This is a genomic window from Streptomyces sp. NPDC005791 (assembly GCF_042871485.1).
Lineage (GTDB): Bacteria > Actinomycetota > Actinomycetes > Streptomycetales > Streptomycetaceae > Streptomyces.
In genome coordinates this window covers 1-115,343 of record NZ_JBIAIP010000009.1, presented here as the reverse complement: position 1 = coordinate 115,343, position 115,343 = coordinate 1, and the positions used below count along the sequence as shown (strand labels likewise).

At 70.2% G+C, this 115,343-nt stretch carries 86 protein-coding genes, 1 tRNA gene and 1 other RNA gene (1 of these 88 running past the window's edge); 25 read left to right on the top strand and 63 right to left on the bottom strand.

What is annotated here, in order from left to right; all coding sequences use genetic code 11:
* Positions 1 to 13 carry the end of a glycine betaine ABC transporter substrate-binding protein gene (locus ACFYSH_RS19035; RefSeq protein ID WP_388753825.1) on the top strand. The gene continues 959 nt to the left of window position 1, outside the view, so 13 of the gene's 972 nt are visible here — the last part of the coding sequence; its start codon lies beyond the left edge, outside the window; it ends in the stop codon at positions 11 to 13.
* 105 nt (positions 14 to 118) lie between these two features.
* Here the strand turns inward: ACFYSH_RS19035 and ACFYSH_RS19030 are convergent, their stop codons facing one another.
* Together ACFYSH_RS19030 and ACFYSH_RS19025 are read right to left on the bottom strand one after the other, a co-directional pair.
* Positions 119 to 907 (bottom strand): S16 family serine protease, encoded by a 789-nt coding sequence (locus ACFYSH_RS19030; RefSeq protein WP_388753822.1) that lies wholly within the window; start codon positions 905 to 907, stop codon positions 119 to 121.
* Between the two features lie 77 nt (positions 908 to 984).
* A complete protein-coding gene (locus ACFYSH_RS19025) occupies positions 985 to 1,626 on the bottom strand; it encodes a helix-turn-helix domain-containing protein (RefSeq protein ID WP_329037781.1) in 642 nt (213 codons plus the stop codon).
* Positions 1,627 to 2,297: 671 nt separating this feature from the next.
* Here ACFYSH_RS19025 and ACFYSH_RS19020 point away from each other — a divergent pair.
* The 3 genes from ACFYSH_RS19020 to ACFYSH_RS19010 all read left to right on the top strand — a co-directional run bounded on the left by ACFYSH_RS19020 (position 2,298) and on the right by ACFYSH_RS19010 (position 5,730).
* On the top strand, positions 2,298 to 2,747 hold the full coding sequence (locus tag ACFYSH_RS19020) for a hypothetical protein (RefSeq protein ID WP_359471334.1): 450 nt from the start codon (positions 2,298 to 2,300) through the stop codon (positions 2,745 to 2,747).
* Positions 2,747 to 5,041 carry a hypothetical protein gene (locus tag ACFYSH_RS19015; RefSeq protein WP_388753819.1) on the top strand — a complete coding sequence of 765 codons (2,295 nt, stop codon included), beginning with the start codon at positions 2,747 to 2,749 and terminating at the stop codon, positions 5,039 to 5,041. Before ACFYSH_RS19020 ends, ACFYSH_RS19015 begins: the two co-directional genes overlap by 1 nt.
* 122 nt (positions 5,042 to 5,163) lie before the next feature.
* Positions 5,164 to 5,730, top strand: coding sequence for a hypothetical protein (locus ACFYSH_RS19010; RefSeq protein WP_388753815.1), 567 nt, complete (start codon positions 5,164 to 5,166; stop codon positions 5,728 to 5,730).
* A gap of 62 nt (positions 5,731 to 5,792) precedes the next feature.
* Here the strand turns inward: ACFYSH_RS19010 and ACFYSH_RS19005 are convergent, their stop codons facing one another.
* From ACFYSH_RS19005 to ACFYSH_RS18990, 4 genes are all read right to left on the bottom strand, one after another.
* A complete protein-coding gene (locus ACFYSH_RS19005; RefSeq protein WP_359471340.1) occupies positions 5,793 to 7,574 on the bottom strand; it encodes a DEAD/DEAH box helicase in 1,782 nt (593 codons plus the stop codon).
* Between the two features lie 164 nt (positions 7,575 to 7,738).
* Positions 7,739 to 8,107, bottom strand: a complete 369-nt coding sequence (locus ACFYSH_RS19000) for a type II toxin-antitoxin system death-on-curing family toxin (protein WP_388753812.1) — start codon at positions 8,105 to 8,107, stop codon at positions 7,739 to 7,741.
* Positions 8,107 to 8,304: an Arc family DNA-binding protein gene (locus ACFYSH_RS18995; RefSeq protein ID WP_359471344.1), complete on the bottom strand. Its 198-nt coding sequence runs from the start codon at positions 8,302 to 8,304 to the stop codon at positions 8,107 to 8,109. The genes ACFYSH_RS19000 and ACFYSH_RS18995 overlap by 1 nt, the downstream gene beginning before the upstream one ends.
* A 32-nt stretch (positions 8,305 to 8,336) precedes the next feature.
* Positions 8,337 to 9,809 (bottom strand): MFS transporter, encoded by a 1,473-nt coding sequence (locus ACFYSH_RS18990; protein WP_388753809.1) that lies wholly within the window; start codon positions 9,807 to 9,809, stop codon positions 8,337 to 8,339.
* A 199-nt stretch (positions 9,810 to 10,008) separates the two neighbouring features.
* Here ACFYSH_RS18990 and ACFYSH_RS18985 point away from each other — a divergent pair.
* A tRNA-Cys gene (locus tag ACFYSH_RS18985) sits at positions 10,009 to 10,083 on the top strand.
* 69 nt (positions 10,084 to 10,152) lie between these two features.
* On the opposite strand, the gene ACFYSH_RS18980 is transcribed toward ACFYSH_RS18985, so the two are convergent.
* From ACFYSH_RS18980 to ACFYSH_RS18970, 3 genes are read right to left on the bottom strand one after another with little or no spacing between them, the layout of a single operon-like run.
* Positions 10,153 to 10,566, bottom strand: a complete 414-nt coding sequence (locus tag ACFYSH_RS18980; RefSeq protein WP_359471348.1) for a hypothetical protein — start codon at positions 10,564 to 10,566, stop codon at positions 10,153 to 10,155.
* Between the two features lie 41 nt (positions 10,567 to 10,607).
* Entirely contained in the window at positions 10,608 to 10,859 is a 252-nt protein-coding gene (locus tag ACFYSH_RS18975) for a DUF397 domain-containing protein (RefSeq protein WP_388753805.1), read from the bottom strand.
* Positions 10,856 to 11,671: a Scr1 family TA system antitoxin-like transcriptional regulator gene (locus ACFYSH_RS18970; RefSeq protein ID WP_388753802.1), complete on the bottom strand. Its 816-nt coding sequence runs from the start codon at positions 11,669 to 11,671 to the stop codon at positions 10,856 to 10,858. Before ACFYSH_RS18970 ends, ACFYSH_RS18975 begins: the two co-directional genes overlap by 4 nt.
* 84 nt (positions 11,672 to 11,755) lie before the next feature.
* Between ACFYSH_RS18970 and ACFYSH_RS18965 the strand changes: the two genes are divergently transcribed.
* A complete protein-coding gene (locus ACFYSH_RS18965; protein WP_388753799.1) occupies positions 11,756 to 12,247 on the top strand; it encodes a hypothetical protein in 492 nt (163 codons plus the stop codon).
* On the opposite strand, the gene ACFYSH_RS18960 is transcribed toward ACFYSH_RS18965, so the two are convergent.
* The 16 genes from ACFYSH_RS18960 to ACFYSH_RS18885 all read right to left on the bottom strand — a co-directional run bounded on the left by ACFYSH_RS18960 (position 12,164) and on the right by ACFYSH_RS18885 (position 32,325).
* Positions 12,164 to 13,120 carry a MarR family transcriptional regulator gene (locus ACFYSH_RS18960; RefSeq protein ID WP_388753796.1) on the bottom strand — a complete coding sequence of 319 codons (957 nt, stop codon included), beginning with the start codon at positions 13,118 to 13,120 and terminating at the stop codon, positions 12,164 to 12,166. The two genes, ACFYSH_RS18965 and ACFYSH_RS18960, sit on opposite strands and share 84 nt — an antisense overlap.
* 731 nt (positions 13,121 to 13,851) lie before the next feature.
* Positions 13,852 to 14,478 carry a hypothetical protein gene (locus ACFYSH_RS18955; RefSeq protein ID WP_388753793.1) on the bottom strand — a complete coding sequence of 209 codons (627 nt, stop codon included), beginning with the start codon at positions 14,476 to 14,478 and terminating at the stop codon, positions 13,852 to 13,854.
* Between the two features lie 69 nt (positions 14,479 to 14,547).
* The gene (locus ACFYSH_RS18950; RefSeq protein WP_388753790.1) at positions 14,548 to 16,731 is read right to left on the bottom strand and encodes a hypothetical protein; all 2,184 of its coding nucleotides are present in this window, start codon (positions 16,729 to 16,731) and stop codon (positions 14,548 to 14,550) included.
* On the bottom strand, positions 16,731 to 17,177 hold the full coding sequence (locus tag ACFYSH_RS18945) for a hypothetical protein (RefSeq protein WP_388753787.1): 447 nt from the start codon (positions 17,175 to 17,177) through the stop codon (positions 16,731 to 16,733). Before ACFYSH_RS18945 ends, ACFYSH_RS18950 begins: the two co-directional genes overlap by 1 nt.
* Positions 17,178 to 17,498: 321 nt before the next feature.
* A complete protein-coding gene (gene mycP / locus ACFYSH_RS18940) occupies positions 17,499 to 18,833 on the bottom strand; it encodes a type VII secretion-associated serine protease mycosin (protein ID WP_388753783.1) in 1,335 nt (444 codons plus the stop codon).
* 26 nt (positions 18,834 to 18,859) lie between these two features.
* Positions 18,860 to 20,314, bottom strand: coding sequence for a hypothetical protein (locus ACFYSH_RS18935; protein WP_388753780.1), 1,455 nt, complete (start codon positions 20,312 to 20,314; stop codon positions 18,860 to 18,862).
* A gap of 49 nt (positions 20,315 to 20,363) precedes the next feature.
* Positions 20,364 to 20,840: a hypothetical protein gene (locus ACFYSH_RS18930; protein ID WP_388753777.1), complete on the bottom strand. Its 477-nt coding sequence runs from the start codon at positions 20,838 to 20,840 to the stop codon at positions 20,364 to 20,366.
* A gap of 111 nt (positions 20,841 to 20,951) precedes the next feature.
* Entirely contained in the window at positions 20,952 to 23,285 is a 2,334-nt protein-coding gene (locus tag ACFYSH_RS18925; RefSeq protein ID WP_359471378.1) for a xanthine dehydrogenase family protein molybdopterin-binding subunit, read from the bottom strand.
* Positions 23,286 to 23,361: 76 nt separating this feature from the next.
* Positions 23,362 to 25,206, bottom strand: a complete 1,845-nt coding sequence (locus ACFYSH_RS18920; RefSeq protein WP_388753774.1) for a 2Fe-2S iron-sulfur cluster-binding protein — start codon at positions 25,204 to 25,206, stop codon at positions 23,362 to 23,364.
* Positions 25,203 to 26,099 (bottom strand): FAD binding domain-containing protein, encoded by an 897-nt coding sequence (locus ACFYSH_RS18915; protein WP_359471382.1) that lies wholly within the window; start codon positions 26,097 to 26,099, stop codon positions 25,203 to 25,205. Before ACFYSH_RS18915 ends, ACFYSH_RS18920 begins: the two co-directional genes overlap by 4 nt.
* A 249-nt stretch (positions 26,100 to 26,348) precedes the next feature.
* Positions 26,349 to 27,980, bottom strand: a complete 1,632-nt coding sequence (locus ACFYSH_RS18910) for a beta-N-acetylhexosaminidase (RefSeq protein ID WP_359471384.1) — start codon at positions 27,978 to 27,980, stop codon at positions 26,349 to 26,351.
* A 1-nt stretch (position 27,981) separates the two neighbouring features.
* Positions 27,982 to 28,830, bottom strand: coding sequence for a carbohydrate ABC transporter permease (locus ACFYSH_RS18905; RefSeq protein WP_388753770.1), 849 nt, complete (start codon positions 28,828 to 28,830; stop codon positions 27,982 to 27,984).
* Positions 28,827 to 29,798 (bottom strand): sugar ABC transporter permease, encoded by a 972-nt coding sequence (locus ACFYSH_RS18900; RefSeq protein ID WP_359471388.1) that lies wholly within the window; start codon positions 29,796 to 29,798, stop codon positions 28,827 to 28,829. Before ACFYSH_RS18900 ends, ACFYSH_RS18905 begins: the two co-directional genes overlap by 4 nt.
* A gap of 2 nt (positions 29,799 to 29,800) precedes the next feature.
* Positions 29,801 to 31,105 (bottom strand): extracellular solute-binding protein, encoded by a 1,305-nt coding sequence (locus ACFYSH_RS18895; RefSeq protein ID WP_359471390.1) that lies wholly within the window; start codon positions 31,103 to 31,105, stop codon positions 29,801 to 29,803.
* A gap of 286 nt (positions 31,106 to 31,391) precedes the next feature.
* Positions 31,392 to 31,694: a DUF3039 domain-containing protein gene (locus ACFYSH_RS18890; protein WP_042837321.1), complete on the bottom strand. Its 303-nt coding sequence runs from the start codon at positions 31,692 to 31,694 to the stop codon at positions 31,392 to 31,394.
* A gap of 31 nt (positions 31,695 to 31,725) precedes the next feature.
* Complete coding sequence (locus ACFYSH_RS18885) at positions 31,726 to 32,325, bottom strand: YqgE/AlgH family protein (protein WP_359471393.1); 600 nt, start codon at positions 32,323 to 32,325, stop codon at positions 31,726 to 31,728.
* 296 nt (positions 32,326 to 32,621) lie between these two features.
* Here ACFYSH_RS18885 and murA point away from each other — a divergent pair, with 296 nt between their 5' ends.
* On the top strand, positions 32,622 to 33,962 hold the full coding sequence (gene murA / locus ACFYSH_RS18880; protein WP_014155976.1) for a UDP-N-acetylglucosamine 1-carboxyvinyltransferase: 1,341 nt from the start codon (positions 32,622 to 32,624) through the stop codon (positions 33,960 to 33,962).
* A 345-nt stretch (positions 33,963 to 34,307) separates the two neighbouring features.
* On the opposite strand, the gene ACFYSH_RS18875 is transcribed toward murA, so the two are convergent.
* The 11 genes from ACFYSH_RS18875 to ACFYSH_RS18825 form a co-directional block, all read right to left on the bottom strand.
* Positions 34,308 to 34,589: an HU family DNA-binding protein gene (locus ACFYSH_RS18875; protein WP_003968811.1), complete on the bottom strand. Its 282-nt coding sequence runs from the start codon at positions 34,587 to 34,589 to the stop codon at positions 34,308 to 34,310.
* Positions 34,590 to 34,983: 394 nt separating this feature from the next.
* The gene (locus ACFYSH_RS18870) at positions 34,984 to 36,417 is read right to left on the bottom strand and encodes an NAD-dependent malic enzyme (RefSeq protein WP_388753765.1); all 1,434 of its coding nucleotides are present in this window, start codon (positions 36,415 to 36,417) and stop codon (positions 34,984 to 34,986) included.
* 440 nt (positions 36,418 to 36,857) lie between these two features.
* Complete coding sequence (locus ACFYSH_RS18865; RefSeq protein WP_359471397.1) at positions 36,858 to 39,227, bottom strand: UvrD-helicase domain-containing protein; 2,370 nt, start codon at positions 39,225 to 39,227, stop codon at positions 36,858 to 36,860.
* 137 nt (positions 39,228 to 39,364) lie between these two features.
* Complete coding sequence (locus tag ACFYSH_RS18860) at positions 39,365 to 39,955, bottom strand: CGNR zinc finger domain-containing protein (protein ID WP_388753762.1); 591 nt, start codon at positions 39,953 to 39,955, stop codon at positions 39,365 to 39,367.
* 94 nt (positions 39,956 to 40,049) lie between these two features.
* Positions 40,050 to 40,613 (bottom strand): GNAT family protein, encoded by a 564-nt coding sequence (locus ACFYSH_RS18855; RefSeq protein WP_359471401.1) that lies wholly within the window; start codon positions 40,611 to 40,613, stop codon positions 40,050 to 40,052.
* 20 nt (positions 40,614 to 40,633) lie between these two features.
* Positions 40,634 to 41,779, bottom strand: coding sequence for a uroporphyrinogen-III synthase (locus ACFYSH_RS18850; RefSeq protein ID WP_359471403.1), 1,146 nt, complete (start codon positions 41,777 to 41,779; stop codon positions 40,634 to 40,636).
* Between the two features lie 131 nt (positions 41,780 to 41,910).
* On the bottom strand, positions 41,911 to 43,242 hold the full coding sequence (locus tag ACFYSH_RS18845) for a nitrate/nitrite transporter (protein ID WP_359471405.1): 1,332 nt from the start codon (positions 43,240 to 43,242) through the stop codon (positions 41,911 to 41,913).
* A 153-nt stretch (positions 43,243 to 43,395) separates the two neighbouring features.
* On the bottom strand, positions 43,396 to 44,637 hold the full coding sequence (locus ACFYSH_RS18840) for an acyltransferase (RefSeq protein WP_359471407.1): 1,242 nt from the start codon (positions 44,635 to 44,637) through the stop codon (positions 43,396 to 43,398).
* Positions 44,634 to 46,832 carry a glycosyltransferase gene (locus ACFYSH_RS18835; RefSeq protein ID WP_388753757.1) on the bottom strand — a complete coding sequence of 733 codons (2,199 nt, stop codon included), beginning with the start codon at positions 46,830 to 46,832 and terminating at the stop codon, positions 44,634 to 44,636. Before ACFYSH_RS18835 ends, ACFYSH_RS18840 begins: the two co-directional genes overlap by 4 nt.
* The gene (locus ACFYSH_RS18830; protein ID WP_388753755.1) at positions 46,833 to 47,483 is read right to left on the bottom strand and encodes a hypothetical protein; all 651 of its coding nucleotides are present in this window, start codon (positions 47,481 to 47,483) and stop codon (positions 46,833 to 46,835) included.
* A 166-nt stretch (positions 47,484 to 47,649) separates the two neighbouring features.
* Positions 47,650 to 48,621, bottom strand: coding sequence for a LysR family transcriptional regulator (locus tag ACFYSH_RS18825; protein ID WP_388753753.1), 972 nt, complete (start codon positions 48,619 to 48,621; stop codon positions 47,650 to 47,652).
* A gap of 84 nt (positions 48,622 to 48,705) precedes the next feature.
* Between ACFYSH_RS18825 and ACFYSH_RS18820 the strand changes: the two genes are divergently transcribed.
* Positions 48,706 to 49,932 (top strand): MFS transporter, encoded by a 1,227-nt coding sequence (locus ACFYSH_RS18820; protein ID WP_388753750.1) that lies wholly within the window; start codon positions 48,706 to 48,708, stop codon positions 49,930 to 49,932.
* Positions 49,933 to 50,672: 740 nt separating this feature from the next.
* On the opposite strand, the gene ssrA is transcribed toward ACFYSH_RS18820, so the two are convergent.
* The 5 genes from ssrA to ftsE all read right to left on the bottom strand — a co-directional run bounded on the left by ssrA (position 50,673) and on the right by ftsE (position 54,590).
* Positions 50,673 to 51,060, bottom strand: a transfer-messenger RNA (tmRNA) gene (gene ssrA / locus ACFYSH_RS18815).
* A 132-nt stretch (positions 51,061 to 51,192) separates the two neighbouring features.
* Positions 51,193 to 51,681: an SsrA-binding protein SmpB gene (gene smpB, locus ACFYSH_RS18810; RefSeq protein ID WP_359471415.1), complete on the bottom strand. Its 489-nt coding sequence runs from the start codon at positions 51,679 to 51,681 to the stop codon at positions 51,193 to 51,195.
* Between the two features lie 18 nt (positions 51,682 to 51,699).
* A complete protein-coding gene (locus ACFYSH_RS18805) occupies positions 51,700 to 52,887 on the bottom strand; it encodes a S41 family peptidase (RefSeq protein WP_359471417.1) in 1,188 nt (395 codons plus the stop codon).
* Positions 52,888 to 52,956: 69 nt separating this feature from the next.
* Positions 52,957 to 53,877 carry a permease-like cell division protein FtsX gene (gene ftsX / locus ACFYSH_RS18800; RefSeq protein WP_359471419.1) on the bottom strand — a complete coding sequence of 307 codons (921 nt, stop codon included), beginning with the start codon at positions 53,875 to 53,877 and terminating at the stop codon, positions 52,957 to 52,959.
* A gap of 23 nt (positions 53,878 to 53,900) precedes the next feature.
* A complete protein-coding gene (gene ftsE / locus ACFYSH_RS18795) occupies positions 53,901 to 54,590 on the bottom strand; it encodes a cell division ATP-binding protein FtsE (protein WP_359471421.1) in 690 nt (229 codons plus the stop codon).
* 259 nt (positions 54,591 to 54,849) lie between these two features.
* On the opposite strand from ftsE, the gene ACFYSH_RS18790 reads away from it, so the two are divergent.
* Positions 54,850 to 55,041, top strand: coding sequence for a hypothetical protein (locus ACFYSH_RS18790; RefSeq protein WP_033299438.1), 192 nt, complete (start codon positions 54,850 to 54,852; stop codon positions 55,039 to 55,041).
* A gap of 132 nt (positions 55,042 to 55,173) precedes the next feature.
* Here ACFYSH_RS18790 and ACFYSH_RS18785 read toward each other — a convergent pair whose 3' ends face one another.
* From ACFYSH_RS18785 to ACFYSH_RS18770, 4 genes are all read right to left on the bottom strand, one after another.
* On the bottom strand, positions 55,174 to 55,863 hold the full coding sequence (locus ACFYSH_RS18785) for an LPXTG cell wall anchor domain-containing protein (RefSeq protein ID WP_388753744.1): 690 nt from the start codon (positions 55,861 to 55,863) through the stop codon (positions 55,174 to 55,176).
* Between the two features lie 359 nt (positions 55,864 to 56,222).
* Complete coding sequence (gene prfB, locus ACFYSH_RS18780) at positions 56,223 to 57,329, bottom strand: peptide chain release factor 2 (RefSeq protein WP_359471426.1); 1,107 nt, start codon at positions 57,327 to 57,329, stop codon at positions 56,223 to 56,225.
* Between the two features lie 69 nt (positions 57,330 to 57,398).
* On the bottom strand, positions 57,399 to 58,637 hold the full coding sequence (locus ACFYSH_RS18775; protein WP_359471428.1) for a serine/threonine-protein kinase: 1,239 nt from the start codon (positions 58,635 to 58,637) through the stop codon (positions 57,399 to 57,401).
* 145 nt (positions 58,638 to 58,782) lie between these two features.
* A complete protein-coding gene (locus ACFYSH_RS18770) occupies positions 58,783 to 60,441 on the bottom strand; it encodes a serine/threonine-protein kinase (protein WP_388753741.1) in 1,659 nt (552 codons plus the stop codon).
* Between the two features lie 422 nt (positions 60,442 to 60,863).
* On the opposite strand from ACFYSH_RS18770, the gene ACFYSH_RS18765 reads away from it, so the two are divergent.
* From ACFYSH_RS18765 to ACFYSH_RS18745, 5 genes are all read left to right on the top strand, one after another.
* Positions 60,864 to 64,220 (top strand): FHA domain-containing protein, encoded by a 3,357-nt coding sequence (locus ACFYSH_RS18765; protein ID WP_388754182.1) that lies wholly within the window; start codon positions 60,864 to 60,866, stop codon positions 64,218 to 64,220.
* 230 nt (positions 64,221 to 64,450) lie between these two features.
* The gene (locus ACFYSH_RS18760) at positions 64,451 to 65,815 is read left to right on the top strand and encodes an ABC transporter substrate-binding protein (protein ID WP_388753739.1); all 1,365 of its coding nucleotides are present in this window, start codon (positions 64,451 to 64,453) and stop codon (positions 65,813 to 65,815) included.
* Positions 65,816 to 65,819: 4 nt separating this feature from the next.
* Positions 65,820 to 67,193, top strand: a complete 1,374-nt coding sequence (locus tag ACFYSH_RS18755) for a carbohydrate ABC transporter permease (RefSeq protein WP_388753735.1) — start codon at positions 65,820 to 65,822, stop codon at positions 67,191 to 67,193.
* Positions 67,194 to 67,293: 100 nt separating this feature from the next.
* Positions 67,294 to 68,211, top strand: a complete 918-nt coding sequence (locus ACFYSH_RS18750; protein WP_388753731.1) for a carbohydrate ABC transporter permease — start codon at positions 67,294 to 67,296, stop codon at positions 68,209 to 68,211.
* 169 nt (positions 68,212 to 68,380) lie between these two features.
* Positions 68,381 to 70,615, top strand: coding sequence for a CDP-glycerol glycerophosphotransferase family protein (locus ACFYSH_RS18745; protein WP_388753728.1), 2,235 nt, complete (start codon positions 68,381 to 68,383; stop codon positions 70,613 to 70,615).
* Positions 70,616 to 70,682: 67 nt separating this feature from the next.
* Here ACFYSH_RS18745 and ACFYSH_RS18740 read toward each other — a convergent pair whose 3' ends face one another.
* The 6 genes from ACFYSH_RS18740 to ACFYSH_RS18715 all read right to left on the bottom strand — a co-directional run bounded on the left by ACFYSH_RS18740 (position 70,683) and on the right by ACFYSH_RS18715 (position 82,079).
* Entirely contained in the window at positions 70,683 to 71,831 is a 1,149-nt protein-coding gene (locus ACFYSH_RS18740) for a glycosyltransferase (protein ID WP_388753725.1), read from the bottom strand.
* The gene (locus ACFYSH_RS18735; RefSeq protein WP_388753722.1) at positions 71,828 to 74,674 is read right to left on the bottom strand and encodes a CDP-glycerol glycerophosphotransferase family protein; all 2,847 of its coding nucleotides are present in this window, start codon (positions 74,672 to 74,674) and stop codon (positions 71,828 to 71,830) included. The genes ACFYSH_RS18740 and ACFYSH_RS18735 overlap by 4 nt, the downstream gene beginning before the upstream one ends.
* A complete protein-coding gene (locus ACFYSH_RS18730; RefSeq protein ID WP_388753719.1) occupies positions 74,671 to 78,153 on the bottom strand; it encodes a CDP-glycerol glycerophosphotransferase family protein in 3,483 nt (1,160 codons plus the stop codon). Before ACFYSH_RS18730 ends, ACFYSH_RS18735 begins: the two co-directional genes overlap by 4 nt.
* 128 nt (positions 78,154 to 78,281) lie before the next feature.
* On the bottom strand, positions 78,282 to 79,142 hold the full coding sequence (locus ACFYSH_RS18725; RefSeq protein ID WP_388753716.1) for a TylF/MycF/NovP-related O-methyltransferase: 861 nt from the start codon (positions 79,140 to 79,142) through the stop codon (positions 78,282 to 78,284).
* Between the two features lie 11 nt (positions 79,143 to 79,153).
* On the bottom strand, positions 79,154 to 79,888 hold the full coding sequence (locus ACFYSH_RS18720; protein WP_359471446.1) for a methyltransferase domain-containing protein: 735 nt from the start codon (positions 79,886 to 79,888) through the stop codon (positions 79,154 to 79,156).
* 181 nt (positions 79,889 to 80,069) lie between these two features.
* On the bottom strand, positions 80,070 to 82,079 hold the full coding sequence (locus tag ACFYSH_RS18715; protein ID WP_388753713.1) for a CDP-glycerol glycerophosphotransferase family protein: 2,010 nt from the start codon (positions 82,077 to 82,079) through the stop codon (positions 80,070 to 80,072).
* 100 nt (positions 82,080 to 82,179) lie between these two features.
* On the opposite strand from ACFYSH_RS18715, the gene ACFYSH_RS18710 reads away from it, so the two are divergent.
* Positions 82,180 to 85,554, top strand: coding sequence for a CDP-glycerol glycerophosphotransferase family protein (locus tag ACFYSH_RS18710; protein ID WP_388753710.1), 3,375 nt, complete (start codon positions 82,180 to 82,182; stop codon positions 85,552 to 85,554).
* On the opposite strand, the gene ACFYSH_RS18705 is transcribed toward ACFYSH_RS18710, so the two are convergent.
* Positions 85,544 to 86,149 (bottom strand): TetR/AcrR family transcriptional regulator, encoded by a 606-nt coding sequence (locus ACFYSH_RS18705; protein WP_359471452.1) that lies wholly within the window; start codon positions 86,147 to 86,149, stop codon positions 85,544 to 85,546. The two genes, ACFYSH_RS18710 and ACFYSH_RS18705, sit on opposite strands and share 11 nt — an antisense overlap.
* Positions 86,150 to 86,291: 142 nt before the next feature.
* On the opposite strand from ACFYSH_RS18705, the gene ACFYSH_RS18700 reads away from it, so the two are divergent.
* Both ACFYSH_RS18700 and ACFYSH_RS18695 read left to right on the top strand, forming a co-directional pair.
* A complete protein-coding gene (locus tag ACFYSH_RS18700; RefSeq protein ID WP_388753705.1) occupies positions 86,292 to 87,233 on the top strand; it encodes an ABC transporter permease in 942 nt (313 codons plus the stop codon).
* 10 nt (positions 87,234 to 87,243) lie between these two features.
* Positions 87,244 to 88,026, top strand: a complete 783-nt coding sequence (locus tag ACFYSH_RS18695) for an ABC transporter ATP-binding protein (protein WP_388754179.1) — start codon at positions 87,244 to 87,246, stop codon at positions 88,024 to 88,026.
* Between the two features lie 85 nt (positions 88,027 to 88,111).
* On the opposite strand, the gene ACFYSH_RS18690 is transcribed toward ACFYSH_RS18695, so the two are convergent.
* The 3 genes from ACFYSH_RS18690 to ACFYSH_RS18680 form a co-directional block, all read right to left on the bottom strand.
* Positions 88,112 to 93,139, bottom strand: coding sequence for an NAD-glutamate dehydrogenase (locus ACFYSH_RS18690; protein WP_388753702.1), 5,028 nt, complete (start codon positions 93,137 to 93,139; stop codon positions 88,112 to 88,114).
* A 393-nt stretch (positions 93,140 to 93,532) separates the two neighbouring features.
* A complete protein-coding gene (locus tag ACFYSH_RS18685) occupies positions 93,533 to 94,204 on the bottom strand; it encodes an HAD family hydrolase (protein WP_359471456.1) in 672 nt (223 codons plus the stop codon).
* 88 nt (positions 94,205 to 94,292) lie between these two features.
* Positions 94,293 to 94,799 (bottom strand): DUF6912 family protein, encoded by a 507-nt coding sequence (locus ACFYSH_RS18680; protein ID WP_388753699.1) that lies wholly within the window; start codon positions 94,797 to 94,799, stop codon positions 94,293 to 94,295.
* Between the two features lie 288 nt (positions 94,800 to 95,087).
* Here ACFYSH_RS18680 and ACFYSH_RS18675 point away from each other — a divergent pair, with 288 nt between their 5' ends.
* A complete protein-coding gene (locus ACFYSH_RS18675) occupies positions 95,088 to 95,504 on the top strand; it encodes an Rv3235 family protein (RefSeq protein ID WP_388753696.1) in 417 nt (138 codons plus the stop codon).
* A 235-nt stretch (positions 95,505 to 95,739) separates the two neighbouring features.
* On the opposite strand, the gene secA is transcribed toward ACFYSH_RS18675, so the two are convergent.
* The gene (gene secA / locus ACFYSH_RS18670) at positions 95,740 to 98,565 is read right to left on the bottom strand and encodes a preprotein translocase subunit SecA (RefSeq protein ID WP_388753693.1); all 2,826 of its coding nucleotides are present in this window, start codon (positions 98,563 to 98,565) and stop codon (positions 95,740 to 95,742) included.
* Between the two features lie 241 nt (positions 98,566 to 98,806).
* On the opposite strand from secA, the gene ACFYSH_RS18665 reads away from it, so the two are divergent.
* Together ACFYSH_RS18665 and ACFYSH_RS18660 are read left to right on the top strand one after the other, a co-directional pair.
* Entirely contained in the window at positions 98,807 to 99,418 is a 612-nt protein-coding gene (locus tag ACFYSH_RS18665) for a GNAT family N-acetyltransferase (RefSeq protein WP_359471464.1), read from the top strand.
* A gap of 10 nt (positions 99,419 to 99,428) precedes the next feature.
* Positions 99,429 to 100,604 (top strand): DNA glycosylase AlkZ-like family protein, encoded by a 1,176-nt coding sequence (locus ACFYSH_RS18660; RefSeq protein WP_359471466.1) that lies wholly within the window; start codon positions 99,429 to 99,431, stop codon positions 100,602 to 100,604.
* 167 nt (positions 100,605 to 100,771) lie between these two features.
* Here ACFYSH_RS18660 and ACFYSH_RS18655 read toward each other — a convergent pair whose 3' ends face one another.
* The 7 genes from ACFYSH_RS18655 to mtnA form a co-directional block, all read right to left on the bottom strand.
* Positions 100,772 to 101,524, bottom strand: a complete 753-nt coding sequence (locus ACFYSH_RS18655) for a response regulator transcription factor (RefSeq protein ID WP_359471469.1) — start codon at positions 101,522 to 101,524, stop codon at positions 100,772 to 100,774.
* Positions 101,525 to 101,707: 183 nt separating this feature from the next.
* On the bottom strand, positions 101,708 to 102,397 hold the full coding sequence (hpf, locus tag ACFYSH_RS18650) for a ribosome hibernation-promoting factor, HPF/YfiA family (protein WP_359471471.1): 690 nt from the start codon (positions 102,395 to 102,397) through the stop codon (positions 101,708 to 101,710).
* 338 nt (positions 102,398 to 102,735) lie between these two features.
* Positions 102,736 to 103,455, bottom strand: coding sequence for a ComF family protein (locus ACFYSH_RS18645; protein WP_359471473.1), 720 nt, complete (start codon positions 103,453 to 103,455; stop codon positions 102,736 to 102,738).
* Positions 103,456 to 103,578: 123 nt separating this feature from the next.
* On the bottom strand, positions 103,579 to 105,444 hold the full coding sequence (locus ACFYSH_RS18640) for an LpqB family beta-propeller domain-containing protein (RefSeq protein WP_359471476.1): 1,866 nt from the start codon (positions 105,442 to 105,444) through the stop codon (positions 103,579 to 103,581).
* Positions 105,434 to 107,464 carry an MtrAB system histidine kinase MtrB gene (gene mtrB / locus ACFYSH_RS18635; protein ID WP_359471478.1) on the bottom strand — a complete coding sequence of 677 codons (2,031 nt, stop codon included), beginning with the start codon at positions 107,462 to 107,464 and terminating at the stop codon, positions 105,434 to 105,436. Before mtrB ends, ACFYSH_RS18640 begins: the two co-directional genes overlap by 11 nt.
* A 1-nt stretch (position 107,465) precedes the next feature.
* Complete coding sequence (gene mtrA / locus ACFYSH_RS18630; protein ID WP_187281934.1) at positions 107,466 to 108,155, bottom strand: two-component system response regulator MtrA; 690 nt, start codon at positions 108,153 to 108,155, stop codon at positions 107,466 to 107,468.
* Between the two features lie 4 nt (positions 108,156 to 108,159).
* Positions 108,160 to 109,308, bottom strand: a complete 1,149-nt coding sequence (gene mtnA / locus ACFYSH_RS18625) for an S-methyl-5-thioribose-1-phosphate isomerase (protein ID WP_359471480.1) — start codon at positions 109,306 to 109,308, stop codon at positions 108,160 to 108,162.
* Between the two features lie 140 nt (positions 109,309 to 109,448).
* On the opposite strand from mtnA, the gene ACFYSH_RS18620 reads away from it, so the two are divergent.
* The 5 genes from ACFYSH_RS18620 to ACFYSH_RS18600 are packed head-to-tail and all read left to right on the top strand — an operon-like array spanning position 109,449 to position 114,920.
* Entirely contained in the window at positions 109,449 to 110,657 is a 1,209-nt protein-coding gene (locus tag ACFYSH_RS18620) for a glycerophosphoryl diester phosphodiesterase membrane domain-containing protein (protein ID WP_359471482.1), read from the top strand.
* Positions 110,658 to 110,661: 4 nt separating this feature from the next.
* Positions 110,662 to 111,351 (top strand): DUF4129 domain-containing protein, encoded by a 690-nt coding sequence (locus tag ACFYSH_RS18615; protein ID WP_359471484.1) that lies wholly within the window; start codon positions 110,662 to 110,664, stop codon positions 111,349 to 111,351.
* Positions 111,351 to 112,580: a DUF4350 domain-containing protein gene (locus tag ACFYSH_RS18610; RefSeq protein ID WP_359471486.1), complete on the top strand. Its 1,230-nt coding sequence runs from the start codon at positions 111,351 to 111,353 to the stop codon at positions 112,578 to 112,580. Before ACFYSH_RS18615 ends, ACFYSH_RS18610 begins: the two co-directional genes overlap by 1 nt.
* On the top strand, positions 112,577 to 113,596 hold the full coding sequence (locus ACFYSH_RS18605) for a MoxR family ATPase (protein WP_359471488.1): 1,020 nt from the start codon (positions 112,577 to 112,579) through the stop codon (positions 113,594 to 113,596). The genes ACFYSH_RS18610 and ACFYSH_RS18605 overlap by 4 nt, the downstream gene beginning before the upstream one ends.
* Positions 113,597 to 113,606: 10 nt before the next feature.
* A complete protein-coding gene (locus ACFYSH_RS18600; protein ID WP_359471490.1) occupies positions 113,607 to 114,920 on the top strand; it encodes a DUF58 domain-containing protein in 1,314 nt (437 codons plus the stop codon).
* Positions 114,921 to 115,343 lie beyond the last annotated feature (423 nt).

Genomic DNA, 115,343 nt, shown 5'->3' with positions numbered 1-115,343 from the left:
CAGGGAGGGCTGAGCGGCGGGCGGGCCGGACTCCGGTCGAGCTGGGTCTGCGGCCTGGCCCGGCCCGTGCCGCACGGCCGGCCTGACGGTGGACGAGAGACCGGCGCGGAACCGCAGGTCAGCAGCTCGGGACCTTGCCTCCCTGATCCAGAGCCCGCAGCGAGGACACCGCGCCCTTCAGTGTCGTGATGGGGATCAGCCGCAGGCCGTCGGGCCGCTCGGCCTTCGCCTGCTTGCACTCGGCCTTCGGCACCAGGAAGACGGTCGCGCCGTCGCGCCGGGCGGCCTGCGTCTTCAGGGAGACCCCGCCGACCGCGCCGACCGTGCCGTCCGCCTCGATCGTCCCCGTGCCGGCGACGGTGCGCCCGCCGGTCAGATCGCCGCCGGAGCCGTCGCCGGCCAGCTTGTCGATGATGCCGAGCGAGAAGAACAGGCCCGCGCTGGGTCCGCCGACATCGGCGAGGTTCAAGGAGATGTCCACCGAACCGGGCTTCCTGTCCAGGTAGTTCAGGGCCGCGTCGACGGCGACGTTCTGCGACTCCTTCATGTCCTGGAGGTTGTGCTGCTCGATCTCCTTCTCGGAGTCGCCGGTCGGATAGACCGAGTCGCGCGGCATGACCGCCCGGTCCGCCCTGAACCAGCTGTCCACCACGTCGCCGATCCCGATGTCTGCCGTCGGTGACGTGGCGAGGATCGTCGTCATCATCAGCTTGCCGTCGGTCGTACGGGTCGGCGCACCCTTGATCGTGATGACCGGCTTCCCCTTGTCGTCCCCCAGGACGTCGGCGGTACTGCCGGGCTGCGCCACGGTGAACGGCAGCGGGGCGAAGGCCGCCGTACCGAACAGTGCGAGGACGGGCAGCGCGCAGATGGCGAGCGTGCGGGGGCGGGAGAGACGAATGGCCACCCGTCCAATCTATCCGCCGCCCGCCTCCGGCTCCGACCGCCCCGGCGTGACCGGGACCGGGCGGAGCCGCGCTTGTCCTAACGCAGCGCGTCGGCTACCTCACGGGCCGCGTCGAGGACCCTTGGCCCGACGCGTTCCGGCACGGCGTCGGCGAGCATCACCACGCCCACGCTGCCCTCCACCCCCGAGACCCCGACCAGCGGTGCCGCCGCCCCGCAGGCCCCGGCTTCGAGCTCGCCCTGGGTGAGGGTGTAGCCCGGGTGGTCGGCCGTCTTCTGCCGGGCGGTGAGGATGGCCCGGCCCGCGGCGCCCCTGTCCAGGGAGTGACGGAAGCCGGCCCGGTAGGCCACGTGGTAGTCGGTCCAGGTCGGCTCGACGACGGCTACCGCGAGCGCGTCCGCCCCGTCGACGAGCGTGAGGTGGGCGGTGGCTCCTATGTCCTCGGCCAGCGAACGCAACGCGGGTAGTGCCGCCTCCCTGACGAGGGGGTGCACCTGCCGGCCCAGGCGCAGCACGCCCAGACCCACTCGGGCCCGGCCGCCGAGGTCACGCCGGACGAGCGCGTGCTGTTCCAGGGTGGCGAGCAGTCGGTAGACCACGGTGCGGTTGACGCCGAGTTTGTTCGACAACTCGGTGACGGTCAGGCCGTGATCGGTATCGGCGAGCAGTTTGAGGACACGCAGTCCCCGGTCGAGCGTCTGAGAAGTCTCCGCGGTCACGACGCCCTCTCCCTCGTGGTGAGCGGGGCGGTTGTCTCTCCGGGTGCCGACGCCGGTCCCACGGCGACGCACCGAGACGCCGCCGACTGGCCATGGCACCGGCTGCGCTCCGCGGCCACATTGCCACGGGGCGTTCATATTTCGGGGACATTAGCGAGCGAGTCCGCTCAGCGGAAGACCTCGTCCAGAATCCGGTCTCCCTCCGGAACGACCCGGCATAACCGCCGGTCAGCGAGGAAGCGTCCGGAACGCGGACATCTACGCGCGTTCAAGTCGGGTGACGTCAACGCAACGCTGTGTACATGACGCGTGAACGATTGTTAACACACCGTGAAAAAAGTGCGCCAAAAATTTTCGGACCCGGCGCCCACCACCCTCCCGCACGCCCCTCCCGGACCGAGGGTGCGCTCCGCGCCACCGTCTAGGGCAAACGTGCGGGCCGGGTGCCGCCCCTCACACGGCCCGAGGGGAGGGGTGTCAGGACTTCTCACGCCCAAACCTCACCCCGCATGACGTTACGAAATTCTCCACACATGGATCACAATTGATCATTTCAATTCATGGTCAACTCTTAAGGTAACTGCCGGACCCGATTGGTAGATTGATTCCCGTATACCCATCACAAGAGGGGCATACGGGAATTATCTGCACTACGGGGAGGGAAACCGCCAATGGCGTGGGACGAATGGGAGCAGCTGAAATCCGAGGCCGCGGAGAAGCACTCCGCCCGGATGCAGTTGAACCAGGTACCGCCCGAGGCCGGTGGAGGGCCGCCGCCCCAAGGTGACCTGAAGGTCAACCAGCAGGATCTGGCCGCGATCGGCAACTCCGCGTACAGGCTGTACGGCGACCTGGAAAAGGCCGGTGACCATGCCCGCGCCTCCACCCAGAAGGCCGCCGGAACCCTGAAGACGGAGACGTTCGCCCTGGGCGGGGCCCTCGATCATGTGGCCTCGCGCTGGATCGACCAGGTCCGCTCCCTGCTGGACGCCTGCGCCCACATCTCGAACCACCTCGACTACACCAAGGGCGCCCACGCCGGCGACGAGGCCTACATCGGCACGGTCATCAGCAACATCGACACCCTCGACAAGGGCTTCGACGAAAGGGCAGGCAGCTGATGGATCTCGACTCCCTGCGCTTCGCGAACTTCTCCGACCTGGACGCGGCGATCACCGACTGGGGGCAGATGGTCGCAAAGCTCAAGATTCTCCAGGACGACGCGAAAGACGATCTGAAAGCCAAGTCCGACAAGGCGAACTGGGCCGGCGACAACGCCACCGTCACCCGTTCATTCGTGGACAAGACCGCCGGCGAGTTCGCCGATGCCCACACACAAGCCGAAACGATCAAGAGGATCATCACCGACACCCGCGGTGAGCTGGACGGCTACCGCACGCAGCTGGTCGCGGCCATCGACCGAGGGCTGAAGAAGAACCTCACCGTGCGGGACACGGGTGAGGGTGCCTTCACCGTCACCATGAACATCCACCCCGACCGCGCGGCAAAGGGCGCCACGGTGCCCGAACACACCCAGGCGGACGTCGATACGTTCCGGGACGAGATCCAGAACATTCTGAAGAACGCCACGGAGAGCGACACCTCGGCGGCCAAGGTGCTCACGCTCCTGGTGGACCAGGCCGAGCACGGCTTCTCCGATGCCAGCTACAAGGACCGTGACTCCGCGGCCAAGGCCGTGGCGGAGGCGGAGAAGGTCGCCAAGATCCTCGAGAAGGACCCCCACGACGTCACGCTGACGGAGCTCAACACCCTCAACACCACGCTGGCCACCTACAAGAACGACCCACTGTTCGCCGAGCGGTTCGCCACCCAGGTGGAGCCGAAGAAGGTGCTCGAGTTCTACGCCGGAGTCGCCGACCCGTACCAGGGCATGGGGCGGGACCCGAAGTTCCTGGAACAGGCGAAGCAGCTCCAGAAGAACCTCGGCATCACGCTGGGCACGGCCACGCTCTCCGACAGCGACAAGATGCAGGGCTGGGAAGCGAAGATGGTGAAGCTGGGCCCGGACCGGCTCGGCATCGACGACGCCAACGACCCCACGGGCTTCGGGGTCATGAGCAACCTCATGCGGTTCGGCGACTACGACGACCAGTTCCTCAACTCCTACGGCGACAAGCTCATCGCCTACGACAAGGAACGCAACGTCGAGGACATGAGCCCCTGGGTCAACAACTGGAACCAGGGCGACCTCAACTTCTGGGACAAGAACGACCGGGGCCGCGATCCGATGACGGGCTTCATGGAAGCCCTGGGCCACAACCCCGATGCTTCCACCCAGTTCTTCGCCCAGCCGGAGGGCGCAGGGGAAACGGTCGACAAGGCCGGCGAGGTCAACGAGCACCTCAAGTACCTGACGCAGGACCGCATCTGGCTCGCGGACCCGACGCTCGACGGCGACGACAAGTTCAACGCCGGCAAGGACGCGCTGGGTCACGCGCTGGAGTCGGCCACCACCGGCTACGCGTACGACTCCGACCCGATGACCGGCAAGGACCCCCTGCACCCCGGCAGCGGGGACCACCGCACGGCGGCGACGGCAGGGGTCATGGAACAGGTGGCATACCTCTACGGGAGCGAGAAGGGCCCCGAGATGCTGCACAAGCAGTCGGAGCTCGCGGACAGCCTGGGCAAGATGGGCGCGGCGTACATCGACGACATCGACTACAGCCTGTCGGGTATCGGGAATCACGCGAAGGACGATGTCGCCTTCTCTGCCAAATACGACGGGCGGGCGAATTTTGGCAACACGGGTGCCATCAACTTCCTGAGCGTGCTCGGACAGAACGAGACCTCCCACGGGGTGGTCTCAGCCGCGCAGCACCTCTACACCCTCAGCGCGTTGGACGCGTTCCCGGCCACCAGCGAGGGGAACATCGACAACGCTCGCGACGCGTTGACAACAGGCGCCGAGGCGCGAGGCATTCTGGACCACTCCCGCGTGCAGCAGGCCGAGACCGATTTCGAGAAGGACTCCGAAGAGGCCAACGAGTCACTGGCCCGCTCCGGCGACTGGATCAATCTGGGTGCAGAGGTGATCGTGGGAGGCGGCATCGCGGCCATCCCTATTCCCGGCAGCACTGCGGCGGCCGTGGTCGTCGCACCGCTGGTTGTGGAAACGGCGGGCGAGGCCCTCAACACGTTCATCGGCCACCAGGTCGACAAGGGCATCGCCGACGCGGAGGAAGACCCCACGGAACAAGCTCAGCTGACCAGCGAAAAATTCTACAGTGCGGGATTCGACCAGCTCGGTCGCGCCTACACCACCTACGCCAACGAGAATCCCGAGCTCGGTGACACCGGTGATCAGGGCAACTGGACAGAGGCCATCAAGAACAGTTACGACCTGGGCTCAGGTCAGAACGACTACCGCGGGCGTGCCCCGCACGAGGATTGATCGGCATGCGACGAGCAGTCACCCGGAACGAAGCGCATGTATGGACAACGGTGCGCTGGGCCGTCTGCGCGGTGCTTGTGGTGGGCGCGGCCACCGCATGCTCCGACAGCAATGAGAGCCGCGTGGACGCCCCTGAGGTCCTCTCCGCCTCCCAGGTATGCGGCGGAACGCTGTCTGCGGCAGGCGTGGCTGCGCTGGAACGCATCGGGGGTAAGAACGGGTACAACGAGCTGGAAGATCCGGAAAGGTGGTCGCTGGATTCAGCCGCGAAGCGTCTTGAGGATTCCGCAGTCTCCGACTACGAGTGCAGGCTGTACCAGGAGGACGACGACAGTGGATTCCCTCTGATGACCATCGGGTTCATGGCGAGGAAGAGCCACCCGGATCCGGTCGAGGCGGCCAAGGACAGGGAGCCCGACCAGCTCTTCTACCCACTCGGGGTGTACGCGTCCGCAAAGGGATACCTCGCCACGTCCTTGTTCTTCGCGTGCCCCACGAAGCGAGCCGACGGCAGCACTTCCTATGTGAAGGCCGACATGTACTCGGCGGAGGACAAAATGAACGCCGACAGCACCGGCAAGGACCGAATGACGATCCTCAACGACATGTCCCGGGCCCTGGCTGAAGAGCTGGGCTGCGCCGCACAGGCCAAGCTGCCCACCAAGGTGCCCGACGCCCTGCCCGAGTGACACCACGGCCCCGGTGCGACGCGGCTCACGCCGCCCCCGCACCGGGCCCCGTCAGGCCGGGCTCATCGCATCCGGGTGGCCCACTCCTGGACCTTCTTGATCCGGTCCTGGATCTGCCCTGCCGTAGCCTCCGCGCTCGGCGGACCGCCGCACACCCTCCGCAGTTCGGTGTGGATCACCCCGTGCGGCTTGCCGCTCTGGTGCGTGTACGCCGACACCATCGTGTTGAGCTGCTTGCGCAACTCCAGCAGCTTCTTGTGCGTGACCACCGGCCGGTCCTCGGCCGCCTTCTCCAGGAGGTCGGCCTCCGCGGCCGGCTTCTGGCGGCTGTGCGCGATCTGCCTGGTCTGCCGCTTCTGGAGCAGCAGCTGCACCTGGTCGGGTTCGAGGAGGCCGGGGATGCCCAGGTAGTCCTGCTCCTCCTCGCTCCCCGGGTGCGCCTGCATGCCGAACTCGGCACCGTCGTACAGCACCCGGTCGAAGACCGCGTCGGACTCCAGTGCCTCGAAGGGCAGCTGCTCCTCGGTCTCCTCGTCCTCCAGCTTTTCCGCGTCCGCGAGGAGCTGGTCCTCCTCGGCGAAGGGGTTCTCCTCGTCGCTGCCCTTCTTCGGCTTGTCGAGCACGTGGTCGCGCTCGACCTCCATCTCGTTCGCGAAGTCGAGGAGCATCGGGATGGTCGGCACGAAGACGGACGCGGTCTCACCCCGACGCCGTGACCGTACGAAACGGCCGACGGCCTGGGCGAAGAAGAGCGGCGTCGAGATGGTCGTGGCGTACACGCCGACTGCGAGGCGCGGCACGTCGACGCCCTCGGACACCATCCGCACCGCGACCATCCAGCGCGAGTCGTCCTGGCTGAACTTGTCGATGTTCTTGGACGCGGCCTTCTCGTCGGAGAGGACCACCGTGGGCTTCTCCCCCGTGACCGACTTGAGGATCTTGGCGTAGGCACGCGCCGACTCCTGGTCGGTCGCGATGACGAGCCCGCCGGCGTCAGGGATGCCCTTGCGCACCTCGGTCAGCCGCTTGTCGGCGGCGGACAGCACGTTGGGGATCCAGTCACCGGTGGGCGAGAGCGCGGTGCGCCAGGCCTGCCCGATGGCGTCCTTGGTCATCGGCTCGCCCAGCCGCGCCGCGATCTCGTCCCCGGCCTTGGTGCGCCAACGCATGTTGCCGCTGTAGCTGAGGAAGATCACGGGGCGGACGACCCCGTCGGCGAGGGCGTTCCCGTAACCGTAGGTGTAGTCGGCCGAGGAGCGGCGGATCCCGTCGTTGCCCTCCTCGTACGCGACGAAGGGGATCGGGTTGGTGTCGGAGCGGAACGGCGTACCGGTGAGCGCGAGCCGCCGCGTCGCCGGGTCGAACGCCTCCTGGCATGCCTCGCCCCAGGACTTCGAGTCACCGGCGTGGTGGATCTCGTCGAGGATCACGAGCGTCTTGCGCTGCTCGCACCGGTTGCGGTGCAGCATGGGGCGCACGCCGACACCGGCGTACGTGATCGCGACCCCGTGGTACTCCTTGCTCACGGGGCCGGCGCTGTACTCCGGGTCGAGCTTGATGCCGATACGGGCGGCGGCCTCCGCCCACTGCTTCTTCAGGTGCTCGGTGGGCGCCACGACGGTGATCTGCTGCACCACGTGGTGGTGCAGCAGCCATGAGGCGAGGGTCAGCGCGAAGGTGGTCTTCCCGGCGCCGGGGGTCGCGACCGCGAGGAAGTCACGCGGCTGCTCCTGGATGTACTTCTCCATGGCACCCTGCTGCCAGGCGCGCAGCTTCCCGGCAGTCCCCCAGGGGGCGCGGCCGGGAAAGGCGGGTGAGAGGTGGTGGGAGGCGGTAGTAGTCACGGTCTCCGGTTCGGGGCACTCGGGTACGTGGGGCGCTGCCCGTACGGGCCGGAAGCAGCCCGTACGCGATACGACAACCGGGCCACCCTACCGGCGCGCGGGGCGGAACCCCGTACGAATCAACTGTGGCCCGGCACTGCTGAGACCCGCTTCACAGGGGACGGTTATCTGGCGAAGCCGGGCAGCTGCTCCGCGATCTTGGCCATGTCCAGCGCTCCTTGACACACATCCAGCACGAACCGCTCGGCCTCGTCCACGTCGAAGCCCGCGTCGAGCGGATGCCCGTTCATGTGCAGGAAAACCCAGGTCGCGTACCAGGCGATGCGCTTGTTGCCATCGACGAGCGCGTGGTTACGCGCCAGGGATTCCATGAGCGCCGCAGCTTTCTGCCACACGTCCGGATAGGCGTCCTGGCCGAATACGCTCGCCTGCGGGCGCGCCAGTGCCGATTCGAGCAGCCCGTAGTCACGTACCTCGGACGCCCCCAGCCGTTCCGCGAGGTTCAGCAGCTCGGGCAGTGTCAGGTACTGCATCAGGCCAGCCTCCGGTTCAGCTCCCCACTGACCTTCAGTACATGATCCGCTGCCTCGTTGAAGAGGCGCGAGTGTTCGTTTATGGCGGTGATCACCGCATCGTGAGCGAAGGACTGCATACTGCGTCCCTCTGCCTCGGCACGCGCGCGCAGGGCGTCGAGCTCTTCCTCGGTAAACCTCAGATTCAGACCAGCCATGGACGAATGGTACCGCGTAGTACCGCGTAGTACTAAGGAACTGTCCGCACCCGCCCCGCAACCCACACCCCCACCAGCGCCACCGCCGCCATCGGCAGGAACACCACCGCGAACGCCCCTGGATGCGCCGTGGCCGTACCGCCGCCCACAGCCCCGTGGGCAGCCGCGCCCACCGCGCCGCCGCCGAGTGCGGCGAACGCCGCACCGCTCGCCGCGAGCAGCAGCGCGTTGGCCAGCCCGTCCGAGATCTGGAGGGCGGCGGAATTGGCCCCCGCTTCCTGCGGGGCCGACAGCTTCAGCAGCAGCACGCTCGTCGACGCGATCACCATGCCCATGCCGAAGCACCCGAAGCCCCAGACCACGGCCAGTGTCCACACCGGTACCGCCTCGATCAGCACGCTGGGCGCGGCGAGGATCGACAGCGTCACGCACACCATGCCCACCACCATGAGAGGCCCCCGGTGGGGCTCCAACCGGGGCCGGGCCAGTACGTACGAGCCGAGCGCCCAGGTCAGGCCGCCGGCGGCCAGGGAGAGGCCGGCCAGCGTCGGGGACAGGCCGCGCTGGGTCACGAGCATCAGCGGGACGAAGGACTCGGCGACGATGAACGAGCCGGCCGATATCCCCCGCAGCAGGATCACGGCGGGCAGCCCCCGCGCGGCCCGCACCGTGCCCCGGGGCAGCAGCCCGCGCACGGCGGGGACGAGCAGCGCGGCACCGGCCAGCGCCGGGACCAGGGAGAGCCACCGCAGCTCCTGGCCCGCGTACTGGAGCAGCCCGGCCCCCACCGAGATCCCGAGCGCGAGCCGGATGCGGCGCCGGTCGAACGGCTCCGCCGCGGCCACGGCGTCCGTGGGCCCTCCCGCCATCCGCCGTATCGCGGGCAGTGCGAGGCCCAGCGGGAGGAGGATGAGGACCGGGATGCCGACGAAGACCCAACGCCACCCGAGGTGTTCCGTCACGGTCCCCGAGGCCAGCGGCCCGACGACGGACGGGACGATCCAGGCGGCCGAGAAGCCGGCCATGATGCTCGGCCGGATCCGCTCCGGGTAGGCCCGACCGATGACCACGTACAGCGCCACGATCACGAGCCCACCGCCGATGCCCTGGACGGCCCGCCCCAGGATGAACGTCCACATGGTGCCCGCGGTCCCGGAGAGCACCAGCCCGGCCCCGAAGGCACCGATACCTGTGGCGAGCGGGGCGAGGGGCCCACGCCGGTCGGCCCACTGCCCGGACAGCACCATGGCGAAGAGGCTGGTGGTGAAGTACGCGGAGAAGGCGAACGCGTACAGCGGGATGCCGTGCAGCTCCCGTGCCGCGACCGGCATCGCCGTGCCGACGGCGGTCGCCTCGAAGGCGATGAGCAGGACGACGGAGACGATGCCGATGCTGAGTGCCCGGTAGGTCCGCCCGAGGATGCCTTCCGCCGGGTCGGCGACGGTGGTCTCGGTCTCCACGAGGGCGGCGGTGACCTCGGCGTCACTGGGTTCCAGGGCAGTCATGAGCCCCAGAGTAAGGGCCGTCCCTCCGGGTGACCCCTGTCGGTGGGCGGTATCCGGCTGGTCCCTTCGTCGTACGACCACGATCCCGCCCGGACCTGCCGTTCATGAACGCGGCATGGCAGTCGCATTGCAGCCCGCCCGGACCCCTTGGCCTGCTCCCCCGGGGCCCGTACGGTCGACAGCAGATCAAGAAACGCACGGCCGTGTGCCCGAGAGGCTCAGGGACTCGACTGCAACTCGAGATACACCGGTTCGAATCCGGTCACGGCCTCCAGCGGAAAGCAACGGCCGCCCCCCATGGCGTGGGGGCGGCCGTTTCCGTGTGCGCGGGCCTGCCGCCACATCAGGGCTTTAGCTGCGCCTTCTGCCGGGCGCGCTCCTCGGACTCCTGCATCTCCAGGATCCGGAAGACATGGGCGCTCGCCCGCTTGCGTGCGCTCCCGCTCGTGAACAGTGCCGCACCCGCGACGGCGGGGGGTACGGCAAGAAATCCGATTGCGACGAGTTCCGGCCAGTCGCGCTCCATGCTGCACAGCTTTCCCGCGCCCTGGCTGTACGGAGTGCTTTCACTGTCGTAGAACACCGGGGCCTCGCAAGCGATTTCTTCCGTGCTCCACTGCTCCTGCACGGTGAACGGAATCAGCAGCAGGTACCCCAGCCAGAAGAACAGCGCGGCGGACACCGTCATCAGGCCGGCGCCCCAGCTCTGCTGCCGTCCGGCCCAACGGTCGAATTCCTGTCGGGCTGGCCATTGCATGAGAAGTCCCCCAGTGGTTGCGCGACGGTCCGTTGATGCGGTCAGCCCGTGACCGTACTCGCCACGAAGGCCGTCCACGCAGCAGGGGTGACGGCGAAGGTGGGGCCGTCGGTGACCTTGGAGTCGCGGACGTGGACGGTGTGAGGGCAGGTGGCCACCTCGACGCAGGCCCCGCCTTCGTTGTTGCTGTACGTGGACTTGTGCCAGTCGTAGGCGACTTCGAGGCATGCCCCGCCCTCGTTGCCGCTGTAGCTGGACTTGAACCAGGTCAGTCCGGGGGCTTCGTGGCTCACAGTTGCCTCACCTTCGTCTCGATGACCTCTGCGGACTTCCAGGGGTTGAGCGCCTGCGCCCGCAGGATGCCGAAGAGGTCGAGCATGTCGCCCACCTGCTCCGGCCGTGAGATCAACCTATCGCCGCCCTGCGCCTCCACATACAGCAAGTTGCGGCCTTCCGCCGTGGACATCAACTGCATGGGACCCATCAACCCCGCATGCGTGTGCTGTGCCGACGGCATCACCTGCACCGTCAGGTGGTTGAACCGCTCCACGCAGTCGAGCACGTGACGCAGTTGCTCCTTCAGCACCTCGGGCCCGCCGAGCGTCCGGTCCAGGATCGACTCCTCGATGACGTACCCGATGCGCGGCGGCGGGGTGCGCGACAGCACCGACTGACGCTCCAGCCTCGCTCCGACGTGCCGGGCGATCTCGTCCTCCGTGTACGCCGGTACGCGCGACCGGTACAGCGCGTGTACGTACGCCTCCGTCTGGAGCAGGCCCGGGATCAGCATCGTCTCGTACGCGCTGATCACTCGCGCGTTCCGCTCCAGCTTCGCCCAGTCCAGGAACTTCGGCGGGTACTTCTCCTCGTCCACCAGCTCGCAGCACGCCTTCAACGCCCCGCCCGCCCCGAACACCCGGTCCGAGTCGATCAGCAGGTCGCGCGAGGGAATGCGCTCCGCCCGCTCGACCGCGCCCATCAGCGACTCCGAGATCAGCAGCTGCTCCGCCGCCTCCTTCTGCGTGAGCCCCGCCCGCACCCGGTGGATGCGGATCAGCTCCCCCACCAGCCGCCGCCCGCGCGTCGTCTCGCCACTCGTCCCCACAGCCGTCACCGTCCTCCCCACATCGCATGGATGTGGATCGCGTCCTGCTGGTCACGCTACGCAGTCACCGCGATGCTCATTGCCATGACGAGCAAGAAGCTCCCCGAATGGGTACCCGCATCGGGGCTCCGACTCCGCCTCACCGGCGTTTACTTCGATGCCATCCGGCTGCGCGGCGTCCGGGGAGAGGCGGTACTGCACCACCTCACCACCCTCACGGACGGCGATCCGGGACCCGTCGTGCGGGAGATCGCGGGGGCGCGATGGACGTACTTCCTGCTAGAACCCGGCGCGAGCCAGGACTTCGACTGGCCGCCCGGCGCGAAGTGCTTCGGCCCGGCGGCGCGCGACCAGTACGTCGGGATTCCGGCCGCCCATGGCAACACGTATCCACTGAGCTGGCGGTGCGGGCCTCCGCAGGACGGGGACTTCGTGGACGCCGAGCTGCTGTACGGGCTGGTGATGGCCCAACTCGGCCCGGCGCCCGGCGGCTCAGGGGGTGCGCATCAGGTTGCGGAGGGAGGCGACGAGGGCCGAGACGTCGCGTTCGACCTCGGCCGGGGCTGCGGCCTCTGACGGTTCCGCCGCCTGGTGCGCGGTCGCACAGGGGCGGCAGAGGCCGTCCGGGAGCGCTTCGGCCGGGCCGGGGCGGCCGCAGTCGGTGCACTCGACCAGGAGTCCGCGCGCAGGACGAGCGGCGGGTGGGCCCTGGGCCGGTACGGGCAGGTGGGGCGGCATCTTGTCGGTGAGGCGGCGGCGTACCAGGCCGATCGGTGAGCCGACGCGTTCGGGGAGGCCGGCCGTGAGCGCCGAGGTCAGGTGGTCCGCGCTGACGCCTCGCGCGAACCATGCGGCGGCGAGCGGTTCCAGCGTGGCGCAGTCGGCGGCGGAGAGCGCCAGGCGGGTTTCGCTGCGGCCGAGTTCAGCGAGGGCGAGGTAGGCGGGGGACGGGGCCCCTGCGTCCGGTGTGGGTACGTCCACTGCGGGTCGCTCCGCCGTGCGCTGCTGAGGTACGGCCATCGGCTCGACAGAGGGTGCGACGGCGGCCGGATCGCCTGCGAGCCTGGCGGTCCACCACTCGTTGTCGTGGGCGGTGCGGGACCAGTAGGTGAGCGTCACCCACCGGCACTGGCCTGCCCCTTCGACCCGGCAGCGGACACGGCGCAGGTGTCCGGCCACGGCGAGGGCGCGCAGGGCGGTACCGATGGCCATCTGGCCGTACAGCGGCAGGTCCTTGGCCAGGGACTTGATGTCCATGGCCGCACCGTCGGGCAGGTGGTCGACATACGCGGCGACGTAGCGTTCACGCTCGGGGAGGAGGGCGAAGGCGGCTGCGTTGGACGGCCCTTGGGCGGGGACGGTCTGCTTGCCGTAGCCGGTGTGGGCCTTGCGGTACGGGCGCGAGGCTGCGGGGGCGGGCGGGGCGGAGCTAAGGTGCTGGATAGCCACGAGATCGTCCTTCTTGGGTGCGCGATCTTGGGTCAGACCCCGGCCGGTGCTGCTAACACCGCGTCGGGGTCGTCTCGTTGTGGGCACCGTAAGCAGCCGCGACTCTTCGCCGCAACTCGATCACGATTAGTCATACTTGCTGGTCGTGACGGGGAGGGAGGGTGGGGAGGTTTCCCTAAAGGCCCTTACCTACCCCCCGGATGAACAACACGTCTCGAACCCCGGCCCTCGCGTCTCAGCTCTCGAAGCCCGAAGCTCAAGCGTCGGCCCCGCAGACATTCCCCGACCCTCGAACGAGTGACAGGACCAACCCGGCGCTCGGCCCCCGAGACTCGAGGCCCGAGCACCGGGGCCACGATCCGGCCCGGGCCCCTGACCGCACTCGTGGTCATGGTTACGTCCACATTGAGAGTGTGAAGGTCACCTCGTTGCCGAAGTCCATCTATGTCGGGCTGCCGGTCTGGCCGTCGCGTGTCGTAAACGTTCAACTTGCGTGCTGTCGGCAAATCCTTGACCTCAGTAACCGGGGTGAAGCCCTCACTCGGCTTCATGCTCGGCCTTCATAAGGGGGCCGCTGAGTTGCTGGTCTCCATCCGACCTCGCCGTCCGCACGTTGATCACTTTCTACTTCGCGCCCTCCTGCGACGAGACCCGCCGAGGACCGGCTCGCCGATCCCGGCCGAGGGCAAGAACCGAACATTTACATTGACACCACCCCCGCCCATCACGCATCACTCGAAACGGGGCAGCCCGGCGGGGAAAACCTGCCCTTCCTTACACTTTTCGACTTTATAGGTGTGCCTCAGGATTTGATACGCAAAATCAGCCACGTGCTGCTGAAGCTCAGCCCCTGACACCCGCGTGTCCCCAATGGTCCTTGTATCAGCAATCAAGGCATACGCCTGCAACGGCTTCTGGCCTTCCTGGTCCGGCCGGGTGCAAGACACGTAAACGGAAACGCCATCAGAGGTCGTCATGGCAACGATCCCCTCCGCCTCCACCTCACGCGGCTTCTCATCGCCGCCAGAATGCCCCTCACGCCACTTGGCGACCGAGACGTCGTTGACCCGAACCTCCCCGGAAAGTATGGAATCTTCCCCATGCGTCTTGACATGACAGAAGAAAACCGTGCCACGAGAATTTGAGTACGCGGCACCCCTCTCCCCTCGCTGAGAAGCCGTCATCGTGCTCGGCAACACTTCTTCGGCAATCTCCCGGTCAGCCGCACCGGAGCACACTTCAGCCGGTAGACGCTCAATCCCCTCGGTAAAAATCTTTACATATCCAAAAAATCCCAGCACTGCAACAACAAAGCCGACAAGTGCCTGCTTTGCCATTCTCTTCTCAACCGCTTTCATGAGTACACCTCGGAACCTTTGACCGCTTTCCAATCGCGAAATACCACGACGGCACGTATCTCATCGCAGTCATGAACTCGGCCGGGCATGACTGTCCTCCAGGTTCGAGTCACTATCCGCCCATCCGTCGTTCAAATTCCTTCGAATAATATCTTTAGTGCCGTCGATCGGCAGGTCCGCGCCATACTTTTCAATGGCATCCGTCGCCGCCTCCTCGGTCTGCATTCTGGCTGAAGAGAGGTCCCCGTCGAGACCCTGACCTGTGGCATACAGGGCGCTGTCCAGTGCGCCATTCGCCTCGCGTCCACTCATGAGGCGATCCACCGCCAGACCCACGATCCCTCCAAAAAATCCGCCCCCCACGGCTCCCGCCATGGCACCCTGCCTCCCATCAGGCACAAGGGCCACCGTTCCCACCCCGACACCTGCTGCCAGCACAGCTTTGAAGAAATCCCCCTGCGCCTTGACTGCTTCATTTTCACTTTTTTGGGCCGCCAAATCAGCCGAGATCCCGGCATCAGCCACCGAGTGACTCACAATTCCTTCAACTAGCCCTGCATTGTAGGCCACTGCCTCGATGGCTTGTGTCGTCGAGCCATCGAATAGGGAAGGTTGCGAGATGTGGGCTTCCAAAAGGCTACTCGTATAGATACTTTCACCCATATGGAGCGCAACTCTCCCATTGTCATCCCGGGCCACCTCGTACAAAAACCTCCTGACGTCCGTCGGAGATGTAAGCCCGTTACCGTCTGCACTATTGGTAAGAAAGATAGACTCCGCCCCCTCACCGGCCAATGACCGGCTGATCTCGGGCATATACGCAGACGCCATATGCCCAAAACTTGCACCAATAGCTTTGTCTACGAGGTCAGAACCGCCATCAGGCTGCGCGACGGCATGCATGACGTTACGCATGATCTCGACTTGCACCTTGCTGTGAGGGGCGGGCTCGGTCGCCACCTCTCCGAACGACACGCTCGTGACAGCCGCCTCAAGCGCATGCCCCACGGACGCCCCCCTATCCGTGTATCTGGTGCTCTGGAGCACATGATCAAGGGTCGACTTGTCGTCGAAGGTATTCGTCGCCGCTTCAGCGTTGTGTGAGAGGGCATCCATGAACCCGATCAGAGGATCCCGCCCGTTCCCCTTCCCGAATACCAGGTCCGCTGGTTGGTCCGGAGACGTCCACACATCATTGGTGTGCATTCCGGGAACGCCGACCGGAGCCATATCAGATTTCAGGAGCTTCTTCCCGTATTGATCAAGGAATTCACTGTCGTACTTCCCCTGACCCATCAAACTGCTGATAACTTGAAAACCTAGAGCCCCGTTTGCACCCTTGAGAGGATTGGAAGCATCCGGGCGAAAACTGGTATTTCCCTCATTAATAAGATCCTGCTTCCACTCCTTCATCGGAGCGGAATCGGAGTATGTCGCTGACGCAAGGGTCAGGCTTAGGTTCTTCTGCAGCTCCTGGAGCTCATTCATCTGCGCCCCCTTTACTCCCGCATATTGGTCCGTGACCTCGGCCCAGAACTGCAGCGTGCCCTTAGCCTCCGCCGCCAGGGCGAATCGCTCCGAAAACAGTGGGTCCTGGCCGTACCTCTTCAGGCGGTCATTCATCTTGGCCAGGTCTGCGGCCGTACGGTCCTCAGGGTCCTTCTTCACGATCTTGGCAATTTCGTCCGCTGCCTTCATCGCATCGGCTGCGGCGTCACGGTCCTTGTAGGAGGAGCCGCCGGAGAAACCGTACTCGGCATGGTTCGCAAGTGCCTTCAACACCGCACTGGCAGTGCTATCGCTCTCAGTTGCTTTGGCGAGGATGGCCTGGAGATCGTCCCTCAGCAGCGTCATCGCCTCCACGCTTCCGGCGGGTTCCGGGTGCACGTTCACGTAGACCTTGAAGCCTCCTCCCTTCACACCGACGACGGAGAGATGATTGTCCCAGCCCCGGTCGATCGCCCTGTTGAGTTCGTCTCGGTAGCCCACGAGCTCTCCCCTGGCATCGCGGAGGATGTTACGGATGCTCGTTGCCTGCTTGACGGCATCAGTGAACTCGCCTGCCGTCTTGTTTATGAACTCCCTCGAGACGGATGAATTCAGCCCGGCCCATTTCGCCCTGTTCGCCTTAGCCCTCAGATCGTCCCGCGCCCGCCTCTCCATCTCCGTGAGACGCTGGATCATTCCGGTCCAGTCTTCGACAGCAGTGCCAAGCGAGGAAAAATTTCCGTTTCGCAGCGCCTCGATATCCATCAGGGCTTACTCTCTTCGTCGAATCCCTTGCCCAACGTCGCAATGCTGCTGACCCTGGACGCGATGTAGTACTCATCGCCCTGGTGCGTCTTTTTAGTGAATTCCATGTGGTTCGAAATATGGGCGCAGGCATCGACGAGCGATTGCAGCTGCTTTTCCCATTTCTTCTGCACCACGTCCAAGCCACTGCCGAGTTCAAACTCCTGCGTGGTCAAATTCTTAGCCGCAGTCTGACTGCTCGACCAAGCATCCCGGCCGTACCGCCCCAGGTCCTCGAACAACTTGAAGGCGCTATCCCCGATCGCAGCCAGGTCCTGCTGGTCGACGGCCAGGTCCCCCTGCCCACCTCCGCCACTCTCCCCTTGGCTCGACGCTTGATTGAGCTGCATGTTCGCAGTTCGCTCCTGCGCCTCTGCTTTCAGCTGCTCCCACTCATCCCAGGCCATGTCTGATCGCTTCCCCCGCCCACTCCAGTACAGAACACGTCTGCGAGAAAACCTAGCAAACAGAATTTCCGTGCGACCACGATTCTTAGGCATGCTCATGTGAAATTTCAGTGGCGCGCGAGGTGTGATGGTTTCGGGTGTGAGCGGACGGCGGCAGCAGTTCCATTCCCGAGTACGATCTGTTCGTCACCGCCACCGCCGATGACGGCACCTGCTGACGCAGCGCTTGCCGACGGCTTGAGCGATGCTTTCCGCGTCGCTGGCAACCGCGGGCTGCAGCTTCCCGCATGCCGAACCTGACGGGTGCCGCTTTTTGCGAACTCAGCCAGCGTGGCCTTGGCCCGGTGGGCCGCCGTACGGAGAGTTGGTTCCATGAGCACCGGGCGGGCGCTGATACGGGTACGCGGGCGGGGGCGGGACAGCCTGGGCGGCGCTACGTCGGCGGGAGCGGACGGTCATGACCGCCACTGCTGCACCGATGAGGACGACCGCGCCGATGCCCAGGCCGATCCAGAGCGCGGTGTTGCCGCTGTCGTCGGTGGCGGCCGGGGCTGCGGCCGCCGGCCCATCGCTCTCTTCCGAGCCGCCCGTGGCCTTGGACGGTTCCGCAGAGGGCTTCGGGGACTCGGCCGCTGCGAGGTCCGGGAGCGGGTACTCGTCGGCGGGGCCCGGGTCGCCGGGATTCGTCAGCGCGATGCGGGGGCGGACGATGCCGTGACCGATGTCGTCCACACGCTCCTCGCCGGTCGTGGGTCCACCCGCCGTGTTGAGCAGGACCCGCAGGACCTGGTTGTTGGTCCAGTCCGGGTACTTGGACCAGATCAGGGCGGCGGAAGCGGAAGCGAGGGCTGTGGCGTCACTGGTGCCATGCGACTTACAGAGGCCCGTCTCACTCGGACAGGCGCGGATCATCTCCTCGCCCGGCGCGGAAAGGTCGACGTGGGGGCCGTACTGGGATTCCTCTGTCCTTTGCAGGTCCTTGCCGATGGCCGCCACACCTACGGCCCCCGGAGTTGCCGCCGGATACTTGACACCATTGGCCCTCTCCGCATCATTCCCCACTCCCGCAAAGACCAACGAGCCCTTGTCAAGCGCGTACTGCACCGCGTCCGTCAACTGCTGCGAACCCTCGCTCATAGCCAGCGAGATATTGATGACTTGGGCGCCCTTGTCGGCGGAATACCGGATGGCCGCAGGAACTGTTGTGTTGAACAGTGCAATGTCTTCCGCCAGGTTGGCGGCCTTTTCAGGGACCCGGACAGGAAGAATCTTCACACCGGGCGCCAGACCGAACGCACCGTCTCCGCCCCGACTGTCACCCGTGCCAGCGATCAGGGCAGCCATACCTGTGCCGTGACCGTCGTAGTCGGAGTGCTCGTCACCGGGCTCGTCCGGAGCGAAATCCTTCCCGTCAAGGATCTGCCCCTGCAGATCAGAGTTTGACGTATCGACCCCTGTGTCGATCACCGCGACGGTGACGCCTTCCCCTGTACTGCTCCGCCACATCTCCTCGGCCTTCATCGCTGTCAGATGCCACTGATTCGAACGGACCGACTCCGCCTGAGCGGTCCCTGCCACAGCAGCCACCAGAAGTGCCGCAAGTGCCGCCGACACGACGACCTTTTGCCGTCCCTTGTGCACACTGCTGGTAAGCATTCGCATCCTTATCCGGGGGCTTTCCATCAGTCGATGACGGGAGGCACGACGCGTCGTCCACCCTGCTGCCAAGTCTCTTCGTCTTCGATCAGGTAATCAGGGCGCTCGCCACCTTCTTCGCGGCGGGAACCGTTAGGCCGAGATCCGGAGGGCACTGGTGATACACGCCCCGCCTGTCCAGCAGCACGCCCGGCTTCGTTGCCCCGGGCAAGGCCGGTGCCACCGGACGTGAAGGGACGTTCACCTGCACGCACCGTCTGCCGGGGCCGACCACCGACGATCCCACCGCTTCCACCAGCTGGTGGCCGTCCGCCCGTGATCCCGCCCCGAGCGGCGCCGCCGCTCATGCCGCCGTGTCCCATGGGGGCCCGTCCCTGCGTCCCTTCACCACCGACAACAGTTCCGCCAGGAAGCCCTCGTCCGGATGGCTGGGCTACCGGCCTGCCACCGAAGATGCCTGCATCACCACGAGGCATGCGGCTTACTGAGCCCGAGCCGGGCATGCTCTGGCCAGGCAGCGACGGCGCGCGGACACTCAGCCCTGCGTTCTTCCCACTGCCGGAAGGGCCTGGGATCGGCCGTGAGCCGCCTCCGAACGCGGGTGGCATCACGGCGAGTCCTGAAGGGAGGCCCACGTCCGGCTTGCCCGTCACCGGAGGCCCTGGCAGTGACACCGAGGGTGTGGACTGCGGCAGAGTCGCTGTGCCGTTGACCTCCATGCTGACTGGGGTTTCCGGGTGGAGCGGCGCGCGGATCGCTGACGAGTCGGGAGGGCCTGGGCTCCCAGGTCCTGTTGAATGGGCGGACGTGGAGTGCGTGGTCGCCCCGTGAACCGTGCCTTCGCCTTCTACAGCTCCCCTGCCGCCAACTGGTGTACCCCACATCTCGACACCATCGACGACACCATCACGCGCGGGCACGATCGCCCCAGGCGGAGGCGGGAAGGCCGGCTTCTCCAGGCCGTCCATCTGCGAGGCCGACAACGCGTACGACTGCGCCAGCTTCCGCATCTCCGCCGCAGCCTCCTGGCGGTTCGCCTCCTTCGCGGCGAGCAGCGTTTCTGCCGACTTCTGCGCCACCGCCGACGCGTCCGGGTCGTTCCGTGCCTCCAGCGCGGCGTCCAGGTTCGCCTGCGCCCCCGCGTGTGTGCGCGGGATGGACACCTGGGCCGAAGCCAGCGAGTCGGATGCCTGGGCCAGCCACTTCGCCGCGCCCTCGCTGTAGTCACCCAGCCGAAGGGTCGCGTTCACCAGATCCGCGCTCCAGGTGCGGAACGCGTCCGCGCCCTCGCCCTTCCACTCGACCGTCTGCGGCCGGACCTTGAGCTCTTCCGCGATCTCGCGGATCTCCTTCGCCGCGCTCACCAGCCGGTCCGAGGCTCCTTGGATCGCACCGCTGTTGGCCGCGTCCAGCCACGCGAGCATCTCCTCGTGCGACATGCTGTCGAACGGCGTGCCCTGGCCTGCTTCCCCGTGGTCCATCCCTACCCCCCGTCTGTCCGCCGTGCCGTTCTCGTGCACGTCGTCGTCATCAGATCGCTCCGGTGGTCGGCTTCGGCTTCGCCGCGCCCTGCCGGTCCCCGCTCTGCTTCGCCGGGGCCTGCGCCGGGTCGTACTCCCCGCCGTAGTGTTCCTCCACCCCGTCGCTGATCGCGAGCATGCGGCGGCGGAGGTCGTCGTCGATGTTCGCGTAGCCGTTGTGCGACGCGAGCACCGCGATACTCATGCCCTCGATGCAGTCCGAGAGCAGCTTGGAGAGCGACTCCAGCTCCGTGATCACCGTCTCGTACGACACGAACAGCGAAGCCGCCTCGGCCCACCGGTTGTCACCGCCGCCGAACTGCTGCCGTGACATGGGGTCCTCGGCGAGCTGCCTGGGCCCCGCGGGGGACTCCTTCAGGTCGCGCAGCAGTTCGTCTATACGGTTACGGAACTTCGTGAACGACGTGAGCTCCGTGGCCAGGGACGCCGCAGCGATTCCCACTCCCACGAACCCCGGCACCACCATCGGTCCCGCTCCACCCTCACTCGGCAGCACAGCATCCTCCCCCGGATACAGCCGACTACGGTCTCCGGGTCACTGTAGCCACCATCGGTGTCACACCGCGCGCCCGGACCGTCACGACCTGGAGGTGGCCACCGCGGCCTGCGGCCGGATCGGGAGGCGGTTGACCGGTCGGCCCGTCGCGGCGCGGACCGCCGAGGCCACTGCCGCGGGGGAGGTCACCACCGGGACCGCCGACGCCGGCTTGGCACCGAAGGGGGCGACCACGTCGCGTTCCTCGATGAGTTTGACGATGTGGATGTCCGGCGCGTCCAAGGACGTCGGAAGCGCGTACCCGGTGAGGTCCGGGTGGCGGATCAGGCCGCGGGCGGTGCGCAGGTTCTCCGTGAGGGCCGCGCCGATGCCCTGGGTGACGCCCGCCTCGATGCGGGTCGCCAGCTGGGACGGGTTGAGGATCCGGCCGACGTCCTGGGCGACGGCCATCTCGACCACCCGGACCGAGCCGAGTTCGATGTCGACGTCGACCACCGCGCGGACCGCGCAGAAGGCCAGGCCCACGAACGCGTCGCCCTGGCCGCATTCGTCCAGCGGCTCGGTGGGGTGCGGGCGGCACTGGGCGGTGGCCCAGAGTTCCTTGCCGGCCATCGCCTCCATGACCGTCGTGGACAGCACGCCGTCGTACGAGGTGATCTTGCCGTCGGCGATCTGGAGCAGTTCAGTGGACATGCCGAACTTGTGGGCCAGGGGCTGGAGCAGCTGGGTCCGGACCATCTTGGCGGCGCGCTCGACGGCGCCGCCCGAGACCCAGGTGTGGCGGCCGTGCGTCGCCGGGCCCGCAGGGGGCTGGTCGGTGTCCACCGCCGCCACGTGGACCTCTTCGACGCCCAGGGTCTCCTGGACGATCTGGCGGGCGAGTGTGGTGAAGCCCTGCCCGGTCTCGACGGCGGCGCAGATGACGGTGGCGACGCCGTCGAGGACCCGGACCGTGGCCGTGGAGACCTCGTCGGCGCCCTCGGCGCCGAGCATGTGGACCATGCCGAGGGCGTAGCCGACGCCCCTGCGTACGGCACCGGGCTCACCGGCGCCCTCCGGTCCCCCGGGCAGCAGCCAGTCGTCCTCCGGGCCGTCCTTGGGGAGCGCGGGGAGCGGGAAGTCGCGGAGTTCGCCGAGGAGTTCGGCGACGGGTGCCGGACAGGTCACGGTCTGGCTGGTGGGCAGTATGTCGCCCGTGGAGAGGACGTTGCGCAGGCGGAGCTCGACGGGGTCGACGCCCAGCTTCGCCGCCAGCTTGTCCATCTGGCCCTCGTAGGCGGCGCAGACCTGCATCGCGCCCTCGCCCCGCACGTGCCCGGAGGGCGGGTTGTTCGTACGGACCGCCCAGCCTTCGATGAAGGCGTGCGGGACGACGTACGGCCCGCAGGCGAAGGCCACGGCGGCGGCCAGGGATTCGGACGAGGAGTCGGCGTACGCGCCCGCGTCGAGGAGGATCTGGGCCTCGACCTTGACCAGCCGGCCCTCGGCGTCGGCGTGGTGGCGGTAGCGCAGCAGGGTCGGGTGGCGGTGGGCGTGCCCGAGGAAGGAATCCTCGCGGGTGGCGGCCAGTTTGACGGGGCAGCCGGTGCGCAGGGCGAGCAGGCCGAGCGGGATCTGGAAGCCGGGGTCCTCACGGTCGCCGGTCGCCCCGGGGACACCGGTCACGACGACCTTGACCCGGTCGGGATCCAGGCCGAAACAGGCGGCGGCCAGGTCGCGGTCGGTGTGCGGGTCGGTGGACGCCGTGTAGAGCTCGACGCCGCCGTCGGGGCGGGGCACGGCGAGGCCGGCCTCCGCGCCGATGGGGGCGGGGTCCTGACGGCCGATGCGGTACAGGCCCTCGACGATGACCTCTCCCACGGTGTCCGGGTCGCCGTAGCGCAGCGGGATGTGGCGGATGAGGTTGCCGTCGGGGTGCAGGGGTTCTGCGGCGAAGGCCTTCTCGGGGTCGGTGACCGGCTCGAGGATCTCGTACTCCACGGCGATCGCCGCGGCGGCCAGCCGGGCGGTGTCGGGGTGGTCCGCGGCGACGGCGGCGATCGCCTCACCGTGGTGGCGTACGAGCTCGGAGGCGAACACGGGGCGGTCGACGACCCGGCGGCCGTACGAGCCGTCCCCGGGGATGTCCTCGTGCGTGACGACCGCGCGTACGCCCGGCATACCGGCGGCGGCCGTCGTGTCGATCGACAGGATGCGCGCGTGCGCGTGCGGGGATCGCAGCACCGCGGCCCACAGCAGCCCCTCGGCCCACAGGTCGGCCGCATACGGGAAGGTGCCCTCGGTCTTGGCACGGGCGTCGGCGGGCGGCAGTGAGGCACCCAGGCCGAACGCGGGCAGCTCCAGGTCGGGGGCGGGGCCCTCGGGCGCCGGAGTCGTGCGCGGGGTGCTGGTCGCGGTGGCTGCGTCGCTGGTCACGCCGCCTCCTTGTCGTTCGCTCCGCCGAGGCGGCTGGTGGTGGGGATGACCGGTGGTGCGGAGGACGACGCGGTGGTCACCGGACGTCTCCCTCGTGAGCGTGGACGCTGCCTTCGCCGGGGGCGGCCTGGTGCGGGATGCGCGGTTGGTCGCCGTCCGGAGCGGTGGCCATCGCCTCCGCGGTCGCTTCCCGGGCCGCGACGACGTCCCGTACGGCGTCGAGCACACCCCGGTAGCCGGAACACCGGCAGAGGTTGCCGCACAGGGCCTGCCGGGTCTCCAGCTCGCTGGGGGCGTGGTTGCCCTCCAGGAGGTCGTGGACGGTCATGGCCATCCCGGGGATGCAGAAGCCGCACTGGACGGCCCCACACTCGGCCAGGGCCCGCTGGACGTCGGACGGTTCGCCGTCCACCGCGAGGCCCTCGACCGTACGGACCTCGCTGCCCGCCGTCGTGGCGGCGGGCACCAGGCAGGAGGCCACGAGGCGTCCGTCGACCTGGACGTTGCAGGCACCGCACTCGCCCTGGGAGCAGCCGTCCTTGGCGCCGGCGAGACCGAGGCGCTCCCGGAGCACGTACAGGAGCGACTCGCCGATCCAGGAGTCGCTGACGGGGCGGTCCACGCCGTTCACGTGGAGGAGGTACGAGGCCGAGGGGTGGTCGCTGGTGCCGCTCGGTACGGCGGCGGCAGCGGGCTCCTCGGTGGGCACCGGCCCGTGCTCCCGCTCGGGCTCGGCGGCCGGTTCGGGTGCGGAGACCTGTACGGGCTCGGGGGCCGGTTCGGGCTCAGGGGCCGGCTCGGGCTCAGGGGCCGGCTCGGGCTCGGGAGCCGGCTCGGGCTCGGGGGCCAGTTCAGGAGCGGCGTCGAAGCCGGGTTCGATGCCGGCTCCGGCCTCGCCTGCGGGCGCCTCGGTCTCCGGCTCCTCGACCCCCTCGGCTGCGGGAACCTCGGCTTCGGGCACCTCGGCTTCGGGCACCTCGGCCGCCAGGGCCTCCGGGGACTCGGCCGGCTCACCGACGGGCTCCACGACGGCCTCGGAGGGCGCCGAAACCTCCTCCATGGCCTCCTGGGAATCCACCGGCTCCGAGAGCTCGTGCGGGGCCTCGGACGCGGCAGGCAGGGGGTCCGGGGCCGGCTCCGGTGTCGCCCATGGCGCGGGCGCTCCGCCGGGCAGCGTGGCCGGAGGCGTGTCCGCGTACCACTGGGACGTCATCGCCGAGGCCGCGAACTCGCCGGACTCCTCCGGGAGGTCGCCGTCCGCCACCGGGATCGTCCACTGGCCGGTGTGACCTGCGGGCTCGGGGACCGGCTCGGGCTCGGGTGCGGGGGGAACGGCCTCGGTGAAGTTCCACTGGGCCGTCGTGGACGACGTCTGCCCGTACTGCGACGCGTCCGGGTAGGGCGGCTGGTACGGGACCTGCTGGTACGGGACCTGCTGGTACGGGGCCTGCTGGTACGGGACCTGCTGGTACGCATTTTGCCCGTACGGGTCCTGTCCGTACGGGTCCTGTCCGTACGGGTCCGGCTGCTGGTTCGCGTCCGGCTGCTGGTTCGGGTCCGGCTGCTGGTTCGGGTCCGGCTGCTGGTTCGGGTCCGGCCAGTGCACCGCCTCCGGCCCCGGTTCCGCGCCCGGCGAGTGACCGGCCTCCCGCTCCTGCTGGCTCTGCGTCTGCAGGACCCAGCTGCCCGTCACCGCCGGGTCGAGCCCCGCGGCCGGGGTCAGCGGCAGGATCATCGGCGGCACGTAGCTGTGGCCGGGGGCGGCCAGCGGATCGCCCCCGAGGCCGGCGAGGTCCTCCGGCGCCAGATGCACGAAGGCGGTCGCCTCGGCGTCGTACTCCCCGCTCTGGGGCGTCTGTTGCCAGCCGGCGTACGGGTCGGGCCTCCCGTGCTGCTGCTCGGGGTTCTCTTCATTGCTCACGACAGTGCCCTCCCCAGTGCGCGTCGGGCGAGCGCGGCGACCGTGCGCCGCAGGTGCAGGACGGCCGGCGACAGCGGAGGTGCTTCTCCCCCGTCGTCCGGTGGAGCCTGGTCCGGGATGCAGGCCGCCGCGACGTACTCGCCGAAGGCGGCCAGCGCGTCGGGGGCCAGGCCGCGTTCGCCGTCCCAGTCGATCAGGGAGGCGATCCAGCGTTCGGCCTCGAGGGGCCGCAGCGGCATCGGGGCGATCGCGCCGACCGCGCAGCGCACCCCGCGCCGGGCCGGGTCCAGGACGATCGCGACGGAGGCGGTGGCGCGGCCGGGGCCGGTGCGGCCGGTCGCCTTGAGGAACACCTGGGGGGCGTGCAGCAGCGGTACGCGAACGAAGCCGATCAGCTCGGCGGGTTCCAGCATCTCGCGGCCCGCCAGCAGGTGCGAGACGGGGATCTCACGGCGGGAACCCTCGGCGCCCACGATGACCAGCTCCGCCTCCAGCGCGGCCAGGACGGGCAGGGAGTCACCGGTCGGGGCCGCGGTGGCGATGTTGCCGCCGAGCGTCCCGGCGTTACGGATCTGGGGCGGCCCCGCGGCACGCGCGGAGGCGGCCAGCGCGGGGATGAGCGCGGCGAAGTCGGGCCGCCCCATGCGCGCGTGGGTGAGACCGGCGCCGAGCAGCGCGTGGCCGTCCTGGTAGTGCCAGCCGCGCAGCTCGCTGATCCGGCCGAGGCCGACCAGCCCCGCGGGGCGCAGCAAACCCTTGTTGACGGCCGACATGAGGTCTGTGCCGCCGGCCACAGGAACGGCGGCGGGCATGGCGCCGAGAGCCGCCACGGCCTCGTCGAGCGAGGTCGGGAGCGTCACCGACTGCATCGCCTGCGGTGCGTGCGTGGTCAACCCAGCTGCCCCTTCCCGGTGTCCCGGCAGTCCCGCCTGTCCGCCGTACGGTACGTGCTCACGGCCGGGACGTGGCAACTCTGGCACATCTTCCAGGCTGTCCGACGCGAGGGTCCACGAAGGGTGTTTCCCTCCATGACCAGGGGAAAAGTCACCTTTGGCAGGCTTTTTGCCAGACGTGCGAATTGCCACCCTTCGACGCGTTCGTACGACTTATCGGGTTCCCCCGGCCGACGGACGAGCCGGTCGTCACACGGTCGGGGGCGGACCCTCGATCGGGCGACCCAGAACGCCGGGCCGACGTTGCCACGGCCGTGGACCCGCGGGCGGACGGTAGTCGACACCCAGCGCGTCGAGCCGGGTGTAATGACTGTTCATCCTTCGTTCGAAATCGGCGAAGTCCCGCTCACCGGGGGCCGGGAGTGGTGACCAGGCGACCTCGGCGAAGGCGGCGAGTCGCGGGAACACCTGGTAGTCGACGCGGTCCCGGTTCTGCATGACCTCGGTCCACACGTTGGCCTGGGTGCCCATGATGTGTCCGGCCGCCGCCTCGGTGAGGCCGGGGGGCACGGGCTCGAAGCGGTAGACGTCCTCGAGGGTGCGGACGAAACCGATGGGCATCGGTTCGTCGGGGCCGCCGTCCTGACGGTGGTCCAGGTACACCTGCTGCTCCGGGCACATGACGACGTCGTGCCCGGCCTCGGCGGCGGCGATCCCGCCCGCGTAGCCCCGCCATGACGACACGGCGGCGCCCTCGGCGAGGCCGCCCTCCAGGATCTCGTCCCAGCCGATGAGGCGGCGGCCCCGGGCGGTCAGCCAGCGGTCGAAGTGACGGATGAACCAGGACTGGAGTTCGTCCTCGTCCGCGAGGCCGAGTTCGGCCATGCGGGCCTGCGCCGTCGGGGACTGTTTCCACTGGTCCTTGGGGCATTCGTCGCCGCCGATGTGGATGAACGGCGACGTGTCGGCGGGGAACAGGTCGAGCAGTTCCTCGAAGACCCCTTCGAAGAAGCGCAGGGTGGTGTCAGTGGGGGCGAGTACGTTCGGATTGACGCCCCAGGTGTCCCACACGGAAAGCGCGGAGGTATCGATGGCATCGGTGTTGCCCAGTTCCGGATATGCGCTGATCGCTGCCTGCGAGTGGCCCGGGATGTCGATCTCCGGGACGACGCGGATATGCCGCTCGGCGGCGTACGCGACGATTTCACGGATGTCGTCCTGGGTGTAGAAGCCGCCGTGCGGTGTCTCGTCCCACAGTTCCGAGGCGCGGTGGCCGTATTTGGTGCGTGCGCGCCATGCGCCGCTCTCCGTGAGCCGGGGATGGCGCTTGATCTCGACGCGCCAGCCCTGGTCGTCGGTGAGGTGGAAGTGGAAGACGTTCAGCTTGTGTGCGGCCAGCAGGTCGAGCATGCGCAGCACGCCGTCCTTGGGCATGAAGTGGCGTGCCACGTCGAGCATCAGACCACGCCAGCCGAAGCGCGGTCCGTCCTCGATCTCCATGAGGGGGACGCGCCTTTCGGCACCGGAGCGCACCGGTGCCCTGCGGAACGCCTCGGGGCCGAGGAGCTGACGGAGGGTCTGCGCGCCCCAGAAGACGCCGGCGGCGCTGCCACCGGTGATCCTCACCCCCCGGACGGGCTCCACGTCCAGCCGGTAGCCCTCGGGCTCCAGTGTGGAGTCGATGCGCAGGTCGACGGTGTTCTCGCTGCTCGCGGCCGCCGGACCGAGCGGCAGGCCGAAGGCGGCCCCGAGCGTGGCGCGCAGCCAGCGTTCCGTGCTCTCGGTGCCGGGTCCCGCCGTGAGTGTCGTGGCCGCGTCGAGAAGGAATCCGCCGAGGTCGTCGCCGTCCGCGCGCGCGGGCGCCGGGATCAGGTCATGCATGTCAGTCCTTCACCGCTCCGCCGAGTCCGGAGACCAGGCGTCGCTGTACGAGGACGAAGAAGACCAGCACGGGAATGGTCATCACCGTCGAGGCCGCCATGATCCCTCCCCAGTCGTTCTCGTCGGGTTTGAAGAAGACCAGCAACGCCATGGGCAGCGTCGACTGCGATGTGTCGCTGATGATGAACGATTTCGCGAACAGGAAGTCGTTCCAGGTGGAGATGAAGGAGAAGACGCTGGTCGCCACGAGCCCGGGGAAGACGAGCGGGAAGAGGATCTGCCACAGGAAGCGGGTGCGGCTCGCCCCGTCGATGTAGGCGGCCTCCTCCAGTGCCTCCGGGACGGCTTTGACGAAGCCGCGCAGCATCCAGATCGCGAACGGCAGCGAGAACGCCAGATGCGGCAGGATCAGCGCGCCCAGGGTGTTCAGCTGGCCGAAGTCCCGCATCAGGAAGAACAGCGGGATGGTCAGCGCCTCGACCGGCACCATCTGGGCCACGAGGAACATGATGAGCAGGGTCGTGCGGAATTTGAAGCGGAATCGCGTCACGGCCGTCGCGGCCAGAAAGGCGATCAGCGCGGAGGCGATGACGACCGTGCCGGCGACGACCAGACTGTTGAGGAAATAACGTCCGAATTCCTGCTGTTCGAAAACCCGGCGGAACGAGTCGAGGGACGGGGCCAGGGTCCAGGGGCGGGCCTCGGTGGACTGGATCTCGCCCGCCGGCTTGAAGGCGGAGAGCACCATCCAGTACAGCGGGAAGGCGACCGCGGCGGCGATGACGAGGGCCGCGGCCTCCGCGGCCAGCCTCCCGGGCCGGCGTACCCGCAGAAGAGCGCGTGGACTCACAGTTCCTCCCCCTGGCGCCGTACGAGGCGCAGATAGACCAGCGTCACGGCCAGCAGGATCACCAGCATCACGACGCCGATGGCCGACCCGAGGCTGTACTGCGAGGACGCGAACGCCTTCTGGTACGCGTACACGTTGAGCACCAGGTTCTGGCCGGCGATGCCGCCGCCGTTGGTCATGACGTAGATCTGGGTGAAGACCTTGAAGTCCCAGATGACCGACTGGATGGTGACGACGATCAGGATCGGCCGCAGCATCGGCGCCATGACCGACCGCCAGATACGCCACTGCGAGGCGCCGTCCAGTGAGGCCGCCTCCAGCACCTCGGTGGGGATCGCGCGGATGCCCGCGTACACCGTCACCATCACGAACGGGAAGGAGCACCAGAGCACTTCGAGGAGCACCAGGGCGAAGGCGCTGTAGCGCCCGTACGTCCAGGAGAAGTCGCCGAGCCCCAGCACCTTGTTGACCGGGCCGAAGTCCGGGTCGAAGAGGAAGACCCAGACGGTCGATCCGGTGATCGCCGGTGTCGCCCAGGCGCCCAGCGCGGCCATCATCAGCGCGAGCCGGGGCAGGGCGCGGATCCGGGTCAGCAGGACGGCGAGGGCGCAGCCGACGAACAGGGTGGCCAGCACGCAGGCCGTGGCGAAGAGCACGGTCGCGAGGAGCACCTGCCAGAACTGGCTGTCACCGAAGAGCGTGGCGTAGTTGCCGAAGCCCTTGAAGGTGGTCGGTTCGCCGCCGCTGACCTGGGCCTGGGTGTACTCCAGGAAGGAGATCAGGCCCAGCTGGTAGATCGGGTAGACGAGGAGTCCGCCGAGCAGGACCAGTGCGGGCAGCAGATAGAGCCAGGGGGTCCAGCCGGAGCGCCGCGCGGGTGAGGCCGGGCGGCGCCGGGGCGTGCGGGCCGGAGCCCCGCTCGCCCCGGGGCCCGCGGGGGCCTTGTGGAGGGTGGTGTCGGCGGTCATCGTCAGCCCGCTTCGGCGAACGCCGCGTCCATCTTCTTCGCCGCGTCGTCCGAGGCGGCGGCCACGTCCTTACGGCCGCTGACGATCTCCTGGAACATGGTCGGCAGGACCAGCGAGGCGTCGATCTGGCCCCAGGCCGGGGAGGCCGGGACGAACTTCGCGCCCGCGCCGAGCGTCTCGACGAAGGGTCCGACGAAGGGCTCCTTCTCCGCGGCGGTGTCCAGCACGTCCGTGTAGGTCGGCAGGAAGCCCATGGCGTCGAACATCTTCGCCTGCGTCTTCTTGCCGGTCAGGGACTTCATGAGGTCGACCGCGAGGGTGCGGTGCGAACTGCTGCGGAGCACGCCGATGTTGTTGCCGCCGGCGAAGGCCGGGGCGATCGAGTCCTTCTTCACGCCGGGCAGCGGCACGACCGCGTACTTGCCCTTCACCGCTCCCGCTTCGACCGCCGCGTGGCTGAAGTCGCCGCCGATCGCCATGGCCGCCTTGCCGGACGCGAAAGCGGTGACGGTCGCGTTGCCGCCCATGGCCGCGCACTTGGCAGCCGGGCAGTTGTCGTCGCCGAAGAGCGAGGTGTAGGCCTCGATGCCCTTGCGGGCCTTCTCGCTGTTGATGGCGGACTCGTAGGTCACACCGGTCTCGTCGGCCAGTTCTCCGCCGTGCGCCCAGATGAAGGGCATCGCACCGTAGGTGTAAGCGCCGCCGACCGCGAGGCCGTACAGGTCGGGCTTCTTCTGGTGGATCTTCTTGGCGGTGGAGATCAGCTCGTCCTGGGACTTCGGGGGCTCGATGCCCAGGTCCTCGAAGACGTCGGTGCGGTAGTACAGCGCCCGTACGCCGACGAAGAGCGGCGCCCCGTACACCTGGCCGTCCACCGTCACGGACTGCTTGGCCGTCGGGTCGGTGTCCTTCGCCTCGTCCCAGGCGGCGAACTCCTTGCTGACATCAGCCAGTCCGCCGTCCTTCACGTATCCGGCGGTGTCGGTGTTGCCGTACTCGATGAGGTCGGGAGCGCTCTTCGGGTCGTTGAAGGCGGCCTTGATGCGCTGGGCCCGGGTGTCGACGGGTATGTACTCGACCTCGACCTCGGCCCCCTCGTGCGACTTCTCGAAGTCGGCGATCGCCGCGTCGACGACCTTCTCCTTGGGCTTGTTGCCGACCTCCTGGAAGAGCCAGACGCGGAGCGTCCCGGTCTTCTCGTCGCCCTCGGCGCCGGTGTCCGAGGTCTGCGGCGCACAGCCGGTGGCGGCGAGGCCCGCCAGCACAAAAGCTGCGGCCGGGGCGGCAATTCGGGCAGAAAGCTTCATCCGGGACCCCTACCGGTCATCCGTTGCATTCCATGCAACGCGCGTTTCGTTCTGCACAACTTGCAGGAGACTAAGGGCGGCCCCGCACGCCGACAAGTGGTCTCAACCACTCTGTGACCACGCGGTGCAGCCCGTGCAACGCACACGCCGGCACAGGACATGCGAACGACCCCCGGGGCGCACGTCGCCGCGCACACCGGGGGCCGGGAATCGAGATCAGGAAATCCGGGCAATCGGAAGAATCGGGTGATCGGGAAACAGGAAGAGGAACGAAAGGCCGGCGCGGCTACTTCTTGCCGCTGTTGTCCTTGCCGCCCTTGCCCTTGTCCTTGTCGCCACCGGCACCCATGGACTCGTAGATCTCCTTGCACATGGGACAGACCGGATACTTCTTGGGGTCGCGGCCCGGGACCCAGACCTTGCCGCACAGCGCCACCACGGGAGTGCCCTCCAGGGCACTCGCCATGATCTTGTCCTTCTGGACGTAATGGGCGTAGCGCTCGTGGTCACCGTCGCCGTTCGACACCTGCGGTGTCGGCTCTACGAGGGTCCCCGTACCTGCCCCGCGCTCGGGCTCAAGAGTGCTCATAACTGCCAAGCGTACTGAATTGCTCCGCGCATCAGTTCAACGAAGGGTCGTCCGGATACGTCGCGATCATCGCCAGTTCGCTGCGCTGTCGCCGCAGAACCGCACGCCAGAGGTTCTCCGGGTGCGGCGACGAGACGTCGCCGGGCTCCGACTCGACCACGTACCAGGCGCCGTCCGTCAGCTCCGTCTCCAGCTGACCGGGCCCCCAGCCCGCGTATCCGGCGAAGATCCGCAGCGAGCCGAGCGCCGCCGCCAGCAGCTCCGGCGGGGCCTCCAGGTCCACCAGGCAGATGGCCCCGTGCACCCGGCGGCAGCCGATGGGGTCTCCCCTGCTCGAGCGGTGTCCGGAGCTCGCGGCAGACCGTTCGTCCCCCGGGATCACCGCCACACCCAGCGCCGAGTCGAGCGAGACCGGGCCGCCCTGGAAGACCACGTCAGGCTCGCCGGTCAGGCCGGCCCAGGACTCCAGGATGTCCCCGACACCGACCGGGGTCGGGCGGTTCAGGACCACGCCCAGCGAGCCCTGCTCGTCGTGGTCGAGGAGCAGCACCACCGCACGGTCGAAATTCGGGTCCGCCAAGGCGGGTGCGGCCACGAGCAGCCGTCCTGTGAGCGAGGACACCTCCGTCATGGCACAGATGATCCCGCATCTTCGCCCTCCGCGGGGGCCGAGTGGCCCGCCCGGTTCCGGACGACGTCCGTCCGCAGCTCAGGCGCACGGACGCAGCACAGGCGCACGGGGAGAGCGTGATCCCTGGCCCGCCCGACGGTCCTCGCGGACGGTGACCCTCCGCGAGGCCGGAGAAGCGGAGCGTGTTGTGGCGCATTCATGACGTTCGTATGTCCCCCGGTGCCTTACGGAAGGGGGGTCGGCGGCCATTACCCTTTTGATGGCCCCCTGCCCGACCACTCCGGAACGCGAGATACATGACCGGCACAGACGATGTCCTGCTTGTCCACGGCGGCACCCCGCTGGAGGGCGAGATCCGCGTCCGAGGCGCCAAGAACCTGGTGCCGAAGGCAATGGTCGCCGCGCTGCTCGGCAGCGGGCCCAGCCGGCTCCGCAACGTGCCCGACATCCGCGATGTGCGGGTGGTCCGGGGGCTGCTGCAGCTGCACGGCGTGACCGTCCGTCCCGGCGACGAGCCGGGCGAACTCATCCTCGACCCGTCGCACGTCGAGAGCGCGAACGTCGCCGACATCGACGCCCACGCGGGCTCGTCGCGCATCCCGATCCTCTTCTGCGGCCCGCTGCTGCACCGGCTGGGCCACGCGTTCATCCCGGGGCTCGGCGGCTGCGACATCGGCGGACGGCCGATCGACTTCCACTTCGAGGTGCTCCGCCAGTTCGGCGCGACCATCGAGAAGCGTGCGGACGGCCAGTACCTGGAGGCTCCGCAGCGGCTGCGGGGTACGAAGATCCGGCTGCCGTACCCGTCGGTGGGCTCCACCGAGCAGGTGCTGCTGACCGCCGTCCTCGCCGAGGGCGTCACCGAGCTGTCCAACGCGGCCGTCGAGCCGGAGATCGAGGACCTCATCTGCGTACTGCAGAAGATGGGCGCGATCATCTCCATGGACACCGACCGGACCATCCGGATCACGGGGGTCGACAGGCTCGACGGTTACACCCACCGGGCGATCCCCGACCGCCTGGAGGCCGCCTCCTGGGCGTCCGCCGCGCTGGCGACCGAGGGCAACATCTACGTGCGCGGCGCCCAGCAGCGCTCGATGATGACGTTCCTCAACACCTTCCGCCGCGTCGGAGGCGCCTTCGAGATCGACGACGAGGGCATCCGCTTCTGGCACCCGGGCGGCGCGCTGAACGCCATCGCCCTGGAGACGGACGTGCACCCCGGCTTCCAGACGGACTGGCAGCAGCCGCTCGTCGTGGCCCTGACGCAGGCCGCAGGCCTGTCGATCGTCCACGAGACGGTGTACGAGTCCCGGCTCGGCTTCACCTCGGCGCTCAACCAGATGGGGGCGCACATCCAGCTGTACCGCGAGTGCCTCGGGGGCTCCGACTGCCGTTTCGGCCAGCGGAACTTCCTGCACTCGGCGGTCGTGTCCGGGCCCACGAAGCTCCAGGGCGCGGATCTGGTCATCCCCGACCTGCGCGGCGGGTTCTCGTACCTGATCGCCGCTCTGGCGGCCCAGGGCACGTCCCGGGTGCACGGCATCGACCTGATCAACCGCGGCTACGAGAACTTCATGGACAAGCTCGAGAAGCTCGGGGCGAAGGTCGAACTGCCCGGCGGCTCACTCGTCTGACCCGCCGCCCGACGCGCTCCGGCGCGCGCACGGTGCTGCCGCACACAGCATTGCGCAACCCCGCACCCCCGCACCACAGTCCGCCGCCCCGGCCCCCGCGAGGGACCGGGGCGGCGGACTTTTCCGCTGTCCGTCGCCCGGCGTTCACGACCGGTGCCACAGACGGCCCGCACAGGGCCGTACGGGGCGGGTGGCCTGTCCCGGGGCCGTCAGGGGGTGTGGAAGCCCCGCAGCCCGCCTCACAGCGCCCGTGAGGGGGTGTGCGCGAGGCTGCGGGGCTCCGGGTACGCCGAAGGGCGGCCGTCCTGGTCAGGACGGCCGCCCTTCTTTGCTGCCTCAGAGGCCTTACTTGCCCTTGGCGGCTTCCTTGAGCTTGGAGCCCGCGGAGACCTTCACGCTGTAGCCGGCCGGGATGTTGATCGGGTCGCCGGTCTGCGGGTTGCGAGCGGTGCGAGCGGCACGGTGGGTGCGCTCGAAGGTCAGGAAGCCGGGGATGGTGACCTTCTCGTCGCCCTTGGCGACGATCTCGCCGACGGTCTCGGCGAGGGCGGCCAGAACGGCGTCGGCGTCCTTGCGGGTCACCTCGGCACGGTCGGCCAGGGCGGCCACCAGCTCACTGCGGTTCATGTTTGTACTCCCGTGTTCTTCTTGCCTGTGAGGCGTGAGATCGAAGCCGATGCTGCCAGGGCCCTCTGACAGTCCCCGGACCCGGGTCTGATGTCAGACCCTCGCGCCCGAATACGCATCCTGCCCCCACCTGCGGCGCTAACGCCAATCCGGAACCCTCCGACGTCACACGAAAACCACCACCGCATGCCCGTGATGACGTTCCGTCGACTCCCTGGAGCGGTCCGCAGCGGATGCCGGGCCTGTGGGGCTCGCTGCCCGCCCACCCTAAAGGGGCGTTTGGGACGCCGCGACCCGCGACGCGCCGTACGGGGCGCCCGGACGTGAGCTACGGCACCGTCAGCGGGAGCCGTGGTCGGCCCCCGTGGACGGCTGTGGCGGGCCGGGCCGCGTCCTACGCGGGGTCGGACGCCGCCTCGGCGACTCCGGCCGCCTTCGCGGCCTCCCGGACGGCGCCCGCGACGGCACCCGCGACCTTGTCGTTGAAGACCGACGGGATGATGTAGTTCGCGTTCACCTCGTCCTCCGCGACGACGTCGGCGAGGGCGCGCGCGGCGGCGAGCATCATCTCCGTGTTGACGGTGCGGGACTGAGCGTCCAGCAGTCCGCGGAAGACACCCGGGAAGACCAGCACGTTGTTGATCTGGTTCGGGAAGTCGGAGCGTCCGGTGGCGACAACGGCCGCCGTCTCACGGGCGATCGCCGGGTCCACCTCGGGGTCCGGGTTCGCGAGCGCGAACACGATCGCGCCCTCCGCCATGGCAGCGACGTCGGCGCCGTCCAGGACGTTCGGGGCGGAGACGCCGATGAAGACGTCGGAGCCGGCGACGGCCTCCTTGAGGGTGCCGGTGACGCCCTCGGGGTTGGTGTTGTCGGCGATCCAGCGCAGCGGCGAGTCCGGGGTGGCGTCCACCAGGTCCTCGCGGCCCGCGTGCACCACACCGTGGATGTCGGCGACGACCGCGTGCTTGACGCCCGCGGCGATGAGCAGCTTCAGGATGGCCGTGCCGGCCGCGCCGGCGCCGGACATGACGACCCGTACGTCACCGATCGACTTGTCCACCACGCGCAGCGCGTTGGTCAGTGCGGCGAGGACGACGATCGCGGTGCCGTGCTGGTCGTCGTGGAAGACGGGGATGTCCAGGGCCTCACGCAGCCGTGCTTCGATCTCGAAGCAGCGGGGGGCGGAGATGTCCTCCAGGTTGATCCCCGCGAAGCCCGGGGCGATCGCACGGACGATCGCGACGATCTCGTCGGTGTCCTGCGTGTCCAGGCAGATCGGCCAGGCGTCGATGCCGGCGAAGCGCTTGAAGAGGGCCGCCTTGCCCTCCATCACCGGGAGGGACGCCATCGGGCCGATGTTGCCGAGACCGAGCACCGCCGAGCCGTCGGTGACCACCGCGACGGCATTCCGCTTGATGGTCAGGCGGCGGGCGTCCTCGGGGTTCTCCGCGATCGCCATGCAGACCCGCGCCACACCCGGGGTGTAGATCATCGAGAGGTCGTCACGGTTGCGGATGGGGTGTTTCGACGCCATCTCGATCTTGCCGCCGAGGTGCATCAGGAACGTACGGTCGGAGACCTTGCCGAGGACGACGCCCTCGATGTCGCGCAGACCTTCGACGATCTCGTCCGCGTGCGAGGTCGAGGAGGCCGCGATCGTGACGTCGATCCGCAGCTTCTCGTGGCCGGAAGCGGTTACGTCGAGGCCGGTGACCGATCCTCCGGAGGACTCCACGGCCGTGGTGAGCTGGGAGACCGCTGTGCCGCTCGCGGGCACCTCCAGCCTGACCGTCATCGAGTACGAGACGCTGGGCGCCGTTGCCATGGCCGAGTCCTTCGCTTTTCTGAGCTTCATTGCCGCACGCAGAGGGGGCCTGAGCCCCGCACGTGCGTTCCGATCGTTGCACCTACCGGCCGGTAGCAGGTAATGACTGCCACTTTTCGGAAAGTTATTTCCACCATACGAGAAGTAGGCGTCCTGCGTAACCCCGGAGAGCACCCGAGCAGGCCGGATGCCCCGGCGAAACAGAAACAGACCCGCGCCACCAACAGGTGACGCGGGTCTGTCTTCTACCGGTCAGATGACACCGGCCCGCCATGCTCGCCTCGCGGCAAGTGGTCGCTCGAAGCGACTAAGGTTGGGCCCGGGGGCTTGGATCGAGCCGGTGCCGTCTCCAGGCTAACAAAGACCCCGGAGAAGTGATTCCCGCGCGACGGGCCGACTCGGAGAAGTACGGCGGCACGCGGGAGCCGGCCGCCGCCCCCTCAGTCCCTCAGCAGGTCGGGGACACCGTCCGCGTCCGGCATGTCACGCTCCCCCGAGACCACGGTGAGCTGCTGCGTCGCACGGGTGAGTGCCACGTACAGCACCCGCAGCCCCGCCGGGGACTCGTCGGCGATCTCCGCGGGGGAGACCACCACCGTGGCGTCGTACTCCAGGCCCTTCGCCTCCAGGCTCCCCAGCGCCACGACCCGCTCGCCGAGCTCCTCCAGCCAGGCACGGGCCTCGGCACGGCGGTTCATCGCGACGACCACACCGACGGTGCCGTCGACCTCCGCGAGCAGCCTGCGGGCCTCCTCACGGACGGTCGAGGCGAGGTCCCCGTCCCGCACCGTCTCGAAGCGCGGCTCGACACCGGTCGACCGGACCGCCGCCGGGGCTTCCATCCCCGGCATGGCCAGCGCCAGCACCTTGGCCGCGAGCTCGGCGATCTCCGCCGGGTTGCGGTAGTTCACGGTGAGGGTGAAGTGGCGTCGCGGCCGGTTGCCGAGCGCCTCGTCACGGGCCGCGGACGCCTCGTCCGGGTCCGACCAGGAGGACTGCGCCGCGTCACCGACGATCGTCCAGGTCGCGTGCCGGCCGCGGCGGCCGACCATCCGCCACTGCATCGGCGTCAGGTCCTGCGCCTCGTCGACGATGACATGGGCGTACTCGGTACGCTCCGCCGCCAGCCGCTCGGCCCGCTCCCGCTGTGTCTCCTCGCGCTGCGGCATCAGCTCCTCCAGCCCCGTGAGCTGGTCCAGCGGGTCGGCCTCCCGCTTCCGCTTCGGGCGGGCCGGAGTGCCCAGCAGGGTCTGCAGCTCGTCCAGGAGCGCCACGTCGTGGACGGAGAGCGGGCCCTTGCCGTCCTCGTCCAGCCGCCTCAGCGAACGGGCCAGGCGGCGCACCTCGCCCTGGTTGAGGATGCGGCGCGCCCACCGGTTCAGCCGGCGCTCGTCGGACATGGCGGCCAGCACCCGGCGAGGGGTGAGTTCCGGCCACCAGGCGTTCAGGAAGGCGAGGAACGGGGTCTCGGTGGACACGTCCTCGTCGAACGAGGAACGCAGCTCGGCGACCAGCTCGGGGTCGGTGTAGCGGCCCCGGCCCGAGGACTTGTTCCACAGGGCGTCCAGGAGCAGCTTGCGGGCGCGCGGGCGCAGCAGGTTGACCGGCGCGGTGCCGCCGAGGACGTTGTGCCGGATCCGCCGGAGCTCGTCCGCCTCCAGCTCGACGCGCGCGCCGAAGGCCACCACCCGCAGCCGGGTGGGGGTGCCCGCCTCGGCGGGGGCCGCGCCGAACTCGAGCTGGCCCTCCTGGGGGGCGGGCCGGGGCGCGGGCTGCTCCAGCGCCCCGCGGGCCGCCTTGCGCAGCACGTGGAGCATCCGGGAGGAGCCCTTGATCCGGGCGACGGCGGGCTCGTCGTACGTGGTCGCGCCCTCCACCCCGGCGGCCTCGTCGGACAGCGATCCGACCGCGCGGATCGCGACCTGGCCCTCCTCGCCGAGCGAGGGGAGTACGCCTTCGGTGTACGCGACCAGGAGCGGGGTGGGCGAGACGACGAGGATGCCGCCCGCGTACCGCCGCCGGTCCTGGTAGAGGAGGTACGCGGCCCGGTGCAGGGCCACCGCCGTCTTGCCCGTACCGGGGCCGCCCGACACCTCGGTGACGGAGGCGGCGGGCGCGCGGATCACCAGGTCCTGCTCGGCCTGGATCGAGGAGACGATGTCCCGCATCGTGTGGCTGCGGGCCTGCCCCAGCGCGGCCATCAGGGCGCCGTCACCGATCACGGGCAGTTCGTCGCCCTTCAGCCGGGCGGTCAGCTCCGGGCGCATCAGGTCGTCCTCGACCCCGAGGACCTTGCGGCCCTTGGAGCGGATGACCCGTCGGCGTACGACCCGGCCGGGCTCCTTCGGCGTCGAACGGTAGAACGGCGCGGCGGCCGGCGCGCGCCAGTCGATCACCAGCGGCGCGTAGTCGGAGTCGAGTACTCCTATGCGGCCGATGTGGAGGGTCTCCGCGATCTCGGCCGTGTGGTCCTCCCCCACGGCGTCGTCGGCCGTCTCCACGGAGGTGAAGGCGCCGTCCGGGCCGCGTTCGCCGTCCTTGCCGCGCAGCAGGTCGATCCGCCCGAAGAGGAAGTCCTCGAACTCGTTGTTCAGCCGGTTGAGGTGGACGCCGGCGCGGAAGACCTGCGCATCGCGTTCGGCGAGGGCCCCGGGGGTGCCCACCTGGCCCCGTTTACTGGCGTCCTGCATGAGAAACTCCGCCTCGTCGATCTTCTCTTCGAGACGGCGGTAGACCCGGTCCAGATGTTCTTGTTCGACTCCGATTTCCCGGTCCCGCAACGAATCGACAGCGGCATCCTGCGCGGCCACCGAGGCCCCCTTCTGACGTGCATCGGGCAGCCGTCAACCGTACGCGAAAGGGGGGCCGAGCGCACCTGCCACCCGGGTCACGTTTCGGGTGGGTCCGAGCGCGTCATGAGCTCATGACGTCCACGGGCGCCGAGCTCTCACGGCACGGCCTTCACACGGGCCCGGTGCCGGGCCACCCGCTCCCGGTTGCCGCAGACCTCGCTGGAGCACCAGCGGCGCCGTCTCCCCCGCGAGGTGTCCAGGTAGAGCCGCCGGCAGGCATCGCCCTCGCACCGCCGCAGCCCCGCCCGCGCGACCGGGTCCGTCAGCAGGTCCACGGTGTCCCGGGCCACCACCGCGAGCAGTGCGCCGCACACCGGATCGGCACTCAGCGCCCGTACGAGCGCGCCGCTCCGCCCCCGCACGGCCCGCAGGCCCGGCGGGGCGCCCGCCGCCAGGGCGTTGACCCGCTCCAGCGCACGGTCGGCGACCTCTCCCGTCAGCTGGGCGGAGATCAGCCCGTCGATGCCCGTACGCAGCTGCCGGAAGCGCGCCACCCAGGTGTCGTCGACGGCCGCCAGCGGCGTCCCGGGCGGGACCAGGCGCGCGGCCACCAGCCATGCGGCGAGACGCGCCGGGGAGTCGAGCTGTTCGCACGCGCCGGAGACCTCGGGCCCGGTCGCCACCAGGGCCAGACAGACACGACCGGGGTCGAACCGCCGTCCGTGCAGGCCCGTTCCCGCTGCCATGTGCCTGTCACCGCCTCGGGGTACTCGGTGGGGATCGAGTCACCTTCCAGAGTGCCCGTGTCCGGCCCGGCCCGGAACCCCTCGTGCGCCGTGCTCAGCCCTGCGGCAGGCCGTCGTGCAGGATGCGCTGGAACAACCGGTGGTCCTGCCACGCGCCGTTGATGTGGAGATAGCGCGGCGCCGTGCCGTAGCGCTCGAATCCGCACTTCGCCAGTACCCGTTGCGAGGCCTCGTTGTCCAGGACCGTCCCCGCTTCGACCCGGTGCAGGCCCAGGTCGTCCCGTGCCGCTTCGCAGACCCGGGTGACGGCGGCCGTGGCCAGCCCGCGGCCCGCCCGGTCCACGTCGGTCCAGTAGCCGAGCCGGGCGTTGCGGAACGGCCCGCGCTCGATGGAGGCGAGCGTCACCGCTCCGACGACCCGGTCCTCCTCGTCGGCCAGCGCCCAGGGCATCGCACGCCCCGCGTCCCGGTCCGCCAACAGGCCCGTCAGCCGCTGGAGCTGCCCTTGCGGTGTGAAGAAGTGCTCGGGGCGCACGGGCTCCCAGCGGCGCATGTACGCGCGGCTGCGGGTCAGGGCCTCGGCGAAGGACTCGGCGTCGTCGAGGGTCACGGGCCTCAGCCGGACCCCGTCGGTCAGGCCATGGACGTCATCGATCATCCCCTGACCGTAGCGGCCGGTCAGGAGGCGTCGTACTTGGTGTCCGCAGAGGGGTCCAGCGCCAGCCGGTAGCCCCGCTTGACGACCGTCTGGATCAGCCGCGGCACCCCCAGAGCCGTGCGCAGCCGTGCCATCGCCGTCTCCACGGCGTGCTCGTCGGAGCCGCTTCCGGGCAGCGCCCGCAGCAGGTCGGCGCGGGAGACGACCCAGCCCGGCTTACGGGCCAGCGCGTGCAGCAGGGCCATGCCGGCCGGGGGAACCGGGCGCAGGGCGTTGTCGACCAGCACGGCGTGGCCCCGGATCTCGACCAGGTGGCCCGCGACGGGGAGCGTACGCGCCCGGGCGGGCAGTTGGGCGCAGAGCACCTGGACGAGCGGGCCCAGCCGGAAGCGTTCCGGCTGGACGGTGTCGATGCCCTTGGCCTGCAGGGGCAGGGCCGTGACCGGCCCGACGCAGGCGGTGACCACGTCATGGCTGAGGGCGGACAGCACCTCGGGGAGCAGGCCGCGGGTCTCCGCCCGGTTCAGGTAGGAGGCGGCGGCGGGAGCGCTGGTGAAGGTGAGGGCGTCCAGCCCCCGCGCGACGGTGAGGTCGAGCATGCGGTCGAGCGGGGCGATGTCCTCCGGGGGCATCCACCGGTAGACGGGTACGCCGACGACTTCGGCGCCCGCCGCGCGGAGCGACTCGACGAAACCGGGCAGGGGTTCGCCGTGCAGCTGGAGGGCGATCCGGCGCCCCTCGACGCCCTCGCCCAGCAGCCGGTCCAGCACCTCGGCCATCGACTCCGACTGCGGCGACCACGCCTCGGTGAGCCCGGCCGCCCGGATGGCGCCCTTGACCTTGGGGCCACGGGCCAACAGCTCTATGCCGCGCAACAGTCCCAGGAGCCGGTCGCCGATGCCCCAGCCGTCGGCCGCCTCGACCCAGCCCCTGAATCCGATGGCGGTGGTCGCGATCACGACGTCGGGGGCGTCGTCGATCAGTTCCTTGGTGGCGGCGAGGAGTTCGCTGTCGTCCGCGAGCGGCACGATCCGCAGTGCGGGCGCGTGCAGGACCGCGGCGCCCCTGCGCGTGAGGAGCGTCCCGAGCTCCTCGGCGCGACGGGCTGCGGTCACCCCGACCGTGAAGCCCGCCAGGGGCCCGTGCTGTGCGTCGTCGTCGTGCATGGCGTGATACCCGGCTCTCGTCCCGCTGGTGCTCGATGAATGCGGAGGACCGAGACTGTCAACCCTGCGTGACAGTCTCGGTTCTCTTGTATTTCCCGCCCGTTACGTCGTGCGACGCGCTGTGGTCACCGTCACACCTCGGCATAGCTGAGCTGGGGCTTCGCGGCCACCGCTTCGGTACGCCGAAGGTATACCGCCCACGTGAGGGTGAAGCAGACGGCGTAGAAGCCGAGGAAGCACCAGAAGGCGGCCGTCCCGGCGCCCGAGGTCGCGAAGGACTGACGGAACGCGAGGTTGATCGCGAGACCGCCCAGCGCGCCGATCGCGCCGATGAGTCCCATGGCCGCGCCGGAGAGCCGCCGCCCGTACGCCGCGGCCTCCTCGCCGCGCAGTCCCTTGGCGAGGCCCTGGGCGTGGAAGATGCCCGGGATCATCTTGAACGTCGAACCGTTGCCCAGGCCCGTCAGCACGAACAGCGCGATGAAGCCGACGAGGAAGACCGGCAGCGACTCGATCCCGGAGGCGTACACGACGACACCGGTCGCCGCCGCCATGGCCGCGAAGTTCCACAGGGTGATCCGGGCGCCGCCGTACCGGTCGGCGAGCCAGCCGCCCGCGGGCCGGATGAGGGAGCCGAGCAGCGGCCCGATGAAGGTGAGCGAGGCGGCCTGCAGCGGAGTCCGGCCGAACTGGGTCTGCAGGACGAGTCCGAAGGCGAAGCTGTAGCCGATGAACGAGCCGAAGGTGCCGATGTAGAGCACCGACATGATCCAGGTGTGCGGTTCGCGTACGGCCTGGAGCGCCGCCCCGGTGTCGTTCTGGACGGGCCGGAGGTTGTCCATCTTGAGCGCGGCGCCCAGCGCGGCGACGACGATCAGCGGTACGTACACCCCGAGCACGATCCGCGGGTGCGCGGCGCCGGCCGTACCGATCACCAGCAGGCCGATGAGCTGGACGACCGGTACGCCGATGTTGCCGCCGCCCGCGTTCAGCCCGAGCGCCCAGCCCTTCTTGCGCAGCGGGAAGAAGGCGTTGATGTTGGTCATCGACGAGGCGAAGTTGCCGCCGCCGATGCCGGTGAGCGCGGCGACGACGAGGAATGTGCTGTACGAGGTGCCCGGCTCCATCACCCAGAGCGCGGCGACGGTCGGCACCAGGAGCGACAGCGCGCTGAAGATGGTCCAGTTCCGCCCGCCGAACAGTGCGACCGCGAAGGTGTACGGCACCCGGACGATGGCGCCGACCAGGGTGGCCGTGGAGATCAGGAAGAACTTCCCGGCCGGGTCGATTCCGTACTCCGGCCCCATGAAGAGCACCATCACGGACCACAGGGACCAGATCGAGAATCCGATGTGCTCCGAGAGCACGGAGAACCACAGGTTCCGCCGGGCGGTCTTCTCGCCCGTCTCTCGCCAGAAGGTCTCGTCCTCCGGCTCCCACTGCTCGATCCAACGACCGGCCATCACGCGCCTCCACAGGGGTCGGGGTGTTGTCCTGCCGACGCTAGGGAGTCCGCGTTTCGGTGCGGTGCCGTGAGGTGACCGGTGCGCAACCTTGCTCTCACTCGGCTGCCGGGGGTGCGGTGAGCCGCATCGGCCGCACCCCCGTGGCGCCGGTCAGGCCCGGCGCCTGCGGTCCGCCCCGTTCGGCCACAGGCGGGGGCGGCGTTTGGCGGCGACGTCCTCGACCCAGCCGAACGCCAGGATCGCGAGGCCGGTCAGCGGCCAGATCGCGATCAGGAGCAGCCCGTCGTACGACTTCTCGATGTACGTGTCGAACGTGTCTCCGAACCACGGGACGGACCAGAGGCCCTCCACGAGGTGCGCGGCGGCCATCAGCAGCAGGTTGTGCCACAGATAGATCGTCACGGCCCTGTTGTTGGCCAGCGTGATCAGGCTGTCCCAGCCGGCGAGCCTGCCGGGGAGCTTCTGCCAGGACGGGGCGTAGACCAGGAGGATCGCGCAGAAGCCGAGGGACCAGGTGGCCTGGGCGAGCGGGATCTCGTCCAGGTTCCAGCCCTCCTCGGTGAGGTGCCCGGACGCCCACCACAGGCCGAAGCCCATGACGATCGCGGCGGACGAGACCAGCAGGTAGCGCGGGATCTCCTTCAGCAGACCGTCGGTGTGGGCGAAGCCCAGGATCCAGCAGGAACCGAACACGGCGAAGTCGACGAGCCCCTCACCGAAGGTGCCGGGAACCGTCACCAGCCCGGTGCCGATCACGGCGGTGAGGGCGATCGGGGCGAGCAGCGTGACCCACGGCAGCCTACGGAACGCCTTGAGCAGCAGCGGCGAGGCGAGCACGAACCAGAGGTAGGCCCGGATGTACCAGAGCGGTCCGGCCGCCTGGTCCGCCCAGGTCAGCTCCAACCATCCGCCCGGCGAGCCGCTCTCCTCGGGGTAGGGGGGCGAGCCGATCGGGAAGAGGTAGCTGCCGAGCTCGACGAACCACCACAGCCCCTCCTCCCGGACGGGCTTCCAGCTCAGCGCGAACATCACCGGCACGACGACGAGCGAGAACGCCCACATCGGGGGGAGCAGCCGGCGCAGCCGACCGCGGATCACGCTTCCCGCGGGCCGGGCCAGCGAGCGGGCCATCAGCGAACCGGCCAGGGCGAACATCACGCCCATGGACGGGAAGATGACGGTCAGCCAGGCCCAGCCGAACAGGTGGAAGACGACGACACGGACCAGGGCCACGGCCCTGAGCAGGTCGAGATAGCGGTCACGTCCGGGCTCGGCGCGGGGCGCGGGGGTCCCGGCGGCTTCCGGGGCCGCGGGGACCCGTACCGGATATGCCGCCGGGGCGGGCACGGTGGCGGACGGCGGGGTGGTGTGCGCGGCGTCGGGGTAGGTCATGCCACCGGCCTCCGGTCCTTGTCCGTGTCCTTGCGACGGGCCGGAGTACCGCCCGGCGCCTCCACCACGCCGGTGCGCCGCAGCTTCTGCCAGCGCAGTCGGCCACCGGTGAGAGCGGTGATCCAGGACTGGAGCAGCACGACGTACATCAGCTGCCGGTACAGGATCTGCTGGAGCGGCAGCGAGATCAGATGGGTCATGCGCTCCCGGTCCAGCCGGAAGGCGTACGCGGCGCAGACGGCCTGCACCAGCAGGACCCCGAACCAGGCCGCGACCGTCTTCCCCGTGGGGCCGAAGACCAGTCCGTACAGCAGGAAGACGTCGATGAGGGGTGCCAGGAGCGGGGCGACGACCATGAACAGGGAGACGAACGGCAGGCCCACCCGCCCGAAGCGGCCCGAGGGGCCCCGCTCGACGACCGCGCGGCGGTGCTTCCAGATGGCCTGCATCGTGCCGTACGACCACCGGTAGCGCTGCGACCACAGCTGCTGCACGGACTCCGGGGCCTCCGTCCAGGCCCGGGCGTTCTCGGCGTAGACGACGCGCCAGCCGTCGCGGTGCAGCCCCATGGTGACGTCGGTGTCCTCGGCGAGGGTGTCCTCGCTCATGCCGCCGATCCGGTCCAGCGCGTCACGGCGGAAGGCGCCGACCGCACCGGGGATGGTGGGCATGCAACCCAGGAGGTCGTACATCCTGCGGTCGAGGTTGAAGCCCATCACGTATTCGATGTGCTGCCAGGCGCCGATCAGGGAGTCGCGGTTGCCCACCTTGGCGTTGCCCGCGACCGCTCCGACCCGGGGGTCGGCGAACGGCTGGACGAGCTCGCGCACGGTGGACGGTTCGAAGACCGTGTCGCCGTCCATCATCACGACGATGTCGTAACGGGCGTGCGCGATGCCGTTGTTGAGGGCTGCGGGCTTGCCGGCGTTGCGCTGGCGCACGACCCGGACGTTCGGGATCCGCATCGCTTCGACGAGGTCGGCCGTGCCGTCCGTCGAACCGTCGTCGATGACGACGACCTCGATCGGATAGTCACTGGCCACCAGCGACCTCACGGTGGCCTCGATGCACTCGCGTTCGTTGTACGCGGGCACGAGGACCGACACGGGCCGGGTGAACGGATCGCCCCAGCTGAAGCCCTTGCGGCGGACCTTCCTGGCGTGCAGGAAGGAGAGCAGCAGCATCAGCCCGAAGCGGACCATGACCAGGACGCCGATGACCGCGAGGCCGACCACCAGGACGCCGGTGACGTGCTCGGAGATCTCCACCGCTCCTACGAACGCCTTGCCCTTCCAGAGTGCGAACCCGGTGACCGGGGTGTGCGCGCTGGGGGCGCCGAGCGCCGAGGTCAGATGGGTGAACTCGTAGCCACGCTCCTGCATCTGCGGCAGGAACTTCGCCAGGGCGGCCACGGTCTGGGACCGGTCGCCGCCGGAGTCGTGCATCAGGATGACGGCGCCGTCGCCGTGCTCGGGCGTGGCGCGCTCGATGATCGCGTCCACGCCGGGGCGCTTCCAGTCCTCGCTGTCGGTGTTGTTCACGACCGTGAGGTAGCCGCGGCTGCCGATGTACTGCGTGACGGGCCAGGACTTGTTGTCCATGGCCTCGGAGAACGAGGAGTACGGCGGCCGGAACAGCGAGGTGCGGATGCCGGCCGCGCCCGCCAGCACCAGCTGGTTCTGGGAGAGCTCCCAGTCGATGCGGCTGGTGGTCTGGAACGAGAGGTCGGGGTGGTTGAAGGTGTGGAGCCCGATCTCGTGCCCCTCGTCGACCATCCGCTGCACGAGGTCGGGGTAGCGCGAGGCCATGGTGCCGGTGACGAAGAAGACGCCGTGCGCGTCGTGCTTCTCGAGCTCGTCCAGGACCCGTGGGGTCCAGACCGGGTCGGGGCCGTCGTCGAAGGTCAGGACGATCTTGTGGTCCGGTATCCGCAGCGTCTCGGCTTCCCCGCCCGGCGTGCGGGCGTCTATGACCGGGCCGCCGTCGAGCACCTCGTCCGGCACCTGGGTGGTGGGGGCGGGGGCCTGGACGCGGTGGTCGGCGAGGATCTCGCTGTGCACGTATCCGCGCAACATGAGCATGGCGAGCAGGGCCACAAGGAGGAGCGACGGAAGCAGGTAGCGCATGGGAAGTCTGCGCAGGACGGTCCGCTTCTTCTTCCGGGTGTGCCTGCCCCGCGAAACGGGGGTTGTCATCTACTGAGTGCCTTCTTGTGGTTGCACCGGTGATTCCGAGGGATCCGGGGACGTCGTCGGACTCTCCTCGACGGGCGGCTTCGGGGTGACCGACGCCGGCGGCTCCACGGTCGGCTCGTCGGGGGCCGGGTCGTCGGGAGCGGGGTCCGAAGAGGTGGTGTCCTGGGGCGGCTTGCCGGTCGCGGAGGCCGAGGCGCTCGCGCCGGGGCCGGCCGGTCCGGACGTGGAGGGGCCGCCCGCGGGAGCGATGGTGGCGGCGGCCGAGGGCGAGGCGGAGACGCCGGGCGTGGCCGCAGGGCTCTCGGACACCACCTCGTCACTCGGGGCGGGCCGCACCTCGACCTCTTCCGAGCCGTGCTCCTCCTGCCTGGAGAGCGGCAGCCAGGGGGCGCTGGAGTTCCCGCCGAGCACGGAGACCACGAGCGTCACCGCGTACACGGCGCAGATCGTGGCGAGGACCCAGCCCACCCGCCGGTACGTCTTGCTGCGGCGCCCGCTCTCGTCGACGAACACCGGACCGTCGGAAGGATCGGGAGGGCCGGGTTGAACGGGTAGTTCGGAGAGCTGACGCCCCAGTCCGTCCAGCTGGACGGTGACGTCGTTCGGCTCATGCGTGTGCCCGGTTCGGGTACCTTCGCGCCAATTGTCCACAGATGTTCGCACTTCCCCCACTCAATGAAACAGATGTGCGGGAAAATGACTGGAATCTTGCCATCGGACCGGGCCCCCACCCCGTCCGCACGCCACCTGCCACCGCGCATCGAGCCCTGAATGTAGCGCACGACGACGACTCGCAGAGGTCGGTATCAGCTGTTGCTCATGAACAGTGATCCATAAGTGATGCATCGGCTTCCGGTAGCCACGAGGTCGATGGCCGCACCATCCATCCTTCCGACGTGGCGAATTCGGCAACGGCCGCCCGCAGTGCGGCCAGTCCGGGGTGGTCCAGCCCCCTACGCCACACCATCAGCAGAGGCGACAGCGGCACCGGCCGTACGAGCGGGCGCAGCACCGTCCCCGGCAGCGCCGGGAAGCCCGCGACGGCGAGCACGGGGTTCCCGGTCTTCTTCATGACCCGCTGGAATTCGGCCACTCCCACGGCGAGCGGGGCCGGTGGCGCCAGGACGATGCCCCACTCCGCGAACAGCAGACTCGCGAGATCCGTCCACTCGGTCGTGCGCGTATTGCCTGCCCCTGCGTAGACGGTTTCGCCGGTCAGTTCACCCACGCCGACCTCCTCGCGCCCGGCCAGAGGATGAGCGTGCGGCAGGAGAACGGCCATCGGCTCGTACCGCACCGGCTGTACGTGGAGCTGGGCGAGCACCGCGGGAGCGAGCCCGGCCGCACGGCCGAAGGAGACGTCGAGCCGCCCGGCGAGCACCTCACCGGCCGCCCAGGTCAGCCCGCTCTCGAACCGAGCCATCAGTTCGCACTCGGGCGCGAGCTCCCGCGCCCGGGCCAGCACCCGGGCCGCCGTCATCCCGTCGGTGTTCAGATCGACCAGCAGCGGCCGGTCCTCCGGGTGCGCGAAAGCGGCGGAGAGAGCGGCGTGGGCGTCGAGCACCCGGCGGGCGTACGGGAGGAGGCGTTCCCCGTCCTGGGTGAGCGACACCTGCCGCGTGGTGCGGACGAAGAGCTCCCGGCCCAGCTCGCGCTCCAGTCGGCGGATGTCCCGGCTCAGCGCCTGCTGGGCGACGTAGAGCCGGGCGGCGGCCCGGGTGAAGTGCAGCTCCTCGGCCACGGCGACGAAGCCGCGGAGGAGTCGGGGATCGGTGTCGGACGCCGGCATGGGCGCCAAATTACAACAGAAGTGCGTCAATGGGCGGGGATCAGGTGTTGGACGGGGTCGGCCTCTCGATCCGAGGGTTGACGCGTGCCTCATGAAACCGCCGCCCCCGGCCCCACCGCCACCCCGTCCGGCTCGGGTTCGTACATCCGACTGCTGGCCACCCCCGGCGCACGCGCCTTCACCGCGGGCAACCTCCTCGCCCGGCTCCCCATGGGCATGTTCAGCGTCAGCGCCGTCATCATGATCGCCGGGGCGCACGGTTCGTACGCCCTCGCGGGTGCCGTCACCGCGACCGGCCTGGCCGCGACAGCCGTGGTCGCCCCCTGGACCGCACGGCTCGTCGACCGGCACGGCCAGGCCAGGATCGCGGTGCCCGCGACGGCGATCGCGGTGCTCGGCTCACTGGCCCTGGTGCTCTGCGTGCACCACGACGCACCGGTGTGGACCCTCTTCGCCGCGTACGCCGCGACGGCCACCAGCCCGAACACCGGCGGGATGTCACGGGCACGCTGGGCCCATCTGCACCGGGGGGACCCGGCCGCCCTGCACACCGCGAACTCCTTCGAACAGGCCGCCGACGAGCTGTGCTTCATGCTCGGCCCCGTCCTCGCCGCGTCCCTGTGCGGGGCTCTCTTCCCCGAAGCCGGCACACTCACCGGCGCCGTCCTGCTCATGACCGGAGTCCTGGTCTTCGCCGCACAGCGCGCGACCGAACCACCGGTGGCGCCGCGCACGACGGCCACCACGTCCCCGTTCCGCAACCCCGGCATGCCGGCACTGCTGATCGTCTTCCTGGCCACGGGGGCGGTGTTCGGATCGATGGAGGTCGTCTCCATCGCCCACGCGGGGGGCGCGATCCTGGCCCTCCAGGCCGCCGGTTCCTGCGCCGCTGGACTGGTCTACGGCTCGCTGCGCCCCGCCGGGGACGTGCACCGCAGACTGCTGCTCTGCCTGGCCTGCATGACGGCCCTGATGTCACTGCCCCTGCTGGCCGCGACCACGACCGACTCGCTGCCGGTGCTGGCCGGCTGCCTGCTCCTGGCGGGAGCGGCCACCGCGCCCACCATGGTCACCGGCATGACGCTGGTCCAGCGCTTCACCCCGCAGGCGCAGCTCAACGAGGGCATGACCCTCGCGGTCACCGCCATGCTGGGCGGCATAGCGGCGGGTTCGGCGGCGGGCGGCTGGCTGGTGGAGCACGCCGGGACGGCGACCGGGTACGGGGCCCCGATGTGCGCGGCGGCACTGGCGCTGGTTATCGCGGCGGCGGCGCACACGGTGCGGCGCCGGTGGCTCAGGGAGCCGTCATGAGTGTGCGGAGGCCGGCGACCAGGGCGTGTACGTCACGCTGGGCGGGTAACTCCACGGGAGCGTCGGGAGCCGGTGTGCGGCAGGGGCGGCAGAGGCTGCCGGGAAGGGCTTCGGACGGCCCGGGTGCGCCGCATCCGGTGCACTCCATCAGCACGCCGACCGCCCTCGCCGACGACCTGGCACCGGACGCGCCGCAGGTGCCCGGCGACATACCGTTCCCGCTCCGGCAGCAGCGCGAAGTCATCCGCGCGGGGCGGACGTTGGTCCGGGGCGGTGCGCTTGCCGTAGCCGGGGTGAGCTCGGGCGTACGGGCGCGAGGCTGCGGGCACGGGCAGGGCGGGACCAAGGTTCTCGACAGCCACGAGATCGGTTCCTTCGATCTTGGGGTGAGACCCCGGCCGGTGTGGTTAGCACCGTGTCGGGGTCGCTTCGTCGAGGGCACCGTAAGCAGTCGTGACACCGCGCTGCGCATCGGTCGCAATGAGTCATACTTGCTGGCCATGGCCCCCGGATCCCGAAGCTCAAGCGTCGGGCCCAGCCCTGTCGACGCACCCACGAAAGAGTGAGCCGCCCCGTTCCGGCCCTCGAAGCTCAGGCATCGAGACCCGAGCACCGGGACACCGCAGGGCGACCGTTCGCCCGCATGAAGACCGGCGTCCGCCCACTCGTCCTCGACCATCGCGTGCACGAAAAAGCCTCAGCCCCGCGAGCGGACTCGCGGGGCTGAGGCTTACATGGGGTGGTGGAGATGGCGGGAATCGAACCCGCGTCCAACGGTGCGGAACCAGGGCTTCTCCGAGTGCAGTTCGCTACGCTTTTCTCGGCCCCGGAGGTCACGCGAACAAGCCTCCGACAGGCCCAGTCACTGTTTGATTTCCTTCCAAGCCCCGTGACCGGGCTTAGAAGTTTAGATCCCTAGTTGATGCCAGGATCCGGGTCGGGATCAACCCCGGGCTGACACTCCGCAGAGTCTTCGCTTAGCTGCTAATTAGGCAGCGAGGGCGAAGGCGGAGGAATCGCGCTTGGAATTGGCGATTATTGTTTGCGACATATGGTTTACGAGATCATTGCCGCTTCCTCGACTCGCTTCCCCTGCTTCGACATCCGCTGTCGAAACCGATCATCCCCATGTTGTTTTTTCAAATGCGCGCACCTTCTGTGAGGTGCACGGCCCATCGTACGTGACCAACGCACGCGGATGCCACTGTATTCCGGCGGATCCGGGGCGCGGGCCCCGGGCTCGTCCGGCGCGGGGCTCGGCTACGCGCTGCGCTGACGCCGGCGGGCCGCCGAGATCGCACGGTTCGTCTCCCGCGTGTCCTGCTTCTCACGCAGTGTCTGGCGCTTGTCGTACTCCTTCTTGCCCTTCGCGAGCGCGATCTCGACCTTGACGCGGCTGTCCTTGAAGTACAGCGCGAGCGGCACGATCGTGTGCCCCGTCTCCTGCGACTTGGACTGGAGCTTGTCGATCTCGGCCCGGTGCAGGAGCAGCTTGCGCTTGCGCTTGGCCGCGTGGTTCGTCCAGGTGCCCTGCACGTACTCCGGGACGTGGATGTTGTGCAGCCACGCCTCTCCGTCGTCGATCTGGACGAAGCCGTCGACCAGCGACGCCCTGCCCATCCGCAGCGACTTGACCTCCGTACCCATCAGCACGAGACCGCACTCGTAGGTGTCGAGGACGTGGTAGTCGTGCCGCGCCTTCTTGTTCTGCGCAATCATCTTGCGCCCGGTGTCTTTTTCCTTGGCCATAGTGCGGTCATTTTCGCACTACGACCCACCCCCGAGGCCACTCAATACCGTCTCGCCCCGCTCCTGGGCCTCCGGACCCGCCCCGACGTCCGGCGTGATGCCGCTTCCCTCGACGCTGCGGCCCGCCGGAGTGCGGTAGTGCCCGACGGTCAGCTCGGCCACCGAACCGCCAGGGAGCTTGCTGGGCATCTGCACGGAGCCCTTGCCGAAGGTGCGTGACCCGACGGTCACCGCCCTCCCGCGGTCCTGCAGCGCTCCCGTCAGCAGTTCGGCGGCGCTCATCGTGCCGCCGTCCACCAGGACGACCAGCGGCCGGTCGGTGTCGCCGCCGGGCTCGGCGTACAGGGCGCGCTGCTCACCGTGCACGTCGTACGTGGCGACGAGCCCGCCGTCCAGGAAGGCGGAGGAGGCGGTGACGGCCTCGGTCACCAGACCGCCGGCGTTGGCCCGGAGGTCCAGGAGGATCCCGGCGTCCCCGGGTGCCTCGTCCACGGCATCACGGACCGCGGTGCCCGAGCCCTTGGTGAACGCGTCGACCTTGATCAGTACGGCGGAGGAGGGCTCGGGTCCGAGACGCCGGACGCTCACCGGGTCCGTGCTGAGTCGGGCCCTGTGCAGAGTGGTGGTCCAGGAGTGCGCGCCACGCCTCAGCCCGAGGACCACGGAGGAGCCCTCGGCCGCCTTCGTCCGGTCCCCGCGCAGCAGCGCGACCACTTCGGCGACGGGGCGCTTCCCGACCGTACGGCCGTCCACGGTGTCCAGCAGGTCGCCCTTGCGTACGCCGGCCAGGTCCGCCGGACCGCCGGGCTCGACCCCGGTCACGGCGACCTCGCCGTGCGCCGAGCGGCGGGCGGAGATGCCCACCCCAGTGTACGAGCCGTCGAGGGCCTGCTCGAATTCCTCGTACTCGCGCTCGTCGTACACCGCGCCCCAGCGGTCCCCGCTGCGGCTGACGACGTCCTCGGCGGCGTCCGTGCCGGACTTCCCGTCGGCCTGGGCGTCGGCGACCGCGTCCGCGATCTCCTCACGGTCCACGGAGCCCACGCTCGAGGACACCGAACGGGCTTCTGTCCTCGTGCCCGCGTCGTCCTCACGAGGCAGGGACCCGGTGGCCGCGGCGGTGGCCAGCACGCTCGCGAACACCAACGTCAGGGCCGCCCCGCGGCGGACACCGCGGGGCGTCACATGGTCAGTAAGGCCCGGCATGAGGCCGAGTGTAGGACAACGCCCCGTCCGCACACGGCTCGTTCGGCCGCATGCGGGACGGGGCGCTCGTCACACCTTGAGGTACTTGCGCAACGCGAAGAGAGCGGCAACGGCAGGCATCAGCAACCCGATCGCGATGACCAGCGGAAGCTTCGTGAGCACCGCCTCCCAGCCGATGAAGTCGATCAGATTCAGCTTCTCCTGGAGCGCGAGACCGCCGTCGATCAGGAAGTACCGCGCACCGATCAGGATCAGGCAGGCGAGCAGTCCGCCGATGAGACCGGCGAACGCGGCCTCCATGATGAACGGCATCTGGATGTAGAAGCCCGAGGCCCCCACCAGCCGCATGATGCCCGTCTCCCGTCTCCGGCTGAACGCCGAGACACGGACGGTGTTCACGATGAGCATCAGCGCGATGACCAGCATCAGCCCCATCAGGAAGACCGCGGCCACGTTCATGCCGTTCATCAGCTCGAAGAGGTTGTCCAGGAGGCCTCGTTGGTCCTGGACGGACTGCACCCCGTCACGGCCCGCGAAGGCCGTCGCGACCACCTTGTACTTCGTCGGATCCTTCAGCTTGACCCGGTACGACTCCTGCATCTGGTCCGGCGTGATGTTGCCGGCCATCGGCGAGTCGCCGAACTGCTCCTGGTAGTGCTTGTACGCCTCGTCGACCGTCTCGAAGAGGACCGGCTTCTGGACGGCGTCCATCTTCTCGAGATCGGCCTTGATCTCCTTCTTCTGCTCCGCCGTGACGGCGCCCTTGGCGCACTTGGGCACGTCCTTGGCGTCGTTCTTGTTGCAGAGGAAGATCGAGACGTTGACCTTGTCGTACCAGTAGGTCTTCATCGAGCTGACCTGCTCGCGCATCAACAGCGCCCCGCCGAACAGGGCGAGCGAGAGGGCGACGGAGACCACGACCGCGAAGGTCATCGTGAGGTTACGACGAAGACCGACGCCGATCTCCGACAGGACGAACTGGGCGCGCATGGCGTCCTTTCAGTACTCGATGCTCAGTGCTGGTAGCCGTAGACGCCACGCGCCTGGTCACGTACGAGACGGCCCTGCTCGAGCTCGATGACGCGCTTGCGCATCTGGTCGACGATGTTCTGGTCGTGGGTCGCCATGATCACGGTGGTGCCGGTCCGGTTGATCCGGTCCAGCAGCTTCATGATGCCCACGGAGGTCTGCGGGTCGAGGTTGCCGGTCGGCTCGTCCGCGATCAGCAGCATGGGGCGGTTGACGAACGCCCGCGCGATCGCGACACGTTGCTGCTCACCACCGGAGAGCTCACCGGGCATCCGGTCCTCCTTGCCCCCGAGACCCACGAGGTCGAGGACCTGCGGCACCGCCTTGCGGATCTCTCCGCGCGGCTTGCCGATGACCTCCTGCGCGAAGGCCACGTTCTGGGCGACCGTCTTGTTGGGGAGGAGTCGGAAGTCCTGGAAGACCGTGCCCAGTTGGCGGCGCATCTGCGGCACCTTCCAGTTGGACAGCCGCGCGAGGTCCTTGCCGAGCACGTGGACCGTGCCCTGACTGGCGCGCTCCTCCCGGAGGATGAGCCGCATGAAGGTGGACTTGCCGGAGCCGGAGGAGCCCACCAGGAAGATGAACTCGCCCTTCTCGATGTCGAGTGAGACGTCCCGGAGAGCTGGACGGCTCTGCTTCGGGTAGGTCTTGGAGACGTTGTCGAATCGGATCACGGATGCACCACGGTCGGCCGGGGGTAGGTGAGCGTGACCATACGCGAACCAGGTGAGCGCGTGCAGTCGGCGTCCGGCAATGAGGGATTTGTGACGGAAAGCGGTAGGGAACGAAACGGGGCGTGCCGGACGTCGACCGGCGGGCCGCGCCGAAAGCCCCACGAGCTGGCACAGTGGTAGGGGGAACGGTTGCGTTGCCCGGAGCGTTGTGCGGAGAGAACGCGAATGCGGCTCCCGCCGCGCGGGAGGAGGAATGCGCATGACCTATGACCGATTGGTGTGCGCGAACTGCGCGGCGCCCGTGAACGAGGGCCGTTGCCGTGTCTGCCGGGCGAGCCGGGAGCGGATGCAGGACCAGGGACCCTTCGCGGGGCTCAATCCGGCGATGTTGATAGCGCTGATGGTGATCCTGGTGGCCGCACTGGCACTGCTGGCCCACCAGGCCGTCTGAGCCGGAGGCACAGGCCCCCACCGTCCGGGGGCTGAAACGTGCACGTACGGCCGCTGGAGCGGTCGCGGTACGCGAAAGGCCCGGGAGAAGCCAGTCGGCTCTCCCGGGCCCTTCAGTATGCCCTGACGGGCGTCAGGCAGCCGTGCGGCCGCCGCCGGCCAGACGCGGCAGGATGCGGAAGCCGATGCCACCGGCGATCATCGTCGCGGCGCCGATCAGCAGGAACGTGGTCTCGGCCGCACCGGTCTCGGCGAGCTCGTCCTTGCCCTTGCTCTGCTCGACCGGCTGGTTGCCGACGCTGTCGGTGTCGGTGTTGTCACCGGCGTCCGGGAAGGACGGGTCCGACGGCTTCGAGGGGTCCGACGGCTTCGACGGGTCCGACGGGTCCGTGGGCTCCGTGGGGTCCGTCGGCTCGGTCGGGTCCGTGGGGTCCGTCGGCTCGGTCGGGTCCGTGGGGTCCGTCGGCTCGGTCGGGTCCGTGGGGTCCGTGGGGTCCGTCGGGTCCGTGGGGTCCGTCGGGTCCGTCGGGTCCGTCGGGTCCGTCGGGTCCGTCGGGTCCGTCGGGTCCGTCGGGTCCGTCGGGTCCGTGGGGTCCGTCGGGTCCGTGGGGTCCGTCGGGTCCCCGCCCGGGTTGGTCGGGTCCGTGGGGTCCCCGCCCGGGTTGGTCGGATCCCCCGCCGGGTCGGTCGCCTCCTCGACAACACCGAAAATGTCGCCGATGACGGAGGCCTGTGCTGCGCCCGCCGCGGTGAGCGAGGCACCCGCGGCAATAACCGCACCAGCGGCTATCCGCGCGACGCGGATTCGCGTCTTCTTGGTCATCTGTTGCTACCCCCAGTAGCTGATCTCGTCGATGGAGCAGCCTTATGCGGTCCACGGCCCTGCGGGGTCACTCGTTCTGCAGGGCCACGCCGTACCGTGGTCATCCCGCCCGCCCCCGATCACACCTGTCCCAGACATAAGCGTGCTGCCCTAGCACCCTGTCCAGAGTTAAGGATTACGTCAAGGCGGTTCCGGGGGCATTAGGGCCGCTATGGGGGAACTTGATGGCTAATCGGAATCACGACTGTGACTCAGTCACCACAGCTTCCCCTCAACTCCCCTGGGCTCCCACCGAGCCGAAGACGCGAGTGGGCCCGGACAGGAAACCCTGTCCGGGCCCGACGGCCTTTCGGCTGCCCTTACTTCTCGCTCTGCTTACGCCAGCGGATTCCCGCCTCGATGAAGCCGTCGATCTCGCCGTTGAAGACCGCCTCCGGGTTACCGATCTCGAACTCCGTACGCAGGTCCTTGACCATCTGGTACGGGTGGATGACGTACGAACGCATCTGGTTGCCCCAGGAGTTGCCGCCGTCGCCCTTGAGCGCGTTCATCTTCGCCTGCTCCTCCTGGCGGCGGCGCTCGAGGAGCTTCGCCTGGAGGACGTTCATCGCGGACGCCTTGTTCTGGATCTGCGAGCGCTCGTTCTGGCAGGAGACGACGATGCCGGTGGGCAGGTGGGTCAGGCGCACCGCGGAGTCCGTGGTGTTGACGCCCTGGCCGCCGGGGCCCGAGGAGCGGTACACGTCGACGCGGAGCTCGGACTCGTCGATCTCGACGTGGTCCGTCTGCTCGACCACCGGCAGCACCTCGACACCCGCGAAGGACGTCTGGCGGCGGCCCTGGTTGTCGAACGGGGAGATCCGGACGAGCCGATGGGTGCCCTGCTCGACGGAGAGCGTGCCGTAGGCGTACGGCACCTCCACCGCGAAGGTGGTCGACTTGATGCCGGCCTCTTCGGCGTACGCCGTCTCGTAGACCTCGGTCTTGTAGTTGTGACGCTCGGCCCAGCGGAGGTACATGCGCTGGAGCTTCTCGGCGAAGTCGGCGGCGTCGACGCCACCCGCCTCGGCCCGGATGGTGACCAGGGCCTCGCGCGCGTCGTACTCGCCGGAGAGGAGCGTGCGGACCTCCATCTCGTCCAGCGCCTTGCGGACGGACTCCAGCTCGGTCTCCGCCTCCGCGCGCGCGTCGGCGTCACCCTCGTCCTCGGCGAGCTCGAAGAGGACTTCGAGGTCGTCGATGCGGCCGCGCAGGGCCTCGGTCTTGCGGACCTCGGCCTGGAGGTGCGAAAGCTTGCTGGTGATCTTCTGCGCCGCCTCCGGGTCGTCCCAGAGGGACGGCGCCGCCGCCTGCTCCTCGAGCGCGGCGATGTCGGCCCTCAGCGCGTCCAGGTCCAGGACGGCCTCGATCGACCCCATGGTGGAGGAGAGGGACTTCAGCTCTTCGGAAATATCGACGACTGCCACGGGTCCAGCGTAACGGCTGGACGAGTGAACCTGTCCCTCCCCCGGATCCCGGGCCTTTCCGGTCGCCTCTCAGGGGGCCGTCGGCGCCGAGTTCCGGGTGTCCTCGGGGGAGGCCCCCGAATCGCCGCCGCTCGTGGCGAGCCAGCCGCCCACCCCTATCGCCGCGCACAGGGCGACCGCGGCGACACCCAGGGTGATCCGGCGCTTACGGACGGCCGCCGACTTGTTCCGGGCGGAGCCGGGGCGCGGCCGGCCGGGGGCGCGCGGGGCGCGGGCCGTGCCGAGCGGGCCTCCGGAGAGTTCGTCCGGGGCGGGGACGCGCATGCTCGTGTGCGTGTCCCGGTTGGAGTCCGGGGAGGAGCCGGGCACCAGCGGGACCGCGCCGCGGCGGCGGGGCTCCGCGGGGGCCGGGGTGTACTGCTGCTCGTCGTACGTCTGCGGTTCGGCCTCGCTGTCCGGCTCGTCGACCTCGAGCGGGGGTATCCCGGACAGGAGCGGGAGCAGCTCGCGCAGCCGGGTAGCGAGCTCGGAGGCGCGCAGCCGGGAGGCCGGGGCCTTGGCCAGGCACTGGACCAGGAGCTGCCAGAGCTCCTCGGGGATGCCCGGGAGCGGGACGACCGTCTCGGTCACATGACGCCGCAGGACGGCCCCGGGGTGGCCGCCGCCGAAGGGGGTGAAGCCGGCGAGGAGCTCGTAGAGCACGGTCGCGAGGGCGTAGATGTCCACGGCGGCACGCGGCGGGAGGCCTTCGACGATCTCGGGGGCCAGGTAGTCCGGCGTACCGATGATCTTGGTGGCCTTGGTGCGGCGCGGGGTGTCGATCAGCTTGGCGACGCCGAAGTCGGTGAGCAGCGCGGGGTGCGAACCGCCGGGGCCGAGCGGGCCCTCCATGTCGAGCAGGATGTTCTCCGGCTTGACGTCGCGGTGGACCACTCCGGCGCGGTGCGCGGCGGCGAGCCCGTCGGCGACGTCCGCGATGATCGCCGCGGCGGCCTCCGGTGCGAGGCGGCGCTCGCGGTCCAGCCGGGTGCGCAGGTCGGTGCCCCGCACGAGGTCCATGACCAGGGCCAGATCGGTGCCGTCCACCACGAGGTCGCGGACGGCGACGACGTGCGGATGACCGAGCCCGAGCAGGGCGGTGCGCTCCTGTACGAAGCGGCCCACGAGCTCCTGGTCGGACGCGAGGTCCTCGCGGAGCAGTTTGATGGCGACCGGGCCCTCGGGCCCCTCGCCGAGCCACACCGTGCCGGCGCTGCCGCGCCCCAGGATCTGGTGGGCGGTGTACCGGCTGCCGATATTCCGTGCCAAGACTGCTCCCTCAGCGGCTGGCGTTGACCCCCGGTCGACAAAGTTACGCGGCGAACGGGGTAGTGCGTGCCCTGGATGGCGCCAACCTTCACTTCTGCGGGCGAATCGCGCCCGCAGAAGTCGACAAAGACGTGGAGCGGGGGCGTTACTGACCGGTCGTGTCGCCGGAACCGCTCCCGCCGAGCTCCTGGAACCAGTCGGTGACGTTGCTGATGCCGTCCCCTATGGCGTCCCAGAAGCTCTTGCCCTGGGCGACCCAGTCCTGGAGCGGCGTGAGCTCCCAGATGAGCCAGCCGGCGACGATCAGCAGCACCACGGAGAACAGGCACCCCTTGAGGCAGCCGAGGCCGGGGATGCGCATCGGGTTGGCGCTGCGCTGCCTCGGCTGGCGCGGGGCGGGCGGCTGGGGCGGCGGCTGCTGCGGGGGCGCGTACTGCTGGCGCTGCGGCTGCTGGCGCTGGGGCTGTGGAGGCCGCTGCTGCTGTTGCTGCTGCTGCTGGTAGCGCTGCGGCTGCTGCTGCGGGTACTGCGGGGCGTGCTGCTGCTGGGGCTGCTGGGGCTGCTGGGGCTGCTGGGCCTGCGGCGGCTGCTGGCGCTGGGGGCGGCGGCGCAGCGGGTCCTGGTTCGGGTCGAGGTACTGGACCTGCGTCTGCTCGTTGCGGTCCCGGGCGGCCCGGAGCTGCGACTGCCAGGGGTGCGGCTCGTCGGGCTGCGGGGGACCGTCGGGGCGGGGCGGCACGGGCGGCATCAGCGCGGTGGGGTCGGCCCCACCGCCTCCGCCGGGAGTCTGCTGCATCACGCTGGTGGGGGCCGCCGGGTCGTACGAGCCGGCGTTGCTCGGCAGCACCTGGGTCGGGTCGGCCGCGCCCGGGGTCTCCGGGACGGCGGCGGGCGCCGGGTCGGGGGCGAGCAGGGCGCCGACACCTTCGGCCGCCGCGATCTGCGCCGAGTTCGCGTGCACACCGACACCCGCGCCGACGGTGCGCAGCGCGCGGGCGAGGTTCACGGCGCTGGGCCGCTGGTCCGGGTCCTTGCGCAGGCAGCGCTCTATGACCGTCCACAGCGGCAGGGGGATGTTGCCGGGGCGCCGGGGCTCCTCGCTGAGGTGCCGGTGCAGGACCTCGAGCGCGGTGCCCCCCGCGAACGGCGGACGGCCGGTGACCAGCTCGTACAGCAGGATGCCCGCGCCGTAGATGTCCACGGCGGAGGTCTGCGGACGGCCCTCGGCGGACTCGGGCGCGACATAGGCGGGTGTGCCGACGAACTCGTGGGTCCGGGTCAGCCCCGGCGAGTCCGCGAGGCGTGCGATGCCGAAGTCGGTGAGCATCGGGTGCATCTGGCCGTCACGCTCGTCGAGCAGCACGTTGGCGGGCTTCAGGTCGCGGTGCACGACACCGTCGGCGTGGCTCGCGGCCAGCGCGTCCGCGATCTGCGCGGTGAGCAGCGATGCGGCGACCGGGGTGAGCGGGCCGTTCTCGCGCAGGTAACGGTGCAGGTCGGGACCGTCGACCAGATCCATCACCAGGGCGAGGAGGTCGCCCTCGACGACGAGGTCCCGGGTGCGCACGATGTTCGCGTGGGTGAGCCGCAGCAGCACGGAGCGCTCACGCAGGAACCGCATCACGACATCCGCGTCGTTGGCGAGCTCCTCCTTGAGCACCTTGATCGCGACGGTCTCGCCGGGCTGCCCGGCGACGGCCGCCTCGGCGCCCGCGGTCTCCCGCTGGCGGGCTCGCCAGACGGTGCCCGTGGCGCCGCGTCCGAGCGGCTCCTCGAGCAGGTACTTGCTGCCTACCGGCCGCACGTCATGCGCTCCCTGCTGATCGTTGTGCTTCGCGAGTCCCCCGAGCCCGCCCGGATGTTCCGGCCCACTCTAATGCCGCCGTACGGGGCACAGGCCTGCCGTCCTTCCGGACGTGTTGCCGCCGTGCTCGGCAGGAAGACGCAGACCCGAAAGGGTTGGTTGCCGAACGAGTGTGCAGCACGTCCCGGGCAGGACCAAGCAGACACTTTTACGCCCACACTCGGCCATTCATGATCACTAAGCGGTCACCCCCGGGCGTGTTGTCAGTGGCAGGTGCGAGGATGCCTCCAGCACGGAACCGTGAGGTCGGGAGCCTCACGCTCCGTGACGACCTGTACCGGACGACGCGTCCGGCCGGGTGGGGGGAATCACCGGGCATTTCCCCTGCCGGGCACCCCGCGCAGAAGGGACCGCTGACGGCGATGCAGATCCGGCTGACCGTCCTCGCGCCGCGCAGCGGCCAGACCCCGGCGCGCGCCTGCGACGTGCTCGTGACCGCCCCCGCGGGGACGGCCCTCGCGGCCGTCGCCTCCGCCCTGGCCACCGCGGTGTGCGGTCCGGAGGGATCGCAGGGCGGCGGCGCCACCGTGCTGTACGCCGGGCGGGAGCGGCTCGACCCGCAGCGCTGCGCCCTCGGCGAGCCGCCCCTCGTGGACGGCACGGTGCTCTCGCTCCAGGTGCCCGGCGACGACGAGGCGACCGACGACGCCGTGCCCGCGCGGCTGCATGTGATCGCGGGCCCCGACGCCGGCGGCGTCCATCTGCTGCACGGCGGCCAGATCCGGATCGGCCGCTCCGCCGACGCGGACGTCCCTCTCGACGACCCCGACGTGTCACGGCTGCACTGTGCGGTGGCGGTCGCCTCCGACGGCCGGGTGTCCGTGGCCGACCTGGGTTCCACCAACGGCACCTCGCTGGACGGCACGGACGTGCGCGACCGCCCGGTCCGGCTGGTCCCGGGCGCTCTGCTGCGGCTCGGGGAGTCCACCCTCCGGCTCACCCCCGGCGACCGCACGCCCACGCTGACGACGACACCGGACGGCGAGGGCCATCTACGCGTGGCCCGTCCCGAGGCCGCGGGCGGCGTCGCGGGACGAGCCGGGGGCCCCGAGACGGGACCGGCCGGCGACGAGGGGCACGGCCATGCCTACAGCCCCGCCCCCGCCGGGCACGGCACCCTCGACACCTACGACGGCACGCACCAGGTCTACGACGGTCCGTCCGGCCACGGCACGCCCCGGGGCGCGCCCTTCCCGCCGCAGGCCACCACCCATGGCCGCGGCGCCGTCCTCGCCCACGGAGAGCCCGCCAGACGCGGCGGAATAGGGGCCTGGGCGCGGCGGCTGACCGGCGGCAAGGGAGAGCAGGCCCACGGGGCGCCGCCCGTGGGCACACCGGTCGGCGGACCGGATTCCGCGTCCGCCCCGTACGCCCCCACCGCACCCTTCCGCTCCCCCGCCGCCCCCGCCGGGACCTGGCCGGACCCGGCGGCCGTGCTCCTCACGGCGCTCGGCCCCGGCCCCCGCCTCTGGGAGCGCGACGCCGCGCACCCCGAGGCCCTGGTCGTACGGCTCGGGACGACGGAGCGCGCCGACCTGCCCGCCGTGCCGGTCACCGTCGGGCTCCGCGAGGCAGGATCGCTCGGGCTCGCGGGACCACGGGACCGGCTGTCCGGACTCGCCCGCTCGACCGTGGCGCAGCTCGCCGCGCTGCACTCCCCCTTCGACCTGGAGATCGTGCTGATCAGCACGGACCGGGCCCGGAGCCTCGAGGAGCGGCGGCGCGAGTGGTCCTGGCTCGGCTGGCTGCCCCACCTGCGTCCCATGCACGGTCAGGACTGCCGCCTCCTCCTCGCGTACGACCGTGAGCAGGCGGACGCCCGGGCGGCCGAGCTGGTGCGCCGTATGGAGGAGGGCCCGCTGGGCTCCGGCTGGGCGAGCGCCGACCGGTCCGCCGTGGCCGACGCCGCCCTCCACCACACCGGGCCGTACACCGTGGTGCTCGTCGACGGCGACCCCGGCTCCTCGGCCCTGCGCGAGACCACCGCCGGGCTGGCCGGATCGGGAGCCGCCGCCGGAATCCACCTCATCTGCCTGGCCGAGACCCCGGCCGCCTCCCCGACGTCCCCCGTCGCCGCGACGTACGACACGGCCTGCCGGGCCTCGATCGCCTTCCGCGAGTGCGGAGCGGTCGCCATGCTGAGCGGTGATGTGGCGACCGCACTGCGGCTGCTGCGCACGGCGGGCGGCCAGACCGCCGGCCACGGCACCGTCGCCGCGGTGGACGCCGTGTCGGCTGCCTGGGCGGAGCGGTTCGCGCGCGCCCTCGCCCCGCTGCGCGACGAGGGCGCGGCCTCCCTGCCCGGGCGGCCCATGGCCGCCGCCCTGCCCCCGTCCGCCCGGCTGCTGGACGAGCTGGGCCTCGCCAGGGCCACCCCGGCCTCCCTGATGGCACGCTGGGCCTCCACGGCCGAGGAGCAGCCGGGTGCGACGGTGCGTACGCCCCCGCCCGGCGCCGCGGACCTGGACACGACGGGTTCCGGCCGCACCCTGAGCACCGGGCCCCGGGTGGGCGTGCAGCGCGAGTCCCCCGATGCGGGGCACACCCCGTCCCGGAGCAGCGGACCGACCAGCTCGGGCTCGGGCCTCTCGGCCTACACCCCCCTGGCCGGGAGCGGATCCCCCCGGATCGGCGCGCAGCGGCGCGACACCGGCGCAGCGGACACCGGGCCCACGGGCGCGTCCTCCGGTTACGCGGGACGGCCCGTGATCGTGCTCGGCGCCGGCCCGCGCGGCCCGCTCTCCGTCGATCTGGCCGACGAAGGGCCCCACCTGCTGATCGAGGGCCCCGCCGGCAGCGGCCGTACGGAGCTGCTGCGCGCCGTCGCCGCCTCCCTGGCCTCCGCCGCCCGCCCCGACCGGCTCGGCATCCTCCTCATCGACGGAGCGGGCGGCGAGCACGGAGAGCGCGGCGAAGGGCTGCGCCCCTGCACGGAGCTGCCCCACGCCTTCACCCACCTGGTGGCTTCCGAACCCGTACGGATGCGGGAGTTCGCCCAGGCGCTGGGCGGCGAACTGAAGCGCCGGGCGGAGCTCCTCGGCACGCTCGACTTCACCGAATGGCACGCCCGGTACGAGGAGTCCCAGGCGCTCACCGGCCACCGCGCCGCCGAGCAGCGCGGTGACCTCGAATCGCCCCCCAGCGGCACCCTGCGGCTGCGCACCACCGCGGCCCGCCCGGTGGACCCCGGTCCCTCCCCCCTGCCCCGGCTGGTCGTCCTGGCCGACGACTTCGACGCCCTGGTCGCCCCGGCGCTCGGCAGCCCCGGCCGCCCGTCCGCCGGGTCCGTCGTACGGGTGCTGGAGGCCGTGGCCAGGGACGGTGGGCGCCTCGGCGTCCACCTGGTCGCCACCTCGGGCCGCCCGGACCGCACCGAGGACACCGAGCTGGCCCGGGGCGCGCGGCTGCGCATCGTGCTCGACCCGCCCGTCGTCCCCCCGTCCCCGGACGAGGCCGCGCCGGGCCGAGGACGGCTGGGGCATCCGGACGGGCGGGTGACACCGTTCCAGGGTGGCCGCGTCACCGGCCGTATCCCGCGTACGGCGACCCTGCGCCCCACCGTCGTACCGCTGGAGTGGGAGCGGATGGGGGACCCGCCGACCCGTCGGCCGGTCCGCGAGCTGGGCAACGGGCCCACCGACCTGGCCCTGCTGGCCAGCGCCCTGGAGAGGGCGGCCCGTTCGGTGAACGCGGAGCCACTCCCTCCGCTGATCCCCTGATCGTCGCCGCTTCGGGATCCGCGCACGAGGCGACACCTGACTTCACGTCACGAGCCGATCACGATCAGCGAGTTGACGTGGGCGGCGGTATTGCGGCCCCGGTGTGCCGGGCATAGGACTGTGCGCACGGACGACGTGAACCGCACGATGTGAGACGTGAGCGGCACCGCAGGGTCCCACCGTTGGTGCCGGTCCGTGCTCATGCGCGCGCAGGAGAAACGGGGCAAGGGATGCGCAGAACCCTTCGCATGCGTAGGGCCGCACTGGTGTTCACCGCGATCGGGGCGCTGGCTCTCACCGGCTGCGGTGGTGGGGGCGACGCCGAGGACGAGGCGGGTGGAGGGTCCGGCACGAGCACGGACAGTCCGTCGACCGTCGACCTGCCGAAGCTGGAGGGCGAGAAGATATCGGTGGCCGCGGTCTGGACCGGGCCGGAACAGACCAACTTCACCAAGGTGCTCGACGAGTTCGAGAAGCGCACCGGAGCCACGGTCACCTTCGTCCCGGCGCAGGACCCGATCGTCAACTTCCTCGGTACGAAGATCGCGGGCGGCCAGCCCCCGGACGTCGCGATGCTCCCGCAGGTGGGCGCGATCCAGCAGGCCGTGGCCAAGAAGTGGGCCAAGCCGGTCGGCCCGGAGGCCCGGGCCCAGCTCGGCCAGAACTACGCGCAGGTCTGGCAGGACCTCGGCGCGGTCGACGGCACCCAGTACGGCGTCTACTTCAAGGCTGCCAACAAGTCGCTGATCTGGTACAACGCCAAGGCGTTCGAGAACGCGGGCGCGAGCGAGCCGAAGACCTGGGCGGACTTCCTCGCCACGGCCGAGACGATCTCCGCCTCCGGCGTCACCCCCGTCTCGGTCGGTGGCGCGGACGGCTGGACTCTCACCGACTGGTTCGAGAACATCTACCTCTCCCAGGCGGGCCCGGAGAAGTACGACCAGTTGGCCAAGCACGAGATCAAGTGGACGGACCCGTCCGTCAAGGACGCCCTGACCACACTCGCCGAGCTCTTCGGCAAGCCGGGCCTGATCTCCGGCGGCGCGGACGGCGCACTGCAGACCGAATTCCCCGTGTCCGTCACCCAGACGTTCACCGGCGGTGACCAGCCCAAGGGCGCCATGGTCTTCGAGGGCGACTTCGTCTCCGTCAACATCGCGCAGACCGAGGCGAAGATCGGCACGGACGCCAAGGTGTTCCCCTTCCCGGCGGTCGGCGCGGAATCACCCGTGGTGACGGGTGGCGACGCGGCCGTGGCGCTGAAGGACGGCAAGGGCGCCCAGGCACTGCTGACCTGGCTCGCCTCGAAGGACGCGGCGAAGATCTGGGCCGAGGCCGGCGGGTTCGTCTCGCCCAACAAGTCGCTGGACGCGGCCGCGTATCCCGACGACGTGCAGCGCAAGATCGCCGAGGCGCTGATCGACGCCGGTGACGACGTCCGGTTCGACATGTCCGACCAGGCACCGCAGTCGTTCGGCGGGACGCCCGGCAAGGGTGAGTGGAAGACGCTCCAGGACTTCCTCAAGAACCCGAAGGACATCGCGGGGACTCAAGCGAAACTGGAGTCCGACGCGGCCAAGGCGTTCACGAGCTGACGGGATGTCCACGGTGACAGCGGGGGGCGCCGGCAGCGCGCCGCCCGCCGACAAGCGTCCTGGCACGGGCACGGGCGAGCGCTCACGCAGAAGCGTGACCGGCACCCGGAGGGCCGTCGCGGCGGCCTTCCTGCTGCCGGCCCTGGTGCTGCTCGGCTCACTCGTCGTCTATCCGATCGTCTACTCCGTCTACCGCTCGTTCCTCGACCAGTCCGGGACCGGTTTCGCCGGCCTCGACAACTACAAGGCGCTGTTCACCGACGACACCATCCGCACCGCGGTCAAGAACAACGCGGTCTGGGTGGTGTTCGCGCCGACGGTCGCCACGGTGCTGGGCCTGATCTTCGCCGTGCTCACCGAGCGGATCCGGTGGGGTACGGCGTTCAAGCTGATCGTCTTCATGCCGATGGCGATCTCGATGCTGGCCGCCGGCATCATCTTCCGGCTGGTGTACGAGCAGGCGCCGGAGCGCGGGGTCGCCAACGCCGTGGCGGTGGGGGTGCACGACACGTTCGCGCAGTCCTCGGGCTTCCCCAAGGCGCATCCGCTGCCCGTCCATCCGCTGAAGGCGGGCGGCGGCGGTTCCTTCGTGACGAAGGAGACGGTGCGCGCCGGTGAGCCGGTGAGCCTGCCGCTGGTCGGGGTGGTCCCGGCGAAGATGCCGGGCGACGCGGAACCGGCGAAGCCGCCCACCGCGACCGGTGACGGGATCACCGGGACGGCCTGGCTCGACTTCGCCAAGGGCGGCGGCGGCAGACCCAACGTCGTCGACGCGAGGGAGCTCGGCCTCAAGGGCATCACCGTCGAGGCGGTGAGGGGCGGCGAGGTCGTCGCCTCGGCGACGGCCGGGGCGGACGGTGTGTTCACCTTGCCCGCCTCGGCGGACGGGTCCCTGCTCCGGCTTCCGGCGGACAACTTCCGGGAACCGTACAACGGTGTCGACTGGCTCGGTCCGTCCCTCGTGACGCCGGGCATCATCGGCAGCTACGTCTGGATGTGGGCCGGCTTCGCGATGGTGCTGATCGCGGCGGGCCTGGCGGGTCTGCCGCGCGAACTCCTCGAGGCGGCGCGGGTGGACGGGGCGAACGAGTGGCAGGTGTTCCGCCGGATCACGGTGCCGATGCTGGCGCCGGTGCTGGCGGTGGTCCTGGTCACCCTGATGATCAACGTCCTGAAGGTCTTCGACCTGGTCTTCATCATCGCGCCGGGTTCCTCCCAGGACGACGCGAACGTCCTGGCCCTCCAGCTGTACCGCTCCTCGTTCGGCACGGACGCGGACCTCGGGGTCGGCAGCGCCATCGCCGTACTGCTGTTGCTGCTCGTGGTCCCGGTCATGCTGTTCAACATCCGCCGGATGCGGAAGGAGGGGCGCCGGTGAGCACCCGGGCCCGCACGACACCCGCCCCCTGCCGGGGGCCCGGGGGTCGCCCCCCGGAAAGACACAGCAACATCCGCCGGATGCGGAAGGAGGGGCGCCGGTGAAGACGACCGGGAACAACACAGAGGCCGAGCCGGTTGCGCGGGTCGAGCCGGCCACAGGGGCCGAGCAGTCCCTCGCCACGCGGATCGCGGCCCGTGCGGGGGGCGGTGCCATGCGGGTCTTCCTGATCCTCGTGGCCCTGTTCTGGCTGATGCCGACCATCGGGCTGCTGCTCTCCTCGCTGCGCGGGGCGCAGGACATCGCCGCGACCGGCTGGTGGAAGGTCTTCACCGCGCCCTCCGAGCTCACCTTCGACAACTACCAGCGCCTGCTGGACAACTCCACCATCACCGGTTCCCTATTCAGCACGGTCATGATCACCGTTCCGTCCACGTTCCTGGTGGTCGTCATCGGATCGCTCGCCGGCTACGCCTTCGCCTGGATGGAGTTCCCCGGCCGTGACTGGTGGTTCCTGGTGGTCGTGGGGCTGCTGGTGGTCCCCGTGCAGGTCGCCCTGATCCCGGTGTCCGAGCTCTTCGGCACCATCGGGATCTTCGAGACCACCTTCGGCGTGATCATGTTCCACACGGCGTTCGGCCTGCCGTTCGCCATCTTCCTCCTGCGCAACTTCTTCGCCGAGATCCCGCGCGAACTGCTGGAGGCCGCACGCCTCGACGGTGCGGGCGAGATCCGGCTGTTCACCCGGGTCGTGATGCCGCTCGGCGGGCCCGCGATCGCCTCGCTCGGCATCTTCCAGTTCCTCTGGGTGTGGAACGACATGCTCGTCGCGCTGATCTTCGCCGACTCGGAGTCCCCGCCGATCACCGTGGCCCTGCAGCAGCAGGTACGGCAGTTCGGCAACAACATTGACGTGCTGGCGCCCGGCGCCTTCGTGTCCATGGTGATTCCGCTGGCGGTGTTCTTCGCCTTCCAGCGGCAGTTCGTCTCCGGCGTGATGGCGGGCGCCGTCAAGTAGCGCGGGTCGACACAGCACATACGTGCGTCAACACCAGGGCGGCCCGTTCATTCTCGACCGGGCCGCCCTACCTCGCATTTCCCCCGGATGCCACATCCCGCGTAACCAAGTCACTCCATCGGCCGTTTGCGGGCCACCTGCCCGCCCGCGAGCGCCCCCTGGATGTGTTGTGCCCCGGTTCAGTGTCATCGTGCCCGCGTACCGGGTCCAGGCGTATCTGCACGCGTGCCTCGACTCCGTGCTGAACCAGTCCTTCAAGGACTACGAGATCATCGTGGTCGACGACTGTTCACCGGACGCCTGTGGCCCGATCGCCGATGAGTACGCCGTACGCGACCCCCGGGTCAGCGCCGTCCACCTGCCGCACAACTCCGGTCTCGGGCCCGCCCGCAACGCCGGTGTGGCCAGGGCGGCCGGAGACTACCTGCTCTTCCTCGACGGCGACGACACCTTCGCCCCGGAGGCACTCCAGGCGATCGCCGACCGTCTGGAGGCCACCGGCGACCCCGACGTCCTGGTCTACGACTACGCCCGTACGTACTGGTCGGGCGAGAGCACGCGCAACACCTTCTCCCGGTACCTCGCCGAGACCGGCCCCGCCTCCTTCCGGCTCGCGGAGCGGCCCGAGCTGCTCAAGGTCCTGATGGTCGTCTGGAACAAGGCGTACCGCCGCGCGTTCGTCGAGGCCGAGGGCTTCACCTTCCCGCCCGGTTACTACGAGGACACTCCCTGGACCTACCCGGTGCTGATGGCCGCCGGGTCGATCGCCGTGCTGGACGCCGTCTGCGTCGGGTACCGCCAGCGGCGCAGGGGCAACATCCTCTCCACCACCACCCACCGGCACTTCGACGTCTTCGACCAGTACGACCGGGTCTTCGCCTTCGTCGACGCCCGCCCCGAACTCACCGCCTGGCGCCCGGTGATGTTCCGCCGGATGCTCGACCACTTCTCGACCCTCTTCACCTCCCGGGGCCGGCTGCCGCACGGCAGCCGCGCCGAGTTCTTCCGCCGCGCCCGCGCCCACTGCCGCCGCTACCGCACCCCCGGCGCCCCCGTTCCCCGTCGCACCCGGCTGCGGCACGCGCTGTTCCGGCTGGGCGCCCACCGCACCTACCGCGCCCTGTGGGCCGCCCAGCAGCTGCGCGGCCGGCTCGGGCACGCGGTCACCGCGGCACGCCGGGTGGTGCGCGGGGCCGCACTCCAGCTGCACTACCGCGTCCAGCTGCGGCTGCCCGTCCGGAGCGGGGACGCCGTCTTCGCCGCCTACTGGCACCGCGGCTACACCTGCAGCCCCGCGGCACTGGAGGCCACGGCCAGGGCCCTGGTGCCCGGGCTGCGCACCTCCTGGATCTGCCACCCGGAGGACGCGCACACGGTGCCGGACGCGACCCGCGTGCTGCACCCGGGGACGGCCGCGTACTGGACGGCCCTGGCACGCTCCAAGTACCTCGTGAACAACGTCAACTTCGACCGCAGACTCGTCAAGAGACGCGGCCAGGTGCTGCTCCAGACCCACCACGGGACGCCCCTGAAGACCATGGGCATCGACCTCGTGCACCGGCCCGCGGCGGCCGGCGCCATGGACTTCGACCAGCTGCTGCGCAATGTCGACAAGTGGGACTTCTCCCTCTCGGCCAACCAGCACTCCACCCTCGTCTGGGAGCGCACCTACCCCTCCGGGTACACCACGCTGGAGTACGGCAGCCCCCGCAACGACGTCTTCCGCCGCACGGGCCCCGGGGAGACCGCACGACTGCGGGCACGCCTGGGTGTCCCGGACGGAAGCACCGCCCTGCTGTACGCGCCGACCCACCGGGACCACCGGCGGACCCAGCAGCACCCCCTGGACCTGGAACAGCTGGTCCGCGTCCTGGGCCCGCACTTCGTGGTCCTGGTCCGCTCCCACTACCTGGACGCCACGGCCCGGGCCACCGCCGGCCGAACCCGGCACCCGCGGATCATCGACGTCAGCTCCCACCCGTCCGTCGAGGAGCTCTGTCTCGCCTCCGACGCGCTGATCACGGACTACTCGTCGCTGATGTTCGACTACGTCAACCTGGACCGGCCGGTCGTCCTGCATCTGGAGGACGCGCAGGCGTACGACAGCGCGCGTGGCACGTACTTCGACCCGGCGGTCTTCCCTCCCGGGGCGGTGGCCCGTGATCAGGAGGAGCTGTACGAGATCTTCGCCACGGACCACTGGCGCGGGCCCCGATCCGCACAGCGCCGGGCGGCGTTCCGGGCCCGGTTCTGCCCGTACGACGACGGACACGCGGCGGAACGGGTGGTGCGCCGCGTCTTCCTGGACGACACCTCCGGTCTGCCGCTGCCCACCCCGCTGACGGGCCGCGGGCCCACCGGGGTGCCGCGCCAGGTGCCGGTACGGGAGTACACGAACGGGTGAACCCCACGGTCCTACGGCTCCACGGCCGCCCCACGGCCCCCGGCTCCAAGGCTCGGGGCCGGGGGCGTCAGCGTTCCAGGAACGCGAACAGCTCCTCCCAGCGGCCCATGATCTCCGCCTCGGAGAACCGCTGGACGTTGGTCCGCGCCCGGTCCCCCATGGCGTCCCGCATACGGGGGTTGCCGGTGAGCCGGAGCAGCCGGTCGGCGAGCGCGCCGATGTCACCCGCAGGCGCCAGCAGTCCGTCCTCGCCGTCGCGCACGATCTCCCGTACGCCCGGCGCGCAGTCGAACGCCGCGCACGGCACCCCGCTCGCCATGGCCTCCAGCAGCGCGAGCGGGAAACCCTCGCCGCGTGAGGACTGGACGAAGACGGAGGAGCCGGCGAGGGCGCCGGGGACGTCGTCCGTACGGCCGCACCACCTGACCGAGGAGTCCAGCCCCAGCGCGGTGCACCGGGCCCTGAGGTCCGCTTCGTCCTCGCCCGTCCCGTGCACGTCCAGCCGCCAGTCGGGGCGCTGCGGAGCCACCCGTGCCCAGACGTCCAGGAGCATGTCGATGCCCTTCTGGTCGGTGAGCCGGCCGATGCTCGCGACCGACTTCTCGCGGCGCGGGGAGGGCACGTCGGGCAGCGCGGCCAACGCGTTGGGCATGAAGCCGACGTTGTTCATCCCGTCGCCCGCCCACTGGTCGGCGTCCTCCTCGGTGAGGACGAGCCAGCGGTCCAGCGGCGGGTAGTGGTTCTTGATCCAGCGGTAGCGGTGGCTCGCCCGCGAGTAGTCGTAGGACTCATGACTCATCCCGATGACCCGCAGACCGGCGGTGTCCGCCTCGCCGACCCACTCCATCGCCCAGACCTGGCTGACGATGACCACCCCGCCGGGCCGGGCGGCCCGGAAGATCTGCGAGAGCCGCTCGACGGCGCGCTGCTTCCGGGCCACCCGGTCGGCCTCGGCACGCCGGGCGGAGATCCTGAAGCGGTCCCGCAGGCCCGTGGGCTCCCAGGGCGTCGGAGGGTGCTCCGGGTACAGGGCGGTCACGGGGTAGCCGGGCGGCTCGGGCAGGGCCATCTTCCGCTCGGCGGCGTGGACGCCGATGGTGTGCACCCGGTGGCCCGCCTCCTGGAACAGCTGGGCGGTGCGGTGCATCCAGCCGGTCACACCGCCGAGTTCGTCGGTGCTGTTGGAGACGATGAAGAGATCACGGTCGCGGCTCATCGGCCGGCCTCCCCGGTACGGACGGTGCGGGACGGGACGATGTGCCGGGCGAACACGGTGTCGACGACCGTGCGGGCCGCGTCCCCGCGGTCGTACCCGCCGAACTCCGCGGCGAAGGACGCGCGTTGCTCCTGGTAGCCGGTGTCCGCGGTCTTCAGCCGGGCCAGGACGGCGAACAGCTCCTCCTCGGTCTCCGTCACCGGTCCCGGCGCCTTGTCCCGCAGGTCGAAATAGCTGCCCCGCTCCGCGGCGTAGGCGTCGAGATCGGGGGCGAACAGCACGATCGGCCGGTCCAGGAGCGCGTAGTCGAACATGATCGACGAGTAGTCGGTGACCAGGACGTCGGTGAGCGCCAGCAGTTCGCTGACGTCGTGATGGCGTGAGACGTCCACGACCGTCCCCGGCGGGCAGACGGGCAGGCTGGCGGCCTCCAGGTAGTGCGCCCGCACCAGCAGTGTGCAGGTGTCACCGAAGCGTTCCGCGAAGCGCGCCGCGTCGAGCAGGAGCCGCTGCCGCTTCCGCTTGCCCGGCCCGCCCCGGAACGTCGGCGCGTACAGCACGACCTTGCGGTGATCGGGCAGGCCCAGCTCCGCCGCGAGCGCCGGACGGGGCAGCCGCCCCTCGGCCTCGTCCCGGGCACGCGCGGCCACCAGGGCGTCGTTGCGCGGGTAGCCGGTGCGCAGCAGGGTTTCCTCGGGCAGCCGATAGGCGCGGGCCAGTGTGCGCTCGTCGTGTTCGGAGCGTACGAGGAAGTGGTCGAAGCGCCGCACCGCCTTCTGGAGCCGTTCGCGCTGCGGGGCGTTCTGCAGGCGGACCCGTGTCTCGTCGAAGCCCATGCGTTTGTACGCCGACCCGTGCCAGGTCTGGAGGTAGGTCGTGCCGGAGGGCTTGTCGAGGTGCTGCGGGAAACCCTGGTTGTCGACCCAGTACTCCGCGCGGGCCAGGGCCCACAGATAGCGCCAGGACCAGCGGCGCACGAGCGTGGCGTCCGTGGGGAAACCGGCCGGGGAATCGGCGTACGACCAGACGCAGCGCAGCGGGAGTCCCCGGGCCCGCACCTCCTCGTGGACCGCCCGGGGGCTGTCGCCGTAGCAGCTGCCCATGTGGCTCTCGAAGACCACGGAGCCCTTGCGCACGGGAAGCCGGAGCAGCCATGAGCGGTAGACGGAGACCTTGAAGCCCCTGCTGTGCAGCCGGTCCCGGCGCTTGCGCAAGGCCCGCAGCAGGAGCCTGGCACGGCGGGCGGGGCGGAAGTGGGTGGCGTAGTGGACCAGCCGGCGGACCGTGCGGGCCGGTCGGCGGCGGGCTTCCAGCCGCAGCGCCAGATGGTCCCGCAGGGTGACGTAGGGCTGCCAGGTGTCCCCGGCCGCTCTGCCCATCCGGGGCAGCGCGGGAGAACGGTCCCCCGGGCCGACGAGGTCATGGGCGGCGAAGAGGTCGCTCACCGAGCGGGTCCGGCCGTCCTCCACGACCATCCGCACGTCCCACACCGTGTCGCGGGCGCCGAGTGGACGCAGCAGGCGGGTGAGGTCGGCGCGGACCGACCAGCTGATCCCGGTGGCGTCCGGCCGCAGCACGTCGACCGGGGCGCGGAACGTGCGCAGGCCGTCGCGTACGCGGAATTCCAGCTGGGCCGTGAGGGGACCGTCCGGGTCGGGGCCGGTGTGCGCCGGCAGGGCGAGGCGGCCCGCCAGCAGGACCCACCGGCCCTCGGCCTCGTAGCGGGTGAGCCTGTTCATCAGCTTCAGCTCGCCGAAGGTGCGGTACCGGTGGCCGAGTTCGGTGACGTCCAGCACGGGGTCGGGCCCGCCGGGCCAGTACACCCGTCCGTCGTCCGCCGTCGTGAGGGGCGCCGCCACGACACCCCTCCTGCGCAGCGCGTACGCCGCGGTGAGCACCGCGTCCGCATCGCCCCGCTCCAGCAGCCGGACACCCACCCGCTCGACGGGCGGGAGGGTGAGCAGGGCCGGCTGCGGGACGCAGCCGGGCAGGACCCGGGCCGCTGTCGCCGTGATGCGTTCGCGTGCGGCGGCGGGCCGCTCGGGGAAGGTACGCACCAGCGGCACGAGGTGGTCCTGGAGGAAGGCGCGCTCCCGCTCCTCGCACAGTTCCGCCAGCCCTTGGGCCACCAGCACGTGGCACACCCGCCGGTGTGCCTCCACGAGCCCGGCGAGGTCCCGGCCTGCGTCCGGTACGGCCCTCCCGGAGACGATCCGGCGGCGTACGAGTGCGATCCGGCCGACGGCGGCCGCCGCCAGCGGCCCGAACAGGATCCCGCTGTGGGTGAGGTCCTCGTCGTAGCGCAGCGCGTGCCGCTCCACCGCCGCGCGGCGCAGACAGAATCCGGTGACCAGGGCGTCGCGCACGACCAGTCCGGGGGCTTCGTCGAACCGGCGGACCGTACGGGAGCGGAGGAACAGCGGATGCTGCCAGGAGGGTTCCCGCTCCTTCCCGCCGTCCCCGGTGTGCCGGCTCCAGCGCCCTGCGACCAGGTCGGCACGGGTGCGCGACCCGGCCTCCCAGAGGTTACGGCAGGCGTGCCGCTGGAGACGTTCACCGGTGTCGAGCACGAGGACGTACGTGCCCCGCGCCGCGACCAGGCCGGCGTTGCGCAGCGCGGCGACGGAGTCCGTATCGGGGTCGAGGACGCGGAGGCGGTCCGGCGCCCGGTCGGCGAACGATCCGGCCGCCTTCCGCAGAGCTACGGATGAGCCGGCGGGCAGGACGACGAGGGCCTCGACGGCGCGCAGGCTCTGGTCGAGCACGGACTCCACGGACGCCGCCCACGCGTCCTCCCCGTCCTCCGCCGCGGTGATCACACAGCTGAAGTCGAGCGTGCTCATGCCCGCACCCCCTTCAGCATCCGGTCCACGACCTGGGCGGCCGCCGTCCCGTCGTCGAGGTCACAGAAGGACTCGCGGAAGGCCGCGTACGCCTCGCGGTGGCCCGCCGTCGCGGCCTCCGGGTCACGCAACGCCTCGACGACCGCGGCCGAGTCGGTGATCAGTGGGCCGGGCGCCCGGTTCTCGAAGTCGAAGCAGAAGCCGCGCAGGGTGTCGCGGTAGTGCTCCAGGTCGTAGGTGTGGAAGAGCATGGGCCGCCCCGTCTGCGCGAAGTCGAACATCAGGGACGAGTAGTCCGTGACCAGCACATCGCTGATCAGCATCAGCTCCGCGACTTCGGGATGGCGTGACACGTCCCGGACGAAGTCGCTCTCCGGGATGGTCCCGCCGACCAGGTAGTGGCGGCGGACCAGCAGGACGTGGTCGTCGCCCAGTGCCTTCCGCGCCTGGCCCAGGTCCAGCTGGAGGTCCAGCCCGTACAGCCCGCTCCGCCTGGGCAGGTCCTCGCGCCAGGTGGGGGCGTACAGGACGACGCGCTTGCCGTCGGGCACGCCGAGCGACTGCCGGACGGCGTCGGCGAGCTTCGCCCGGTCGGGGGCGTGCAGCAGGTCGTTGCGCGGGTAGCCGCACTCGAGCACCTCGCCCGTGTGTCCGAAGGCGCGGCGCAGGACGGGCGTGGAGAAACTGTTCGGCGAGACGAGCACGCTCCACTGGGCGGCACGCCGAGGCATGGAGTCCATGTACGCGGTGTCCGCGAACGCGGTGCCCGCCAGGTCACGGCCGATGCGCTTGAGCGGGGTGCCGTGCCAGGTCTGCACGACGCACTGCCCCTCCGACCGCTCGAACCACTCGGGCAGCTGGGTGTTGGTGACGATCCACCGGCTGCGGGCCAGGGCCTCGTGCCATTCGGCGCTGTGCAGGGCCACGGCGCGGACCCCCGCCGGCACCGCGGCCTGCTGGTCCCGCACCACCCAGAGGTGCCGGACGCCGGTGCGGCGCCGGACCAGCTCCTCGTGGACGGCGCGGGGCGAATCCGAGTACTGGCGCCCGTCGAAGCTGGAGTAGAGGACGGTGTCCCACAGCTCCCGTCCCCGCAGGCTCACATACCGCTCGCGCAGCCGGCGCTGTCCGTACGCCCCCCGCTCCCCCGGCGGCAAGGCACTGCCGGACCGCAGGGAGAGCCGGTCGTGGAAGCGCCTCTCCAGGGTGAAGCGGCGCCCTCCCAACTCGCGCCCCACCGGCAGGCCCGCGTGCAGCTGGTGCACCACGCGCAGCGGGGCGTACCGCTCCGGATCGGTCACACCACGCTCCCGGAGGGAGAGATACCACCGGCCCTCGGCGAGCGGCAGCGCCCCACCCGCCCCGTCCACGGCACCGGGAGACAGCGCCGTGCGGAAACCGGTGCCCGTGCGTTCCACGGCGAAGCCGTTCTCCTCCTGGTGGCCGCTGTGGCGCAGGACGAGCTCGACCGGGCGGTCCCGCACGGCCGGGAAGGTCCCCTCGAGGAGCAGGCCGCCGTCGTCCGTCCACGAGACGGAGGTGGCGACGGGCCGCACGTCCCGGTCGGTGAGCACCAGGTCACCGGAGGGATTGGCGGCGGCGTAGATCTCGCGGCCACCGGGCAGCGGATACCGCGCGGCGTCGGTCTCCGGGCGGGCGGCGACCGTCAGCCGGCGCTCCCCGGCGACCAGTTGCACACCCCAGTCGCCGTCGGAGCCACGGAACGTCACCAGCGGCACCTCGGCGATGACGGTGCGGCCGTCCCCGCTCCGGGACGTGCCCCCGTCCGTCGGCCCGTCCGTCGGCCTGTCCGTCGACAGGGGGAACTCGCGGGTCTCCTTCGTGCGCCACTCCTGGATCCGCAGGGCCGTCGGTGTGTCCCCGCCGAGCAGCCGCACCGCGATCCGGATCGCGTCACCGGTCGGCGCGTGGCCGGCGAGCACGGCGTCGACCCGCTCGGCACGCAGTTCCAGCTTGTTCCCGGCGAGCAGCGGCACGACCCGGGTGCGCTCGTCGACGTAACGCACCGCGGGCGCGGCCGGATTGCCGAGCAGCCGCATCGGCCCCCGGCGCGGCCGGCCCGCGCCGATGACGACGGATTCCAGCTTCCAGAGGGTCTGGACGCCCCGCCTGGTGCGCAGGGTGACGAGCCGGCGCGGGTCCACGACGGTCTCGAAGCCGGACCGTTCGTAGCCGTGCAGCGAGCGGCCCGACCCGGCCGCCGCCTCGTCCGTCGGCGTCCTGCGCAGCCGGAGCGGGACCAGCCGGCGTCCCGACCTCAGCCAGCCGGCCCCGGCCGACCCGCCCGGGGCGTTGCGGACGTAGGCGTACCCCTGGAGGTGCAGGAGCCCGTCCCGCCACACGGCCTCGGTGAGGTGCGCGTGCACGGGAAGGTCCTCGGCGGCCAGTGCGGTGACCTTGCGTGGGAGGGGCGCGGCGATACCCGGGTACTCGGCCCGGGGCCGCAGCCGTCCCCGTACGTGGAAGGTGTCACGGTCGGTGGACTCATGGGCCAGGAGCGCGAGCAGCTCCGTGGTCCTGTGCTCCTTGATGAGCTGCCACTTGACCCGCAGGTGCAGGGGAAGCGCGTCGAGGACGGCCGGTTCGACCGTGTCGGCGAAGGCGTTGGCGTGGAGGAGGAAGGCCTCGTGGAAGCTCTCGTCACCGTCCGGGAGCGCCTCGATGAACAGCCACAGGTCGCCGGAGAGCACGTGCTCGTCGTAGCGCCGCTTCGCCTCCGTCATCTCCCGGTCCGCGAGGAACCGGCTGACCGTGGTCACGGCGGTGACCCGGTCGCGGATGCCCCGCGCCACGGCGCGCCGGGAGGTGATCGAGCCGTCGCGGTCCCGCCAGTGGTAGACCGGCTCCGCCACGACGTCGACGCCGCGTGCCAGGAAGTGTGCGGGCAGGACGACGGAGATGTCCTCGTACAGGACGCCCGTCGGGAAGGCGAAGGCGTGCTGGTCCCAGAAGGACCTGCGGAACACCTTGTTGCACGCGATGCGGTCACCGAGCAGGATCCAGTCACGGGTGACATGAGTGGCCCGGCGGGCCCTCTCCATCGGCCTGCGGAACATCGGGGACTGCTCGAGCGCGCCGTTCGGCCGGAGCCGCAGGACGTTACCGGTCGCGAAGTCCGAGCCCGACGCGTCGAGCGCGCCGAGCATCCTGGCGAAGGCACCCGCCGGTACGGCGTCGTCGCTGTCGACGAACGCCAGGTACTCGGCCTCCGGATGCGCCTGTTCCGCGCCGGCGTTGCGCGCGGCCCCGAGCCCGGCGTTCTTCTGCCGGAGCAGCCGGAAGCGCGGGTCGCGCCGGGAGAACTCCATCGCCACGTCGGCGCTCCCGTCCGTCGACCCGTCGTCGACCATGACGACTTCCAGATCGGTCATGGTCTGACCGGCGAGGGAGTCCAGGCAGGCTCCGAGGTACTCCTCGGTGTTGAAGAGCGGGACGACGACGGTGAGACGGGGTGCCATGGCGCTGCGCACGATCCTTCCGGACGGACGAACGGACTTCCTGTACGGGGAACGAGCCCCGCGCCGGGGAGGCACGGGGCTCGCGAGGGGGGCACTGCCCGCTCGGGGTTCGACCGGGCATTGCCTGCTCAGGGTTTGACGGCGATCCGGCCTTCGTCCATGCGGAGCAGCAGGAGCTGCTCGCCGGTCTCCTCCAGGAACTCGTCCACGGCCTGGCGCGAGCCCTGCCAGTAGCCGTAGTCGTCGATCAGCAGCACACCGCCGCTCACCAGGCGCCCGTACAGATGCTGGAGCTCGTGCTTCGTCGACGCGTACCAGTCGGTGTCCAGCCGGAGGATGGAGATCTGCTCCGGTGCCTGCCCCGGGACGGTGTCCTCGACCTTGCCCCGTACGTAGTGGACGCGGTCCTTCGGGTACGGGACCTGCTCGAAACCGGCCTGTACGTCCTCCAGGGAGGCCACGGCCCAGATGGGGCGGTCCTTGCCCTGCGCGTCCAGCAGCTCCTGGGCCGGCCTGCCGTCCCGCCGCAGGTCCTCGGCAGTGGGCGGTGTCATGCCCTCGTAGGTGTCGAAGAGGTAGAGGTCGCGCCCCGTCTCGCCCAGCGACAGCAGCGTCCTGGCACAGGCCTGCATGGAACCGCCGCGCCAGACGCCGCACTCGACGACGTCCCCCGGGATGCCGTGCCTGACGATGTGCCGGGTCGCGAGGACGAAGGCGTTGAGCCGCTCCGGGGAGGTCATGGTGTACGGCTTGACCGCACGGATGATGTCCTTCGCCTCGTCGTCGTAGTCGGCGGGGAACTGCGACGCCTTCGCCGCCTGCTTCTGCGGTGCCTGCTTCTGCGCCACCGCCGGCGGCTCGGCGGGGGCCGGGCGGGGAGCGGGCAGCGCCGCGCGCCTGAGCTGGTACCCGGTGAGTTGCTGAAGGACGCCGTTGACGGCGTTGCGCCAAGCCATGGGGCCGGACAGTACGCGCGCTTTGCGGCTCATGTCATCTTTCGTCAACCTTTGGTTGATGCGACCGTACGGCTGTCCGGCCGCCCGCACCGTTCCCGGCCGTCCAGCGGGCGCGGCAGCGGCACCCGGTCCACTCCCCCGGCCCGGTTGGCCCACCACACCGCCGTCTCCCGCACGGCGAAGTCGGCCAGCGTGTTCTTCAGCCGGGTCACCGGCCGGCGGTGCGGCCGCGGCCTGCGGAAGACGCCCACCGAGTCGCCCCAGTAGGCGGCCTTGGCGTCGATGGAGGCGTAGTCGTGCCAGATGCCCTTGGCCGGCGGGAAGTCCGTGTAGGCCTCGCAGAGTTCGAGGCGGGAGTGGGCGGCCATCGCCCGGAACCCGTCCGGGTAGTAGCGCCAGCAGTCCTGCGCGTCATGGGCATGGCCGCGCGAGGGCGCGGTGATGAAGGCGTAGCCGCCGGGCCTGAGCACCCGGGCGATCTCCATCATCGACACCCAGAAGAAGGGGATGTGCTCGAAGGCCTGGCCGGACAGCACCACATCGGCGCTGCGCGACTTCGCGGGGATCCGGTAGGGCCGGGTCATGACCGCGTCGACGTTGGGGCCGTCGAGGACATCGACCCCGAAGTAGTCGATGTCGTGGTCCGCCAGCAGCCCTCGGTGGGTGCGGGTCTGCTTGCCGGAGATCCGCGAGCCGAGGTCCACGACGCGGTGCCTGCGGGCCCTGGGCAGGTACTCCTCGATACAGAGCCGCATCTGCTCGTAGGCGGACCGGTGCATGAGCTTCTCCCAACGTTGCGGTGAGCGCGTGCTGTTGAGCACAACGACGGCGGGGCGCGGAGGGGTCGCCCCGTACGGGTGATGCCGGGGTGCGGAGCGAGGCAACGCGAGGGGAGTCTTCGGGCCTTCAGGTCTCGGGGGAGTGCGTGCCCGACCCGCGACCCCCGGTTGCCGGACCCTCTCAGTCCGGACGCGCCGGGAAGATCCTGCGCACCACGCGCTCCGCCGCGTGCCCGTCGTCGTACGGGCAGAAGCGGCTGCGGAACGCGGCGCGCAGCGCGTCGGCCTCCGGGGACCTCCAGGCGTCGCTGAGCAGTACCTCCCGCAGCTCGTCCTCCGTGGTGGCGACGGCGCCGGGGGTGTCGCCGGGACGGCCCGACAGCAGGTCGACGTAGGTGCCGCGAGAGGCGCGGTAGGCCTCCCAGTCGGGCGCGTAGGTGATGACCGGACGGTCCAGGCAGGCGTAGTCGAACATCAGGGACGAGTAGTCGGTGATCAACGCGTCCGACGCCAGGAAGAGCTCCTCGACGACGGGGTGGCCGGTGACGTCGAGGACCCGGCCCCGCGCCGCTGTCCCCGCCGAACGCCCGTAGAAGTAGTGGGCGCGCACCAGCAGCACCCAGCCGGGCCCCAGTTCCCGGCCGAGGCGTTCCAGGTCGAGCCGGGGGACGAAGCCCTTGCGGTAGTCGCGGTGGGTCGGTGCGTACAGCAGCACGGTCGCCCCGGGTGCGATGCCGAGCTCCGCGCGGATCTTGTCGCACCGCCCCGGATCTGCGGTCGACAGGATGTCGTTGCGCGGGTAGCCGTACGGCAGTTGTTCGTACGAGGACGGGTAGGCCCGGTCCCAGACCTCGGTGCTGTGCGGATTGGCGGAGAGGCTGAAGTCCCACTGGTCGGTGTGGGCGACGACCCGCTCGAAGCTGACGCCGTTGGTGAGGGCGGGGTACGGGAGCTGGTCCAGGCCCATGGTCTTCAGCGGGGTGCCGTGGTGGGTCTGCAGATAGACCTGGCCGGGGCGTTTGGTGAAGCCGCCGGGGAAGCTGGAGTTGTTGACGAGGTACGTCGCGGTGGCCATGGTCCGCCAGTAGGCGCGGGAGCCCTCGATGACGTACGGCACACCGGGCGGCATCCGGTCGCGGTGCCGGGAGGAGACGACCCAGACGCCCCGGATGTGCGGGACCAGTTCCCGGGCCTTGGCGTAGACGGCGGCCGGATTACAGGCGACGCCCCGGTTCCAGTAGGCCCCGTAGACGGCGAGGCGGGGGTCCAGCGGGCGGTGCAGGTCGGCGCGGTAGAGCGCCCTCATCACGCGGGCGCGCAGCGACTTCCTGCCCGCGCGCGCGGCGGTCCGCGCCCGGGCACGCCCGGCGCGGACCGCGGCCCGGGCCCGGTGTGCGGCGTACCGGCCGGGGAGCCCGGCCGCCCGGAAGAAGGCGGCACGGTCGCCGGGGGCGATCCGGCCCGGGTCGTCGAGCACTGCCGTCAGGTGCGCGCGGCGCACGCCCGGCACACGCGGGTCGCCGCCGGTCTCGGCGGCCAGCCGCTCGTACGCGTCGATGACGGCGAAATGGCTCCGGCCCGGTGCGCCGGCGGACGCACCGGTGCGGCGCAGCCGGTGACGTACGCAGACGCGGTCGAGCGAGGCGAGGGTGCCCGCGTCGGCGGCGAGGAAGGCCGCACGGTGGACGGGTACGACGTCGTCGTAGGGCCCGTCCGGGAAGCGGAGTCGGTGCGCGTCCCAGAAGGCGCGGCGCACGAGCTGGTGACGGGCGGCCGGCAGGGCATCACCCGGCCGGGCCGTGCCCCACCAGTCGACCTGGTCGTGGCCCAGGCGCAGCACATCGGGCCGGCCCTCCGCCAGCCGCCCGGAGATCTCCGCGAACGCCCCGGGGAGGAGCAGGTCCTCCCCGTCGAGGAAGAGCAGATAGGTCCCGCGCGCCGCCGCCGCACCGGTGTTACGGGCCGCGCCCCGGTCCCAGGGACCGTCGAGGACGAGCACGCGCACCCGGGGGTCGCGCGCGGCGCACTCCCGCGCGATGGCGGGCTCCGGTCCGTCGCCGGACGCGCAGACGGCGATCAGCTCCAGGTCCGCCGGCCCGCCCCCCTCCGGCTGCTGCCCGGTCACGGACTCCAGGGAGGCCCTGAGATACCCCTGAACGCGGTGGGCGGACACGACGACACTGAGCAGCATGGCAGCCGAGCGTAACGGGGACCGCACGGCCCACCCCAGGGATCTTCACCCGTTCGGGTCAGTGGCGTGACCCGGGGCGCTTTCCCCGGTTGAGCCGCACATGAAGCCACTCCTCAGCGTCGTCGTCCCGGTGCACAACGTCGAGGACTATCTGGAGGAGTGCCTCACCTCGCTGGCGGGACAGTCCCTGAAGGACATCGAGGTGGTGCTCGTCGACGACGGCTCGACGGACGGGAGCCGCCGCATCGCCGAGGAGTTCGCCGCCCGGGACGACCGCTTCCGCTGCGTCCACCAGGCCAACGCGGGACTGAGCGCGGCCCGCAACACGGGCATCGCGCACACCACCGCCGATGTCCCCTACCTGGCGTTCGCCGACAGCGACGACATCGTGGTCCCCGACGCCTACGAACGGATGCTGGCCTCCCTGGAGGCGACCGGCTCGGACCTGGTGACGGGCAACGTGTGGCGGCTCAGCGGGCAGGGAAGCCGGCAGGCCTGGCAGTACCGCTGGCTGACCGCCGACCGCCCCCGCACCCACATCACCCGCGACTCCCGGCTGCTGGCCGACCGCGTCGCCTGGAACAAGGTGTTCCGGCGCTCCTTCTGGGACCGGCACGCCTTCTCCTTCCCCGTGGGCAAGCTCTACGAGGACACCCCGGTGATGATCCCGGCGCACTACCTCGCCGGGTCGGTGGACGTGCTGCGCGAGCACGTCTACCACTGGCGGGTCCGGGAGGGCTCGATCACCCGGCGGCGTACGGACGTACGGGGCGTACGGGACCGGATCGCGGCCTGTGAGCAGGTCAGCGCCTTCCTCGCGGACCGCGGCGCCGCACAGCGGCTGCGCTACGACACCTCGTGCCTGCGCGACGACTTCGTGTACTTCCTGGAAGGGCTGCCCATGGGCGGTCCCGACTACCGCGCGGCGTTCATGGCGGACGCGGGCGCCTTCCTCGACCGGGCGGGCGACGCGGCGCTGGCCGGGCTTCCGGCCGACGCGCGCATCCGCTGGCAGCTGGTGCGCGAGCGCAGGGCCGACGAGCTGCTGGCCCTCCTGGAGTTCGAACGGGCCAACGGAGCAGGCACCTTCAGCGTCGCGGGCCTCCCGGGACGGCGGCGCGCGGTGCACCCCGCAGTCGTGGCCGGTCCCCCGGCCCGCCTCGGCAAGGGTGACCTGCCCGCCGTGGCGCGGCTGGTGGGGGCGTCGTGGGAGGAGGACGGCCGGCTACGGCTGCGGGGATACGCGTACATCCGCAACCTCCCGGCCCGGGCGGCCCGGCACTCGCTGAAGGCCGGTCTGGTGCGGGAGGCGGCGGGCGGACGGCTGCGGGCCGTCCCGGTGCGCACGGTACGCACGGACCGCGCCACCGCGGACTCCGGCCAGGAACTGCACGCTTACGACTACGCGGGCTTCGAGATGGTCCTCGATCCTGCCCGGCTGGGGCCGGGCACCTGGCTGGTGGGCGTGGTGGTGGCCGGGCACGGCGTCGTACGGCGGGCGGCGCTGCGCGCGGTGGAGGCGTCCGCCGCGCAGCCGCTGGTCCACGACCTGGGCGAGGGGCGGCGCGCGGTGCTCGGCTACCGGGACGGCCGGCTGGAACTGGCCGTGACCAGCCTCCCGGCGGTGGCCACCGGCCACGACCGCGGGCCGGACGCCCTGGAACTGACCGGCCTGCTGTACGGGGGTGCGCGGCCCTCAGCGCTGGTGCTGAGCCGTGACGGGGCCGCGGAACACGTCTGCCCGGTGCGGTGCGACGACGGTCCGGACGGGGGCGGGGGCAGCTTCAGCGCCCGGATCCCGCTCGCTGCGCTCGCCGCCGGGCCCGCACCGGGGGCCCGGTGGCGGGCCGCGCTCCTGACCGACGGTGTCCGCGCGCCGCTCGCCGCGTCCCCGGACCTGCCGCCACCCGCCTTCGCGGACGCCGCGGGCCGTCTGGTGGTGGAGGTGTCCGGCGGTCCTCGCGTGTACCGCGCCCGGCCCGCTCCTGACGGCGGGCTGCGCATCGAGGGAGCCGGGACCGGTGTACTCGTCCTGCGGCACAGCGCGCTCGGGGAGACGATGGCGGTCCCCGTCGCACACCAGGAGGCCCGCTTCACGGCCGTGCTCACCCGGCCGCCCCGGGAGGGCGACTACGAGGTGTTCCTGGACGACCGGCCCGTGCGCGTCGGCGCGGCGCTCGCCGCCCTCCTTCCTGTGAGCGCCGCCGGCGCGCGCTTCCGCCTGGACCGCCGTCACGGCGACCGGCTGACCGTGCACTGCGCGCCGGCGCTCGCCGACGCCGAGCGGAGCGCGTACCACCAGCGCCGACTACGGACGGCGCACTACCCGGCGCAGCGCCGGCTGCCGCTCCGGGACGTCGTGCTCTACGCCGGTGAGGGGTCCCCGCGCGCCGTGCACGCCGAGCTCGTGCGCCGGAGCACCGCCACCGAGCACCTCTGGGTCACCGACGGATCCGCGGGCGCCGCGACCCGCGTCCCGCCCACGGCCGCCCCCGTCGTGGCGCACAGCACCGCCTGGTACGAGGCGCTGGCGCGGGCCCGCCGGATCGTCGTGGCCGGGCAGCTGCCCGTCTGGTTCGAGCGCCGCCCGGACCAGACGGTCGTACAGACCTGGCACGGCGCCCCGCTCGGCCGGTTCGGCCTGGACCTCACCGGCACCCTGTACGCCGATCACCAGTACCTGGCCACCCTCGCGCACCGCTCCGCCCAGTGGTCGCTCCTGGTCTCCCCCAGCGCCTTCGCCACCCCGCACCTCCGCCGCGCCCTGGCCTACCGAGGTGAGGTGCTGGAGGCGGGTTCCCCGGCCGACGACCTGCTGTCCGCACCCGGCCGGGACAGGGCGGCCGAGCGGGTACGCCGTGGCCTCGGCGTCCCGGAGGGCCACCGCGTGGTGCTGTACGCGCCGACGTACCGCGATCACCTCGCGCACCCGCCGTCCGTCGTGCCCGGCGGCTCCGGCCCGCTGTACCGCTGGGATCCGGCACTCGACCTGCCCGCACTGGCAGGGTCCCTGGACGACCGCACCACCGTGCTGGTCCGCAGGCACCCCCGGGTGACCGGCAGCGTGCCCGCGCACCCCGCCCTGCGCGACGTGTCCACGCACCCGGACGCCACCGAGCTCCTGCTGATCGCCGATGTGCTGGTCACCGACTACTCGGGCCTGGCGTTCGGCTTCGCCATCACCGGCCGTCCGATGCTCTTCCACACGTACGACCTGGAGCACTACAGGGACACCGTGCGCGGCTTCTGCCTGGACTTCGGGACCCGGGCCCCCGGGCCGCTGCTCGTCACCACCCAGGAGGTCGCCCGGGCCGTGCGGGCCACGGCCGTACCGACTTCGCAGGACCCGCACGCCGAGGCGTACGAGAGCTTCCGTCGGGACCACTGCGGCCCCGCCGACGGCGGGGCGGCACGCCGCGTCGTGGACCGGCTGCTCGACGGGGCGTCCGCCCCGCCGCACCCCGTCAGGCCTTGAGCGCCCGGACGGCCGAGGCCGCGAGATCGTCCAGGTACCCCTGGGGAAGATCTCCGCGGACGACGACGAGGCGCCAGTACAGCGGTCCGACGATGAGGTCCAGCGCCCGGTCGGGATCACAGCCCTCGGGCAGCTCGCCACGCGCCACCGCCGCCCGTACGACCACGGCGGCCACTCCCTGCTGCTGGTCCAGCAGGGCGGCCTTGATGGCATCGGAGATCTCCGGGTTACGGGCCGCCTCGACCAGCAGGTCAGGGATCACCTGCGAGGCGACGGGGTGACGCAGGGCGTACGCGGCCAGTTCGAGCACGGCGCGCACGTCCCCGTACAGCGAACCGGTCGCCGGCGCCGGCATGCCCTGCGCGGCGACGGCCGCGACCAGGTCCAGGACCAGGTGGAGCTTGGACTTCCAGCGGCGGTAGACGGCGGTCTTGCCCACTCCCGCGCGCCGGGCGATGCCCTCGATCGACATCCGCGCGAATCCGACGGCGGCCAGCTCATCGAAGACGGCGCCGCGGATCGCGTCGGTCACGTCCTCGCGCAGCACCGCGGCACCTGCCGGGGTGCGGCGCCCGGTTCGCCGTTCGGTGGTCATGGCCCGAATGATAGACCGTGACGACGAAACGGTTGCGTTGCGACGTACAAACGTCCTACTGTCAGCGTTGCGACGATACGGTGCCGTCCCATCGGACCGGATCTGTTCGCCTTGATCCCCCCGCCTCCCGTCGAAAGCGACCGTGGTGAGCCAGACAGCAGCCCCGCCGGCCCCGGTGGACACCGCATCTCCCGACCTCCTCCCCGTGTACGGACCCGGCGAGCTGGCCGCGCTAGCGGCCCGGCACGGACTGACAGTCAGCGGAGCCCGGCCGACGCTCGGTGCGTACATCCGGCAGCTCTGGGGGCGCAGGCACTTCATCACCGCCTTCGCCACGGCCAAGCTGACCGCTCAGTACAGCCAGGCGAAGCTCGGCCAGATCTGGCAGATCATGACCCCGCTGCTCAACGCGACGGTCTACTACTTCATCTTCGGCGTCCTGATGAACACCGCGCACGGAGTCCCCGACTACGTGCCCTTCCTCGTCACCGGCGTCTTCATCTGGACCTTCACCGCCAGCTCGATCACGGCCGGCACCCGGGCCATCAGCGGCAACACCGGACTCGTCCGGGCCCTGCACTTCCCCCGCGCGTCCCTGCCGATCGCCCTGGCCATCCAGCAGCTCCAGCAGCTGTTGTTCTCCCTGGGCGCGCTGTTCCTGATCCTGCTGGTGTTCGGCCAGTACCCCCGGCCGTCCTGGCTGCTGGCCATCCCGGCGCTCGCCCTGCAGGCCCTGTTCAACACCGGCATCTCGATGGTCATGGCCAGGCTCGCCGCCAAGACCCCCGACATCGCCCAGCTGACCCCCTTCATCCTGCGCACCTGGATGTACGCGTCGGGCGTCATGTGGAGCCTCGACACCCTGCTCACCACCGACCGGGTGCCGCGGCTCGTCCTGCTGGCGCTGGAGTGCAACCCGGCGGCCGTCTACATCGACCTGATGCGCTACGCCCTGATCGACAGCTTCACCGGCGCGCAGCTGCCCCCGCACGTGTGGGCCGTCGCGACCGGCTGGGCACTCGTCTGCGGCATCGGCGGTTTCGTGTACTTCTGGAAGGCCGAGGAGCGGTACGGACGTGGCTGACACCCCTGACATGCGTGTACCCACCGTCGTCGTCGACGACGTCCACATCACCTACACGGTCAACGGCGCCCGCACCGGCAGGGGCAGCGCCACCTCCGCCCTGAACCGGATCGTGTCCCGCCGCCAGCCTCGGGGCGCACGCCAGGTGCACGCCGTGAAGGGCGTCAGCTTCGCCGCGTACAAGGGCGAGGCCATCGGCCTGATCGGCTCCAACGGATCCGGGAAGTCGACGCTCCTCAAGGCGATCGCGGGGCTGCTGCCCCCGTCGAAGGGCCGGGTCCACACCCAGGGCCAGCCCTCGCTGCTCGGCGTGAACGCCGCCCTGATGAGCGACCTGACCGGTGAGCGCAACGTGGTGCTCGGCGGGCTGGCCATGGGCATGACGCGTGAACAGATCCGCGAGCGCTACCAGGACATCGTCGACTTCTCCGGCATCAACGAGAAGGGCGACTTCATCACCCTGCCCATGCGCACCTACTCCTCCGGCATGGGGGCCCGGCTGCGCTTCTCCATCGCGGCCGCCAAGAGCCACGACGTCCTGCTGATCGACGAGGCGCTGTCCACCGGCGACGCGAAGTTCCAGCGGCGCAGCAAGGACCGGATCATGGAGCTCCGCGAGGAGGCCGGCACGGTGTTCCTGGTCAGCCACAGCAACAGGTCGATCACCGACACCTGTGACCGGGCGATCTGGCTCGAGGCCGGCACCCTGCGGATGGACGGCCCCGCCAAGGAGGTCGTGGCCGCGTACGAGGAGTTCACCGGGCCCGCGAAGCCCAGGAAGCCCAAGCAGTGACGGGGTGAAAGCCGTCCGCCGGACGGGCCTCCTCGGCCCGTCCGGCGGACGGTTGTGTCGTCGCGGCCGGCTCGGCCGCTCCGGGTCAGGCGTGCGTACGCAGCAGGGTCCGCATCGTCCGCATCGCCACCGACAGGTTCGCCAGGTCGAAGGACTCCGAGCTCCGGATCTCCTCCAGCGTGGAGCGCGAACGCGCGAGGATCGCCGCGTTCTTCTCCTCCCAGGCCTTGAACCGCTGCTCGGGCGACGACGTGCCGTTGCCGACGGACAGCACGTCCGACGTCAGCGCGGCGTGCGCGGCGTACAGGTCCTCGCGGATGGAGGCGCGGGCCATTGACTGCCAGCGGTCGGCCCGCGGCAGCTCGATGATCCGGTCCATCAGCTGGGTGATCCCCAGCCGGTCGGCGAGGTCGTAGTACACCTCGGCGACGGCCAGCGGGTCCTTGCCCGTACGGTCCGCGATCGCGACGATGTCCAGCGCAGGGAAGGCCGACGAGAAGCCCGCCACCCGTCCCGCCAGCTCGTCGGGGACGCCCGCCGAGGTGAGCTCGTCGAGAATCGACTGGTACCACTCGATGTCTGCGCCCCTGAGCAGCTTGGGCAGCTCGTTCCAGACGCGTTCGACGCCGTCGCGGAAGAACTCGATGGTCTCCGCGATCGCGACCGGCTGCGGCCGGTTGCCGAGCAGCCAGCGCGAACCCCGCTCGACGAGCCGGCGCGAGTGCAGCCGGATCCGGGTCTGCACATCGGCGGGCACCTTGTTGTCGAGCGCCTCCACGGCGTCCCACACCCGGGAGAGGCCGAAGATCTGGCGGGCGGCGAACTGGGCCCGCACGATTTCCTCGAGCGAGGCACCCGTCTCCTCGCGCAACCGGTGCAGGAACGTCGAACCACCCGTGTTCACCGTGTCGTTGACCAGCACCGTCGTGATGATCTCGCGGCGCAGTGCGTGCCCGTCGACCGCTTCGGGGAACCGCTCGCTCAGCTGCTTCGGGAAGTAGGCGTGCACCAGCTCCTGCAGGTGCGCGTCGTCCGGCAGCCTGGTGGAGATCAGTTCCTCGGCCGCCGTGATCTTGGTGTAGGCGAGCAGCACGGCCAGCTCCGGCTGGCTGAGGCCCTTGCCGTGGTTGAGCAGATCACGGATCTGGCGGTCGTTCGGCAGGAACTCCAGCACCCGGTCCAGGTGTCCGTCACGGCCGAGCCTGCGCATGAAGCGCTGGTGGGCGTGGAGGAGTGACGGCGCCTGGGCACAGGCGTTGGAGAGCGCGACGTTCTGCGCGTAGTTGTTGCGCAGGACGAGCTGTCCGACCTCGTCGGTCATCTCCGCGAGCACCTTGTTGCGCTGCTTCACGGTCATGTCGCCGTCCCGCACCAGACCGTTGAGCAGGATCTTGATGTTCACCTCGTGGTCGGAGGTGTCCACACCGGCGCTGTTGTCGATCGCGTCGGTGTTGATCCGGCCACCCGCCCGGGCGAACTCGATCCGGCCGAGCTGGGTGGCGCCGAGGTTGCCGCCCTCACCGACGACGCGGGCCCGCAGGTCCGCCCCGTTGACGCGGATCGAGTCGTTGGCCTTGTCGCCGACATCGGCGTTCGATTCGGCCGTCGACTTGATGTACGTACCGATGCCGCCGTTCCACACGAGGTCGACGGACGCCTTGAGGATGTTCTGCATCAGCTCGGCGGGGGTCATCTTCGTGACCTTCGATTCGATGCCGAGCGCCGCGCGGATGTGCGCGTTGACCGGGATCGACTTGGCGGACCGCGGGTGGATGCCGCCGCCCGCGGAGAGCAGGTCCTTGTCGTAGTCCGCCCAGGAGCTGCGCGGCAGGTCGAACAGCCGGCGCCGCTCGGCGAACGAGGTCGCGGCATCCGGATTCGGGTCGATGAAGATGTGCCGGTGGTCGAAGGCCGCGACCAGCCGGATGTGCTCGGAGAGCAGCATCCCGTTACCGAAGACGTCCCCGGACATGTCGCCGACGCCGACGACGGTGAAGTCCTCCGTCTGGGTGTCGTGGCCCAGCTCACGGAAGTGCCGCTTCACCGACTCCCAGGCGCCCCGGGCGGTGATGCCCATGCCCTTGTGGTCGTAACCGGCCGAGCCGCCGGAGGCGAAGGCATCACCGAGCCAGAAGCCGTACGCGACGGCGACGTCGTTGGCGATGTCGGAGAAGCTCGCGGTCCCCTTGTCGGCGGCGACGACGAGGTAGGTGTCGTCCTCGTCGTGGCGGACGACCTCCGCGGGGTGCACGACCTCGCCCGTCACCATGTTGTCGGTGATGTCGAGCAGCGCCGAGATGAAGATCTTGTAGCAGGCGATGCCCTCGGCGAGCCAGGCGTCACGGTCCACCGCCGGGTCCGGCAGCTGCTTGGCGACGAACCCGCCCTTGGCACCCACCGGCACGATCACGGTGTTCTTGACCATCTGCGCCTTGACCAGGCCGAGGATCTCCGTACGGAAGTCCTCCCGCCGGTCCGACCAGCGCAGACCACCGCGGGCGACCTTGCCGAAGCGCAGGTGGACACCCTCGACGCGCGGCGAGTAGACCCAGATCTCGAACGCCGGGCGCGGCGCCGGGAGGTCGGGGATGGCCTGCGGGTCGAACTTCATCGAGACGTAGCCGTGCGGCTCGTGGTCGTCGGCCAGCTGGAAGTAGTTGGTCCGCAGCGTGGCCTTGATGACGGTGAGGAAGGACCGCAGGATCCGGTCCTCGTCCAGCGAGGCGACCTGGTCGAGGGCTCCGTCCAGCTCCTCCAGCAACCCGTCCGTCAGCTCCGTGCCGGCCTTCTGCCGGGCCGGGGACATCCGGGCCTCGAAGAGGGAGACCAGCAGCCGGGTCGTGTGGACGTTGTTGCGGAGGGTGTCCTCCATGTAGTCCTGGCTGAAGGTCGAACCCGCCTGGCGCAGGTACTTCGCGTAGGCGCGCAGCACCATGGCCTGCCGCCAGTCGAGACCGGCGCGCAGGACCAGGGAGTTGAAGCCGTCGTTCTCCGCCTCGCCGGTCCAGATGGCCGCGAACGCCTCCTGGAAGCGGTCCCGGGCGTCGTCGGCGAGGTAGTCGCCGGTGCCCGTGGCCTTCTTCGGCAGGCGCAGTCCGAAGTCGTAGATCCAAGCGTGCGTCCGGTCGGCGCAGCGCAGCTCGTACGGGCGCTCGTCGACGACCTCGACGCCGAGCCGCTGGAGGGCGGGCAGGACGGCGGAAAGGGAGACCTGCTCACCGGTCCGGTAGATCTTGAACCGGCGCTCGGCCGGGGCGGCGCCGACCGGCTCGTACAGGCTGAGCGCGAAGTCCCTGGGCTCGCCCTTGAGTGCCTCCAGGTGGACCAGGTCGGCCACGGCGGCGCGCGGCGAGTGATCCGCCTTGTAGCCCTCGGGGAACGAGTGGCCGTAGCGGCGCAGCAGTTCGGCGGCACGCTCCTCGCCGCACTCCGCGTTCAGCGCCTCCTGGAAGCCGTCGGCCCAGGAGCGGGCGGCCTCGACGAGGCGTGCCTCGATGCGGTCCGCGTCCGCGTCGGTGAGGTGCGGCAGCTCGGTGCCCGACGGGACCCGGACGACGAAGTGCAGCCGGGAGAGGATCGATTCCGTGTTCCAGGCCGTGAAGTCGACACTGGTCCCGCCCAGTTCCTCCTTGAGGATGTCGATCAGGCGGAGCCTCACACCGGTGGTGTAGCGGTCACGCGGCAGGTAGACGAGCGCGGAGTAGTAGCGCCCGTACTCGTCCTGGCGCAGGTAGAGCCGCAGCCGGCGGCGCTCCTGGAGGTACAGCACGGAGGTGACGATGGAACGCAGCTGGTCGACGGGCGTCTGGAAGAGCTCGTCGCGCGGGTACGTCTCCAGGATCTGGAGCAGGTCGCGCCCGTCATGGCTGTTGGGTGTGAAGCCCGCGCCCTCGAGCACCTCGGCGACCTTGCGGCGCACCACGGGCACCCGGCGCACCGACTCGGTGTACGCGGCGGAGGAGAACAGCCCGAGGAAGCGCCGCTCACCGACGACGTTGCCGTCGGCGTCGAACTTCTTCACCCCGACGTAGTCCAGGTAGCTGGGGCGGTGCACGGTCGCCCTGCTGTTCGCCTTCGTCAGGACGAGGAGCTTGTGCTCCCTCGCCTTGGCCCGGGCGTCGGCGGGCAGCCGGTCGAAGGACGGGCTCACCGGGTGCGCCTCGTCCTCGCTGTGCTTCGGATCGGAGCGCAGCACGCCGAGACCGGTGCCGGGGACGGCCGTCAGCGCGTCGGAGTCACGGAGTTCGTACTCCCGGTAGCCGAGGAAGGTGAAGTGGTCGGCGGCGAGCCAGCGCAGCAGCTCGCGGGCCTCCTCGACCTCCTCGTCCCCCAGTTCGTCGAGCGGCTCCGAGGGGAGGTCGTCGGCGATGCGCAGGGCGGCGTCGCGCATCTTGTCCCAGTCCTCGACGGTCTCCCGTACGTCGGACAGGACACGCAGCAGATCGGAGGTGATCTGCTTCAGGTCCGCGCGGTCCGTCTCCCGGTCGATCTCGACGTGGATCCAGGACTCGACGAGGGCGTCGTGCGGCAGCTCGGTCCCGGCCGCCTCACGGCCGCCGGACCGCTTCGCGCCGGGGCTCCTGGCCGGGTCGTCGCCGAAGACCTCGATCAGCTTGCCGGCGACGTCGCGGCGGACGACGACCTGAGGGTGGATCACGAGGTGGATGCCGCGGCCCTGCCGGGACAGCTCGTTGGTGACCGAATCGACCAGGAAGGGCATGTCGTCGGTGACGACCTCGACGACGGAGTGGCTGCTCGTCCAGCCGTTCTCCTCGACGGTCGGGGTGTGCACCCGGACGTTCGCGGTGCCCTGCGGACGGTTCTCGGCGAGACGGTAGTGCGAGGAGGCGGCCCCGAAGACGTCGACCGGGTCGCGGTCGGTGATGTCCTCCGGAGCGGTGTGCAGGTAGTAGCGCTGGAAATAGGCGAGCAGGGTGTCCCTGCCCGGCCGCTCGGCCTCGGTGCCGTCCTTCGCTTCGGTGCCGGTCCCTCCGGCGAGGTGCACCCGGAGGCCACCTCCCGGGCCGCCGACACCACCGCCCGGACTGTTGTCAGCTACCCGGGCCGCCCGTGCGAGCAGCTCGGCCTTGGCTTCGTCCAGCTTGGTCTGCATGTCCTCTGGCTCCTGTCGCGCGCCGTTGCGTGACGTAGGTGAGAAAGACGACGTACCGCCACGACGCGGGTTTCCGGTCTGTGTCGACGCTATGCCGCCTGGGGAGACCCGGGGCCGTATCGGCCATTTTCGGCAGAGGTCCCGGGATGCGGAGATCACGCATCGCCCGGGTGCTGTGGCACTCCGGGCGCAGGCCGGGGGCTTCGCTGCCCCCGAGGCGTATCGCGCTGATCACGGCACCAGGCTATCCCTCCTGCACCCACAACCGTCACGAGCCGCATATGTACAAAAGAAGACCCCGAACTTTGACACTCTGGACATCGCCCGGAATCATTTCTGCAGGTAAGGACACGCATACGGGCGGAAGCGCTCAGCCAATCACCGGCTCGCCTGTCAGTCCGTCATCAGTTCGGCCAGGGCGACGGCCTCGGCCAGGGTGTCCACCACAGGCACCCCGGCCGCCTCGAGACTGCTGCGGCTGTGCGAACCGCCCGTGTAGAGCACGGCGCGCGCACCCACGTGGGCCGCGGCCACGGCGTCGTCCACCGCGTCACCGATGACCACCGCGGATGCGGGAGCGATGTCCCCGAGCACCGCGAAGTGGCGCTCCATGTGCTGCGCCTTGCTTCCGCCTGACGGTCCGGTGCGGCCGTCGACCCGTATGAAGTGGCGCTCGATGCCGTATCCACGCACCACCGGGACCAGGTGCTCATGGCCGTACATGCTCAGCAGTGACTGGCTGCGGCCGCCGGTCCGCCAACGGGCGAGCAACTCCTCGACGCCCGCGGTCAGCTCGCAGGCCGCCCGCCGTTCGGTGTAGTGGCGGTGGAAGAGGCCGTCCATCCGCTCCCACTCGGCAGGAGTGGGACGCCTGCCCATGAGCCGCTCGTAGAACGTGGGTATCGGCACGCAGTACGTCTCGCGGTACTGCTCCAGTGTGAGCGGCTCCAGGTCCACCTCCGCGAAGGCGGCGTTCGTCGCCCCGAGGACCGCTTGGATGTCGTCGAGCAGGGTGCCGTTCCAGTCCCAGACCAGATGGGTGCGGTGCTTCCCGGATGTCGCCATGGAGAGAAAATACTCGCCGGGTACGACAGCCACCGCCGCCGGGACGCTCCGCCGAGCTGTGCTCCGGATCAGCGCTGAGGACCAGCGCTCAGCCGATCAGGCCGGGGATCTCCTGGATCCCGAACCACAGCAGCACGTGGTCCTCCGCGCCGTCCACGGTGAACTGCGCGTCGCCGTCGCCCAGGTCAGCCGCCCCCAGCGCCTCGGCCGCCGCGGCGACGTCCTTCTCGGCGTCGTCGACGTCCACGTGGACCGCGGCGGCCTTCGACAGCGCCACCGCGTCCGCGATCCGCACCTCGCCGAGCGACGACGTGTCCAGCCCGTGGTCCGGATCGGCGACCGCCGCCCCGTCCGGCACGTCGAGGGCGACGACGACCCTGCGCCGGGTCTCCTCCGGACGGCCCGCGATCAACCGCAGCGAGGCGGAGGCGGCCCGGCTGAGCGCCGCGTACTCCAGCTCCTCGATGTCGTCGGAGACGTACCACTCCCGCAGACCCGGCGTCACGGCATAGGCGGTCAGCGGCCCCGGACCGACCTCGCCCGCCCGGTGCACCGCTGCGAGACCGGAGAGAGTCAGGGGGACGTACACACGCATGGCTGACCGCTTTCGTAATCGATGACGCCCTCAGGATACGTGCGACGTCCCCCATCGGGGTTGCCCGTCCACCCGGCGCCGTCCACCCCACGACGGCCGTCACCCCCGCCGTTCCCTTGCGGCGTGGGGCCCGTCACCCGGATAGGTGATCCCGCTGCGTGACCGACGGGCCCTTGACGCCGCTTGCGGGGCCGGTGACCGGCCCCGTAGAAGGTCCCCAGCAGAAGTTACCGCCCGGTACTCAACCGGGCTCCGGACATCAGCACATCAGCCACGGGGGCTAACAACATGAGCACGGACAGGACGAGGCCGGCCGGACGACGCGATCGCAGCAGGCCGGGCACCGTACCGGCGCAACGGCCCCGGCGGCCGCTGCGCCCGCACCAGTGGTTCGCCGAACGCCTGCTCGCCGTCCTCAGCGGCCAGCGCCCGGTGCACTGGATGCTCGGCCACACGATCGGCGAGGCCTACGACCAGCTCGCCGAGCTCGCCCCTGACGCCCCGCTCGGCGCGGGCTGCAGGCGCCCGGTCGTACGCACCTGCCACGGCTCGCAGCCGGCCACCGGTGTGGTCGAGGCCTTCGCCAGCATCGCCGCGGGCGAACAGGTCCGCGCCATGGCCTTCCGCCTGGAGCAGGGCCCCGACCTCCGCTGGCGCTGCGCCGCGATCGACCTGGGCGGCGAACGCCTCCCAGCCGTCAGATGACCGGCCGCGCGACACGGCCTCACTGCCCGCGACCCCGCCCGTGGGATCAGGCCCGTCCGGCGATCGAGGGCATACCCCCACACGGGCCGTACAACGGCCTCAGCGGGCCAGACGCAGCACCTACCACCCCGAGGGCTCGGCCACCCGCTTCCGGGCCCGGAGAGGCCCACGTGACGCGCCCGGCCCGGACACCCCTCGGTGTCCGGGCCGGGCGCTGGTCATACGGACCGACGCGCTACTTCTTGCGACGCCGCCCGCCCGTGCTCTTCTGCGCCTTGCGACGCTCCGCACGCGTCATGCCGTCCGCCTCGGACCGCGCCCCGTCACCGTTGGCGAAGTCGCCCTCGACGACGCCGCCCTCGCCGTCCACGGTGGGAGCGGAGAAGTGCAGCCGGTCCGGACGCTGCGGCGCGTCCAGCCCCTTGGCCCGGATCTCCGGACGCCCGCCCGCGGCGGCGGCCACCGGCGCGTCCTGCTTCTCGAGCGACGGGCGCTCCCCGCCCTCCTGCACCGGAACCTCCTCGACCTGCCGCTCGACCTGGACCTCCAGGTTGAACAGGTAGCCGACGGACTCCTCCTTGATGCCCTCCATCATGGCGTTGAACATGTCGAAGCCCTCGCGCTGGTACTCGACCAGCGGGTCCTTCTGCGCCATCGCCCGCAGGCCGATGCCCTCCTGGAGGTAGTCCATCTCGTAGAGGTGCTCACGCCACTTGCGGTCCAGGACCGACAGGACCACGCGCCGCTCCAGCTCACGCATGATGTCCGAGCCGAGCGTCTTCTCGCGCTCCGCGTACTGCTCGTGGATGTCGTCCTTGACCGACTCGGCGATGAAGTCGGCGGTCACGCCGGCCAGGTCACCGGCGGCCTCCTCGAGCTCCTCGACCGTGACCTTCACCGGGTAGAGCTGCTTGAAGGCGCCCCACAGCCGGTCGAGGTCCCACTCCTCGGCGAAGCCCTCGGCCGTCTCCTGGCGGATGTAGTCGTCGATCGTGTCGTCCATGAAGTGGCGGATCTGGTCCTGCAGATCCTCACCCTCCAGGACACGGCGGCGCTCGCCGTAGATGACCTCACGCTGCCGGTTGAGCACCTCGTCGTACTTCAGGACGTTCTTACGCGTCTCGAAGTTCTGCTGCTCGACCTGCGACTGCGCCGAGGCGATCGCCCGGGTCACCATCTTGTTCTCGATGGGGACGTCGTCGGGAACGTTCGCCATCGACATGACGCGCTCGACCATCTGCGCCTTGAACAGCCGCATCAGGTCGTCGCCCAGCGACAGGTAGAACCGGGACTCACCCGGGTCACCCTGACGGCCGGAACGGCCGCGCAGCTGGTTGTCGATACGCCGCGATTCGTGCCGCTCCGTACCCAGCACGTACAGCCCGCCGAGGTCCTTGACCTCTTCGAACTCGGCCTTCACGGCCTGCTCGGCCTTCTCCAGCGCGGCGGGAAGCGCCGCCGCCCACTGCTCGACGTGCTCCACGGGGTCGAGACCCCGCTGGCGCAGCTCCGCCTCGGCGAGGTCGTCCGGGTTGCCGCCGAGCTTGATGTCGGTGCCTCGGCCGGCCATGTTCGTGGCGACCGTGACAGCGCCCTTACGGCCCGCCTGGGCGACGATCGTCGCCTCACGGTCGTGCTGCTTGGCGTTGAGGACCTCGTGCTGGACACCGCGCTTGGAGAGCTGCTGCGAGAGGTACTCGGACTTCTCGACCGAGGTCGTGCCGACCAGGATCGGCTGCCCCTTCTCGTGCTTCTCGGCGATGTCGTCGACGACCGCGGCGAACTTGGCGACCTCGGTGCGGTAGATCAGGTCCGACTGGTCCGCGCGGACCATGGGCCGGTTCGTCGGGATCGGCACGACGCCCAGCTTGTAGATCTGGTGGAACTCGGCGGCCTCGGTCATCGCCGTACCGGTCATGCCGGAGAGCTTGCCGTACAGGCGGAAGAAGTTCTGCAGGGTGATCGTGGCGAGCGTCTGGTTCTCGTCCTTGATGTCCACCCCTTCCTTCGCCTCGATGGCCTGGTGCATGCCCTCGTTGTAACGGCGGCCGGCGAGGATACGGCCTGTGTGCTCGTCGACGATCATGACTTCGCCGTCGATGACGACGTAGTCCTTGTCCTTCTTGAAAAGTTCCTTGACCTTGATCGCGTTGTTCAGGTAACCGACGAGCGGGGTGTTCACCGACTCGTAGAGGTTGTCGATCCCGAGCCAGTCCTCGACCTTCGCGACACCGGACTCGTGGATGGCCACGGTCCGCTTCTTCTCGTCGACCTCGTAGTCGCCGGTCTCCTCGATGCCCTTCAGCGGGTTGCCCGCCTCGCCCCGGGTGAGACGCGTGACCAGCTTGGCGAAGTCGCCGTACCACTTGGTGGCCTGATCGGCGGGGCCCGAGATGATCAGCGGCGTACGGGCCTCGTCGACGAGGATCGAGTCGACCTCGTCGACGATGGCGAAGTTGTGGCCGCGCTGGACGAGCTCGTCCTTGGACCACGCCATGTTGTCGCGCAGATAGTCGAAGCCGAACTCGTTGTTCGTGCCGTACGTGATGTCGCAGGCGTACTGCTCACGGCGCTGCGCCGGGGTCATGTTGGCCTTGATGCAGCCGACCTCGAGACCGAGGAACTTGTGCACCCGGCCCATCATCTCGGAGTCACGCTCGGCCAGGTAGTCGTTGACCGTGATCAGGTGCACGCCCTTGCCGGAGAGCGCGTTCAGGTACGCGGGCAGGGTACCGACGAGGGTCTTGCCCTCACCGGTCTTCATCTCGGCCACGTACCCGAGGTGCAGGGCGGCACCGCCCATCATCTGAACGTCGTAATGGCGCTGTCCGAGGACGCGCTTCGCGGCCTCACGGACCGTCGCGAATGCTTCGGGAAGCAGGTCGTCCAGGCTCTCGCCGTCCGCGTACCGTTCCTTGTACTCGTCGGTGAGCGCCCGCAGCTCGGCGTCGGAGAGGTTGACGAAGTCCTCTTCGATGGAGCTGACCTGGTCCGCGATGCGGTGCAGTTTGCGCAGGATCTTGCCTTCGCCTGCACGCATGAGCTTGTTGAAGACGGACACTGAGGCTGGTCTCCTTGCCGGTCGGGCCTGGCACTGGGTCGTGTGATGGACTCTGGCGCGGGCACGGCAGGTAGGCCCCACCGCAACGGCCATCGTAAGCGAGGACCCCGTCACCTCGGGAGGGCTGCCACAGCGTTCTCCCCGCCGCGCCCTCCCAGGACAACGGCCGGAGGGGACGGAAGGTGCCGGGAAGCACCGAAAAGTGCTCGCTTCCCACGCTCCCCGTCACCAGAATCCCTCTATGGAACCCACCACCCTCACCACGGAACGCCTGCTCATGCGGCCCTTCACCCCGAAGGACGCGGAGGCCGTGTACACCGCCTGCCAGGATCGGCAGATCCAGCGCTGGACTGTTGTCCCCTCGCCGTACACCCGTGCCGACGCGGAGCTCTTCACCGGGAAGCTCTCCCCCGCGGGCTGGCAGGACGACACGATGTACAGCTTCGCGGTGCTGCAGCGGGGCGGCGAAGAGCTCGTAGGCGCCCTCGGTGTCCACCGCCGCGCCGTGCCGGGCACGTACGAGGTGGGCTTCTGGACGGCGGAGGAACACCGCGGCTCCGGCTACACGACGGAAGCGGTGCTCGCGGCGGCCCGGTGGGCGTTCACCACCCTCGGCGCCGATCGCCTCGAGTGGCGGGCGGAGATCGGTAACGCCCCGTCCCGGGCGGTGGCCCTGCGTGCGGGCTTCCGTATGGAGGGCGAACAGCGGGCAGCACTGTTCAACAAGGGAGTCCTTCACGACACCTGGACCGGCGCGCTGCTCCCTGCCGATCTGGGACTGCCCGGCACCCGTCCTCACCGACCGGCCCCGGATGAACCCGCTACGAGTATCAATGTCAGTGGTGCGCTCTAGGGTTCGACGCATGACGTCTGTGCAGCCGCCCGTTCTGGAGCTCTCCGCCGACCAGGCCCGCCGCATCGCCCTGCGCGCCCAGGGCTTCCTGGGGGCTCCGGACCGCCGGGGCGGGGTCCCGGGAGTGCTGCGGCACCTCGGGGCCGTCCAGCTCGACACCATCTCGGTCCTGGCCAGGTCGCACGAACTCGTACCGTACGCACGTCTCGGCGCACTGGGCCGCCGCGCGGTCGACGAGGCCTACTGGTCGGGTGGCCGCTCGTTCGAGTACTGGTCGCACGCCGCCTGCGTCCTGCCGGTCGAGGAGTGGCCGCACTTCGCGTTCCGCCGCCGCGCCTACCGGGCCCGGCCGCACTGGGGCCACGACCTGCCCGACGGGGCGTACGAGACGGTGATCAAGCAGTTGCGCGCCGAGGGCCCGCTGACGGCGACGGAGCTCGGCGGCGCGAAGAACGGCGGCGAGTGGTGGGACTGGTCCGCCTCCAAGGTCGCCGTCGAGCGCGCGCTGATGTACGGCGAGGTGGTGTGCACAGAGCGGCGCGGCTGGAAGCGGGTCTACGACCTGGCCGAGCGCGCGATCCCCGACTCCGTGCTCCACGACGACCTGGACGACACGGAGTGCCTGCGCCGGCTGGTGGCCCTGGCCGGGCGGTCGTTGGGCGTCGGCACCCGGACGGACATCGCCGACTACCACCGGCTCAGGGCCGAACAGTTCGACGCCGTCGTGGCCGACTCGGGGCTCGTCCCGGTCTCGGTACGGGGCTGGGCGAAGCCGGCCTGGGCACATCCTGAGGCCCTGGCGTCGGAGCCGCGCGGACGGCACCGTACGACGCTGCTCTCGCCGTTCGACTCATTGATCTGGGAACGGGCGCGCACGGAGCGGATCTTCGGCTTCACCCATCGCCTGGAGGCGTACGTCCCCCGGCCCAAGCGGATCCACGGCTACTTCGCGATGCCGCTGCTGGCGGGCGGCAGGCTGCGGGGCCGGGTCGACCCGGCCAGGGAAGGGACCACCCTGGTCGCCCGGCAGGTCTCCCTGGACGGGCGGAAGTCCGTGGCGCCGATGGCCGAGGCCCTCGTGGAGGCAGCTTCCTGGGTGGGCTGCACGGAGGTGCGGATGGAGCGTGTGGAACCACCGGAACTGCGTGAGCCGCTCATGGCGGAGATCGCCCGCGTCCTTCCGTAATCCGTGGTGGACCAGCGCGCGGCGTCAGATGCGGTGCATCGCAGGGCGGAGGGACGTCCGCATACCGGATGTGTTCGGGCGTTCCGACAACGCAGCGAGGTGCCGTAGCTGTCGTCGTGCGCCCGCCAGGGAACGGGGCAGCCCTTAGGCCCCGGACGGCCGGCGCGCTATCGGATCTCGAGGATCTTCTCCCGCATGGCATAGACCACGGCTTCCATGCGGGAGTGCAGTTGGAGCTTCTCCAGGATGTTGCGGACGTGGTTCTTCACCGTGTTCTCGGAAATGAACAACTCCTTCGCGATATCGCGGTTGTTCATGCCGGTGGCCACGAGTTTGAGTACTTCCAGCTCCCGCTCGGTGAGCCGCGGCGCGGGAACGAGTCGGCGTTCGTCGGTGCGCTGAATCATCGACTTGAACTCGGTGAGGAGTTTGGACGCCATCGACGGGCTGATCTGTGACTGGCCGTCCGCCACCGCACGAATGGCCGTGGCGACCTCGTCGGTCGAGATCTCCTTGAGCAGGTAGCCGGTGGCGCCCGCCTTGATCGCCTCGTAGAGGTCGGCCTCCTCGTCGCTGATCGTCAGCATGATGATCTTCGCGCTGGGCACCACCTCCTTGATGGAGGTGCAGGCTTCGATGCCGCCACGCTTGGGCATCCGTACGTCCATCAGCACGATGTCGGGCAGCAGGTCCGCCGCCTTGTCGACCGCTTCCGCCCCGTCGCCCGCCTCTCCGACGACCTGGATGTCCTCCTCCTGCGCGAGGACGATCTCCAGGCCCCTGCGGAAGAGCGCGTGGTCGTCCACCACGAGAACCCTGATGGGCTCCTTGCGGGAACTCTCGTCATCCGCGACTGCATCCGCACCGGCAGCGCTGTCGGCATCGTTCGTCCCGCGTACGGGCCCGAAGGTGTCCGCCATCGTTCCTCCCCCTGAAGGCCACGGCCTGAGGTCACAGGCTGTCCGCCAACGGCAGTGCGCGGAGCACTGATTGGCCTGGAACGCCATGCTTTCATGCCCGGCCGCCGAAGCGGTCGCACGCGGTGCCCCTGGAGCGCACGAGCGCTTCCAGGGGCACCGCGTGCCAGCTGTGGGTGGCGGGCGTCAGCCGCCGAGCGCACCGCCCGCGCCACCTGCCCCGTCGGAGGCCAGCGGGTCGGTCCTCAGGTGGATGACACCGTAGTCGTAGGCATGCCGCCGGTAGACGACACTGGGCTCCTTGGTCTCGGAGTCGACGAACAGATAGAAGTCATGCCCGACCAGCTCCATCTCGTAGAGCGCCTGGTCGAGCGTCATCGGCGCCGCGACGTGCGTCTTCTCGCGCACCACGAGCGGTCCTTCGCCCTGGACCTCGAGCGAACCGATCCTGGTGGTCGGCACGGACGTCTCCGGCTCCTCGGGGATCAGTTCTCCGTCCCCGTTGAACGAGGCGGCACCCGGCACCACCTCGGCGACCTCGGCTGCGGACAGCCGGCCGTTGCCGCGCCTGCTGTAGCGCTTGTCGTGCTCCTTGCGCAGCTGTGTGTCCAGCTTGTCGGTGGCCAGGTCAAGCGCTGCGTACGGGTCGCCTGCCGCTGCTTCCGCCCGGACGACCGGGCCACGTGAGCGGAGCGTGATCTCCACCCGTGCCGCACGGTCCGCCTGACGGGGATTCGGCTCCTTGGACACCTCGACGTCGAGGCTGATCACCTTGCCGTCGAACTTCTGGATCTTGTCCAGCTTCAGCTTCTCGGCCACGTGCTTGCGGAACCGCTCGGGCACCTCGGTCTTGCGGCCCTTGACGACGATGTCCACGCAGAACTCCGTTCCCGGATCGCTCCGCTTCGGCGGCGGAGCATCTCCCTTTTGCACCAGGCTCCGGTGATCGCCGGAGCCGCGGACTCGGTGGCTGTCACCTCCTCCTCCCCCACCGGCGGGACTTCCATCCCACCGACTTCCATGCTTCCGGCGTACCGGACGTACCGGTGTGTTACCTGCCCGAAACCTGGTGGCGCATTCCTCGAGGTACGGAATTCACCGTTCCTCACAACCGAACATAGCCTGCCCACCACTGTGTCGGCACCCGCTACTCACGCGTACCTCCGATCGGGCCCCTTTACTTACTCACCACCTGCAACGATGGAAGTTATCTGTCAGTTCCGGTTTGTTGCGAAAGCAGACGGAGAAGCTGCGACAACAGCAGCCCGGAGGCCCTCCGCCGCGCCCCTGTCCTGGTGACGTGCGGCGCGGACCGCGCGGGCCGCCTCCGCCAGGGACGACCCCGTCGTCAGCAGGTCGTCCACCAGGACCACCCGGCCACCGTCGAGCAGCTTCCCGCCGCCGTCCGCGACGACGAGCGCGCCCGCCAGATTCGCCTGTCGCTCCCGGGCGCCCAGGCCTGCCTGGTCCGCGACGGCACGCCGCTGCCGCAACACGGCGAGCACCCGGGCCGGTGTGCCCCCGTGCCGCAACTCGGCCGCGGCCACAGCCGCGATCCTGCGCACCGGATCGTGTCCACGCCCGGCCGTCGCCCGCCGCGCCGACGGCACGGGAACCACCAGGAGCGGTCCCGCTTCACCCACCTGCCCCGCTCCGGCCCGCACAGCGGCCGCCAGCGCCCCGCCGAGCGCTCCGGCCAGTCCGAGTGCCCCTCGCTCCTTATGGGCCAACAGCATCGCGCGTACGGCGTTCTCGTACGGAGCCGCCGCGTGGACCTCGGGAAGCCCCACGGGCTCGGGTGCCGGCCGCACGCGGCAAGGGAGGGACGCCAACCCGGAGGCACACTCCTCGCACAGCTCTGTCCGCGGCCTGCCGCAGCCACCACAGGCCACGGGCAGCACCAGCCCGACGATCTCCTGCCACCAACCCCGCACAACCCCACTGTGCCCGGAGGACAGGCGCCCTGCCATTCCTGTGGAGAACCCTGCGGACAGTCCCTGTGGACAACCCGGCGGCCGACGAACCGGACAGCCGGGGAACGCGCACGGGCCCGCAGGTCAGCCCGGGTAGACCAGCGAGGAGCCGTCCTTCAGGACCGTCTGCCAGTTGTCCCCCGGCGACAGCTTCACGATGCCGTCGCTCTCGGTGTCCGCCATCAGCGGCAACTGCTCGTCGTCCGAGGCCGCCACCGCCGTCACCTGGTTCACGCCCGGCAGGATCCCGGACGACGACGTGGACCCGTCGGCCTGCACGTACCGGACCTGCTGCACCCCGCCCTCCTCCTTGCCGACCACCACGAGACGACTACGGCCCGCCCATGACACAGCCGCCACATCGGCCAGCTGCGGAGCCGCCTGGCGCAGGTCCTCCACCGAGACCCGCTCGCCCTCTCCCGACCCATGACGCTCGACCCGGCCGATGTGCAGGGTCGTGAGCCCGTCCTTCGACACCCGCAGAGCGATCCGCACCCCGTCGGTCGACATCCTCAGCGCCTCGATCCGCCCGCCGTCCAAGCCGGGTACCGAGACCTCCTGCGGTTCTCCGGCACCGTCCACCAGACGCAGCAGCCTGGGATCCTGCGGATCGCGGTCGGCGACCCACAGATCTCCCCTGCCGTCCCAGCTCGGTGCCGACAGCCGGTCCGCGGCCTTGCTCGCCCGACTGGTCACCACAGGGGCCACCGGCTCGCTCTCCTCGACGAGGGAGGACACGTAGAGGAACTGCTGATTCGAAGAGACCGCGGCGGCCTGCTGTTCGTCCCTGGCCACACCCACGGCGCTCATGGCCACCGGCCCGTCGCCCAGCGGGCCGGTCACCGGCGCCGGCTCACCGCTGCCCTTACTGCTTCCGGGGATGCGCTGCACATGCCCCTTGTCGTCGACGAAGTACTGGCTGTCGGGACCTGCGGAACCGTTGTCCGAGACGTACTCCTCGGCCTCATCGGCTCCGAGGGAGCACAGCGGGCCCCGCTCGCCCTGCAGCTCCACCTGACCCACCCGGGCGGACGTCAGGTCACGCAAGGTGAAGAGCACCTGGGCCGCCATCATCCGGCAGGCGCCCTGTCCCGCCTGGTCGGCCTTCTTGTTGAGCGGCACCTTCAGGACGTTCTGGTCGTCCGGTGCCAGTGAGGTGACCCCGCTCCTCAGGGCCGTACCGGCGGGGAAGCGCGAATCGACCACCGGCCGCAGCCAGTTCGACGGGCCTTCCAGCAACGTCCGAACCGTCTGTGTGGCCGTGTCCATCTGCGTGGCGGGGTCCGTGCGGTTCCGTACGTAGACGGGGTCGGCGACCAGCGCGGACTCCTCGTCCGCCAGCCCGGCGGCGAAGTAGTACTTGTTCACGGACCGGTAGAGGCGCTTGAAGTCGGACTGCCCGAGCACCAGACCGTCCGGAACGATGTCGATGCGCCACTCCTGCTTGCCGTCCGCCGTCTTCTCCCGGACCAGATGAAGCATCTGGGAGTACTCCGACGGCGCCAGCGGCCGGTAGGAGCTCTGCGCGTCGACCGCCGCCACCTGTTCACCGGTCAACGTGTAGGTCGTCTCGGTGGTCCTGCGCTGTTCGTCGTGGAGCGTGGGCCCGTTACGGCTGGGCGCCTGCGCGAGCACCGTGGTGCCCTCGCTCGGCTGCCAGTTACGGTCGGCCTCCGCGGTCAGGTACTTGCGAGTCGTCTCGAAGCCGGGATCGTCGCTGGTCATCGACTCGAGGAAGCCGTCGACCACCTCGCTGGGCACAGCACCCTCCCTCGGCGGCACGGCATACACCTGCACCTGGGAATCACCCGGCTGCGAGGCGTCGACCGCCTTCACGTCTCCGGTGACCGGCATCGATCCGCACCCGGCGAGCACCACGACGCCGCAGCCGAGCAGCGCGGACAACCGCCCCGCCCGGCCACGGCCGCCCCGACGGCGGTCAGTGTCCACGAGTCGTGTCCTCCTGCTCAGGGTCCTGCGTCTCCGAGGCGGCGCCCCCGCCCGGCCGGTCACCGGCCGGACGCGACACCACACGTGCTCCGTTGCCCGGCAGAGCCGCCGGGTGGACCGACGCCGGCGTACGCTGCGCCGCCGGACCGTGGGCCGCCACACCCAGGTGCGAACGCGTCGTGGAACCTGACTGGTGCGGTACGGACATCAGCCGCTGGTCGCCCGCCGCCGGCACCGCCTCCGCCCGCTCACGGTCCTCCCGGTTGCGCCGGGAGTCCTCCGGTTCCAGCGGTATCGGTGATCCCCGCAGCGGCTCGTCCGCCGTACGCGGCAGGGTCAGCCGGAACTGCGAGCCGCCGCCGGGCTCACCCCAGGCCTGCAGCCAGCCCCCGTGCAGCCGGGCGTCCTCGACTGCGATGGACAGCCCCAGGCCGGTGCCACCGGTGGTGCGGGCACGTGCCGGGTCCGCCCGCCAGAAGCGGTTGAAGACCCGGGTCGCCTCGCCCGGCTTGAGCCCCACGCCGTAGTCCCTGACCGCCACGGCCACGGCGCCCTGAGCCACGCCCATCCGCACGACGACGTCCCGGCCCTCGCCGTGCTCGACCGCGTTGACGACGAGGTTCCGCAGGACCCGCTCGACGCGGCGCGCGTCGGCTTCCGCGACCACGGGCTGTTCGTCACCCACCACCCGGATCAGAGTGCCCTTGCGCTCCGCCAGGGGCTCGGCACCGCCGATCACCCGCCGGACAACTGTGCGCAGGTCTATCGGTTCGGCTTCCAGTGCCGCCGCCCCCGCGTCGAACCGGCTGATCTCCAGCAGATCGGACAGGAGCGACTCGAAGCGGTCGAGCTGGTCCCCCAGCAGCTCCGCGGACCGGGCCGTGATCGGGTCGAAGTCGACACGCGCCTCATGAATGACATCGGCGGCCATTCGCACGGTCGTCAGCGGGGTACGCAACTCATGGCTGACGTCCGAGACGAAACGCCGCTGCATGCGGGAGAGCTCCTCGAGCTGCTGGATCTTCAGCTGGAGGTTCTGCGCCATCTTGTTGAAAGCCTCACCGAGACGCGCGATGTCGTCCTCACCGGTGACCTTCATCCGCTCCTGCAGCCGCCCGGCGGAGAGCCTTTCGGCGATCCCCGCCGCCATCCGCACGGGCGTGACGACCTGGCGCACCACGAACCACGCGATGGCGCCGAGCAGCACGACCACGAACAACCCGGCCGTGGCCAGTGTCGTCGTGACCAGGGTCAGTGACTTCTCCTCCTGCGTGAGCGGGAAGAGGTAGTACAGCTCGTACGGATTGTGGTCGACGTCGTAGAGCCGCTTGCCGACGACGAGCCCGGGCTCCGAGTCCTTCCCGGACGTGTACCGGATCAGCGAGTACGTCTGGAAGGCACCCGCCCCCTCGCCCACGTCGTCCCGCAGCCGCTGCGGAATGCTGGACGCCTCCACGCTGCCCGAGCCACGGGGGGCCCGGCTGGTGCCCTGCCCGACGGAGTCGGCGCTGAGTGCCACCACGTTGAAAGCGTTCGTACCGCCGCTGGCGAGCTGGTCGACGAGCTCGGTGCGCCAGGAGGTGCTCGCCGTCATGCCGTCGGCGTCCTCCTCGCTCTGGTCCCCCGGGACGAGCGGCGCGTTCGCGTTCGCCTGGGCAGCCGCGAAGCCACCGGCCGCCTGCGTCTGCGCGGCGTTGCCCTTCGCCTCGAGCAGGCCGTTACGGACCTGCCCGATCACGACGAAGCCGAGAAGCAGCACCACGGCGATCGACATCAGCAGCGTGCCCGCCACGACGCGCAGCTGCAGATTGCGCCGCCACAGCCGGACAGCCGGCAGCAGCGGCCCACGGATCCACCGCATCAGCAACCGCGGCACGGGGCCGCCGGGCGTCCGGTCGCGGAACAACCGGCCGCCCCTCGGAGCCCTGCCGAAACGGGAAGTGCTCCGTCCCGGACCGGCAGCCCGCTCCGTACGGGCCCCGGGCGCCCCGGGTGGCGGAGCAGCGCTGCCCAGGGACATGTCAGCTCGGTCCGGCCTTGTAACCGACACCACGGACGGTCACGACGATCTCCGGCCGCTCCGGGTCCTTCTCCACCTTCGATCGGAGCCGCTGGACATGCACGTTCACCAGACGGGTGTCGGCGGCGTGGCGGTAACCCCACACCTGCTCGAGCAGCACCTCACGGGTGAAGACCTGCCACGGCTTACGGGCGAGGGCGACCAGCAGGTCGAACTCCAACGGGGTGAGGGCGATGGACTGCCCCTCCCGCTTCACGGAGTGGCCGGCCACGTCGATGACCAGATCCCCGATCGCCAACTGCTCCGGCGCGGGCTCTTCGGACCTTCGCAAACGCGCCCTGATCCGGGCGACCAACTCCTTCGGTTTGAACGGCTTGACGATGTAGTCGTCGGCCCCGGATTCCAGGCCCACCACCACATCCACCGTGTCGCTCTTGGCAGTGAGCATGACGATCGGCACACCTGACTCGGCCCTGATCAGCCGACAGACCTCGATGCCGTCCCGTCCGGGCAGCATGAGGTCCAACAGCACCAGGTCCGGCTTGGCCTCGCGAAATGCAGCCAGTGCCTTGTCGCCGTCCGCTACGAACGACGGTTCGAAACCTTCTCCCCGCAACACAATGCCGAGCATCTCGGCCAGTGCGGTGTCGTCGTCGACGACAAGGACGCGTCCCTTCATAAACGACATCATCCCATTAGCTAATCGTTACCTGCGATGACCTGGCACACAGCTCTGCCAGTCCGACCCCCGTGACCGGGGAAATGACCCCCTCCTCCGTGACGATCGCCGTGACCAGTTCGGGCGGCGTGATGTCGAATGCGGGGTTGTACGCCTGGGCTCCCGGGGGTGCGACGGCCGTCCCGCTTCCGCCACCTCCGACTGGAACACCCGGTTTCGATGTGAACTCCGTCACTTCCGTCGCGGAGCGCTGCTCCACGACGATCGATGTACCGTCCACCGTCTCCAGATCGACCGTGGTCGTCGGCGCCACGACAAGGAACGGCACATGGTGGTACTTGGCAAGCACCGCCAACGGATAGCTCCCCACCTTGTTGGCCACCGAGCCGTCCGCGGCAATGCGGTCCGCCCCGATGATTACGGCATCCACCTCCCCCGCCGCAAACAGCGAACCCGCCGCACTGTCCGTGAGCAAGCTGTACGGCATGCCGTTCCGCCCCGCCTCGTACGCCGTCAGCCGGGCACCCTGGAGTAGAGGCCGGGTCTCGTCCACCCACAGCCGCCGCAGGCTGCCCTCCCGGTGCGCCCGCAGAGCCACGGCAAAGGCCGTCCCCGCACCGCCGGACACGAGTGCCCCGGTGTTGCAGTGGGTCAGCAGCCTGTGCCCGCCGTCTCCGGGCAGGATTTCCGCCAGCAGATCCAGACCGTGCTGCGCCATCCGCCCGCTGGCTGCCGCATCCTCCTGATGCAGCCCTCTCGCCTCGTACAGAGCCTCCGCGGCAGCCCCCTCCGGACCGGCCCCACCCGCGACAGCCGCCTGGTACACCCTGGCCACCCGCCGCGCCCCGTACCCGAGGTTCACCGCGGTGGGCCGCGCGCGCTCCAGCAGTTCCGCGGCCTTCTCCACGTCCTCGCCCCGGGCGGCGGCCAGCGCCACCCCGTACCCCCCGGCGATACCCAGCAGAGGCGCCCCTCGCACCGCCAGCATGCGGATCGCCCGTACCAGCGCGGGCACATCGGCGCACACCAACTCGGCCTCCTCGGCGGGCAGCCGCGTCTGGTCGAGAAGCACCACCGCTGGACCTTCCGAGGACTCGTCCCAGCGAAGTACGGAGAGGGGCGGAGGCTCGCTACCCGCCGGCGTCTGTGCGTCCTGATCAGCCATCTGCCCAGTCTGCCCGCTGAAGCGCTCGGGCACGAAGACAAGAAGGAGATACAGCGCCGGGCCCACCCCGGACCAACGCGTGGCACGATGGCTGGCAACCTGCCGCCCCGATGAGCGGGCAGGACTGTGAAGGAGCGACGATGAACGACTCTCCGGGCTGGGCTTCGCCCGGATCCGCCCCCTCCGACGGCCAGGAGACGGGAATCCCCAAACCCTCCTCGCCCATTGACGGAAGCGGACCAGCCGGACAGTGGTCTCCCGCACAGCCGCCTCCGGGGCAGTGGTCCCCGCCGAGCGCCCCCAGCAGCGGTCCAGGCGCGCCTCCTCCCGCTCCGGGGTGGGGTGGGATGCCGCAGGGGCCCGGATGGAGCCGCCCGCCCATGGCTGCGAAGCCCGGCGTCATCCCCCTCCGTCCTCTGGGGGTCGGCGAGATCCTCGACGGCGCGGTCTCCACCATGCGCACCCACTGGCGCACGGTCCTCGGCATCAGCCTCACCGTCTCCGTGATCGCCGAGATCCTGATCATCCTCGTGCAGCGCTATCTCCTGCCCCAGCAGGAGTCGATCGACCCGAACGCCACCGGCGCGGAGGCGCTCCGTCAGGCCACCGACTCCGCGCAGTCGCAGCTGATCGCGACCGCCCCGAGCACGCTCATCGCGATGATCGCCACGCTGATCACGGCCTCGGTCCTCACCGTGGTGGTCAGCCGCTCCGTGCTGGGCCGTGGCGTGACACTCTCCGAAGCGTGGTCCGAGGCCCGCCCCCGGCTCCTCCCGCTGCTCGGGCTTGCTCTCCTGCTGAGCCTCATGAGCGCAGCGATCATGGTCGTGGGCCTGCTTCCGGGCCTCGCACTGGGCAGCGGCGTGGGTGGGCTCGCACTGACCTTCCTCGGCTTCATCGCCTCCTGCGGCGTCGTTCTCTGGCTGATGATCCGCTTCACACTCGCCGCTCCGGCGCTGATGCTCGAGCGGCAGTCCGTACTCACCTCGCTGCGTCGGTCCGCCAAGCTGGTCAGGGGCAACTGGTGGCGGACGTTCGGCATTCTGGCGCTCACCTACCTGCTGGTCATCGTCCTGACCTTGATCGTCACGATCCCGTTCGGCATCATCGCCATCACCGTGGACAGCGACGGCCTGAGCGAGTTCCTCAACAGCAGCTCGACAGACTTCGGCTGGCCCTTCCTCATCGTCACGGGCATCGGCGATGTGATCATCTCGACGCTCGTCTATCCCTTCACGGCGGGAGTGACGGCCCTGCTCTACATCGATCAGCGGATCCGTCGCGAGGCGCTCGACCTCGACCTCGCCCGGGCCGCGGGCGTTCCCGGCTACGACACCCCCAGGAACTGATGCGGTGACGGGGCTGGGGGGCACCACCGCAACAGCACGGATCGTCCGGGCGGGGGAAGACATACCCGTGGACACACCACGCGTCCCCGCACGGGAAGCAGCGCAGGACGAACTGTCCGACCCGATGTACCACGAGCACGACCCGAACCTTCTCGAACGCGGCCTCGACCGCTTCTGGGACTGGGTCGGCGACCTCTTCGCAGGCGCCGCCGGGGCAGCCCCCGGCGGCCCGCTCGGGCTCGTCGTACTCGTCCTGGCTGTCGCGGGCCTGGGCGCCGCCTTGTGGTGGAGGCTCGGCACACCGCGACGCGTTGTCCGCTCCCCCGAAACGCTTTTCGGCGGCACCGCCCTCAGCACGGCCGACCACCGCGCCACCGCCGCCGCGCACGCGGAAGCACAGCGCTGGACCGAAGCGGTCCAGGAACGGATGCGTGCCCTCGTCCGCTCCCTGGAGGACCGGACCGTACTCGACCCGCGCCCCGGCCGCACCGCGGACGAGGCAGCCGCCGAGGCAGGCCGACTGATGCCCGCGCACGCCGAACGGCTCCGTGCTGCCGCCCGGGTCTTCGACGACGTCACATACGGGGGCCGCACCGCCGACGAAGCGGCGTACCTGACGCTGTGCACGCTCGACCAGGATCTCGAGGCCGCCAAGCCCCTGCTGACCACCGGCAGCACGCAGGGAGCCGCCTGATGACCGTCACCGCGGCCGCTCCCACCACCTCTGAATCCCGCACCCCACGGCAGATCTGGCAGCGTGTCCGGGGACTGCTGCTCGCTGTCCTCATCCTTGTCATCGCCGGGGTCGCCCTTGCCGCCGCTCGCTCCGGTGGTCAGCACGGCCGGCTCGATCCCCGCTCCGCAGATCCTTACGGCAGCCGTGCGGTCGCCGAACTCCTCAAGGAGCGGGGTGTTTCCGTCGACGTCGTCACCACCCTTGACGCAGCTGCCGGTGCCGCAGGCCCTGACACCACCCTGCTCGTCGCCGGCCCGAACATGCTCACCGCTCATCAACAACAACACCTCCACACGACAACCGCCGACTCCGCGGGCCGTACCGTGCTCATCGCCCCTGGCGGCGCCTCCGTAGCCCGCCTCACCCCCGGCGTCAGCCCGGAATCGCACGGTCCGGTGAGCGCACGCCCCCCACGCTGCGACTTCCCCGCAGCCCGTTCCGCCGGAACCACCGACCTGGGTGGCATCCACTACACGACGGACGCGGCCGGGGCCACCGCCTGCTATCCGGACGAGGAGGCCGCCTCCCTCCTGGTGCTGCCAGGCCAAGAAGGCGGCGACACCGTGCTGCTCGGTTCCCCCGACATCCTCTACAACGACCGCCTCGACCGGCAGGGCAATGCCTCGCTCGGCCTCCAGCTCCTCGGCTCCCGCCCTCATCTCGTCTGGTACCTCCCCTCGCTCGACGATCCCTCCGCGGCCACAGGTGACGCAGACAGCCGGGACGACAGCGGCAACGACGGAGCCGAAGGAGAGAGCGGCTTCATCGAACTCATCCCCGCGGGCTGGCTCTGGGGCACCCTTCAGCTGGCACTCGCCGCCGTCCTCGCCGCCATCTGGCGTGGCCGCCGCTTCGGACCGCTGGTCACTGAGCGGTTGCCAGTTGCCATCCGGGCCTCCGAAGCCACCGAAGGGCGGGCCCGCCTCTACCGCAAGGCCGACGCCCGTGACCGCGCGGCCGACGCCCTGCGCGTCGCCACACGGGCCCGCATCTCCCCCCTCCTCGGAGTGGCCCCCCGCGACGCCGACTCCCCCGCGGTGCTGCTTCCGGCCGTCGCCGCACGCCTCAACCACCCGGGCAGCGACCTCGGACCACTCCTCTTCGGCCCGGCCCCGGCCGATGACGCCGCGCTTGTCCTTCTGACCGATCAACTCGACGCCCTCGAAAGAGAGGTACGTACTTCATGAGCGCCCCGACCCCGGAGACCGCCGAGCTTGCGGGAACCGCAGGGACCCCTGAGGCCCCCGTGAACTCCGACAGCGCCCGCGCATCCCTGGAAGCTCTGCGTTCCGAGATCGCCAAGGCTGTGGTCGGCCAGGACCCGGCTGTCACCGGGCTGGTCGTCGCTCTCCTCTGCCGGGGCCATGTCCTTCTGGAAGGCGTACCGGGAGTCGCCAAGACCCTCCTGGTCCGCGCTCTTGCCGCCTCCCTCGAACTGGACACCAAGCGCGTCCAGTTCACCCCCGACCTGATGCCGAGCGATGTCACGGGCTCGCTCGTCTACGACGCCCGCACCTCCGAATTCTCCTTCCAGCCCGGGCCGGTATTCACCAATCTCCTGCTTGCAGACGAGATCAACCGCACCCCGCCCAAGACACAGTCATCTCTGCTGGAGGCCATGGAAGAACGCCAGGTCACCATCGACGGATCTTCCCGGCCGCTTCCCGATCCCTTCCTGGTCGCGGCCACCCAGAACCCTGTCGAATACGAGGGCACCTACCCACTGCCCGAGGCCCAGCTGGACCGCTTCCTCCTCAAGCTGACGGTTCCGCTTCCCTCACGCGAGGACGAGATCAACGTGCTCACTCGCCACGTGGACGGGTTCGACCCTCGTGACCTGAAGGCAGCAGGCATACGTCCCGTGGCAGGCCCGGCCGACCTCGAAGCAGCACGCACCGCCGTCGCCAAAACCTCTGTTTCCCCCGAGATCGCTGCCTATGTCGTCGATATCTGCCGTGCCACGCGTGAATCCCCCTCACTCAACCTCGGCGTCTCCCCCCGAGGAGCCACCGCACTGCTCTCCACCGCACGTGCATGGGCCTGGCTCACGGGCCGGGACTATGTCATCCCGGACGATGTGAAAGCGCTCGCTCTGCCCACGCTCCGACACCGCATCCAGCTGCGGCCGGAAGCGGAGATGGAAGGAGTCACCACCGACTCCGTCCTCACCGCCGTCCTCGCCCACGTCCCCGTCCCCCGGTGAGGCGGTGACCATGGCCCTCACCGGACGGACCGCCCTGCTTGCGGCATTGGGGTCACTCCCCGTAGGCATTCTGGCCCCGAGCTGGACCGGCCTGCTCGCGGTCAATGTCCCGCTCTCACTGGCAATTCTGTGCGACTATGCCCTGGCTGCGCCAGTACGTGCACTACAGTTCACCCGATCTGGTGATACATCCGTTCGACTTGGCGAAACTGCGGCAGTGCAACTCGCAGTGACCAACTCGTCCCGACGTCCGCTTCGTGCGCATCTCCGCGACGGCTGGCCTCCCAGCAGTTGGGCCTCCGTGACCGAGCAGGGCTCGTCCCGGCACCGGTTCACCGTGCCGGCACGCGAGCGCCGCCGCCTCACCACATTCCTGCGCCCGTCGCGGCGAGGAGACCGCGTAGCAGACCGGGTCACCGTCCGGTCGTTCGGCCCCTTCGGACTCGCATCCCGCCAGGGGTATCACCGCGTCCCATGGACCGTCCGGGTACTGCCTCCTTTCACGAGCCGGAAGCATCTGCCCTCCCGGCTCGCGAGACTGCGTGAACTCGACGGCCGGACCAGCGTGCTGACTCGCGGGGAGGGAACCGAGTTCGACAGCCTGCGCGCCTACGTTCCGGGCGACGACACCCGTTCCATCGACTGGCGGGCGACAGCACGCCAGTCCACTGTCGCTGTTCGCACCTGGCGCCCCGAGCGCGACCGCCACATTCTCGTCGTTCTTGACACCGGCCGTACGTCCGCAGGCCGGGTGGGCGATGTGCCGCGGCTCGACGCCGCCATGGACGCGACTCTGCTTCTCACTGCTCTGGCCACCCGGGCGGGCGACCGCGTGAACATGATCGCCTACGACCGACGTGTCCGGGCCCAGGTGCAGGGAGGTTCAGCGGGCGGGGACGTCGTGTCGACGCTTGTCAGCACGCTGGCCACCCTGGAGCCCGAACTCGTGGAGACCGATACACGCGGTCTCAGCACGGCCGCACTGGCAAACGCTCCGCATCGCTCTTTGATCGTTCTTCTCACGAGCCTTGACGCGGCGCCTGTCGAAGAGGGGCTCCTGCCGGTCCTTCCTCAGCTCACCCAGCGCCACACAGTGCTGGTCGCTGCCGTCGCAGATCCGCATCTCCAAGCGATGGCCGGAGCGCGGGGCACAGTGGAAGCGACGTACGAAGCCGCAGCCGGCACGCAGGCACAGGCCCAGCGCCGCCGCACTGCGAACCAGCTCCGGGGCCATGGCGTCACAGTCGTCGATGCCGCGCCTGCCGAGCTCGCCCCCGCACTGGCTGATGCCTACCTCGCGCTCAAAGCGGCAGGTCGGCTGTAAGGGCCTGCGCAGACCAAGGCCAAGGGGCAACCGCCAGTCGTGCCTCAGGCCGGAGCGCCGCCGAACCCCAGCCGGTCTCCGTCGGGATCGCGGTACATGGCCTCACGCACACCATTCGGCATCCGGAGAGGGCTCCGGACCCCGGTGGGCGCTCTGTGCGAGACCGGGCTGTCCGGTCTCCCTCGCGACGAAGGACGGCGGGGAGCCGAACAGCTGCTGATACCAGGACGCTGCTACCGCGCAGTCACTTGCTGGGATACCCGCCTGCAGGTCGATCGCCGTGGCCGGCACGGTAGGGCAGGTGGGCTGCTTCAGGGTCCGGAAGGCACTGTGAACGCAGAAAAGCCCCGTGCCACAAGGGCACGGGGCTTTCCCGGAATAATTGTTCGGCGGCGTCCTACTCTCCCACAGGGTCCCCCCTGC

What these genes read in the sequence shown, in the direction of transcription:
- ACFYSH_RS19020 (WP_359471334.1), top strand. Translation starts at nt 2,298, where the DNA reads ATGGCGTGGGACGAATGGGAGCAGCTGAAATCCGAGGCCGCGGAGAAG.
- ACFYSH_RS19015 (WP_388753819.1), top strand. Translation starts at nt 2,747, where the DNA reads ATGGATCTCGACTCCCTGCGCTTCGCGAACTTCTCCGACCTGGACGCG.
- ACFYSH_RS19000 (WP_388753812.1), bottom strand. Translation starts at nt 8,107, where the DNA reads ATGCAGTACCTGACACTGCCCGAGCTGCTGAACCTCGCGGAACGGCTG.
- ACFYSH_RS18995 (WP_359471344.1), bottom strand. Translation starts at nt 8,304, where the DNA reads ATGGCTGGTCTGAATCTGAGGTTTACCGAGGAAGAGCTCGACGCCCTG.
- ACFYSH_RS18990 (WP_388753809.1), bottom strand. Translation starts at nt 9,809, where the DNA reads ATGACTGCCCTGGAACCCAGTGACGCCGAGGTCACCGCCGCCCTCGTG.
- ACFYSH_RS18980 (WP_359471348.1), bottom strand. Translation starts at nt 10,566, where the DNA reads ATGCAATGGCCAGCCCGACAGGAATTCGACCGTTGGGCCGGACGGCAG.
- ACFYSH_RS18965 (WP_388753799.1), top strand. Translation starts at nt 11,756, where the DNA reads ATGACGAGCAAGAAGCTCCCCGAATGGGTACCCGCATCGGGGCTCCGA.
- ACFYSH_RS18955 (WP_388753793.1), bottom strand. Translation starts at nt 14,478, where the DNA reads ATGAAAGCGGTTGAGAAGAGAATGGCAAAGCAGGCACTTGTCGGCTTT.
- ACFYSH_RS18950 (WP_388753790.1), bottom strand. Translation starts at nt 16,731, where the DNA reads ATGGATATCGAGGCGCTGCGAAACGGAAATTTTTCCTCGCTTGGCACT.
- ACFYSH_RS18945 (WP_388753787.1), bottom strand. Translation starts at nt 17,177, where the DNA reads ATGGCCTGGGATGAGTGGGAGCAGCTGAAAGCAGAGGCGCAGGAGCGA.
- mycP (WP_388753783.1), bottom strand. Translation starts at nt 18,833, where the DNA reads ATGCTTACCAGCAGTGTGCACAAGGGACGGCAAAAGGTCGTCGTGTCG.
- ACFYSH_RS18935 (WP_388753780.1), bottom strand. Translation starts at nt 20,314, where the DNA reads ATGGACCACGGGGAAGCAGGCCAGGGCACGCCGTTCGACAGCATGTCG.
- ACFYSH_RS18930 (WP_388753777.1), bottom strand. Translation starts at nt 20,840, where the DNA reads ATGGTGGTGCCGGGGTTCGTGGGAGTGGGAATCGCTGCGGCGTCCCTG.
- ACFYSH_RS18910 (WP_359471384.1), bottom strand. Translation starts at nt 27,980, where the DNA reads ATGCATGACCTGATCCCGGCGCCCGCGCGCGCGGACGGCGACGACCTC.
- ACFYSH_RS18900 (WP_359471388.1), bottom strand. Translation starts at nt 29,798, where the DNA reads ATGACCGCCGACACCACCCTCCACAAGGCCCCCGCGGGCCCCGGGGCG.
- ACFYSH_RS18895 (WP_359471390.1), bottom strand. Translation starts at nt 31,105, where the DNA reads ATGAAGCTTTCTGCCCGAATTGCCGCCCCGGCCGCAGCTTTTGTGCTG.
- ACFYSH_RS18890 (WP_042837321.1), bottom strand. Translation starts at nt 31,694, where the DNA reads ATGAGCACTCTTGAGCCCGAGCGCGGGGCAGGTACGGGGACCCTCGTA.
- ACFYSH_RS18885 (WP_359471393.1), bottom strand. Translation starts at nt 32,325, where the DNA reads ATGACGGAGGTGTCCTCGCTCACAGGACGGCTGCTCGTGGCCGCACCC.
- murA (WP_014155976.1), top strand. Translation starts at nt 32,622, where the DNA reads ATGACCGGCACAGACGATGTCCTGCTTGTCCACGGCGGCACCCCGCTG.
- ACFYSH_RS18875 (WP_003968811.1), bottom strand. Translation starts at nt 34,589, where the DNA reads ATGAACCGCAGTGAGCTGGTGGCCGCCCTGGCCGACCGTGCCGAGGTG.
- ACFYSH_RS18870 (WP_388753765.1), bottom strand. Translation starts at nt 36,417, where the DNA reads ATGGCAACGGCGCCCAGCGTCTCGTACTCGATGACGGTCAGGCTGGAG.
- ACFYSH_RS18860 (WP_388753762.1), bottom strand. Translation starts at nt 39,955, where the DNA reads ATGGCAGCGGGAACGGGCCTGCACGGACGGCGGTTCGACCCCGGTCGT.
- ACFYSH_RS18855 (WP_359471401.1), bottom strand. Translation starts at nt 40,613, where the DNA reads ATGATCGATGACGTCCATGGCCTGACCGACGGGGTCCGGCTGAGGCCC.
- ACFYSH_RS18850 (WP_359471403.1), bottom strand. Translation starts at nt 41,779, where the DNA reads ATGCACGACGACGACGCACAGCACGGGCCCCTGGCGGGCTTCACGGTC.
- ACFYSH_RS18845 (WP_359471405.1), bottom strand. Translation starts at nt 43,242, where the DNA reads ATGGCCGGTCGTTGGATCGAGCAGTGGGAGCCGGAGGACGAGACCTTC.
- ACFYSH_RS18840 (WP_359471407.1), bottom strand. Translation starts at nt 44,637, where the DNA reads ATGACCTACCCCGACGCCGCGCACACCACCCCGCCGTCCGCCACCGTG.
- ACFYSH_RS18835 (WP_388753757.1), bottom strand. Translation starts at nt 46,832, where the DNA reads ATGACAACCCCCGTTTCGCGGGGCAGGCACACCCGGAAGAAGAAGCGG.
- ACFYSH_RS18825 (WP_388753753.1), bottom strand. Translation starts at nt 48,621, where the DNA reads ATGCCGGCGTCCGACACCGATCCCCGACTCCTCCGCGGCTTCGTCGCC.
- smpB (WP_359471415.1), bottom strand. Translation starts at nt 51,681, where the DNA reads ATGGCCAAGGAAAAAGACACCGGGCGCAAGATGATTGCGCAGAACAAG.
- ACFYSH_RS18805 (WP_359471417.1), bottom strand. Translation starts at nt 52,887, where the DNA reads ATGCCGGGCCTTACTGACCATGTGACGCCCCGCGGTGTCCGCCGCGGG.
- ftsX (WP_359471419.1), bottom strand. Translation starts at nt 53,877, where the DNA reads ATGCGCGCCCAGTTCGTCCTGTCGGAGATCGGCGTCGGTCTTCGTCGT.
- ACFYSH_RS18790 (WP_033299438.1), top strand. Translation starts at nt 54,850, where the DNA reads ATGACCTATGACCGATTGGTGTGCGCGAACTGCGCGGCGCCCGTGAAC.
- ACFYSH_RS18785 (WP_388753744.1), bottom strand. Translation starts at nt 55,863, where the DNA reads ATGACCAAGAAGACGCGAATCCGCGTCGCGCGGATAGCCGCTGGTGCG.
- ACFYSH_RS18765 (WP_388754182.1), top strand. Translation starts at nt 60,864, where the DNA reads ATGCAGATCCGGCTGACCGTCCTCGCGCCGCGCAGCGGCCAGACCCCG.
- ACFYSH_RS18760 (WP_388753739.1), top strand. Translation starts at nt 64,451, where the DNA reads ATGCGCAGAACCCTTCGCATGCGTAGGGCCGCACTGGTGTTCACCGCG.
- ACFYSH_RS18755 (WP_388753735.1), top strand. Translation starts at nt 65,820, where the DNA reads ATGTCCACGGTGACAGCGGGGGGCGCCGGCAGCGCGCCGCCCGCCGAC.
- ACFYSH_RS18740 (WP_388753725.1), bottom strand. Translation starts at nt 71,831, where the DNA reads ATGAGCCGCGACCGTGATCTCTTCATCGTCTCCAACAGCACCGACGAA.
- ACFYSH_RS18735 (WP_388753722.1), bottom strand. Translation starts at nt 74,674, where the DNA reads ATGAGCACGCTCGACTTCAGCTGTGTGATCACCGCGGCGGAGGACGGG.
- ACFYSH_RS18730 (WP_388753719.1), bottom strand. Translation starts at nt 78,153, where the DNA reads ATGGCACCCCGTCTCACCGTCGTCGTCCCGCTCTTCAACACCGAGGAG.
- ACFYSH_RS18725 (WP_388753716.1), bottom strand. Translation starts at nt 79,142, where the DNA reads ATGAGCCGCAAAGCGCGCGTACTGTCCGGCCCCATGGCTTGGCGCAAC.
- ACFYSH_RS18720 (WP_359471446.1), bottom strand. Translation starts at nt 79,888, where the DNA reads ATGCACCGGTCCGCCTACGAGCAGATGCGGCTCTGTATCGAGGAGTAC.
- ACFYSH_RS18715 (WP_388753713.1), bottom strand. Translation starts at nt 82,079, where the DNA reads ATGCTGCTCAGTGTCGTCGTGTCCGCCCACCGCGTTCAGGGGTATCTC.
- ACFYSH_RS18710 (WP_388753710.1), top strand. Translation starts at nt 82,180, where the DNA reads ATGAAGCCACTCCTCAGCGTCGTCGTCCCGGTGCACAACGTCGAGGAC.
- ACFYSH_RS18705 (WP_359471452.1), bottom strand. Translation starts at nt 86,149, where the DNA reads ATGACCACCGAACGGCGAACCGGGCGCCGCACCCCGGCAGGTGCCGCG.
- ACFYSH_RS18695 (WP_388754179.1), top strand. Translation starts at nt 87,244, where the DNA reads ATGCGTGTACCCACCGTCGTCGTCGACGACGTCCACATCACCTACACG.
- ACFYSH_RS18690 (WP_388753702.1), bottom strand. Translation starts at nt 93,139, where the DNA reads ATGCAGACCAAGCTGGACGAAGCCAAGGCCGAGCTGCTCGCACGGGCG.
- ACFYSH_RS18685 (WP_359471456.1), bottom strand. Translation starts at nt 94,204, where the DNA reads ATGGCGACATCCGGGAAGCACCGCACCCATCTGGTCTGGGACTGGAAC.
- ACFYSH_RS18680 (WP_388753699.1), bottom strand. Translation starts at nt 94,799, where the DNA reads ATGCGTGTGTACGTCCCCCTGACTCTCTCCGGTCTCGCAGCGGTGCAC.
- ACFYSH_RS18675 (WP_388753696.1), top strand. Translation starts at nt 95,088, where the DNA reads ATGAGCACGGACAGGACGAGGCCGGCCGGACGACGCGATCGCAGCAGG.
- ACFYSH_RS18665 (WP_359471464.1), top strand. Translation starts at nt 98,807, where the DNA reads ATGGAACCCACCACCCTCACCACGGAACGCCTGCTCATGCGGCCCTTC.
- ACFYSH_RS18660 (WP_359471466.1), top strand. Translation starts at nt 99,429, where the DNA reads ATGACGTCTGTGCAGCCGCCCGTTCTGGAGCTCTCCGCCGACCAGGCC.
- ACFYSH_RS18655 (WP_359471469.1), bottom strand. Translation starts at nt 101,524, where the DNA reads ATGGCGGACACCTTCGGGCCCGTACGCGGGACGAACGATGCCGACAGC.
- mtrB (WP_359471478.1), bottom strand. Translation starts at nt 107,464, where the DNA reads ATGTCCCTGGGCAGCGCTGCTCCGCCACCCGGGGCGCCCGGGGCCCGT.
- mtrA (WP_187281934.1), bottom strand. Translation starts at nt 108,155, where the DNA reads ATGATGTCGTTTATGAAGGGACGCGTCCTTGTCGTCGACGACGACACC.
- mtnA (WP_359471480.1), bottom strand. Translation starts at nt 109,308, where the DNA reads ATGGCTGATCAGGACGCACAGACGCCGGCGGGTAGCGAGCCTCCGCCC.
- ACFYSH_RS18620 (WP_359471482.1), top strand. Translation starts at nt 109,449, where the DNA reads ATGAACGACTCTCCGGGCTGGGCTTCGCCCGGATCCGCCCCCTCCGAC.
- ACFYSH_RS18610 (WP_359471486.1), top strand. Translation starts at nt 111,351, where the DNA reads ATGACCGTCACCGCGGCCGCTCCCACCACCTCTGAATCCCGCACCCCA.
- ACFYSH_RS18605 (WP_359471488.1), top strand. Translation starts at nt 112,577, where the DNA reads ATGAGCGCCCCGACCCCGGAGACCGCCGAGCTTGCGGGAACCGCAGGG.
- ACFYSH_RS18600 (WP_359471490.1), top strand. Translation starts at nt 113,607, where the DNA reads ATGGCCCTCACCGGACGGACCGCCCTGCTTGCGGCATTGGGGTCACTC.